98 protein-coding genes, 5 tRNA genes and 4 pseudogenes (2 of these 107 running past the window's edge) are annotated in these 115,343 nt (G+C 70.3%); 48 read left to right on the top strand and 59 right to left on the bottom strand.

All coding sequences use genetic code 11. The features are described 5' to 3' along the window. Positions 1–785 carry the final stretch of an ATP-binding domain-containing protein gene (locus AC1UKG_RS19540; protein WP_026271261.1) on the top strand. It extends 1,480 nt beyond the left edge of the window, so only the last 785 of its 2,265 coding nucleotides appear in the window; the start codon falls outside the window, past its left edge; the stop codon is at positions 783–785. A gap of 78 nt (positions 786–863) precedes the next feature. On the opposite strand, the gene AC1UKG_RS19535 is transcribed toward AC1UKG_RS19540, so the two are convergent. After that, a complete protein-coding gene (locus AC1UKG_RS19535) occupies positions 864–1,271 on the bottom strand; it encodes a hypothetical protein (protein ID WP_018743363.1) in 408 nt (135 codons plus the stop codon). A 273-nt stretch (positions 1,272–1,544) separates the two neighbouring features. Between AC1UKG_RS19535 and AC1UKG_RS19530 the strand changes: the two genes are divergently transcribed. Further along, positions 1,545–1,883 (top strand): hypothetical protein, encoded by a 339-nt coding sequence (locus tag AC1UKG_RS19530; protein ID WP_018733497.1) that lies wholly within the window; start codon positions 1,545–1,547, stop codon positions 1,881–1,883. A gap of 81 nt (positions 1,884–1,964) precedes the next feature. Here the strand turns inward: AC1UKG_RS19530 and AC1UKG_RS19525 are convergent, their stop codons facing one another. From AC1UKG_RS19525 to AC1UKG_RS19515, 3 genes are all read right to left on the bottom strand, one after another. Further along, positions 1,965–2,915: a sporulation protein gene (locus tag AC1UKG_RS19525; RefSeq protein WP_050564245.1), complete on the bottom strand. Its 951-nt coding sequence runs from the start codon at positions 2,913–2,915 to the stop codon at positions 1,965–1,967. A 196-nt stretch (positions 2,916–3,111) separates the two neighbouring features. After that, on the bottom strand, positions 3,112–3,327 hold the full coding sequence (locus tag AC1UKG_RS19520) for a DUF397 domain-containing protein (protein ID WP_018214707.1): 216 nt from the start codon (positions 3,325–3,327) through the stop codon (positions 3,112–3,114). Beyond that, positions 3,324–4,196, bottom strand: a complete 873-nt coding sequence (locus tag AC1UKG_RS19515; protein ID WP_026271259.1) for a Scr1 family TA system antitoxin-like transcriptional regulator — start codon at positions 4,194–4,196, stop codon at positions 3,324–3,326. The genes AC1UKG_RS19520 and AC1UKG_RS19515 overlap by 4 nt, the downstream gene beginning before the upstream one ends. Before the next feature lie 444 nt (positions 4,197–4,640). On the opposite strand from AC1UKG_RS19515, the gene AC1UKG_RS19510 reads away from it, so the two are divergent. After that, positions 4,641–4,892: a DivIVA domain-containing protein gene (locus AC1UKG_RS19510; RefSeq protein WP_018813770.1), complete on the top strand. Its 252-nt coding sequence runs from the start codon at positions 4,641–4,643 to the stop codon at positions 4,890–4,892. Positions 4,893–5,082: 190 nt separating this feature from the next. Further along, positions 5,083–6,735, top strand: coding sequence for a phosphodiester glycosidase family protein (locus AC1UKG_RS19505; protein ID WP_482642976.1), 1,653 nt, complete (start codon positions 5,083–5,085; stop codon positions 6,733–6,735). Positions 6,736–6,846: 111 nt separating this feature from the next. Here the strand turns inward: AC1UKG_RS19505 and AC1UKG_RS19500 are convergent. Continuing rightward, positions 6,847–7,090, bottom strand: a pseudogene (locus AC1UKG_RS19500) (transposase); the annotation flags it as partial. Between the two features lie 153 nt (positions 7,091–7,243). On the opposite strand from AC1UKG_RS19500, the gene AC1UKG_RS19495 reads away from it, so the two are divergent. After that, complete coding sequence (locus tag AC1UKG_RS19495) at positions 7,244–7,498, top strand: hypothetical protein (protein WP_029124296.1); 255 nt, start codon at positions 7,244–7,246, stop codon at positions 7,496–7,498. Here AC1UKG_RS19495 and AC1UKG_RS19490 read toward each other — a convergent pair. From AC1UKG_RS19490 to AC1UKG_RS19475, 4 genes are all read right to left on the bottom strand, one after another. After that, positions 7,458–8,120: a P-loop NTPase family protein gene (locus AC1UKG_RS19490; RefSeq protein ID WP_482642977.1), complete on the bottom strand. Its 663-nt coding sequence runs from the start codon at positions 8,118–8,120 to the stop codon at positions 7,458–7,460. The genes AC1UKG_RS19495 and AC1UKG_RS19490 overlap by 41 nt on opposite strands. 93 nt (positions 8,121–8,213) lie before the next feature. Beyond that, positions 8,214–9,947 (bottom strand): RCC1 domain-containing protein, encoded by a 1,734-nt coding sequence (locus AC1UKG_RS19485; protein WP_482642978.1) that lies wholly within the window; start codon positions 9,945–9,947, stop codon positions 8,214–8,216. Positions 9,948–9,985: 38 nt separating this feature from the next. After that, positions 9,986–11,653: an RCC1 domain-containing protein gene (locus AC1UKG_RS19480; protein WP_482642979.1), complete on the bottom strand. Its 1,668-nt coding sequence runs from the start codon at positions 11,651–11,653 to the stop codon at positions 9,986–9,988. Positions 11,654–11,750: 97 nt separating this feature from the next. After that, entirely contained in the window at positions 11,751–12,878 is a 1,128-nt protein-coding gene (locus AC1UKG_RS19475; protein WP_019871410.1) for a CapA family protein, read from the bottom strand. 211 nt (positions 12,879–13,089) lie between these two features. Between AC1UKG_RS19475 and AC1UKG_RS19470 the strand changes: the two genes are divergently transcribed. The 3 genes from AC1UKG_RS19470 (at position 13,090) to AC1UKG_RS19460 (ending at position 17,266) form a co-directional block, all read left to right on the top strand. Next, the gene (locus tag AC1UKG_RS19470) at positions 13,090–13,914 is read left to right on the top strand and encodes a universal stress protein (RefSeq protein ID WP_482642980.1); all 825 of its coding nucleotides are present in this window, start codon (positions 13,090–13,092) and stop codon (positions 13,912–13,914) included. Between the two features lie 98 nt (positions 13,915–14,012). After that, complete coding sequence (locus AC1UKG_RS19465; RefSeq protein ID WP_482642981.1) at positions 14,013–16,415, top strand: phosphoketolase family protein; 2,403 nt, start codon at positions 14,013–14,015, stop codon at positions 16,413–16,415. Further along, complete coding sequence (locus tag AC1UKG_RS19460; protein ID WP_482643217.1) at positions 16,412–17,266, top strand: universal stress protein; 855 nt, start codon at positions 16,412–16,414, stop codon at positions 17,264–17,266. The genes AC1UKG_RS19465 and AC1UKG_RS19460 overlap by 4 nt, the downstream gene beginning before the upstream one ends. Before the next feature lie 27 nt (positions 17,267–17,293). Here the strand turns inward: AC1UKG_RS19460 and AC1UKG_RS19455 are convergent, their stop codons facing one another. Continuing rightward, positions 17,294–19,186, bottom strand: coding sequence for a heavy metal translocating P-type ATPase (locus AC1UKG_RS19455; protein WP_482642982.1), 1,893 nt, complete (start codon positions 19,184–19,186; stop codon positions 17,294–17,296). A gap of 296 nt (positions 19,187–19,482) precedes the next feature. Here AC1UKG_RS19455 and AC1UKG_RS19450 point away from each other — a divergent pair, with 296 nt between their 5' ends. Next, positions 19,483–20,499, top strand: a complete 1,017-nt coding sequence (locus AC1UKG_RS19450) for an Acg family FMN-binding oxidoreductase (RefSeq protein WP_033663839.1) — start codon at positions 19,483–19,485, stop codon at positions 20,497–20,499. Positions 20,500–20,542: 43 nt separating this feature from the next. Next, positions 20,543–22,264: a GAF domain-containing sensor histidine kinase gene (locus AC1UKG_RS19445; RefSeq protein ID WP_018743348.1), complete on the top strand. Its 1,722-nt coding sequence runs from the start codon at positions 20,543–20,545 to the stop codon at positions 22,262–22,264. Between the two features lie 32 nt (positions 22,265–22,296). On the opposite strand, the gene AC1UKG_RS19440 is transcribed toward AC1UKG_RS19445, so the two are convergent. Then, positions 22,297–22,935, bottom strand: coding sequence for a response regulator (locus AC1UKG_RS19440; RefSeq protein WP_018733529.1), 639 nt, complete (start codon positions 22,933–22,935; stop codon positions 22,297–22,299). 277 nt (positions 22,936–23,212) lie between these two features. On the opposite strand from AC1UKG_RS19440, the gene AC1UKG_RS19435 reads away from it, so the two are divergent. Continuing rightward, positions 23,213–24,187 (top strand): Acg family FMN-binding oxidoreductase, encoded by a 975-nt coding sequence (locus AC1UKG_RS19435; protein ID WP_482642983.1) that lies wholly within the window; start codon positions 23,213–23,215, stop codon positions 24,185–24,187. A 77-nt stretch (positions 24,188–24,264) separates the two neighbouring features. Here the strand turns inward: AC1UKG_RS19435 and AC1UKG_RS19430 are convergent, their stop codons facing one another. From AC1UKG_RS19430 to AC1UKG_RS19395, 8 genes are all read right to left on the bottom strand, one after another. Further along, complete coding sequence (locus AC1UKG_RS19430) at positions 24,265–25,257, bottom strand: NAD-dependent epimerase/dehydratase family protein (RefSeq protein ID WP_482642984.1); 993 nt, start codon at positions 25,255–25,257, stop codon at positions 24,265–24,267. A 134-nt stretch (positions 25,258–25,391) separates the two neighbouring features. Continuing rightward, entirely contained in the window at positions 25,392–27,416 is a 2,025-nt protein-coding gene (locus AC1UKG_RS19425) for a discoidin domain-containing protein (protein WP_482642995.1), read from the bottom strand. Between the two features lie 62 nt (positions 27,417–27,478). Then, positions 27,479–28,120, bottom strand: a complete 642-nt coding sequence (locus tag AC1UKG_RS19420) for a hypothetical protein (RefSeq protein WP_018813761.1) — start codon at positions 28,118–28,120, stop codon at positions 27,479–27,481. 381 nt (positions 28,121–28,501) lie between these two features. Next, positions 28,502–28,573: transfer RNA gene (locus AC1UKG_RS19415), tRNA-Val, on the bottom strand. A gap of 37 nt (positions 28,574–28,610) precedes the next feature. Then, positions 28,611–28,683, bottom strand: a tRNA-Gly gene (locus AC1UKG_RS19410). Positions 28,684–28,995: 312 nt separating this feature from the next. Beyond that, positions 28,996–29,070: transfer RNA gene (locus tag AC1UKG_RS19405), tRNA-Val, on the bottom strand. Positions 29,071–29,082: 12 nt separating this feature from the next. Beyond that, a tRNA-Cys gene (locus AC1UKG_RS19400) sits at positions 29,083–29,153 on the bottom strand. A 34-nt stretch (positions 29,154–29,187) separates the two neighbouring features. Next, positions 29,188–29,260: transfer RNA gene (locus tag AC1UKG_RS19395), tRNA-Gly, on the bottom strand. Positions 29,261–29,532: 272 nt separating this feature from the next. Between AC1UKG_RS19395 and AC1UKG_RS19390 the strand changes: the two genes are divergently transcribed. Then, positions 29,533–30,135 (top strand): TetR/AcrR family transcriptional regulator, encoded by a 603-nt coding sequence (locus tag AC1UKG_RS19390; RefSeq protein WP_018733676.1) that lies wholly within the window; start codon positions 29,533–29,535, stop codon positions 30,133–30,135. A gap of 411 nt (positions 30,136–30,546) precedes the next feature. Here the strand turns inward: AC1UKG_RS19390 and nhaA are convergent, their stop codons facing one another. The 3 genes and pseudogenes from nhaA to AC1UKG_RS19375 all read right to left on the bottom strand — a co-directional run bounded on the left by nhaA (position 30,547) and on the right by AC1UKG_RS19375 (position 34,537). After that, positions 30,547–31,848 carry a Na+/H+ antiporter NhaA gene (gene nhaA, locus AC1UKG_RS19385; protein WP_482642985.1) on the bottom strand — a complete coding sequence of 434 codons (1,302 nt, stop codon included), beginning with the start codon at positions 31,846–31,848 and terminating at the stop codon, positions 30,547–30,549. 310 nt (positions 31,849–32,158) lie between these two features. Then, positions 32,159–33,178, bottom strand: coding sequence for a TerC family protein (locus AC1UKG_RS19380; protein WP_482642986.1), 1,020 nt, complete (start codon positions 33,176–33,178; stop codon positions 32,159–32,161). 239 nt (positions 33,179–33,417) lie between these two features. After that, a pseudogene (locus AC1UKG_RS19375) lies at positions 33,418–34,537 on the bottom strand (IS630 family transposase). Between the two features lie 419 nt (positions 34,538–34,956). Here AC1UKG_RS19375 and AC1UKG_RS19370 point away from each other — a divergent pair. After that, positions 34,957–35,625, top strand: a complete 669-nt coding sequence (locus AC1UKG_RS19370; protein WP_018814800.1) for a 50S ribosomal protein L11 methyltransferase — start codon at positions 34,957–34,959, stop codon at positions 35,623–35,625. Between the two features lies 1 nt (position 35,626). Further along, entirely contained in the window at positions 35,627–36,796 is a 1,170-nt protein-coding gene (locus tag AC1UKG_RS19365) for a cytochrome P450 (protein ID WP_018814801.1), read from the top strand. A gap of 60 nt (positions 36,797–36,856) precedes the next feature. Here the strand turns inward: AC1UKG_RS19365 and bioD are convergent, their stop codons facing one another. Beyond that, positions 36,857–37,597 (bottom strand): dethiobiotin synthase, encoded by a 741-nt coding sequence (gene bioD / locus AC1UKG_RS19360; RefSeq protein ID WP_018733673.1) that lies wholly within the window; start codon positions 37,595–37,597, stop codon positions 36,857–36,859. After that, positions 37,585–38,721: an 8-amino-7-oxononanoate synthase gene (locus tag AC1UKG_RS19355; RefSeq protein WP_018814802.1), complete on the bottom strand. Its 1,137-nt coding sequence runs from the start codon at positions 38,719–38,721 to the stop codon at positions 37,585–37,587. Before AC1UKG_RS19355 ends, bioD begins: the two co-directional genes overlap by 13 nt. A 183-nt stretch (positions 38,722–38,904) precedes the next feature. Between AC1UKG_RS19355 and bioB the strand changes: the two genes are divergently transcribed. From bioB to AC1UKG_RS19335, 4 genes are all read left to right on the top strand, one after another. Beyond that, entirely contained in the window at positions 38,905–39,900 is a 996-nt protein-coding gene (bioB, locus tag AC1UKG_RS19350) for a biotin synthase BioB (RefSeq protein WP_018745501.1), read from the top strand. Positions 39,901–39,911: 11 nt separating this feature from the next. Beyond that, complete coding sequence (gene bsaP / locus AC1UKG_RS19345; protein WP_482642193.1) at positions 39,912–40,163, top strand: biotin synthase auxiliary protein BsaP; 252 nt, start codon at positions 39,912–39,914, stop codon at positions 40,161–40,163. A gap of 235 nt (positions 40,164–40,398) precedes the next feature. Next, positions 40,399–41,970 (top strand): aldehyde dehydrogenase family protein, encoded by a 1,572-nt coding sequence (locus tag AC1UKG_RS19340; RefSeq protein ID WP_018745499.1) that lies wholly within the window; start codon positions 40,399–40,401, stop codon positions 41,968–41,970. A gap of 1,374 nt (positions 41,971–43,344) precedes the next feature. Next, positions 43,345–44,175, top strand: a complete 831-nt coding sequence (locus tag AC1UKG_RS19335) for a hypothetical protein (protein ID WP_482642194.1) — start codon at positions 43,345–43,347, stop codon at positions 44,173–44,175. A gap of 202 nt (positions 44,176–44,377) precedes the next feature. On the opposite strand, the gene AC1UKG_RS19330 is transcribed toward AC1UKG_RS19335, so the two are convergent. Both AC1UKG_RS19330 and AC1UKG_RS19325 read right to left on the bottom strand, forming a co-directional pair. Continuing rightward, positions 44,378–44,647: a hypothetical protein gene (locus AC1UKG_RS19330; protein WP_482642195.1), complete on the bottom strand. Its 270-nt coding sequence runs from the start codon at positions 44,645–44,647 to the stop codon at positions 44,378–44,380. A 207-nt stretch (positions 44,648–44,854) separates the two neighbouring features. Continuing rightward, positions 44,855–45,457 (bottom strand): GNAT family N-acetyltransferase, encoded by a 603-nt coding sequence (locus AC1UKG_RS19325; protein ID WP_018814806.1) that lies wholly within the window; start codon positions 45,455–45,457, stop codon positions 44,855–44,857. Positions 45,458–45,592: 135 nt separating this feature from the next. On the opposite strand from AC1UKG_RS19325, the gene AC1UKG_RS19320 reads away from it, so the two are divergent. Then, positions 45,593–46,663, top strand: coding sequence for a phosphotransferase family protein (locus tag AC1UKG_RS19320; RefSeq protein ID WP_018745494.1), 1,071 nt, complete (start codon positions 45,593–45,595; stop codon positions 46,661–46,663). Further along, positions 46,663–47,874: an acyl-CoA dehydrogenase family protein gene (locus AC1UKG_RS19315; protein ID WP_018745493.1), complete on the top strand. Its 1,212-nt coding sequence runs from the start codon at positions 46,663–46,665 to the stop codon at positions 47,872–47,874. Before AC1UKG_RS19320 ends, AC1UKG_RS19315 begins: the two co-directional genes overlap by 1 nt. 150 nt (positions 47,875–48,024) lie before the next feature. Here AC1UKG_RS19315 and AC1UKG_RS19310 read toward each other — a convergent pair whose 3' ends face one another. The 6 genes from AC1UKG_RS19310 to AC1UKG_RS19285 form a co-directional block, all read right to left on the bottom strand. Further along, on the bottom strand, positions 48,025–49,071 hold the full coding sequence (locus AC1UKG_RS19310; protein WP_018745492.1) for a LacI family DNA-binding transcriptional regulator: 1,047 nt from the start codon (positions 49,069–49,071) through the stop codon (positions 48,025–48,027). Between the two features lie 75 nt (positions 49,072–49,146). After that, on the bottom strand, positions 49,147–50,583 hold the full coding sequence (locus tag AC1UKG_RS19305; protein WP_482642196.1) for a GH1 family beta-glucosidase: 1,437 nt from the start codon (positions 50,581–50,583) through the stop codon (positions 49,147–49,149). Beyond that, positions 50,580–51,422, bottom strand: a complete 843-nt coding sequence (locus AC1UKG_RS19300) for a carbohydrate ABC transporter permease (protein ID WP_482642197.1) — start codon at positions 51,420–51,422, stop codon at positions 50,580–50,582. The genes AC1UKG_RS19305 and AC1UKG_RS19300 overlap by 4 nt, the downstream gene beginning before the upstream one ends. Positions 51,423–51,432: 10 nt before the next feature. Further along, positions 51,433–52,398 carry a carbohydrate ABC transporter permease gene (locus AC1UKG_RS19295; protein WP_026325479.1) on the bottom strand — a complete coding sequence of 322 codons (966 nt, stop codon included), beginning with the start codon at positions 52,396–52,398 and terminating at the stop codon, positions 51,433–51,435. Positions 52,399–52,616: 218 nt separating this feature from the next. After that, entirely contained in the window at positions 52,617–53,903 is a 1,287-nt protein-coding gene (locus AC1UKG_RS19290; RefSeq protein ID WP_482642198.1) for an ABC transporter substrate-binding protein, read from the bottom strand. A 268-nt stretch (positions 53,904–54,171) separates the two neighbouring features. Then, positions 54,172–54,717, bottom strand: coding sequence for a plasmid pRiA4b ORF-3 family protein (locus tag AC1UKG_RS19285; protein WP_018745487.1), 546 nt, complete (start codon positions 54,715–54,717; stop codon positions 54,172–54,174). A 150-nt stretch (positions 54,718–54,867) separates the two neighbouring features. Here AC1UKG_RS19285 and AC1UKG_RS19280 point away from each other — a divergent pair, with 150 nt between their 5' ends. Next, entirely contained in the window at positions 54,868–55,614 is a 747-nt protein-coding gene (locus tag AC1UKG_RS19280; RefSeq protein ID WP_018745486.1) for a pyrimidine reductase family protein, read from the top strand. Between the two features lie 80 nt (positions 55,615–55,694). Here AC1UKG_RS19280 and AC1UKG_RS19275 read toward each other — a convergent pair whose 3' ends face one another. Further along, positions 55,695–57,365, bottom strand: a complete 1,671-nt coding sequence (locus AC1UKG_RS19275) for a hypothetical protein (protein ID WP_482642199.1) — start codon at positions 57,363–57,365, stop codon at positions 55,695–55,697. Positions 57,366–57,638: 273 nt separating this feature from the next. On the opposite strand from AC1UKG_RS19275, the gene AC1UKG_RS19270 reads away from it, so the two are divergent. The 7 genes from AC1UKG_RS19270 to AC1UKG_RS19240 all read left to right on the top strand — a co-directional run bounded on the left by AC1UKG_RS19270 (position 57,639) and on the right by AC1UKG_RS19240 (position 65,889). Next, on the top strand, positions 57,639–59,381 hold the full coding sequence (locus tag AC1UKG_RS19270) for an ATP-binding protein (protein WP_482642200.1): 1,743 nt from the start codon (positions 57,639–57,641) through the stop codon (positions 59,379–59,381). Between the two features lie 12 nt (positions 59,382–59,393). Beyond that, positions 59,394–60,542 carry an exonuclease SbcCD subunit D gene (locus AC1UKG_RS19265; RefSeq protein WP_018814813.1) on the top strand — a complete coding sequence of 383 codons (1,149 nt, stop codon included), beginning with the start codon at positions 59,394–59,396 and terminating at the stop codon, positions 60,540–60,542. Beyond that, positions 60,542–63,016 carry an AAA family ATPase gene (locus AC1UKG_RS19260; RefSeq protein ID WP_482642201.1) on the top strand — a complete coding sequence of 825 codons (2,475 nt, stop codon included), beginning with the start codon at positions 60,542–60,544 and terminating at the stop codon, positions 63,014–63,016. The genes AC1UKG_RS19265 and AC1UKG_RS19260 overlap by 1 nt, the downstream gene beginning before the upstream one ends. A gap of 28 nt (positions 63,017–63,044) precedes the next feature. After that, a complete protein-coding gene (locus AC1UKG_RS19255) occupies positions 63,045–64,031 on the top strand; it encodes a hypothetical protein (protein ID WP_018745481.1) in 987 nt (328 codons plus the stop codon). After that, on the top strand, positions 64,031–64,888 hold the full coding sequence (locus tag AC1UKG_RS19250) for a spermidine synthase (RefSeq protein WP_482642202.1): 858 nt from the start codon (positions 64,031–64,033) through the stop codon (positions 64,886–64,888). The genes AC1UKG_RS19255 and AC1UKG_RS19250 overlap by 1 nt, the downstream gene beginning before the upstream one ends. Positions 64,889–64,958: 70 nt before the next feature. Next, complete coding sequence (locus AC1UKG_RS19245; RefSeq protein WP_018745479.1) at positions 64,959–65,348, top strand: VOC family protein; 390 nt, start codon at positions 64,959–64,961, stop codon at positions 65,346–65,348. A gap of 58 nt (positions 65,349–65,406) precedes the next feature. Continuing rightward, positions 65,407–65,889 carry a YcxB family protein gene (locus tag AC1UKG_RS19240; protein ID WP_482642203.1) on the top strand — a complete coding sequence of 161 codons (483 nt, stop codon included), beginning with the start codon at positions 65,407–65,409 and terminating at the stop codon, positions 65,887–65,889. A gap of 112 nt (positions 65,890–66,001) precedes the next feature. Here AC1UKG_RS19240 and AC1UKG_RS19235 read toward each other — a convergent pair whose 3' ends face one another. From AC1UKG_RS19235 to AC1UKG_RS19220, 4 genes are read right to left on the bottom strand one after another with little or no spacing between them, the layout of a single operon-like run. After that, complete coding sequence (locus AC1UKG_RS19235) at positions 66,002–66,796, bottom strand: hypothetical protein (protein ID WP_475890948.1); 795 nt, start codon at positions 66,794–66,796, stop codon at positions 66,002–66,004. 10 nt (positions 66,797–66,806) lie between these two features. Beyond that, positions 66,807–67,121 carry a type VII secretion target gene (locus AC1UKG_RS19230; protein WP_155244512.1) on the bottom strand — a complete coding sequence of 105 codons (315 nt, stop codon included), beginning with the start codon at positions 67,119–67,121 and terminating at the stop codon, positions 66,807–66,809. Position 67,122: 1 nt separating this feature from the next. Then, a complete protein-coding gene (locus tag AC1UKG_RS19225) occupies positions 67,123–67,857 on the bottom strand; it encodes a hypothetical protein (RefSeq protein ID WP_482642204.1) in 735 nt (244 codons plus the stop codon). A 7-nt stretch (positions 67,858–67,864) separates the two neighbouring features. Further along, positions 67,865–68,290: a hypothetical protein gene (locus tag AC1UKG_RS19220; RefSeq protein ID WP_475890931.1), complete on the bottom strand. Its 426-nt coding sequence runs from the start codon at positions 68,288–68,290 to the stop codon at positions 67,865–67,867. A gap of 176 nt (positions 68,291–68,466) precedes the next feature. On the opposite strand from AC1UKG_RS19220, the gene AC1UKG_RS19215 reads away from it, so the two are divergent. The 5 genes from AC1UKG_RS19215 to AC1UKG_RS19195 all read left to right on the top strand — a co-directional run bounded on the left by AC1UKG_RS19215 (position 68,467) and on the right by AC1UKG_RS19195 (position 73,345). Further along, the gene (locus tag AC1UKG_RS19215) at positions 68,467–69,387 is read left to right on the top strand and encodes a DNA-3-methyladenine glycosylase (protein ID WP_018745474.1); all 921 of its coding nucleotides are present in this window, start codon (positions 68,467–68,469) and stop codon (positions 69,385–69,387) included. 152 nt (positions 69,388–69,539) lie between these two features. Continuing rightward, the gene (locus tag AC1UKG_RS19210) at positions 69,540–70,022 is read left to right on the top strand and encodes a GNAT family N-acetyltransferase (RefSeq protein WP_482642205.1); all 483 of its coding nucleotides are present in this window, start codon (positions 69,540–69,542) and stop codon (positions 70,020–70,022) included. A 112-nt stretch (positions 70,023–70,134) separates the two neighbouring features. Next, complete coding sequence (locus AC1UKG_RS19205) at positions 70,135–71,244, top strand: ATP-dependent DNA ligase (protein ID WP_018745472.1); 1,110 nt, start codon at positions 70,135–70,137, stop codon at positions 71,242–71,244. Positions 71,245–71,274: 30 nt separating this feature from the next. Beyond that, the gene (locus tag AC1UKG_RS19200; RefSeq protein WP_018814821.1) at positions 71,275–72,846 is read left to right on the top strand and encodes an alpha/beta hydrolase; all 1,572 of its coding nucleotides are present in this window, start codon (positions 71,275–71,277) and stop codon (positions 72,844–72,846) included. 46 nt (positions 72,847–72,892) lie between these two features. Next, entirely contained in the window at positions 72,893–73,345 is a 453-nt protein-coding gene (locus AC1UKG_RS19195) for a GNAT family N-acetyltransferase (protein ID WP_475890938.1), read from the top strand. 4 nt (positions 73,346–73,349) lie between these two features. On the opposite strand, the gene ligD is transcribed toward AC1UKG_RS19195, so the two are convergent. Beyond that, positions 73,350–74,375 carry a non-homologous end-joining DNA ligase gene (ligD, locus tag AC1UKG_RS19190; protein ID WP_482642206.1) on the bottom strand — a complete coding sequence of 342 codons (1,026 nt, stop codon included), beginning with the start codon at positions 74,373–74,375 and terminating at the stop codon, positions 73,350–73,352. 47 nt (positions 74,376–74,422) lie between these two features. Between ligD and msrB the strand changes: the two genes are divergently transcribed. The 5 genes from msrB to AC1UKG_RS19165 all read left to right on the top strand — a co-directional run bounded on the left by msrB (position 74,423) and on the right by AC1UKG_RS19165 (position 77,328). Then, entirely contained in the window at positions 74,423–74,833 is a 411-nt protein-coding gene (msrB, locus tag AC1UKG_RS19185) for a peptide-methionine (R)-S-oxide reductase MsrB (protein WP_018745468.1), read from the top strand. A gap of 163 nt (positions 74,834–74,996) precedes the next feature. Continuing rightward, entirely contained in the window at positions 74,997–75,257 is a 261-nt protein-coding gene (locus AC1UKG_RS19180) for a Prokaryotic metallothionein (RefSeq protein WP_482642207.1), read from the top strand. Between the two features lie 140 nt (positions 75,258–75,397). Then, positions 75,398–75,979 carry a redoxin domain-containing protein gene (locus AC1UKG_RS19175; protein WP_018814823.1) on the top strand — a complete coding sequence of 194 codons (582 nt, stop codon included), beginning with the start codon at positions 75,398–75,400 and terminating at the stop codon, positions 75,977–75,979. A 1-nt stretch (position 75,980) separates the two neighbouring features. Beyond that, positions 75,981–76,892 (top strand): cytochrome c biogenesis CcdA family protein, encoded by a 912-nt coding sequence (locus AC1UKG_RS19170; protein WP_018745465.1) that lies wholly within the window; start codon positions 75,981–75,983, stop codon positions 76,890–76,892. After that, positions 76,876–77,328 carry a GNAT family N-acetyltransferase gene (locus AC1UKG_RS19165; protein ID WP_018745464.1) on the top strand — a complete coding sequence of 151 codons (453 nt, stop codon included), beginning with the start codon at positions 76,876–76,878 and terminating at the stop codon, positions 77,326–77,328. Before AC1UKG_RS19170 ends, AC1UKG_RS19165 begins: the two co-directional genes overlap by 17 nt. Before the next feature lie 35 nt (positions 77,329–77,363). On the opposite strand, the gene AC1UKG_RS19160 is transcribed toward AC1UKG_RS19165, so the two are convergent. Next, a complete protein-coding gene (locus tag AC1UKG_RS19160) occupies positions 77,364–78,248 on the bottom strand; it encodes a LysR substrate-binding domain-containing protein (protein WP_018814824.1) in 885 nt (294 codons plus the stop codon). Positions 78,249–78,425: 177 nt separating this feature from the next. Between AC1UKG_RS19160 and AC1UKG_RS19155 the strand changes: the two genes are divergently transcribed. Next, positions 78,426–78,773 carry a nuclear transport factor 2 family protein gene (locus AC1UKG_RS19155; protein ID WP_018745462.1) on the top strand — a complete coding sequence of 116 codons (348 nt, stop codon included), beginning with the start codon at positions 78,426–78,428 and terminating at the stop codon, positions 78,771–78,773. A 112-nt stretch (positions 78,774–78,885) separates the two neighbouring features. Here AC1UKG_RS19155 and hemQ read toward each other — a convergent pair whose 3' ends face one another. From hemQ to hemE, 3 genes are read right to left on the bottom strand one after another with little or no spacing between them, the layout of a single operon-like run. Then, on the bottom strand, positions 78,886–79,587 hold the full coding sequence (gene hemQ / locus AC1UKG_RS19150) for a hydrogen peroxide-dependent heme synthase (RefSeq protein WP_018745461.1): 702 nt from the start codon (positions 79,585–79,587) through the stop codon (positions 78,886–78,888). Beyond that, positions 79,584–80,993 carry a protoporphyrinogen oxidase gene (gene hemG / locus AC1UKG_RS19145; protein WP_018814825.1) on the bottom strand — a complete coding sequence of 470 codons (1,410 nt, stop codon included), beginning with the start codon at positions 80,991–80,993 and terminating at the stop codon, positions 79,584–79,586. Before hemG ends, hemQ begins: the two co-directional genes overlap by 4 nt. A 5-nt stretch (positions 80,994–80,998) precedes the next feature. Then, positions 80,999–82,096, bottom strand: coding sequence for a uroporphyrinogen decarboxylase (hemE, locus tag AC1UKG_RS19140; RefSeq protein ID WP_018745459.1), 1,098 nt, complete (start codon positions 82,094–82,096; stop codon positions 80,999–81,001). A gap of 162 nt (positions 82,097–82,258) precedes the next feature. On the opposite strand from hemE, the gene AC1UKG_RS19135 reads away from it, so the two are divergent. The 5 genes from AC1UKG_RS19135 to AC1UKG_RS19115 all read left to right on the top strand — a co-directional run bounded on the left by AC1UKG_RS19135 (position 82,259) and on the right by AC1UKG_RS19115 (position 89,009). Then, positions 82,259–82,831: a DUF3000 domain-containing protein gene (locus AC1UKG_RS19135; protein WP_018745458.1), complete on the top strand. Its 573-nt coding sequence runs from the start codon at positions 82,259–82,261 to the stop codon at positions 82,829–82,831. Between the two features lie 188 nt (positions 82,832–83,019). Further along, a complete protein-coding gene (locus AC1UKG_RS19130; RefSeq protein WP_482642208.1) occupies positions 83,020–84,375 on the top strand; it encodes an HRDC domain-containing protein in 1,356 nt (451 codons plus the stop codon). 104 nt (positions 84,376–84,479) lie between these two features. Then, positions 84,480–85,676 (top strand): thiolase family protein, encoded by a 1,197-nt coding sequence (locus AC1UKG_RS19125; protein WP_018814827.1) that lies wholly within the window; start codon positions 84,480–84,482, stop codon positions 85,674–85,676. Between the two features lie 55 nt (positions 85,677–85,731). Then, positions 85,732–87,798: a 3-hydroxyacyl-CoA dehydrogenase NAD-binding domain-containing protein gene (locus AC1UKG_RS19120; RefSeq protein WP_482642209.1), complete on the top strand. Its 2,067-nt coding sequence runs from the start codon at positions 85,732–85,734 to the stop codon at positions 87,796–87,798. A 404-nt stretch (positions 87,799–88,202) separates the two neighbouring features. Next, a complete protein-coding gene (locus AC1UKG_RS19115) occupies positions 88,203–89,009 on the top strand; it encodes a hypothetical protein (RefSeq protein WP_475890412.1) in 807 nt (268 codons plus the stop codon). A 92-nt stretch (positions 89,010–89,101) separates the two neighbouring features. Here AC1UKG_RS19115 and AC1UKG_RS19110 read toward each other — a convergent pair whose 3' ends face one another. Both AC1UKG_RS19110 and AC1UKG_RS19105 read right to left on the bottom strand, forming a co-directional pair. Further along, complete coding sequence (locus tag AC1UKG_RS19110) at positions 89,102–90,382, bottom strand: MFS transporter (RefSeq protein WP_018814830.1); 1,281 nt, start codon at positions 90,380–90,382, stop codon at positions 89,102–89,104. Continuing rightward, positions 90,379–91,407, bottom strand: coding sequence for a PLP-dependent cysteine synthase family protein (locus AC1UKG_RS19105; protein ID WP_482642210.1), 1,029 nt, complete (start codon positions 91,405–91,407; stop codon positions 90,379–90,381). The genes AC1UKG_RS19110 and AC1UKG_RS19105 overlap by 4 nt, the downstream gene beginning before the upstream one ends. 658 nt (positions 91,408–92,065) lie before the next feature. Here AC1UKG_RS19105 and AC1UKG_RS19100 point away from each other — a divergent pair. Beyond that, positions 92,066–92,500, top strand: a complete 435-nt coding sequence (locus AC1UKG_RS19100) for a GNAT family N-acetyltransferase (RefSeq protein ID WP_018814831.1) — start codon at positions 92,066–92,068, stop codon at positions 92,498–92,500. Between the two features lie 21 nt (positions 92,501–92,521). On the opposite strand, the pseudogene AC1UKG_RS19095 reads toward AC1UKG_RS19100, so the two are convergent. The 6 genes and pseudogenes from AC1UKG_RS19095 to AC1UKG_RS19070 all read right to left on the bottom strand — a co-directional run. Next, a pseudogene (locus tag AC1UKG_RS19095) lies at positions 92,522–92,773 on the bottom strand (hypothetical protein); the annotation flags it as partial. A 988-nt stretch (positions 92,774–93,761) separates the two neighbouring features. After that, positions 93,762–95,159: an MFS transporter gene (locus AC1UKG_RS19090; protein ID WP_018814833.1), complete on the bottom strand. Its 1,398-nt coding sequence runs from the start codon at positions 95,157–95,159 to the stop codon at positions 93,762–93,764. Between the two features lie 142 nt (positions 95,160–95,301). Further along, positions 95,302–95,670: pseudogene (locus AC1UKG_RS19085) on the bottom strand (acyltransferase family protein); the annotation flags it as partial. After that, positions 95,643–96,350, bottom strand: coding sequence for an alpha/beta hydrolase (locus AC1UKG_RS19080; RefSeq protein ID WP_482642211.1), 708 nt, complete (start codon positions 96,348–96,350; stop codon positions 95,643–95,645). The gene AC1UKG_RS19080 and the pseudogene AC1UKG_RS19085, both read right to left, overlap by 28 nt. A gap of 73 nt (positions 96,351–96,423) precedes the next feature. After that, positions 96,424–97,089 (bottom strand): response regulator transcription factor, encoded by a 666-nt coding sequence (locus AC1UKG_RS19075; RefSeq protein WP_018745447.1) that lies wholly within the window; start codon positions 97,087–97,089, stop codon positions 96,424–96,426. Continuing rightward, the gene (locus tag AC1UKG_RS19070; protein WP_482642212.1) at positions 97,086–98,324 is read right to left on the bottom strand and encodes a sensor histidine kinase; all 1,239 of its coding nucleotides are present in this window, start codon (positions 98,322–98,324) and stop codon (positions 97,086–97,088) included. Before AC1UKG_RS19070 ends, AC1UKG_RS19075 begins: the two co-directional genes overlap by 4 nt. A gap of 182 nt (positions 98,325–98,506) precedes the next feature. Here AC1UKG_RS19070 and AC1UKG_RS19065 point away from each other — a divergent pair, with 182 nt between their 5' ends. Further along, complete coding sequence (locus AC1UKG_RS19065) at positions 98,507–99,823, top strand: UDP-glucose dehydrogenase family protein (protein WP_482642213.1); 1,317 nt, start codon at positions 98,507–98,509, stop codon at positions 99,821–99,823. A gap of 44 nt (positions 99,824–99,867) precedes the next feature. Here AC1UKG_RS19065 and AC1UKG_RS19060 read toward each other — a convergent pair whose 3' ends face one another. The 5 genes from AC1UKG_RS19060 to AC1UKG_RS19040 all read right to left on the bottom strand — a co-directional run bounded on the left by AC1UKG_RS19060 (position 99,868) and on the right by AC1UKG_RS19040 (position 104,476). Next, positions 99,868–100,302, bottom strand: a complete 435-nt coding sequence (locus AC1UKG_RS19060; RefSeq protein WP_018814837.1) for a VOC family protein — start codon at positions 100,300–100,302, stop codon at positions 99,868–99,870. Between the two features lie 245 nt (positions 100,303–100,547). Continuing rightward, positions 100,548–100,922 (bottom strand): VOC family protein, encoded by a 375-nt coding sequence (locus tag AC1UKG_RS19055; protein WP_018737520.1) that lies wholly within the window; start codon positions 100,920–100,922, stop codon positions 100,548–100,550. Between the two features lie 41 nt (positions 100,923–100,963). Further along, positions 100,964–102,397 (bottom strand): rifampin monooxygenase, encoded by a 1,434-nt coding sequence (rox, locus tag AC1UKG_RS19050; RefSeq protein WP_482642214.1) that lies wholly within the window; start codon positions 102,395–102,397, stop codon positions 100,964–100,966. A 244-nt stretch (positions 102,398–102,641) separates the two neighbouring features. After that, positions 102,642–103,811, bottom strand: a complete 1,170-nt coding sequence (locus AC1UKG_RS19045) for a sensor histidine kinase (RefSeq protein ID WP_018745442.1) — start codon at positions 103,809–103,811, stop codon at positions 102,642–102,644. Continuing rightward, the gene (locus tag AC1UKG_RS19040; protein ID WP_018732683.1) at positions 103,808–104,476 is read right to left on the bottom strand and encodes a response regulator transcription factor; all 669 of its coding nucleotides are present in this window, start codon (positions 104,474–104,476) and stop codon (positions 103,808–103,810) included. Before AC1UKG_RS19040 ends, AC1UKG_RS19045 begins: the two co-directional genes overlap by 4 nt. A gap of 209 nt (positions 104,477–104,685) precedes the next feature. Here AC1UKG_RS19040 and AC1UKG_RS19035 point away from each other — a divergent pair, with 209 nt between their 5' ends. After that, positions 104,686–106,551 carry a DUF6311 domain-containing protein gene (locus AC1UKG_RS19035; protein WP_018814839.1) on the top strand — a complete coding sequence of 622 codons (1,866 nt, stop codon included), beginning with the start codon at positions 104,686–104,688 and terminating at the stop codon, positions 106,549–106,551. Between the two features lie 355 nt (positions 106,552–106,906). Here AC1UKG_RS19035 and AC1UKG_RS19030 read toward each other — a convergent pair whose 3' ends face one another. Further along, entirely contained in the window at positions 106,907–108,817 is a 1,911-nt protein-coding gene (locus AC1UKG_RS19030; RefSeq protein WP_018814840.1) for a DUF6311 domain-containing protein, read from the bottom strand. Positions 108,818–108,941: 124 nt separating this feature from the next. Here AC1UKG_RS19030 and AC1UKG_RS19025 point away from each other — a divergent pair, with 124 nt between their 5' ends. Beyond that, the gene (locus AC1UKG_RS19025; protein ID WP_482642215.1) at positions 108,942–110,138 is read left to right on the top strand and encodes a hypothetical protein; all 1,197 of its coding nucleotides are present in this window, start codon (positions 108,942–108,944) and stop codon (positions 110,136–110,138) included. Between the two features lie 81 nt (positions 110,139–110,219). Here the strand turns inward: AC1UKG_RS19025 and dxs are convergent, their stop codons facing one another. From dxs to AC1UKG_RS19010, 3 genes are all read right to left on the bottom strand, one after another. Beyond that, positions 110,220–112,202: a 1-deoxy-D-xylulose-5-phosphate synthase gene (gene dxs / locus AC1UKG_RS19020; protein WP_018745437.1), complete on the bottom strand. Its 1,983-nt coding sequence runs from the start codon at positions 112,200–112,202 to the stop codon at positions 110,220–110,222. A 92-nt stretch (positions 112,203–112,294) separates the two neighbouring features. Further along, a complete protein-coding gene (locus AC1UKG_RS19015; protein WP_482642216.1) occupies positions 112,295–113,548 on the bottom strand; it encodes a class I SAM-dependent RNA methyltransferase in 1,254 nt (417 codons plus the stop codon). Beyond that, on the bottom strand, positions 113,545–115,343 hold the 3' portion of the coding sequence (locus tag AC1UKG_RS19010) for an APC family permease (RefSeq protein WP_482642217.1). 283 nt of this gene lie beyond the right edge of the window; only the last 1,799 of its 2,082 coding nucleotides appear in the window; the start codon falls outside the window, past its right edge; the stop codon is at positions 113,545–113,547. Before AC1UKG_RS19010 ends, AC1UKG_RS19015 begins: the two co-directional genes overlap by 4 nt.

Raw genomic sequence — 115,343 nt, 5'->3', positions numbered from 1 at the left:
CGGACGGGGGTGAGATCCTCGGCGTCACCGACCTGCTCGATGCCGACCGGCTGGTGGAGCGGCAGGAGGAGGGGGACCGGCTGACCACCGCGCAACGGGCCGCCGCCGACCGGAGCTGGGCGTTCGGCCACATCATCGTGGATGAGGCGCAGGAGCTGTCGCCGATGGCGTGGCGGTTACTGATGCGCCGCTGCCCCAGCCGGTCGATGACCATCGTCGGTGATGTGGCGCAAACCGGCGCGTTGGCTGGCACCGCGTCCTGGGCTGACGCCCTCGAACCGTACGTGGCGCAGCGTTGGCGGCTAACGGAGCTGGCGGTCAGCTACCGCACCCCCGCCGAGATCATGGCGGTCGCCGCGGAGGTGCTCGCCCAGATCGACCCGACGCTGCGCCCACCCCGGTCGGTACGGTCCACCGGTGTGCCGCCGACCGATCGGGCGGTGGCGCCGCAGCGGCTGGCGGCGGAGCTGGTGGACGCGGCGACTACCGCGGCGGCGACCCTCACCGACGGCCGGCTCGGGGTGATCGTCCCGGCCGCCCGCATCGCCGACCTGGGCCCCGCCCTGGCGGATGCTGTTCCGGAGGCCACCATCGGTGAACAGACCGACCTGTTGGGCCGTACCGTCCTGCTCACCGTCGCCCAGGCCAAGGGGTTGGAGTTCGACGCGGTCCTGGTGGTCGACCCCGACGGGATAGTCGCGGAGTCGCCTCGCGGTCGCAACGACCTGTATGTGGCGCTGACCCGCGCCACCCAACGGCTGACGATTCTGCGCCCCACCTCCTGACCGCCCCGCGCCCGGCCTGGTCCGGGTACGTCGGCCGACGGCCTGGCCCGAACCGGGCCAGGCCGTCGGGGCGGACTGTCAGTCGTCGGCGAGGTTCGCGACGTGCACGCCGGGACCGGCCGCGTCGCTCGTGGAGCCGGCGGTCGGGGTGCTCAGGCCGCCGGTGGTGGCATCCCCCGTCGTGGTCGGGGCGACCTTGCCCCGGTGGCGTTCCGGTTGCCGGGCCACCCGGCGAACACTGGCCGGGCCGGCGTTCCCGCCCGTCGTCGTGATCGCGCCCTGACCCCGGGTCGGACCACCGTCGCGCAGCACCTGCGGGTCGATCCGGTGGTGCGCCGGGTCGCCCGGGTCCTCGTCCTGGATGACCCGCTGCACGTCGGTCTGCGGCACGGTCACCTCGTCCAGGACTCCCGCGCCGTACCGGTCGCCGGCGATCCGCTCCTCGGCCTGCCGGGCGGCCTCGTTCCGTGTGTCGTCGGTGCGCATGTCGCATCACCTCGCAGACTCGTCGGAAGTCTCGTGGGGTTCCCGCCCCCGGAACGGCCAAACTCTTCGGCCGAGCCGAGGTTGGGGTTACTGGCCCCGGCCGGTCGGGTATCCCCGGGTGTCCCCGCCACGAACCGTGCCGTGGCCGAGACACGGTAGCGGGGCGCGGGATCGCAGGTACTCATCAAATCCGAGGAGGACCAGATGAGCACGCAGGCTGCATCCACCAGGCCGCAGAACCGGCCCTCGGCGGACGCCCAGGACAGGGAGCATATGCGGGAGGTCCAGAGCCGGGACCGCCTGCAGGACGCCCCGACCCGCCCGATGCGGGCGATGGACAACGGGCACCGGGAGCAGATGTCCGCTCCGGACACGGAGACGAAGAACTCGTTCCTGACCACCGAGTTCTGGGTTTACGCCGGCGCGGTCGTCCTTGTGTTGATCTCCGCCTTCTGGCGTGGATCGGGCACCAACGGGTTGAACATCAACGATCCAACCTTGGCGTGGTGGTTCCTCTCCGCCCTGACCGCCGCCTACCTGATCAGTCGGGGGTTGGCGAAGGCCGGCTCGGATCGGCGTCTCACCAATGAGCGGGGCATGGCCCGGCGTTAGCCGGTTATGACGCGAGGGTGCCCACCGGGATCTACGTCCCGGCGGGCACCCTCTCGCCTGGGTGACTGTGCGCGGTCGGAGTTACTCCTCGAAGCCGAAGTCCCCGCCGAAGTCCCCTTCCATCGCGTCCTCGATCATCTCACCGGCGATCATGCCGCCGGCCACGCCGAGCGCGGCACCGGCGATCATGCCGCCCATGCCCATCCCCCGCTGGCCGTGCTGCTGCGGAACGCCGAAGCCCTGCGCCCGCAGGCTGCCGTAACGGGAGGTCGTCTCACGCAGCCACCCGTCCACCACCTGCATCCAGTCCACCCGGTCCGCGTCCTGGTGGGCGACCTGGTAGCGGCCGAAGACGTCCTGCCCGGAGGTGAAGAAGCCACCGCGCTTGTCGCACTCCAGGATCACGTCGACACCGTGCGGGTTGGTGACGAACGTGAGCTCCACCTCGGTGATCGTCTGCGCGTACTGCGGGGAGGCGAAGAACTCGATCTCCTGGTAGAAGGGCAGCGTCTGCTGCACTCCGTAGAGGGAACCGCGCTCCAGGTCGGCGTTCTTGAACCGGAAACCGAGTCGGGTAAACGCCTCCAGGATGCGCTCGTGCACCGGCAGCGGGTGCACGTTGACCTGGTCCAGGTCGCTCTTGTCCACGGCACGGGCGATCGCCAGCTCGGTCCGCAGCCCCATCGTCATGCCGTGCAGGCGCTGGCCGTACACGTCGGTGATCGGGGTCTCCCACGGCACCGGCAGCTGGAACGGGATCGACAACTGCTGCTTGGGAGCCAGTTGCAACGGCCCGGAGACCGGCATCCGCTGGAACTCCATGAGCCCCGCGTACTCGGTGTCGTGGCCCTCGATCTCGACCCGGGTGACCAGGCCGACGACAATCTGCTCGATGGCCGCCGGCGAGTCCCCGCCGATGAGGTTGACCTGGCCGTCGAGGGCCAGGCCGGGCCGGGTGTTGGGGTTCGTGAGGACGGTGTCCACGCTGGGTCCGCCTACGCCTAACGCGCTCAACATTTTCTTGAAGACCATCGGAACTCCCGCTGGGTCTGGTGTCGCACTCTCCTGGAGCCGACGGTGACGGTGTGCACCGTACCGGATGCTGTCGAGAGGCCGTCGCAAGTCTCCCACCAGCGCCGGGTCGGCCGCCACCTCCGCCGGACACTCCCATTGCTGTGGACGCTACCCGGCACCGGCAACCACACCACTGGTCCGGCTCGCCGGCAAGCTAGGCGAAATCGAACTCACCGTCGCGCACGCCGCCGACGAACGCCGCCCACTCCTCGGCGGTATAGATAATCGTGGCCGCCTCGGGGGCCTTGCTGTGCCGCACCGCCACCCGCCCCGACCCGTCCAGCAACGGCCCCGCCTCGACGCAGTTGCCGCCGTGGTCCGGGCTCCTGGTGCTGATGTGCCACGCAACGTCGGGCATGGTGTCGCTCATGACAGCTCCTCCGCAAGTGCAGAAATCAGCCTCGCCGACTCGCGCACGGTGAGTGCGGCCTCCCGGAGGCGATCGTACGCGCGGACATATCGCAGCGCCTTGCCCGACTCCATGAAGAGCCGGCCACCAAGCGTCTCGGCATGCGCGACATCGGTGTAGGGCGGAGGCATCTTGAAGAGCCAGAACGTGCCGTCCAACCCCGCGTGCAGACCAAGGCCTGTGGACAGAACCCGGATCTCGACCGTCGGCTTCCGCAGCGCCTGCACCAGGTGGTCGAGCTGGGCCGCCATGACCTGCCGGCTCATCACCGGACGCCGTAGGGCCGACTCCTCGACGATCACTGCGATTCGCGTGCCGGTGGGCTGTTCCAACAGGCGCTGCCGATCCATCCGGAGCTGAACCCACTTCCGGATCTGCACCTCGCTGGTGGAGCTGGCCTCCGCGTTCCGGATCACCGCCTCGGCGTAGTCCCGGGTTTGCAGAAGGCCGGGTATGAGCAAGGAGGCGTAGGTGCACACCTGCTCCGCTTTCGACTCCAGCCAGGGAAAATCTATGAATGACGTGTCATAGATCGTCTGGTCGAAGTCGTTGTCCCAGCGGTCAACCCTCCAGGCGTCCTGCGCAAGCTGGATGATCCGGGTTCGTTCCCGCTCGTCGTAGACCCCATAGAGATCCAACAGTTCCACGACGAGATCTCGACGGAATGGCCACTCGGCTCGCTCGTACCGTGCCAGCGACGAGAAGTCCCGCTCCAGGAACTTGGCTACGTACTTGAGCGTCAGGCCACGTCGCTCGCGCAGCTCCCGCATCTGTTGGCCGAGCCACTGCGCCCGAAGCGTCCGCACGAAGGCTTCTCTCTTGACGGCCATGCTCACCTCTCCACGCATCCTGCCGAAATGGATCCGTTGGTGTCGTTGCACCAATGCCGAGGCCACTGGAAATGTGGCCTTCGGGTGAGGGTGATCACCGGCCCCCGGGGACGCCCGGTGCAAGCACGGCAACCGCGGCTGTGCCAACAGCCGAGAAGGTGACGAGAGACGGCCTGGCGTGTGGCAGACGCATACCGGCTCTCGTCGGGTCTCAACATGGAGCCGCGATTAGCGCGCATTCCGGCTCCGACCGACTTAACGAATATCTATCACGGAAAGGCGGGTCTCCGCGACCCTGCCTCGCTGCGAACTGACACCATCCACCGGCAGCCCGGTGGCCGTACCGCCAAGGAGGGCTGCGGTCGTCGGGCGGGGCGGCCCGGCGCCGGAAATGTCCCTCCGACCGGGGCCGCCCCTTCCAACACCAACGAAAGGAACCGATCGATGCGGCACGGCACCGTCTACGGCGGCACCGAGCGACTCCGTCCCCGCCTCGTCCGCGAACGGACCTTCGCCACGGTGGGCCTCGGCCGACGTGGCCTGGACCCCCACGAGGTACGACACTTCCTGCACCGGGTCGCACACGAGCTGGCCACGCTGCGACAGGAGGTTGTTCGGCTCCACGACGAGAACACCCGGATCAAACGGGCGCTGCGCGACTGGCAGAGCGCCCAGGCCCGACGACGCACGCCCTGACCGCCCCGTTGACCCCCAACCCACGCTCGACAGACCTTACTCGGTGGGGACACCTGCAAGGTCGTGGTTGAGTTCGACGGAACGATAGCCAGACTGTGAAAGCTGCGTTCCTTGTACCGCTGGTTCCGGCGCTGCACTATCCGCGACCATTTGGCAGTTCGCGCCTCAGGAAGTCTCTGCGTTCGATGGTATGGTTCGCCGTCAGCAGAACACCGCGTCTTCCCTCTGTGAAACTGCTGGCCGCCAGGTCGCTGACGGTATCAACACCAACGGGAGGAACATGATGGATCGGAGCCTGAGGGCGGCGAGGTGGCGGTGCCGGGTCGCCCTCAATGTCAGTATTCTGACTGTCGCCACGCTGGGTATAGTCGTCCCCACTCGAATCGATATGGCGTATGCCGCAGCAGCCGATACCACCTCAACCACCCTTACTTCCGGGCTGACTCTTGAGGAGTTCGACCACATAAACGGCAACAACGAAAGCATTCCCATCCACGTTCTTGACGTGAACCTGAACGAACCCACCTTAGCGCCGAAGTACCTGTCAAGTACCTACGTTACCGAAACCGCCACATTGTCTACAATGGCCGACAACGCCGGAGTGGTTGCCGCGGTTAATGGAGACTTCTTCCAGCTGGGAAGGACCAACGCACCGAACGGCGTTGGGATCGCCGACGGCACCCTCCGGCATGGCCGATCAAAAGCCGCCGGATACAACAATGCTGCTGCCCTTTTCCCGAACGGCGCCGGCAATCGCGCGACCCTTTCGCAGATTTTCATGAACGCGACTATCACACTTCCCGGGGGAGTGACCCTGGCGGGAACCAATCTCAATTCCCCCCTCATCGCGAGCAACGGTATCGGCGTCTACAACGAGCTATGGGGTAGTGCCTCTCGAGTAGATTCGGTTGGCGCTGCCACCTCGGTCCGGGAGGTAGAAATCAGGGGCGGCGCGGTGACGCGAGTGAGCACCACGGCGGGTAGCACGGTGGCTGCCGATTCGACCGTGCTCCTGGGTATTGGCGACGGCGCCGATGATCTAGCGAGTCTGATCGTTGGAGACTCGGTCGGAGTGACTTATCAGCTGCAGGGTGCGGACGGTGCCAGCGTTGCTATCGGTGGCAAACACATCCTGCTGCAGGATGGTGTCGTGACCACGGAGTCCCTGGACCGTCGCCCTAGGACGGCGGTCGGGTTTTCCGCTGACGGCCTCCGGATGTGGATGGTGACGGCCGACCAAGGGGCGAGCAACACCGGGCTGAATCTTGTCGAGATGGGGCAACTACTCAAAGATCTCGGTGCGGATGACGCCCTCAATCTTGATGGCGGCGGCTCGACGGAGATGGTTGCCCGGATTCCTGGTGCTCAATCAGCCTCCGTGCTGAACGCTCCGTCGGACGGCACGGAGCGCCCCATCCCCAACGCGATCGGCTTTACGAGGTCCTGTTTGACCAATATCTATTCGCAAGCCAACCACAGGTACACCACGACGAATCTCAGTGTGCCGGACGCTCCGCTACAGTCCCGTGCAGCCAGTATCGGTTCGTGGGAGAAGTTCGAACTCGTGGAATTGGGCTCCGGCCTGTGGGCCATCCGATCGCTAGTCAATGGCAGATATGTGACTGCAAATCTCAGTGTGCCGGATGCCCCACTACAGGCCCGCGCCACCAGAATTGGCTCGTGGGAGAAGTTCACGCTTCAGAATGAGGAGGGCTACGTCGCAATCAAGGCTGTGGCTAACGGTGGATACGTAACTGCAAATCTCAGTTTGCCGGACGCTCCGCTACAGGCCCGTGCGGCCAGTATCAGGTCCTGGGAGAAGTTTGATATCAGTTTGTGTTGACTTCTTGTTGGCTACCACGGATCCGTTGCCCGGCAGCTGCGTGTGGACTCCGCAGGGCCGTTGCGTTCTCGCTCGACAGGTGGATGGGCCGTGAATGATCACTCTTCGAGGTTAAGCGGAGCTGAGGTGTCCGCGGTGGCGTCGGATGGTGGCGGTGCGGGTGCATAGTCGCGGGCCTTCGGGGCTTCGGAAGCCGTAGGCGTCGCGGGCGACGTTTTATGACCCGGATGGTTCCTTCGGAGCTGGCGTTGGTGATGCCGGTGGTGCGGAACGCGTGGATCTGTGGCCACCAGGTCTCGATCGTGGTGGCGAGCCGGTGCAGCTCGGGCAGGTCAGTTGCGGCGCAGCGGGCGTAGGAGCCGGTGGACCTGTGCCATCCGAACCAGACACTTCGGTGATCACCGAGAACCTTCGTCCCTGACCAAGATCGTGGGACTGATTGGCCATACCGCTGTTGCCTTGCGCCGTTTTCACCGACATTCTCGACTTCTACGAGAGAGGCGACGGCATGGCGTTCAAGCTGGTCCTGGGTCTAGGGTTGATCATTGTTGGGGCGGTGCTCAGACTGTTTTTCCCGAACACCACGTTGTTGTGGTTCCAAGGTGGACCGCTCGGGCTGGTGCTCATCCTGGTGGGTGTGATCGACGTGTTCCAAGCTCTCCGCCCTCGCCGCAGGTCGAAGCCCAAGGGGATTCTTGGTGAGCTCGCCGACGACCTGGGCATCAGCTCCCGGGGGCGTCGGCGCGAGGACCGACCGCACTGACGGGTCCAGCCTCAGCGCTGGAAGAGAGCACCGCCGGTGCGGCATCCGATGGTGCCGCGAACGGCAGGACCCGGGACGTCCACCGGCGCACCTGTCGACGGCCGCGCAACCGCACCACCATGACCGCCGCGCCACGCTGCTGGAGCAGCCGGGTTACGCGCTCACCCGGGCCTTTCTGCGTTCGCCACGCCCATCGGATCACGTGATCGGGGTCGGTCAGGACGGTCCGCAGCGGCGGCTCGACGTTGCCGTTCCACAGCACCTCACGCCGCCAACTGCGGGCCACGGTGCGGGCGATCACCTGCCGCATCACCAGCTGCCGGGGATGGTCCAGCCACACCACCAGATCGGCCTTGCCGCAGAGTTTGTCGCCGAGCTTGGCGGTGTACTGCCACTCGGTCACCCAGCGCGGCCCAGCGGCAAATCGACTCACCTCGGCGACGAAGCTCGGGCGCGGCACCCAGTGCTCACCGTGGTGCAATGCGTCGAGCTCCACCCGAGGGAGCTGCCATGCCTCGGCGAGCGACGTCGCCAGGCTCGTCTTGCCCGCCCCAGAGGTTCCCGCGACCAGGACCCGGCTCGGCCGCCAAAGTAGCGGATCACGCCAGCTCAGTAACGGCATGGCGGCATCCTACGGGGCCCGGCCAGGCCGCCCTCCGCCGTTGTCGGGCCGGGGCCGGACTCCGCCCGGCCCCAGCGGGTCACGTCCGCCGGCTCACGGACGCTGCTGGGGTGGCCGACGTCGGTGGGTGAGGTGGATGAGGGTGACTCCGGTGAGGATGAGCAGGGCGGCGGCACCCACGGCGCTAGACCCGTTGGGGCCGGTGATCGGCAGGTCCGGGTCGGTGGGGGGATCGGGCTCGGTGGGGGTGTCCGGGTCGGTGGGGGTGTCGATGGTGATGGTGGTGGCCTCGGACCGGCTGTTGGGGCAGGTGTTGGTGCTGGTGTAGTGGGCGGTGAGGGTGTGGGTGCCGGGTGGGAACCCGGTGGTGTGGGTGGCGGTGTTGGTGCCGCCCAGCGGCACGGTGGCGAGGTCGATGGTGTTGCTGCGGAAGGTGACGCTACCGGTGGGGGTGTCGGTGGTGCAGGTGACGGTGGCGGTGAGGGTGACGTCTTGGTCGGCCGTCGGGTTCCGGGGCGAGACTCGCAGGGCTGTGGTGGACGCTGGTCGCGGTGCGGCCAAGGCCAGGCTGTGGCCGCTGCCGGCGGTGATGGCGGTGATCGTGGCTGCCGTGGGCAGGCTGGCCGCGACGGGCGTCCGGCGAACGCTGGTGGTCCCGTCACCCAACTGGCCGACGATGTTGCTGCCCCAGGCGAGCACGGTATTGACAGAGGTGATCGCCAGGCCGAAGAGATCACCGGCGGCGACCGCGGTGATCGTGACGCCGGGGGGCAGGCTCACCGAGCCGGGCGTGTTCCGGTCCCTGGCGGTCCCATCACCCAACTGACCCCAGTTGTTGCTGCCCCAGGAGAGAACAGTGCCGACCGAGGTCAACGCCAGACTGTGGGTGAGGCCGCCGGCGACGGCGGTGACCGTGGTGCCCGGGGGCAGGCGGACGTGAACGGAAGCGTCGCGGTTGATATTGCTCCCGTCGCCCAACTGGCCAACGAAATTGTTGCCCCAGGCACGGGCGTTGCCCGCCGAGGTCACCGCCAGACTGTGCGAGCCACCACCGGCGATGGCGGTAACAATCGTGCCCACCGGCAACCCCACCACCACCGGCGTACTGCGGTTCGTCGTGCTCCCATCACCCAACTGACCGGAGGAATTGTCGCCCCAGGCGAAGACGGTGCCGGCCGAGGTCAACGCCAGACTGTGCATGCCACCGGCGGCGACCGCGGTGATCACCGTGCCGGGCGGGAAGCTCACCGCCACCGGCGTACTGCGGTTCGTCCTGGTCCCGTCACCCAACTGACCGGTCGAATTGTCACCCCAAGCGAAGACGGTGCCGGCCGAGGTCAACGCCAGACTGTGGGTGAAGCCGGCGGCGACGGCGGTGACCGTGGTGCCCGGCGGCAGGGAAACGTCAACGGGAGTGCGGCGGTTGATGGTGCTCCCGTCACCCAACTGACCAACGCGGTTTCTGCCCCACGCGAGAACGGTGCCGGCCGACGTCAACGCCAGACTGTGCCCATCACCGGCGGCGACCGCGGCCAGCTCAACGCCGGTTGGCAGGCCCACGGGGATGGGTGTGGTGCGGTAGTTGTTGGTGGTCCCGTCGCCCAACTGGCCGTAGTAGTTGTCGCCCCAGGCGAGGACGGCATCCGACGCGACAGTGGTCGGTGATGGCGTGTGCTGCGCTACCGACGTGTGCTGCGCGATCGCGGACGACACGCCGCCCACCTGGACGGCCGTCACCGCCACTGCGAGGCAGAACCACCCGGCGATCACCCGCGCCGCCCGGCGCGCTCCGACACCACGGCCCGGCCGCTGACCGACTCCCCGCATCGTCAATACCCTCCTGCAGCGGCCACGGCACCGACTCGTCACCGCAGGTGACGCGAGGCCGGTTGACGTCGGCCGGTGAGGCGAATCAGGGCAGCACCGGCCAGGATGAACAGGGCGGCGGTGCCGACGGTGGTGGGTAGGTTCGGGCCGGTGATCGGCAGACCAGAATCGTCAGGTAGTGGGGCGACGGTGACGCTGACGGGCGCGGATCGGCTGTCCGGACAGGTGTTGGAGCTGACATATACGGCGGTGAGGCTGTGTGCGCCCGACGCCAGCGTCGTGGTGTGGCTGGCGGTGGCCGCGGAGGTCAGGGACGTAGTGGCCAGCATGGTGGTGTTGTCGCGGAACGTGACCGTTCCGGTGGGCGTGTCGCCGGTGCAGGTGACCGTCGCGGTGAGCGTGACGTCCTGACCCGCCTCCGGACTCGACGGCGTGACCCGCAACATGACGCGGGACGTCGACGGCGCGACCAAGGCAACGCTGTGAACGGCGCCGGCGGCGACAGTGGTGACAGTGGCGCCGGCGGGCAGGCTGACGGGCACCGGTGTGGCGCGGTCGGTACTGGTCCCGTCGCCTAATTGACCAAAGGAATTGTCGCCCCAGGCAATTGTGGCGCCGCCGGAGGTAACCGCCAGACCGTGGGCGTCGCCTCCGGCGAGGGCGGTAGCCGTGGTACCCCCAGGCAAACTGACAGCCACCGGCGTACTGCGATTGGTCGTCGTCCCATCCCCCAATTGACCCGACGAATTGCTACCCCAGGCAAGGACATCACCCGCGGACGTCAACGCCAGGCTGAAGGCGATACCAGCGGCGACCGCCGTAGCCGTGGTACCGACAGCCACCGGCGTACTGCGATTGGAGGTCGTCCCATCCCCCAATTGACCCGACGAATTGCTACCCCAGGCAAGGACATCACCCGCGGACGTCAACGCCAGACTGTGGGCGTCGCCTCCGGCGACCGTGGTCACCGTGACACCCGAAGGCAGGCTGACATTCACCGGCGTACGGCTGGGAGTGGTGGTCCCGTCGCCCAACTGACCGACGGCGTTGGCACCCCAGGCGAGAACGGTGCCCGCGGACGTAACCGCCAAGCTGTGGGTGGCCCCTGCGGCGACTGCGGTAGCCGTGACACCCGTCGGCAGACTGACGACCACCGGCGTAGGGCTGTCGATGGTGGTCCCATCACCCAACTGACCGATTGTGTTGTCGCCCCAGGCGAGGATAGTGCCCGCGGACGTCAACGCCAGACTGAAGGCAGCACCAGCGGCGACCGCGGTCACCGTGACACCCGAAGGCAAACTGACCGCCACCGGCGTACTGCGATTGGTCGTCGTCCCATCACCCAACTGGCCCGACGAATTGCCGCCCCAGGCAAGGACAGTGCCAGCAGAGGTCACCGCCAGGTTGTGGGCGGCACCAGCGGCGACCGCGGTCACCGTGACACCCGCCGGCAAACTGACCGCCACCGGCATGCTGCTGTCAGCAGTAGTCCCATCACCCAACTGACCGGAATCGTTGTCACCCCAGGAAAGGGCGGTGTCCGCCGCGGCAGCCGACGGGGACGGCCTGCTCTGTGCGGCCGCGGGCGACACGCCAACCGCCTGGGTGACCGTCACGGCCACCGCGAGGGCGAGGCACACCCCGGCGGCCATTCTTGCCCAGTCCGCCTGGGCAGCACGGCCTGCCCGCCGACGAAATCCTCGCACCGCTCAACACCTCCGAGCGCACAAAATCCGCAAATAGGACGAAAGCTATGTTTACCGCCCTACTGCTGGAATGGCGAGGAGAAACGCCCTCGAAGGCTCAGACGCGTACCAGGATCCGGTCGTCAACCACGTCGAAGGCGGTGTCGATCCCCGCCTCGGCCGTAATCTCCGTCAGATAGTCGCAGACCGTGCGCCCCTCCGGCGTGTCCGCCCGGTACGGCACCGGCTCGTGCTCCTCGTTGATGAACACGGGTACGAGGCTGACCCGGTCGATTCGACCCCCGGTGATATGCAGCCGGACGATCATCGAGTTCCGGCCCTCCTCCCGCAGATCCCGGCCGGCGGCGAGTTCGTGGTGGATCCGGTCCGCCTTCTCTAACCACTCCTTGCTGAACGACCGCCACCAACGCTCGTTGATCTCAAAGGCGAAGTTGCCCAGGCTGTAGAAGATGACCTTGCCTCGGTAGACCTCGACCGGCTTCAGCATGTGCGGATGGTGCCCGATCACGGCGTCGGCGCCGGCGTCGATCGCCGCGTGAGCCACCGTCGGCTGGTATTCCGCGAGCCGTGAGCGCTGGAAGTGCAGGCCCCAGTGGAGTGACACGACCAGCACCTCCACCTGGTCACGCAGCTTTTCGATGTCCGCGACGAACGCCGCCAGGTCGGATTCGTCCGGCTGGGTCTTGATCAAGGGTGGGCCGCCGGGCTGGTCATACTCGAACGGTTCGTAGTGGGTCATCGCCCGCATCGGCGACACGCCGTGCTTGTCCGGCCCGGCGTAGTAGCCCTCCGGAGCGACCGAACAGTAGGCCAGGAACCCGACCCGCGTACCGTCGCGTTCGATGATCCCGGGCCGGCGCGCCTCGTCGATATTCGCCCCCGCACCCACCACGGTAACGCCGTTGCGGCGACACCGCTCGATGCAGTCGAGCAGCGCGTCAGCTCCCCAGTCGCCGGTGTGGTTGCTCGCCATCGAGATCACGTTGTAGCCCGCGTGCGGTATCGCTGCGAGGTTCTCCACGTCGTGCGGGACGCCGCCGCGTGGGCCGGACGAACCCAGCGACCCCTGGTCGGAGTAGGCGGTCTCCAGTTGGCCGAAGGTGATATCGGCCTCGACCAGATGGTCTCGCACGTGACGGAACATGTCGTGCGGACGGTCCCGGAGAATGAGCAGGTCACCGGTGGCGGCGACGACAATCTCCGGAATCTCCTGGTTCGTGCCCACGAATGGACGCTAACACTGTCGGTAACCGTCCGGCCGCTCGATCGCGGTGTCTGGGCGGCGGGGAGCCCCAGCCGGCCTCCGGTTCCACCGCCCCACCCCGGTGCCGGCAATCCCGGCCACGCGCGCTGCACCGATCCCACCCCGGCGCCGCGCTGCCCGGACTAGCCTCGGGACGGAGGCCGGGGGCGACTCCCGCGGAGGTGATGCCGACATGGCCGCAGCCAACGACGCGCCGGTGCTCGTCGGGGTCGGCTCGGAACGGGACCTGCCGCTGGTCGAGCTCGCCGCGCGGGAAGCGGCCGCGTTCGCGCATCCCCTACAGCTGATCCACACCTTCGACTGGGGGGCAGCCTTCGCGGCGGAGTCGGTCGTCGGCACGCACGACGAGGCCGCGGAACTCCTCGATCGTGCCGTCAAGGTCGCCCGGACGGTCGAGGAGACGCTGCCGGTAGGTCACGAGATCGCCGAGGGCTCCCGGGTGCAGCCGCTGATCCGCAGGTCAGAGACGGCCTTCCTGGTCGCCGTTGGCGACAGCGGCATGAGTACCCGACAGCTCGGCTGTTCCCTCCCCGCCGACACGCCGGCGGTGCAGCTCGTCACCCAGGCCGGCTGCCCGGTGCTGGTGACCCGCCGCGAACCGCCGACAAAGGGGCCGGTGCTGGTCGGAGTGGACGGCTCGGTCAGCTCCCGGCAGGCTCTGAAGTGGGCGTTCGACTGCGCTGCCCGGCGGGCCGGCCGCCTGGTCGCCGTCCGGGTGGTGGAGCGCGGCCACGACGACGCACCGGCGATCCTCGCCGACGCGGTGGCCGAGGTCGGCGGCCCAGAACCGGGCGTGCCGGTGGAATGCCACACCGTCCGGGGCGCTCCGGGCGATGTCCTGGTCGAGCAGTCCCGGTCCGCCCAGCTGGTGGTGATAGCGGCCCGCGGCCAACAGCCCGGCCGAGGAATGATCGGCTCGGCCTGTCAGGCCATGCTCTACCACTCGCCCACGCCCACGGTGGTGGTGCGAGGACTCGCCCCGGCAGACAGTCCGTGAGGCCCGGGACCAACGCCTCTTAACCCGGCGGTAGCCGTCGGCGAGGCTAAGCACAACGCCCCGGATGCGCCACACCCGACCGAGAGGCTCAGGTAACCATGAACATCGCAACCGCCCAGCACAGCCCACTGACCGAAGACGAACTGCGTCGACTGGACGCGTACTGGCGGGCGGCGAACTACCTCACGGTCGGGCAGATCTACCTCCGGAGCAACCCGCTGCTGCGTGAGCCGCTCACCGTGGAACACATCAAGCCACGGCTCCTCGGGCACTGGGGCACCAGCCCCGGCCTGAACCTGCTCTACGCGCACCTCAACCGGGTCATCGTCGCCCGTGACCTGAACGCCATCTACATCACCGGTCCCGGCCACGGCGGTCCCGCGCTCGTGGCGAACACCTGGCTGGAGGGCACCTGGAGCGAGCTCTACCACGGCACCTGCCAGGACGAGGCCGGTATGGCCCAGCTCTTCTGCCAGTTCTCCTTCCCCGGCGGCATTCCCAGCCACGTCGCCGCGGAGGTGCCGGGATCGATTCACGAGGGGGGTGAGCTCGGGTACGCGCTCAGCCACGCCTACGGTGCCGCGTTCGACAATCCGGACCTGCTGGTCGCGTGCGTGATCGGCGACGGTGAGGCGGAGACCGGGCCGTTGGCCGGTAGCTGGCTGTCGAACGTGTTCCTGAACCCGGCCCGCGACGGCGCGGTGCTGCCCATCCTGCACCTCAACGGCTACAAGATCGCCAACCCGACGGTGTTGGACCGGCTCCCCGAGTCCGACCTGCTGGATCTGATGCGCGGGTACGGTCACGAGCCGTACCTGGTGGCCGGGGACGATCCGGCCACGGTGCACCAGGCGCTCGCCGCGACCATGGATCGGGCGCTGGACGAGATCGCCGCCATCCAACGACAAGCCCGCTCCGGTGGCCGGGTCGAGCGCCCGCGCTGGCCGATGATCGTGCTCCGTACACCGAAGGGCTGGACCGGCCCGCGCGAGGTCGACGACAACCGGGTGGAGGGCACCCACCGCGCCCACCAGGTTCCGCTGCCGCAGGTGCGCCAGAACCCGCAGCACCTGGCCGAGTTGGAGCGTTGGCTGCGCAGCTACCGCCCGGAGGAGCTCTTCGACGCGACCGGGGCGCCGGTGGCCGAGCTGTTGGCGCTGCCGCCGAAGGGCGACCGCCGGATGAGCGCCAACCCGGTCGCCAACGGCGGGCAGGTGCTGCGTGATCTGGTCCTGCCCGACTTCCGCGACTACGCGGTCGACGTGCCACGCCCCGGTACGGCGGTCACCAGCGCCACCGGCACCCTCGGCAGCTGGATCCGCGATGTCATCTCCGCGAACCCGGAGACGTTCCGGCTCTTCGGCCCGGACGAGGTGGCCTCCAACCGGCTCGGCGCCGCCTTCGAGGTCACCGACCGGGCCTGGGTGGCGGCCACCGTACCCGGGGATGAGCACCTCGCCCCCGACGGTCGGGTCATGGAGGTGCTCTCCGAGCACCTCTGCCAGGGCTGGCTGGAGGGGTACCTGCTGACCGGCCGGCACGGCCTCTTCACCAGCTACGAGGCGTTCATCCACATCGTTGACTCGATGGTCAATCAGCACGCCAAGTGGCTGAAGGTGACCCGGGGCATCCCCTGGCGGCAGCCGGTGGCCTCGCTGAACTACCTGCTCTCCAGCCACGTCTGGCGGCAGGACCACAACGGCTTCTCGCACCAGGATCCGGGCTTCATCGACCACGTCGTGAACAAGAAGGCCGAGGTGGTCCGGGTCTACCTGCCACCGGACGGGAACACCCTGCTCTCCACGATGAGCCACTGCCTACGCAGCCGGCACTACATCAACGTGGTCGTCGCGGGGAAGCAACCCACACCGAGCTGGCTGTCGATGGAGGAGGCGGTCCTGCACTGCCGGCGCGGGATCGGCATCTGGGACTGGGCCAGCAACGACGTTGGTACGGAGCCGGACGTGGTGCTCGCCTGCGCCGGGGACGTCCCGACGCTGGAAACCCTCGCGGCGGTCGACCTGTTACACCAGCACCTGCCCGAGCTGAAGGTCCGGGTGGTCAACGTGGTGGACCTGATGCGGCTGCAACCGTCGAGCGAGCACCCGCACGGGCTGCCGGACTCGGAGTTCGACACCATCTTCACCACCGACAAGCCGATCATCTTCGCGTACCACGGCTACCCGTGGCTCATCCACCGCCTGACCTACCGGCGGACCAACCACTCCAACCTGCACGTTCGCGGCTACAAGGAGGAGGGCACCACCACCACTCCGTTCGACATGGTGATGCTCAACGACCTGGACCGGTTCCACCTGGTCATCGACGTGATCGACCGGGTACCCGGGCTCGGCGCGCGGGCGGCGCACCTGCGACAGGAGATGGTGGACGCCCGCCAGTCGTGCCGGGACTACACCCGCAAGCACGGCGCCGACGACCCGCGGGTGGCGCAGTGGCGGTGGGTCCGCGAGACGAACGCCGGCCTGGGCGAGTATCAGTGAACGGAGCCGAGATCCTGGTCGGCTACGACGGCTCGCCGGACGCGGCCCGGGCCCAGGAGTGGGCCCGGGCCGAGGCCGCCCGGAGCGGGCGGTCGGTGCACCTCGCGTACGTCTTCGAGTGGCTCACCATGGCCGGGTGGACCGGCCCTGGTGGGGGGCCCAGCATCTGGCCCGACGACACCGCGCGGCGGCAGGCGGAGAAGCTGGTCCGGCAGGCCGCGGCGGATGCGACCCGCCCGGAGCTGACCGTCACCGGTGAGCTGTACGAGGGGCCGCCCGCGCTGGTGCTCCAGGAGCTCTCGGCGCGGGCCGGCCTGCTGGTAGTCGGTTCGCGCGGGCTCGGCGGCTTCGCCGGCCTGCTGGTCGGCTCGACGGCGGGATCGGTGGCCGCGCACGCCCACTGCCCGGTGGTGGTGGTCCGCGGGGATGCCGACCGCCGGGGGCAGACCGGGCACGTCGTGGCCGGGGTGGACGGCTCGGAGCCGTCGCTGCTCGCCCTGGGCTTCGCCGTCGAGCAGGCCGCCGCCCGGAAGGTAACGCTGCACGTGCTGCGCGCATGGCGTCCGTCGCCAGGTCCGCGTCCGCCGTCCGCCCCGGATGCCCAGACGGTCCGCGCCGAGTTGGAGGAGGCACTGGCCCGGTGGCGGCGAGCGTTCCCGGATCTGCAGATCACGGTGGAGGTGGCCAAGGGCAATCCGACCGAGCTGCTCGTGACGGCCAGCCGCAACGCCCAGCTGGTCGTGGTCGGCAGCCGAGGCCGCGGTGGTCTGGCCGGGATGCTGCTCGGCTCGGTGAGCCAACAACTGCTGCACCACGCGCACTCCCCGGTCGCCGTGGTCCGCGAACGCTGAGACTGGTCACCGTCACGCTGAGGCTGGTCACCGCCGGCGGAGGCTGGTCAGGGTGCCCGGGCCGAGCAGGGCGCGCAACGCGTTGAGGATCACCAGCACGTCGATGCCCTCCTGAAGGAAGGCGCCGGCCACCGGCGGCAGCCGTCCGAGGGCGGCGACGAACATGGCCAGCACGGCGAGCCCCATGCCCACCGTGGCGCTCTGCACGGCGATGCGGCGCGCGTAGCGGGCGATCTCCACGGCGTCGGCCAGGCGCTCCAGCCGGTCAACGGTGAGCACCGCGTCGGCGACATCCGCCGACGCGGTGGCCCCGGTGGCGCCCATCGCCACGCCGACATCCGCGGTGGCCAGGGCGGGGGCGTCGTTCACCCCGTCCCCCACCATCACCGTGACCGCCTGGTCCACCTCGGCACGGACCCGGTCCGCCTTCTCGGCCGGTGTGCAGCGGGCGAGGACGTCATCCACCCCGACCTCTCGGGCCACCCGGCTGGCGATGGCCGGCCGGTCACCGGTGACCATGACGATCCGGCGTAGCCCCGCCGCCCGCAGCCGGCCGACGGTACGCGACGCATCGGACCGGACCGGGTCCGCCAGCAGGATCACGCCGAGCGGCCCCTGCGCCCCGCCGACCCACACCAGCGAGTGCCCGGCCTCCTCGGCGCGCTCCCGGGCCGAGGCCGCCCACTGTGGCGGTGTGCTGTCGAGCTGCCCCACCCATAGGTCACGGCCCTCCACCCGCCCGCGTACGCCCCGGCCTGGGTCCTCGGTGACCCCCTCCGGCTCGGCGAGGCCGAGCTCTCGCTCCCGCGCCCCCTCCACCAGGGCGGTGGCCAGCACATGTGGGGAGAGCTGCTCCACGGAGGCGGCGAGGCGCAGCACCTCGTCGGCCGTCGTCCCCGGCGCCGGGACCGCCTCGGCCACCTGGGGCCGGCCGGCGGTCAGGGTTCCGGTCTTGTCCACCAGCAGGGTGCGGGCCCGGCCGAGCAGTTCGAGGGAGCCGCCGTCGCGGACCAGGACCCCCCGCCGGGCGGTACGGGACAGGCCGGAGACGATGGCGATCGGGGTGGCCAGCAGCAGTGGGCAGGGCGTGGCCACCACCAGGACCGCCACCGCCCGGACCAGGTCGCCGGAGACCAGCCAGCCCAGCCCGGCGAGCAGCAGGGTGAACGGAACGAAGGCGACGGCGTACCGGTCGGCCAGCCGGACCGTCGGCGCCTTCTGCGCGGTGGCCTCCCGGGCCAGCCGCACGATCCCGGCGTACGTGCTGGAGGCCGCGTCCGCGGTCGCCCGCAGCCCGAAGGCGGCACCGGCGTTCACCACGCCGCTGCCCACCCGGTTCCCTGAGGCACGTTGGACCAGCCGCGACTCTCCCGTCACCACCGACTCGTCGAGCGTGGCCGCCGCCGCGAGCTGCCCGTCCACCGGCACCACGTCGCCAGGGCCGACCAGCAGTTCGTCACCGGCGACAACCTGGTCGGCCGGGACCACCTCGATCGTCCCGTCCGGGGCGCGTCGGCGCGCGGTACGCGGCGCGTGCGCGAGCAGCGCGCGGAGGTCACGGGTCGCCCGGCCCTGGGCGTACGCCTCCAGCGTCCGGCCGGTGGCCACCATCACCGCGATCACCGCCCCGGCCAGGTACTCCGCCACGACGAGCGCGCCCGCCAGCGCGAGGACGGCGATGATGTCAACGCCGTACCGCCGGTGCCAGAGCTCGCGCAGCATCGACCCCGCGGCCGGCACCAGCGTGGCCACCGTGGCGGCGGCCCAGAGCAGTTCAGCGAGGCCGGGCCGGCCGGCGAGCCGCGCCGCCACGCCAGCGAGCACCAGCACGGTCAGCCCGACCAGCGGCGCCCAGAGCAGCCGGCCGCCCGGCCCGGACCGCGCCGGTTGCTCGGGCACACACTCCGGCTCCGCCGCCATCCCCGAAATCGTCCCAGTGGGTCGGCCGGGTGGGCGGTGCATCACCGAACCCACACCGGGTCAAATTCGATCCAGCGGGTCACCGCGGTGGGCACTCGTCACCGACCCACACCGGGTCAAGTGCCGTTCCGGCGGGCCACCGAGGTGCCCAGTGCATCACCCGGGTCGAATGGTCCGGCGGCGACGGGACCTGCGCCCCGTGTGCTCGGCGGGCGAATGTCGCAGGATGGATCGGCAACGGCACCCGGGTGCGCTCCGGGTGCGGCACGATGTGTTTCGAGGGAAGGGTCGAGAGCATGAGCCAGACGGACCACGCGCTGACCACCGCGCTCGCGCAGGCCGCCGCGACCGCCGGTCGCGCCCCCTCGGTGCACAACACCCAACCGTGGCGGTGGCGGGTCCGGCCCGACGCGCTGGAGCTGCGGGTGGTCCGCGACCGGCAGCTCACCGCCACCGACCCGGAGGGGCGGCTGCTCGTCCTAAGCTGCGGTGCGGCGCTGCACCACGCCCGGGTCGCGCTGGCCGCCGAGGGGTGGCGGGCGGTGGTGGAGCGGATCCCCGACCCGGATGCGGTGGAGCGGACCCCCGACCCGGCTGATCCGGACCTGCTGGCCCGGCTCACCGGCCTGACCCGGGTGGGGACGGACCCCGAGGCGATGCACCTGGTGCAGTGCATGCGCATCCGGCACACCGACCGCCGACCGGTCGGTGACGAACCGATCACCGACTCGGCCCTCACCGAGATCACTGAGGCGGCCACCGCCGAAGGGGTCCGGCTGGAGCAACTCGACCGGGACCAGGTGTTGCAGCTGGCGACCGCCGCGTCTCAGGCCGACACCGTGGAGTCGGAGGACCCCCGGCTGCGCGCGGAGCTGGCCTACTGGACCAGCCGGGCCGACAACGTCGGTCTGCCGCCGGCGGTGTTGCCGGAGTCACCTCCACAGACCACCGTGCCCGGCCGGGACTTCGGCCGGGCCGGCACGCTGCCGGTGGGGCCCGGTCATGACCAGGAAGCCGCGTACGCGCTGCTCTACGGCGACGAGGACGAGCCCAGCACCTGGTTGCGGGCCGGTGAGGCACTGTCGGCGGGTTGGCTCACGGCGACCCGGCTGGGCGTCTCGGTGGTGCCGCTGAGCGGAGTGATCGAGGTGCCGGGCACCCGCGCGGAGCTGCGCGGGGTGCTGGCCGGTATGGGACATCCGTATCTCGTGCTGCGCCTGGGCCGCGCGGATCCGACGCAGGCCGGGCCGCCGCACACGCCGCGGCTCGCGGTGGAGCAGGTGGTGGACACCTCAGCGGTCGACGGAACCTGACGGGCGTGTCACGTCCCTGATCGGCGGCGTTAGCATCAGCCGGGTGACGCCCAGTCCCGAACACGAACCGCACGCCACCCCTTCGCTTGGGCTGACCCCGTTGTCCCGGGTCCACCTGGACGAGCTGCTGCAGGAGATGCTGGAGCGGGTCAGCCAGGTGGTCACCAGCCGGGAACGGCTACGGGCCCTACTCGACGCGGTGGTCGGCATCAGCACCGACCTCGACCTGCGTAGCACGCTGCAACGCATCGTCGAGGCGGCCTGCGAGCTGGCCGGAGCCCGCTACGGCGCACTCGGCGTCCTCGGCCGGGACCGGGCGTTGCACGACTTCGTCATCCACGGGATCGATGACGAGCAGCGCGCCAAGATCGGTGAGCTGCCACACGGTCGGGGCGTCCTCGGCCTGTTGATCGACGATCCGCGCCCGGTGCGGATGCCCGACATCACCCAGCACCCCGCCTCCTACGGTTTCCCGCCGCACCACCCACCGATGCGCAGCTTCCTCGGGGTCCCGGTGCGGATCCGGGACCAGGTCTTCGGCAACCTCTACCTGGCCGAGAAGCGGGAGGCGGCCGAGTTCACCGAGGACGACGAGGAGATCGTGGTGGCGCTGGCCGCCGCGGCTGGGGTGGCGATCGAGAACGCCCGCCTCTACGAGCTGGCGCACCGGCGGGAGCGGTGGCTGGCCGCCGCCGCCGAGATCACCACGCTACTGCTCGGCGAGGTCCGCCGTAACGACGCGTTGTCGCTGGTGGCGCGGCGTGCCCGGGAGGTCGCCGAGGCGGAGCTGGCGCTGGTGCTGCTCTACGACCCCGGCGCCGACACCTTCACCGTGGACGTGGTTGACGGTGCGGGGGAGCAGGCCGCTGCCCTGGTCGGCACCGTCCTACCCGCCGCCGACACCAGTTTCGGTGCCGCCGTCATCCATGGCCGGCACGACCGGGTGGCGGACCTCGCCCACGCCGCGCCCTGGCCGGCGCTGTTGGACACCGGGCCGGCGGTGCTCTCCCCACTGGCGACCGCGGACACCCTGCACGGCGTGCTGGTGGTGGCGTACAGCGCTGATCACGATGAGACGAGCGAGGACGACCTGGCGCTGCTCGGCAGCTTCGCCGCGCAGGCCGCGCTGGCCATGGAGCGGGCCCGGGGCCAGGAGGAGCGGGAACTGCTGGTGGTCCTGGAGGACCGCGAGCGGATCGCCCGGGACCTGCACGACGTGGTGATTCAGCGGTTGTTCGCCACCGGCCTGCAGTTGCAGAGCGCGGTGCCGATGAGCACCCGCCCCGAGCTCGCCAACCGGATCAACGCGGCGGTGGACGACCTGGACGCCACGATCAAGGACATCCGTCGCACCATCTTCGAGCTGCGCACACCGATGACCGCGCAGCTGCGCTCGGAGATCCGCGAGGCGGTCGAGGACGCTGCCGAATCGCTGGGTTTCCGACCCGCGTTGGAGCTGGCCGGCCCGATCGACAGCGCCGTCTCGGACGCGCTGCGTCCCGATCTCACGGCCGTGCTGCGGGAGGCGCTGTCGAACGCGGTACGCCATGCCCGGGCCCAGCGCGTCGCGGTCACCGTCCGGGTGGCGGCCGGTCAGGTTTCGGTGACCGTCACCGACGACGGGCTCGGCTGCGATCCGGCCGCCGCCCGGGGCGGGCTGGTCAACCTGCGCGAACGTGCCGAGCGCCACGGCGGGGTCTTTGAGGTGCGGCCGGAGCACCCGCACGGCACCCGGCTGCACTGGTCCGTGCCGCTGGACAGCTGAGCCGCCAGCGGCACCGGATCAACCCCGCCGAGTCAGTTGGTCTTGCCCAGCAGACGGGTGGCGAGTACGGCTGCCTGCGTCCGCCGCTCCAGGCCGAGCTTCGCCAGCATGCTGGAGACGTAGTTCTTCACGGTCTTCTCGGCGAGGAACATCTTGCCGGCGATCTCGCGGTTGGTGAGCCCCTCGGCCACGTACTCCAGGATCCGCCGTTCCTGCTCGGTCAGGGACTTCAGCTCCCGGGGCTGCTCGACGCCGCTGCGGATCCGCTCCAGCACCCGGGTGGTGATCGCGGGGTCGAGCAGCGACTGCCCGGCGGCCACCCGCCGGACCGCGTCCACCAGATCGGTCCCGCGGATCTGCTTGAGCACGTAGCCGGCCGCACCGGCCATGATCGCCGCGAAGAGCGCCTCGTCGTCCTCGTACGAGGTGAGAATCAAGCCCTTGATCGACGAGTCCAGGGCCCGGATGTCCCGACACACGTCGATGCCGTTGCCGTCGGGCAGCCGCGCGTCAAGGATCGCCACGTCGGGCCGGAGCGCGGGGATGCGACGGGCCGCCTCCTGCGCCAGGCCGGACTCGCCGACGACCTCGATGTCGCCGCTGGCCGTGAGGAGGTCGGCGAGGCCACGGCGGACGACTTCATGGTCATCGAGTAGGTACACGCGGATCATCCCTTGTTTCTACCCTGCCGGCGGCTCTTCTGCAGGGGTCGAAGGTCCCGACCCACCCCGGCCGGGACACCTGCCCGGTGTTTCCCACTCAGTAGGAACCAGCAAGCGCGACAATGCGGACAGCGGGGCCGGAAACGCGAGCACCGGAAACCCCCGAGCCGGGGCAGGACGGTCGGTCCCGCAGAGAAGGGACATCCGGCCCTGGGCTCCCGGGCCTCGCCTGGGAGACGGTGGACGAAGCAGCAGACGTGGCGCGCCAACGGAGGGGAGCGACACCATGGACACTCACTACACCGTAGCGCAGCTACGTGCCGCCGCGGCCGACGCCATCCGTGCCCCATCCCTGCACAACACGCAGCCGTGGCGGTTCCGCCTGCGCGACGGCGGAATCGAGGTGCTGGCCGACCCGTCCCGACGGCTGCCCGCCACCGACCCGAACGGCTGGGGGATCCGCATCGCCGCCGGGGCGGCGCTGTTCAACCTCCGGCTCGCCCTGGCCGTCGCGGAGACACCGGCGGCCGTACGGCTGCGTCCGTACCCGGCCGAGCCCGACGTGGTGGCCCGGCTGGTCCCGGACGTGCCGCGCCGCTGCACCCCGATCGAGCAGGCCCTCCACGCGGCGATCCCCCGCCGGTTCAGCAACCGCGCCCCCTTCCAGCCCGACCCGGTGCCCACCGATGCCCGGTGGCGGCTCACCGAGGCGGCCCGGGCCGAGGAGTGCTGGCTGGAGCTTCTGGTCGGTACGAGCGCGGTGAACGCGTTCGCTGAGATCGCCCGGGGCGCCCACCGGGTGCTGGAGCGCAACCCGGCATACCGCGCCGAGCAGGAGAAGTGGGTCCACCACGACGAGGCCCCCGACGGGGTGCCCGCGACCGCCAGCGGCCCGCCGTTCGAGCCGCAGGACCTGCTGCCGGCGCGCGCCTTCGGCGGCCGGGAACGCGCCCCCGGCCGTGACTTCGAGCCGGAACCCCTCGTCGCGGTGCTCGGCGGCCCCGGCAACACCGCCGTCGACCAGGTCATCGCCGGCCAGGCCCTACAACGCACGCTGCTCACCGCCACGGACGCCGGGCTCTCCGTGTCGATGCTGTCCCAACCCATCGAGGTACCAACCGCCCGGGAGCAGCTTCGGCTATCGCTGGGCCGCTTTGGCACCCCACAGATGGTGATGCGGATCGGGTACGGCCAGCCCGGCTGGCCCACCCCCCGCCGTCAGGTCGACGAGGTGCTCGACCTGACCGTCCCCCAGCTCTGACCGTCCAGCCGCTCTGACCGGCTGGCCGCTCTGACCGGCTGGCCGCCCGAGCCCGCCGGCCGACCCGCGGTGCGCGGTCAGCGTCCGGCCGACAGCAGCGCCGCCTCCCGGGCCGGGTCCAGGCCCACCGGGGCGCGTTGTGGACGGCCCGCGCGAGGCGGCACCACGCCAACCGCCCGCAGCCAGGACCAGGTGTCGGCCACGGTGTCGGTCACCGGGCGGCACACCAGCCCGGCGGCGTACGCGGCCCGCACGTCGCGCTCCTGCATCCAGCGGTAGGGATGACCGGCCGGAATCCAGATCGGCAAATCGTTCCAGGGCACCACGCCCGCTGCCAGAATCCGCTCCGGTTCGATCCAGCGCAGCCGGGCATCAGCCTCCGTCACCGCCACACAGGCGGCGAGCAACTCCCCCATCGTCGCGTGCCCGGTACGGCTGACCACGTTGAACGTCCCGCCGGGCACCTTCGGGTCGAGCAGGAACGCCGCCAGGTCGCGGACGTCAACGTACTGCAGGGCGAGGTCGGCCGGGCCGGGCGCCAGCACGGCACCGCCGCGGGCGGTCCGCCGCAGCCACCACGGCAACCGACCGATGTCCTCACCCGGCCCGAGGATCAGGCCGGCCCGGGCGATCAGCGCCCGCTCGCCGTAGACCTCCCGGACGGCCCGCTCGGCGCCGGCCTTGTTGGGCGCGTAGTCGCCCTCGACAGCGTCGGGCGCGGCGTCGACGACCGGAGCGTCCTCCGCCGACCCCAACGCCACCGGCTCGGCGTAGACCGACCCACTGGAGACGTAGCCGTAGCGTCCGACCTGCCCGGCCAGCGCCAGTGCCGAATCCCTGGCGGCCCGCGGTGCCCCATCCCAGGTGTCGACGACCAGATCCCACTCCTGGCCGGCGAGCGCGGCCAGCCCGCCCGGTGCGGTCCGGTCACCCCGGAGCCGCCGCACGCCGGCCGGCGTCGTCCCGTGGCGGCCCCGGTTGAACACCGTCACCTCCCACCCCCGGCGCAGCCCCGCACCGACCACCGCCCCGCCGACAAATCCCGTACCACCCAACACCAGCAATCTCATGCCTCCACCGTGCTGGCCCGCGCAGGCTGCGCCTACCGAGTTCTGCCGTCAGCAGTTCTGCTGACGGCAGAAGCGGTCCCGGGCACGGACCGCGCGTCCGGCGCGGCCCGTGCCCGGCGCGGCGGACCGCGAGCTCAGCTGGCGTGGACGCCAACCTCCTTCAGCGAATAGCCCCAGTCGGTTCCGCGCTCCTGACCCTGGACGCGGACGTAGCGAACCGACGTCGGGTCGAAGAACGCCGTATCCAGACCACCATCGCCATCCGATATGGAGGCCACGGTCTGCCAGGAGTTGCCGTCGGCGCTCACCTCGATCCGGTACGCCTTGGCGTACTCGCCGGCCCACTCCAGGGTGACCCGTCGGACCTGCTGCGCCGAGCCGAGATCCAGCCGCAGCCACTGGTCGTCACTCCACCAGCTCGCCCAGCGGGTCGTCGGGTCGCCGTCCACGGCGCGACGGGGGGCGAAGGTGGTGAACGGATACCACGCGGTCGAGCTGGCCGAGGCGGACGACCCGGCGGCGAGGTTGACACCGGGCGCGTGGCCCTCCGTGGCGCCCCACGTGCCGAGGTACGACTCGGCGCCGCGCAGCAGGTCGTCCACCACCTCCTGACCGCCCAGGACCCGAATCTCCTCCACCCAGTCCGGCACCAGTCCGTAGTGGGCGGCACCGTCAGCATTGATGTCCCAGGTCCGGTCACCGGTGGTCTGCCGGTCCATGACGGCACCGCCGTGCGCGGACTGGTACGGGTACTGGACCGGGTTCGAGGTGTCCACACCCCGGGGGCCGGGCCAGCTGCCGAAGCCGTTCATGTCGGTACCGAAGCCGTACCCGACGTCGTAGCTGTCGCGCAGCTCCTTCGTCCGGTCTGCGTCCCTGATGAACCGCTCGGCACCGTGCATGTACTGCGTGATGAACCCACCGAGTCGGTAGACCCGCTCGCTCCAGAGCAGGTCCATCCAGCTGTGCGACGAGACCACACCGGGGTACGACACGGACTCGAAGATGTCCAGGGCCCGGCCGGTGGCCTTGACGCTCATGTGGTCGATCTCCACCATCATGTTGCGGTCCATCAGGCCCCGCAGCGCGTACTCGCCGAGGTTGGTCAGCCCGCGGACGTTGCACCGCGCGTCGGACGAGTACGACGGCATCTCGACGTCGGACGGGAGCAGATCCCCCAGCCCGGGCAGGTCCACGGAGGCGATGGGGTTGTCCTGCTGCGGCCCCCGGCACTCCTCCGTCATCCAGAAGGTCCCGGTCGACAGGAACTGCCCGGCGTTGACCGCGATCCCGGTGGTCCCGGTGTCGAATCGGACGCCGCAGAGCGCGTTGTCGAACTTGTGGCACAGGAACACACTGCGTACGCCGAGGTCGTGCAGCTCGTCGAGCCCGCGATCGATGTCCTCCTCGTCGCACTGGGCGATGTCCAGGATCTGTTTACACCCGAACGGCTCGGATGTCTCGACCCCCAGGACGACGGCGAGCTTGCCCTGCGCGATGACCTCACGGGCCTGGTCGCTGTCGGTGACGACGCGGAACCATCCCTGCCCCGCACCGCCGTACATCTGGTCGATGTAGTCCTGCATCTCGTAGGTCTTGGCGGCCTGGAGCCGAATCGAGGTCATCTCGTCGCAGCTTCGGTCCTTGAAGAAGTAGACCGAGCAGATGACCCCGTTGGTGACCAGGTGGTTGACCATGACCCGCTGGCCACCACGCCAGGCCCGCTCGATCCAGGCGTAGTAGTTCTGCTGGTGGGTCTGCGAGTCGTGGGCCGGCCAGTCCGCGAACGTCGGCCAGCCGTCGGGGTCGTGCTGGCCGTCACCACCGTTGGTGAGGAAGTCGAACAGGGCCAGGGAGCCGTCGGGGTAGTGCTCCGGGCAGTCCTTGAGCGCGTCGGCAATGCCCCCGTCGGAGAAGGGCTTGCCGCAGAGGAGCCGCCCACCGAAGGCCTCGTTGGACATGACGTGGTTGTGCGCGTCCACGAAACCGCGCACCTGACCCTCGGCGTCGGTGCCGGTGAACGGCGCTCCGGTGACCCCGATCGCGGAGTCGGGCGCCGGCCGGTCGGTCGGCGTCCACCAGTCGGACTCCTCCGCCGCACTGGGCGCCGCCGTGCTGAGCAGCAGCGCGGTCACGGCGAGCAGGACGGTCGCCACCACCGATCGCCGACGGACCGCCCGGCTCCCCACCGCAGATCGCCGACGGGTCGCTCGGCTCACCATCAGAGTATCGCCGTGGAGCTGAGCACCGGACTGGGCGAGGGATAGCACGACGTTGGGACGTCGATGACGAGCAAGAAGACCGGCACTCGCGCGGTGAAGGTGAGGCCAGGATCATCGTAGCTACTGCCCGCGATCATCGTCTCGACGGTCGTGCCGGCGGCACCGGCGGTCATGGTCAGCGTCAGCATGGGTGGGGTGAAGGTGTTCCCGCCGTCGATCGGTCCGGGGATCGTCACGACGACCCTGCCGTTGGCGACGTGCACGGTGGGCGGTGCGCTTCCCAACCCGGAACCGCCGGAGATCTGCTGTCCGGTCAGGGTCGCGTTCGCCGGAACAGGCACCGACAGTTGGAGGTCCTTGATCTGCTGCACCGTGAACCCGCCTACGGAGCTGGGGACGGTGATCGGGGTGGGGGCGAGTTCGACGGTGAAGGAGGCACCGGCGGCGACCGAGGCAGGGGCGACCGCGTCGATGCCGGCGGCCAGGTCGAAGGTCTGTGGCGAGCCGACGGGCGGCCGAGCCTCACAGGCGAAGTTGACGTCGGTGTCGGCAGCCGCCACGGGTGACACGTGGAGCACGGCGAGGGTCAGGCCAACGCCGACCGCTACCAGTGGCCGCAGCCGTCGGGACAGGACAGGCATCGTTCCTCCAAAGCAGATGTCGGATCGGTGTGGGCAACACCGGCCAGCCGATGGCTTTCCCGAAGGGTGGTTGTCGAGGTGGGGCGGAGCTGTCGATGGCGGTGGGCCGTAGCAGGCAGGCCTCCCGGAGCTGCCCAGCCGGGTGTCCGCGAGATTACGGATATCCGCCGGGCGAGTCGGCGCCGAACGACGGACTGTTTCGACCTTGATAAGCATCGATTAAAGACCGAGGCGGCCCGACGTGGCGATCAGCACGACAGAAAGGCCGAACGACCGCCGCATCCAGGTAGATCGCCGGGATAAGCCCGATACGTCCCTTGAAGCAGGTCAGGAATAATAAACAGCCATCTATGGATGGACAACCTGTTCCAGTGTCACGAGTGGGCGATACTGGGTTTGAACCAGTGACCTCTTCCGTGTCAAGGAAGCGCGCTCCCACTGCGCCAATCGCCCTTGCCACCACAACCCAGGACCAGGTGGGCAGCACGCGAGCGGACGACGGGATTCGAACCCGCGACCCTCACCTTGGCAAGGTGATGCGCTACCAGCTGCGCTACGTCCGCGTGCCGTCGAAACCACGCCGACGACGAGCTCACTCTACCCGAGGGCAAGATCGCTGGAGCCGGGCACCCCGGCCAGCCTTCCGGCCGCACGCGCCACTCAGAAGTCGAACCACACGACGCGCGCACATAACTGGTCGACCCCAGCACGGGCCAACGCCACCACAAGTCGATCGAGACCACGGCCACCTCGGCCGAGGCCCGCGTCGCCGGCCGACCTCGCCGCCGCCGGTGGCATCTGATCACCTCAGGGTTGAGAGAACCACTGGCAAAAGACTCCGGGCCCGACACCAACGGTGTCGGGCCCGACTCAACTGGTGGGCGATACTGGGTTTGAACCAGTGACCTCTTCCGTGTCAAGGAAGCGCGCTCCCACTGCGCCAATCGCCCTCGATGATGCTGAGGTGGGGACGGGATTTGAACCCGCGTACACGGCTTTGCAGGCCGTTGCCTCGCCTCTCGGCCACCCCACCGGGTTGCCCCCGGTCAAACGTGGCGGCATCTCCGAGCGGACGACGGGATTCGAACCCGCGACCCTCACCTTGGCAAGGTGATGCGCTACCAGCTGCGCTACGTCCGCACGTCCCGGCTTCCCGGTGACGGATGAGAACTTTAGCCGAGTCGGTGAACACTTGCCAACTCGACCCCCTCGGCGCGCCCCCGCCGCACCTCGGCCAGGGCCAGAACCCACCCTGGACCGATCGAGCCACATCACCGAAGTGCCCCGTGATGCGACACCGAAGGGCCCCGTGGTGCACCACGGGGTAACTGTCCTACTTCCGACTACGGTAGGACAGATTCACCCTGAGTGGTACCAACTCGTACCCGTTCGGGTGCACTACCGTAGCGGTCGTGACGAGACGTGCGGCCGAGATCCGCCTGGATGCCCTGCTGCGCACCGCCTGTGACGTGATCGTGGAACGCGGGTTGGCGAACACCCGCACCGCGGACGTGGCCCAGGCGGCCGGGGTGAGTCAGGCACTGGTCTTCTACCATTTCGCCACCAAGGACCGGCTACTCGCCGAGGCGTTCGCGTACGCCGTCGAGCAGGATCTGGCCCGGCTGGACGCGGTGCTGCGCTCCAGCGCCCCACCGCTGGCCAAGCTCCGCCGACTGGTGCGGCTCTACACCCCCGCCGGCCGCCCCACGTCGTGGGCAATGTGGATCGACGGCTGGGCCGAATCGCTGCGTACCCCGGAGTTGGAGAAGACCTCCCGCCGGCTGGACCTGCGCTGGCGGCAGGACCTGGCGACGGTGATCGCGGACGGGGTAGCCGACCACACCTTCGAGTGCGCCGACCCGCCTGGCGCCGCGTGGCGGATCAGTGCCGTGATGGACGGTCTCGCCGTCCAGCTCGCGGTGCACGACCGGGTGATCTCCCGACGCCAGTTCACCGAGTGGGTACGCCTGGTGACCGCCCGGGAGCTGGGACTCGACCCGGCGCAGCTGGACTGAGCGCGGCCCGCAGCGGGCCGCCACTCCGGCGGGCCGGACGAGGCCGTAACCCCGGCGGGCCGGAGGTACCGCCAGGGGAACCACCTCGCCACGATCACCGGTGATCCGCTCCCGCTACGCCCGCGCCGCTGCTGAGTCTGACCGCCGGCCTTGTCGAGGTGAGCATCCAGCTCCACACCGAGCGCTGATTCGAGGACGGTCCGGGTGATCCCCGCGAGGAGCCCACCCGGGCCGACCAACGAGACTCCATCGGCCTTGGCCCGCTCGACCAACTGCTGCGCGAACTCCGCCTCCGCCGACGTCGGTTCAGGAAGCTGAGCAGCGTTGTTCTTGGTCTGCCATGACGTGGTCCTTCCTGGACAGGATCGACGTCCTGTCCAGGAAGGACCACACCCAGGTCAGCACGGAAATCTACGCGGTCCCTGCCGTCTCCCCGGCTCGGGTCTGCTCGGGGTCGCGGGTTATCGCGTCGTTGCTGTGTCGGTGGACACGGTGGGACCGACGCAGGATGACGGCGGCGAGGACGGCGGCGAGCAGAGAGCCGGTGAGAATGGCGATCTTCACATGGTCATGGCGTCCGGTGCCATCGGCGAAGGAGAGCTCACCGATGAGCAGGGAGACGGTGAAGCCGATTCCGGCGAGCATGGACAGACCGGTGATGTGGGTCCAGGTCAGATCGGTGCCGAGACCTGTTCGGGTGAGGCGGGTGACGAGCCAGGTGACCGCGACGACGCCGAGGGGCTTGCCGATGACGAGCCCGGCGATGACGCCGATGGCGACCGGATCGGTGAGGGCGGACACCAGTCCGCCCAGGCCGCCTATGGCAACTCCGGCGGACATCAACGCGAAGACAGGTACGGCCAGGCCAGCGGAGACCGGTTTGACGGTGTGCTCGAAGCGTTCGATCAGGCTGGTGGGCACGGCGGTGTGCTCGTGCTGGGCCTGCGGGCGGGCGGGCACGGTGAGGGCGAGCAAAACTCCGGCGACGGTGGCGTGGACCCCGGAGGCATGCACGAGTGCCCAGGCGGTGAGAGCCAGCGGCAGAAGCAGCCAGGCGGAGGTCACCCGGCGTCGTAACAAGATCGCGAAGGCAACCAGCGGTAGGGCGCTGGCCAACAGCGGCGTGACCGACAGGGTGGCGGTATAGAAAACGGCGATGATCATGATGGCGATCAGGTCGTCCACCACGGCCAGGGTGAGCAGGAAGACCCGGACGGCGGGTGGCAGGTGCCGGCCAATGACGGCGAGTACCGCCAAGGCGAAGGCGATGTCGGTGGCGGCGGGGATGGCCCAGCCGCGTAGGGCGTCGGCTCCGGCGGCGGCGGTGATCAGCACGTACACGGCTGCGGGTGCCAGGACACCGCCGACGGCGGCGGCGATGGGCACCGCGGCGCGGCGCGGCTGCCGGAGTTCACCAGTCACGAACTCGCGTTTGAGTTCCAGCCCGGCAACGAAGAAAAAGATGGCCAGCAGGCCGTCCTTGGCCCATGCCGCCAGCGACAGATCCAGGTGCAGCCAGGTCGGACCGACAGTGAACGAGCGCATGGCGTCGTAGCCTGGGGATCCGGGCGAGTTCGCCCAGATGAGCGCGATGACGGCTCCGGCGAGCAGGAGCGCCCCGCCGGTCGTCTCCGCGCGCAGGACATCGGCGATGCGGCCGGCCTGGCGTCGTACGACGGATCCGGGCGGGAGATCTCGTCGGGTGGCGTCCATCGGTCCTCCTGTCTGGTAGGTACGGGGCAGCGCCTCACGAGGGACGTGTCACGGCGAGGCTGAGCAGCTCTGTACGGCTCGGCCTCGCCGCCGGGTCGCTGCCCACCTCGCTCGCGAGGGCCGGGCGTGGCGGTTGCTTGTCCATTTCCGGACGGCGAGGTCGACACCGACGACGGTGGCGTGCCGGACCGGAAGGCCGTCGGCCGGGCAGGCAGCCCACGGCCCGCTGCGCGGCGGCATGCGTCGAATAGTTCCCGACATCGGTGGTCGCGGTGGTGGGCAGCTCGACGGACAAACAGCGGGGTCGTCGTCATCGCCGTGCCCCTCGTCGCGGTGTCGGCAACCGTTCGAGGTGATCAGTGCGCGAATCCGGGGCGGAGTCAGTCGGCTCGCCGGCATCGATGGCGTCCGTGGTGGTGCCGCGGGTGCTGTGCAGGCTCCATACGATCGACACCGTGAGCGTGGCGACGATGACGCCGAGAGTGACCGGAATCGGGAGTTTGCCGACCGGGGTCTCCGACAGGATCAGCTTGACGCCGGCGAAGGTGAGCAGGAATGCAAGTCCGTAGTGCAGGTGCACGAAGCGGCGCAGCAGCCCGGCGAGACAGAAGTAGAGGCTGCGCAGCCCGAGGATCGCGAACGCGTTGGCGGTCCAGACGATGAAGGTGCTGGTGGTGATGGCCAAGATCGTCGCCACAGAGTCCATGGCGAAGATCAGGTCGGTGGCCTCGACCGCGATGAGCACCACGAACAACAGGGTGGCCACCCGTTTGCCGTTGATTCGGGTGAAGAACTTGTCGCCGTGATATGCCGGGTCGGTCGGGATCACCTTGCGCACCAGACGTACGACCGGGTTGCGGTCCGGCGGGGTCTGCCCGCCGTGGCGGTATGCCATCTGGTAGCCGGTGTAGATGAGGAACACACCGAACACGTAGGCGGTCCAGAAGAACGATTCCAGCAGTTCCGCGCCGACGATGATGAACACCAGCCGAAACACCAGGGCGCCGATGACTCCCCAGAACAGCACCTTGTGTTGGAAGGCGGCGGGGACGGCGAAGTAGGTGAAGATCAGCGCGAAGATGAACACGTTGTCGATCGACAGCGCCTTCTCGATCAGGTATCCGGCGTAGTAGGTGCCGGCTACCTCGCCACCCTGCCACAGCCACAGGATCACGCCGAACAGCAGACCGGCGACGATCCAGATACCAGACCAGATCGCGGCCTCGCGGAACCCGATGACGTGGTTGTCGCGATGCAGGAACAGGTCGACTGCCAGCATCGCGGCAACCGCGAACATGAGTACGGCCCAGACCCACCAGGACACGGACATGCCAGGGGAGACCTTTCGTCCTGGCCGGACCCACACAAGGGCCGGCCGGTGCTGGACGAAGGTCTCCCCAAGCCACTGCACCAGTGGCTGCACCACCGGAACCCGGGTAGGCCGGACTCGTACTGACGGCGGTGCGCGGAACGTCGGGTACTCCCCTTCGAACTACGACGAATTATTCACGAAGCATGCTTCGCCTGTCAAGGCTAGTGCCGTGACTACGAACGTTCGCGGTGTTGGGGTCAGGCTGCTCGGGTAGCTGGTTGGCCCCAGCGTCGTTGGCGTTCGCTGCGGATGCGGGCGGGTTCTCGGCGTTGGGCGGCCAGGACGTCGGCGTGGCGGGCGTTGGCGTTGCGCCAGCGCAGGTAGGCCTGCAGTCGCCGGGTAAAGGCGGGGTGGTTGGGGTGATTCGAGCCGGCGATGACGAAGGTGCGTAGCGGTCCGAACTGAGCCTCGATGGGGTTGGCCCAGGAGGCGTAGGTCGTGGTGAAGCAGAGCTCAACTTTGTTCCGTGCCGCCCACGTGCGGATCTTGCGGCCCTTGTGCGCGGACAGGTTGTCCAGGATGACGTAGATCGGTGCCCCATCCGGTCGGGCGGCGCGGATCGATGTGAGCGCGGCGAGGGTGTTCGCGGCGCTCTTGCGCCGGCGCACGACGCCCCAGAGTTGGTCATCACCGAGGCTGTAGCAGCCGTGGAACTGCCGGACCCCGTGCAGCTTGTGGTAGTTCGCGGGCAACCGGTGCGGACGGCCCGCGGGCGCCCACCCAGTGCCCGCCTGCGGGCGGATCACCAGAGGCCCGCCCTCGTCGAAGGCGAACACCCGCTGCGGGAAGCTGCTGCTCACATGCTCGATCCGGGCGAGCTTGGCATCGCGGTGTGGATCGGTGGACTCCTTCCACGTCTTGGTCCGCTGGAAGGTGATCCAATGCCGCTGCAGGATCTGCCGTAGCCGCTCCCGCCCTATCCGCACACGGCGGGTCGCGTGCAGGCACAGGTGGTCGGCAAATTTGCGGATGCTCCACCGGGTGAACAGCCCGCCCCAGCTTCTCGGAGCGGGTGCTGGCCGTCTCGACGATCTGCTGCTCTTCGTCGCTACTGATCTGGCGGGTACGGCCACCCGCCCACCGAGGGTCCAGGCTGGCCATCCCCATCTCGTTGAACCGGTGGATGACCTGCCGGATCGTGTCCTCATCGGCGTGGACGAGACGAGCGATCGCCGGCACCGTGTTCCCACCAGCCGAAGCGAGCACGACCATCGACCGCCGCAAACGGATCGGCGAGCCGCTACCCCGGCAAGTGATCCTCAGCAGCTGCTCACCCTCCTGGTCACTGAGCCGCCGAACGCGAACAAGTTCTGCCACCGCCACAGCCTGACCGCCACGACACCGCCCGGCCGGCAGGCCAGACGGCGTGTCAACCAACACCGTGAACGTTCGTGGTCACGGCACTAGGGAGAAGATTTGCGATGCTGGTTTCGTGTCTCGAACTACGTAAATCGGAGTAGAGGACCGCGGGGTGGACATTCCTCACCAACCACGCGCACGTGCTACTGGCCATCGTCCTACGTGCACTGGCTGCCGAAGAAGGACCGGCCGCGTGGTCTGGTCGGTGACCTCCTGCGGAAACTCAGGCGGTGTCGGGCAGCGTAGCTACCGAGCCCAAGATCGGAGCTAGGCTGTACCCGATGATCTTTAGCTGGCGTTTTCGCAGCTCAGGATTAGCTTGGAGTGGGCCGGACGGGGCCGTAACCCGGACGGTCCGGCTGCGGGAGAATCACTCGGTGTCCGAACTCGCCAGCGCCTTCGTCCGACTGCACGCCCGTCTCGCGCCGGTCCCCTTCGTTCCCGAGGTGCGACTCCACCAGGCCGACGACGCGGTCGGGCTCTGGGAACTGACCGAGGGTGAGTTCCGCAGCGACCAACCACCGCCCTTCTGGGCCTTTCCCTGGGCCGGCGGGCAGGCCCTCGCCCGATACGTCATCGATCATCCGGACCTGGTCGCCGGGCGGCGGGTGCTCGACCTCGCCGCCGGCTCGGGGCTGGTGGCCATCGCCGCGGCCCGGGCCGGCGCCACCGCCGTCCGCGCGGTCGAGGTCGACCCGCTGGCCGTCGCCGCCGTCGCCGTCAATGCCGAGGCCAACGGGGTACGCCTCGACGCCGAGCTGGCCGACATCCTCGACCGCGACGCGGGCGATGCCGAGGTCGTACTCGCCGGAGACGTGTTCTACAGCGCGGCGATGGCGAGGCGGATGCTCCGCTTCCTGCTCACCGCCGCCCGCGCGGGGGCCACGGTGCTGGTCGGTGACCCGGAGCGCGCGTTCCTACCCCGGGACCGCTTCGACCCGCTGGCCAGCTACGAGGTGCCGGTGCCGGAGACGCTGGAGAGCGTACGCGTGAAGCGTGCCACGGTGTGGCGGCTGCGGGCCGGCCTGCCCGGAACGGCCCGCTAGCGTGTCCGCCGTGCTGTTCCGGAGCTGGACGAAGACCGCCGGCACCCACTGGCCGCCCGTCACCCGGGTCGCTGACCAGCAGGGCACCGAACACCTGGTGGTGACCGAACACGAGCTGGTCCGGCAGGTACTCACGGACCAGGTGACCTACCGTCCGGACAATGCCCTGGACGCTGTCACCCCGATCCCGGTACCTGCCCTGCGGGTGCTCGCCGGACATCGCTTCCGCCTCCCCCCGACCCTGGCCAACAACGGTGGTGTGAGCCACCCGGCGATCCGCGCCCTCGTCGCCGACGCGCTCCACCCGGCGAAGGTCGCCGCCCAACGACCCTGGCTGACCAAGCTGGTGGCCGAGCGGGTAGCCGCGATCGGCGCCACTCTCGACTCTGGTGGCTCCGCCGACCTGCACGCCGAGCTCAGTGCCGACCTGCCGCTGCTGGTCCTGGCCCGCCTGGTCGAACTCCCGGACGCCCCGGTCTCCGCGGTGAAGCAGTTCGCCCGTGCGGCGCTGGAGCTGTTCTGGGCCCCGCTGGACGCTGACCGCCAGCTGGCCCTGGCCGACGAGGTCGGCCGGTTCCACCAGGTGCTGCGGGAGTTCGCGGACACCGGCGGTGGGCTGGCCGCTGCCCTGCGGGCCACCGGACACCCGCCGGACGTGCTCGTCGGGGCGCTGTTCTTCCTGCTGGTAGCCGGTCAGGAGACCACGTCGCAGTTCCTCACCCTGCTCCTGCACCGGCTGGCCGGTGAGCCGACCGTTCGCGCCGCGCTGCGGGACGGCAGCGTCTCGGTGGCGAACGTGGTCGAGGAGGGGCTACGGCTGGAACCACCGATCGTCACCTGGCGTCGGGTCGCCGCCGTGGACAGCACGCTGGGCGGGACCGCCGTGCCGGCGGGCACCAGCATGCTGTTGTGGCTGGCCCGGGCCGGCCGTGACCCGGCCATCGTGCCGGCGCCCGAGGAGTTCCGGCCCGGCCAACGGGGGTCACGCCGGCATCTGGCCTTCGGGGCGGGCGCCCACCGTTGCCTCGGCGACCAGTTGGCCCGGATGGAGGCGGCGGTGGTGGTGGAGCAGGCGACCCCGCTACTTGACGGGACGTCCGTGGTGCGTGCTCCGTGGTATCCGGACAACCTCACCTTCCGGATGCCCGACGCCTTCGTGATCCGCCGCTGACCACCCGGCAGAGCGGATCACCGGCCAGCCGGCTCAGCGGCCCTCCTCGGCCCGCCCGCCTCAGCGAACCTCCTCGGCCCAGGCTCGCCAGTCGTCGAGCACCCCGTACAACGCCGGGGTGAGCCATCCCGGCGCGGACCGCCGGAACACGCCCGGATCGATCGCCCCGGCACCAGCCGGCAACGCGCCGACCAGGTACGGCACCAGGTCGGTCAGGTTCGCCCAGTGGACCAGCTCCGGCTCGACCGGCCAGGCACCGAGCAACACCCCCGCCGGCACCGCCCGGCGTTCCAACGCCTCCAGGGTGAGCGCGGTGTGGTTGAGGGTGCCCAGACCGGCCCGCGCCACCACCACAGCCGGGCAGCCGAGGGAGACCGCGAGATCGGCCATCGTCCACGGCTCACCCGACGGGCGCAGCCCCATCGGCACGAGCAGCCCGCCGGCCCCTTCGACCAAGACCAGGTCGTGCTTGTCGGCCTCCTCGCGGACGGCGTCGACCGCCGTGTACAGCTCCAGCGGCGGCAACTCGGCGACCCGGGCCGCGGCCAGCGGGGCCAGCGGATCGGGAAAGTTCGCCAGCGTCCGCCCGGTGAGCGGTGCGGCGAGTCGGGTGACTTCGTCGATGTCGACCGGGTCACCCGTGGCCGTACCGGTCTGGCCGGGCTTGACCACCGCGACCCGCAGCCCGGCGGCCTGCGCCGCCGCGGTGACCGCCGCGGTCGCCACGGTCTTGCCGACCCCCGTGTCGGTGCCGGTGACCAGTACCGGCCCCCGCCACGGCGTCGCACTCACGGCGCGCACTCCACGATGACCTCCAGGGCCCGCTCGAAGTCCGCCCGGGGGACCCCGACGTTGATGGTCAGCCGGAGCCGGGAACGGCTGTCCGGGGTGGAGGGGGGACGGAAGCAGCCGACCGCGACGCCCCGGTCTCGGCAGTCGGCGGCCCAGGCGGTGGCCGCCTCCGGACCAGGTGCGGTCACCGACACGACCGCGCCCTTCGGTGCCGACCCGGTCAGCCCGGCGGCGCGCAACCGCCGGACCGCGTACGCGGCCCGGTCGCCGAGCTCCACCCGCAGCTGATCGCCCTTCCAGGCGAGCTCCATGGCGGCCCGCACCCCGGCCGCCACTGCCGGCGGCGGGGCGGTGTCGAAGATGAACGTCCGCCCGGTCTCGACCAGGTGCCGGACGAACTCCGCCGGAGCGGCGACCACACCGCCGGCTCCGCCCAACGCTTTGGAGAGAGTCGCGGTGACGATCACGTCGGGCTCCCCGGCCAGACCGGCCGCGGTCACTCCCCCGGCACCGCCGGGCCCGACCACGCCGAGCCCGTGGGCCTCGTCCACCAGCAGCAACGCGTTGTGCTCCCGGGCGACCGCGTGCAGCTCGGCGAGGGGAGCGAGGTCCCCGTCAACCGAGAACACCGACTCGGTCACCACCACCGCCGGGCGACCCGGCGCGGCGGCGAGCGCGGCCCGGACCGCGTCCACGTCCGCGTGCGGGGTCACCATCGTCTCCGCACCGGAAATCCGGCACCCGTCGATCAGCGACGCGTGGTTGTGCGCATCGGATACCAGGAGCGTCCGCGGCCGCACCAGGCCCCGGACCGCGCCGACGTTGGCCAGGTAGCCGGAGGAGAAGAGCAGGGCGCGTTCGGCCCCGAGCCAACCGGCGAGATCTTCTTCGAGGGCGTGGTGCGGTGCGGTGGAGCCCCGCACCAGCCGGGACCCGGTGGCGCCCAGCCCGTACTCGTTCAGCGCCGCGGTAGCCGCCGCGGTCACCGCAGGGTGCCTCGACAGGCCGAGGTAGTCGTTGCCGGCCAGGTCAACGAGGTCGTCGGCGGCGGCGCGGGGGCGGAGGGTGCGGGTCAGCCCCGCCTTGGCGCGCAGTTCGGCTCGGCGGTCCAGGGCTGCAAGCCAGTCCGACACCGCCGCTCCTTCCCCGGCTCCCGCTCGCCGGGCGCCTCCGCCGGGGCGAACGTACCACCTGGCCGGACACCGCTCCGGCGTGCCGCGCGCCGCTCCGGCGCGCCGCGCTCCGGTCCCGCTGGTGGTTGGCCCGCGCCGCCCCGGGCACCCCTTCCCGCGGCGGCGGCCTTGTAGGGTACGGCCATGCCAGAGATCCTCGACCAGGCCCGCACCCAGGTACTGGAGAACGGCGTCGGCCTCGACGAGGCCGGCGTCCTCGCCGTGCTGAACCTCCCCGACGAGCACCTACCCGCCGCTCTCCAGCTCGCGCACGAGGTACGCATGCGCTGGTGCGGTCCGGAGGTCGAGGTCGAGGGAATCGTCTCGCTCAAGACCGGCGGCTGCCCGGAAGACTGCCACTTCTGCTCGCAGTCCGGCCTGTTCACCTCGCCGGTCCGCGCGGTGTGGCTGGACATCCCGTCGCTTGTGGAGGCCGCGAAGCAGACCGCGAAGACCGGCGCGACCGAGTTCTGCATCGTGGCGGCCGTGCGCGGCCCGGACGACCGGCTGATGCGGCAGCTGCGGGAGGGCGTCGCCGCGATCCGGGCGGAGGTCGATATCCAGGTGGCGGCCTCGGTCGGCATGCTCACCCAGGAGCAGGTCGACGAGCTGGTCGAGATGGGCGTACACCGCTACAACCACAACCTGGAGACCTGCCGCTCGTACTTCCCGAACGTGGTCACCACCCACTCCTGGGAGGAGCGCTGGGAGACGCTGCGGATGGTCCGCGAGTCCGGCATGGAGGTGTGCTGCGGTGGCATCCTCGGCCTCGGGGAGAGCGTTGAGCAGCGCGCCGAGTTCGCCGCCCAACTCGCCGAGCTGGACCCGCACGAGGTTCCGCTGAACTTCCTCAACCCCCGGCCCGGCACCCCGCTCGGGGACCGCTCGGTGGTCGAGGGGAAGGACGCGCTGCGTGCCATCGCCGCGTTCCGGCTCGCCCTGCCCCGCACGATCCTCCGGTACGCCGGTGGCCGCGAGCTCACGCTCGGCGATCTGGGTACCCGCAGCGGCCTGCTCGGCGGCATCAACGCGGTGATCGTCGGGAACTACCTGACCACGCTGGGTCGCCCGGCCACGACGGACCTGGAGCTGCTCCAGGACCTGAAGATGCCGGTCAAGGCGCTCTCCGAGACGCTGTGAGCCTGGCCGGGATGAGCGGCGACACGACGGGTCCGGCCCCGCTTGGCACGTCGACACGGCTCGGCGGCCCGGCGGGGGCCGGCGCCTCCTGGTGCGACCGGTGCGGTACGCCCGTCGGCGAGGGGGACCACACCGCCTGCCGGGCCGCCCGGCAGCTGGAGCCACCCCGCTACTGCGGGCACTGCCGGCGACGGATGAAGGTGCAGGTGCTGCCGGTCGGTTGGGCGGCGGGCTGCGTCGAGCACGGTGAGACACGGGCCTGACCGGCGCCCGGAGATTCCTCACAGTATCGAAAATCTTAAATATAATTCTGGTGTTGGGCCAGTTCAGGACGGTGAGGGGCCACTCCACAACCGCTCAATAAGCGAGCCGGCGGCAGCCCCGCCGTCCTGACATACGAACGTACTGTTGCCGCCCCCGCTCCCGGCGGGCGACAGTACGCCACACCAGCGGTGCCATCGACGCCGCCGCTCCCCGGACAACCCTGAGGAGAACGCGATGGCTCTACGACTCGCCGACGGGACCGCCTGGTCCGAGGTCCTCGACCGCGCGGTAGCCGCCGCCCCCGAAGCCTTTTCCGCCTCGACCGACGGCATCCGAACGCTGCACAACCTGATCGAGGGCGACTGGCGGGCGGTCGGCACCCCGGCCACCGTACGCACGCCCGTCGACAACACGACCCTGGTCCGCCTCCCCCGGCTGGACGCGACGGCCGCGCGCGCCGCGGTCGCCCACGCCGCCGCCGCGCACCGGGACTGGGCCGACACTCCCCTCGCCGAACGGAAGGCGCGGGTCGTCGAGGCCCTGGACGCCCTGACCGCCCACCGCGACCTCCTCGCCCTCCTGCTCGTCTGGGAGATCGGCAAGCCGTGGCGGCTCGCCGCCGCCGACGTCGACCGGGCCCTGGACGGGGTCCGGTGGTACGTCGACGAGATCGACCGGATGCTCGCCGACGGCCGGGAACCACTTCCCGGTCCGGTGAGCAACATCGCCTCGTGGAACTACCCGATGAGCGTCCTGGTCCACGCCGAGCTGGTGCAGCTCCTCGCCGGGAACGCCGTGATCGCCAAGACGCCGTCGCAGGGGGGCGCGGTCTGCCTCACCGTCGCGCACGCGTTGCTGCGCCGCGCCGGCCTGCCCGCCACGCTGATCTCCGGCAGCGGGGAGGAACTCTCCGAGGTGCTGGTCCGCGCCCCGGAGGTCGGCGCGGTGGCGTTCGTCGGCGGGCGCTCCAACGGCGGAAAGGTCGCGGCGGCGCTGCTGGACAGCGACAAGCGGCACTTCATCGAGCAGGAAGGGCTGAACGCCTGGGGGATCTGGGACTTCTCCCGCTGGGATCAGCTCGCCGCGCACCTGAAGAAGGGCTTCGAGTACGGCAAGCAGCGCTGCACCGCCTACCCCCGCTTCGTCGTCCAACGGAACCTGGTTGACCAGTTCCTCGACATGTACCTGCCGGTGGTGCGGTCCGTACGATTCGGACATCCGCTGGCGGTCGGCGACGGATGGTCCGCCGGCGACCCCCTCCCCGAGCTGGACTTCGGGCCCCTGATCAGCGCAGCCAAGGCCGACGAGCTGCGCCGTAAGGTCGACGAGGCGGTCCGGGGCGGGGCGGTCCCGCTGCACCGGGGCCGGCTCGACGGGGCGCCGTTCCTCGACGGGCAGGACACCTCCGCCTACGTGGCGCCGTCGGTGCTGCTCGCCCCGCCCGGTCGATCTCGGCTGATGCACGCCGAGCCGTTCGGGCCGGTCGACACGATCGTGGTGGTGGACACCACCGACGAGCTCCTCGCCGCGATGAACGCCTCCAACGGCGCACTGGTCGCCTCGCTCGCCTGCGACGACGAGGACGAGGCGGCGAAGCTCGCCATGGACGTGCAGGCGTTCAAGGTCGGCATCAACAAACCCCGCTCCCGGGGCGACCGCCAGGAGCCGTTCGGTGGGCGGGGTGCCTCCTGGAAGGGCGCCTTCGTCGGCGGCGACCTGCTGGTCCAGGCGGTCACCGTCGGCGGTGACGACGATCGGCTGTACGGCAACTTCCCGGACCGGACGGCGCTACCACCGAACGTCTGACGCGTCGCCCGGCGTGTCGCCTTGGACCGCGTCGCCTCGCGTCGGACCGCTGCTGTCGCGCCGGGAAAGCGCTGTCGCGTTGACGAAGCCGCGCCGCGCTGGGGGCGGTGGATGGACCAACAGGGCCCCATCCACCGCCCCCAGCGGCATCGGTTGGTGCCCAACCCCACCCACCAGGCGACATGATCCGTGCACTCCATCGGGAGGGCTTGACTGCCTTCGAAAATCAGGTCGTTCGAGAATATGACGTGCTGCACATGGCCCTCTCCCCTTACGGGTGTGGCCGCTGGGGACACATTTCTGCACATCACTTCCGATACCCTCGTACCTCCTGTTGAGGTCACCGGCAGATGGGCGAGGTGGGTGACGCAGGCGACTCACGCCGGTGTCTCTATTCCGAGACGGCTTGAAACTGTAGCAGATCCAGTCACCAATATCGGCCGTTTCGACTTTCCGTCCTCGTGACAACTGGCGGTTCCGCCGTTACAGAGGTTCATTTTGCGGCACCTCGAGACTTCCGACGGCAAGCGACTGCGACTCCACAGCGTCTGCCGATGCACTCCTGCGGAGGGATGACCCCGTGGGTCGTGCCATCCGCCAAGGTGGTAACCGATGGGGCCGGAACTGGCTTGCCCTCCGCCACTGCCGGGCTGATGGAGGAGAGGCTCACCGTAGCAAGGCCGACCGCCATAAAGGCAAAAGTTGCACGGCGCACGAAATACGGAAAAGACCTTCTCAACGAAGCTCCTTTCAAGCTAGCACGACTCCCCCCAAGCCCCCGGGGAGCACCGAACCAATCCATCACAGGATTGCGATCAAGGGCTACACAGTGTCACGGTGTGGGCTGCCATTTATCCGGATGCCGGTTCAGCCCGACATACAGGCCGGAAACAACCGTCCAGGGCAATTTTGTTCAAGCCAAACCATTGTCTTCTTTTACCGTTGTTCACCAAATCCCGCCAAGAGGGCGCTCGGTGCTGGCGCCCGAGCGGCCCCAGTGGAGACCCCCGGATGATCGGGATATCGCACTGTCGCCGGAGGCTCGGGCGAACGAGCCGGTAACCCCGCTTCCCTGCGACGCCTCCCCCGGACGCTTCGTCCGGTGCCCGGCCCGGGCTCTGCCCTGGCGCACCGGACGGGTGATCTTGCCGGCAAGACCCGGACTCACTCCTGGCGTGGGGAACAGCCCGCTTCGACCGAGCTGGCTGGCTGGCTGGCTGACAACTGTGGACGGACCTCCGCAAGGGCAACCAAGCCGTACCCCAAACAGGGACAAATTGGATAAAGTTTCGTAAAACACTTAAGTGGTCGCAGAGTAGCAGATATCAAGGAGAAGAAGCTATTTCGGAAGCGCTCCGACATCTGAGGAGGATCATGAAACGCCATCGCTACCAGGGGTTGAAGGCAGGCCCGCTGGCGGGTCGCAGACGGTGGGTGGCCATCGGCGTGATGGCACCGCTCACCTTCACGTTCGTCGGCCTGACTGCCCCAGCGTTCGGCCACACCTGGGGTAACACTACGAACACGAGCATGACCGCCTCCCCAGATGAGGAGTGGGGCTGGGAGCAGGAGCACTGGAACCAGGGACATTGGGATCAGGGGCACTGGGACCAGGGTTACTGGGACGACAAGTGTGGACACAAATGCCCTTCGGGACCACCGGGACCACCCGGACCCACAGGACCACCCGGACCCACAGGACCACCCGGACCCACAGGACCACCCGGACCCACAGGACCACCCGGACCCACAGGACCACCCGGACCCACAGGACCACCCGGACCCACAGGACCACCCGGACCCACAGGACCACCCGGACCCACAGGACCACCCGGACCCACAGGACCACCCGGACCCACAGGACCACCCGGACCCACAGGACCACCCGGACCCTGTGCTGACATCGACAGCCTCGCCCCCTCGGCCTCCGAAGAATTCAGCGCCGTGGTCTCGGACGGCGTCACCTACGCCGGTCGCAGAAGTCTCACGCCAGCACCGCCGGGGCCCTACACCTGGACCGACCTCAGCGGTAACGCCAACTACCCAGGAGAGTCCGTCTGCGGGGTCGCCATCTCCGCCGCCGGGAATGACGCCTGGGTGAAGGTACTTACCACCGACGGTGAGGTGTGGGAAACCGAATGCGCCACGCAGGGGCAGAACTTCACCTGTAACAACCCCTGGATACAGCTGACGACGCCGTCCTGAACGGAACGAATCCAGGGACAGGAAAGCAGTTGATATTCCCGGGGTGAGGATCCGGCCCCGTACTCCCGGACGGTGTTCCACACTCCCGGCAATTGGTTCCGCTTACTCAGTGGAAGTCAGGGGCCCTTCGGTGGTGGCGGGTGGCTCCCCGGCCACCCGCCACCCCGCTCGGCTACTGCGAACGACGGGAGGGACGAGCGCCTCAGCTCTCGCTCCTGCTGGTCCGCGGCACCTCATAGACCGGCTTCGCCCGCCGCCCCAACAGCACGCCGAGCCAGGGCCACCGGGTCTCCAGCGCACGGGCGAGAGCATAGTAGACAGCCACGGCCACGGCGACCACTCCGGCGGTCAGCGAAGCGGACGAGTCAGCATCGAGGATGATTCCCGTTTTTGAGGCGAGCCAGGCCAGCACCGCACCGACCGCGACCGGAACGGCGGTGCGGATGAACGAGATCAGAAAGTCGTTGACCATTGGAGTGCCTCCTCGGGGGGTGAGGTGGTGCTCCTTCAACAGTACGAGGAAATGCGTTCCGGTGCGCTACTCGCATTCATCACCATTTGCGCGCGGCAGCAGTCAGAGAACCGGGGTAGGTGGCCACTGCCACCGAAATGTCCTACGCCGACAGCAGTCCGCTATCCGCACCGGCCGAAACTGACGATCGCGGCATCGCGGCGCGGTCTACGGCTGACCCGCCCCGACCGGGGAGACCGTCGCGATCAACGGCACCGTCAGTGTCAGCAGCGAGCCGTCCCGGTCCACCGCAGACAGCGGGCCCAACCGGCGGACGGTCCGCAGCATCGGAGTGTTCTCCGCCTGAATGTGCAGCGCCAAGGCGGCGTATCCGCCCTGCTCCGCCTGCCACACGAGCCGATGCAGCAGCGCCGATCCGAGCCCGCGACGCTGCCAGTCGTCGCGCACCAGCAACGCCACCTCTGCCAGGTCTCCCTCACCGAGCAGATTGGCCATTGCCACCACCGGCGCGGCGGACAGGCCGGCGGCGGTCGCAGTGGCCAACAGGGTGACTCCCCGGGCCGGCTCCAACAGTCGGCGCAACCGTGCCGGGGCGGGCCGGGCGGACCCACCGTGGTAGCGACGGTTGCGGCTACGCGCCGAACACCGCTCGTGCAGGTCTGCCACGCCGGTCAGGTCATCGCTGGCCGCGGAGCGTACGCCCACCTCAGCGCCGTCCGGCAGGCGCAGGGTGACCAGGTCGCCCAGTCCTTGCACCGCCGGACCGGTCAGCCGGTCCGCCACCAGGGTCTGTTGTCCCCACCGCGTCATGTTCTACCCCTTTCCGCGCTACGACCCTCCCCCAGCGCCATTGCAGAACCCGCAACCCAGGGTGACGGGTCGGTTTCGGCGCCGAGAATTGGCACCGGCCTTGACATCAGAGGTGAGCTGCCATCAACTGTTCGGATGACCGAGCCGGCCATCGACGATTCCCCACCGACCGGCTCCCCGCCGGGTCTGGACCTGGGCCGGCTCGCCGGCTACCTCGCCGAGCATCGGCCGGACCTGGCCGACGGGCCACCGACCGCCCAGCTGATCGCCGGCGGCCGGTCCAACCTGACGTACCTGCTCGGCGCGGGCGGGCGGGATTTCGTGCTGCGCCGGCCACCGCTGGGCCACGTGCTGGCTACCGCACACGACATGGCGCGGGAGTTCCGGGTCATCTCGGCGCTCGCCCCGACCGAGGTGCCGGTGCCGAAGGCGCTGCTGCTCTGCACCGACCCGGAGGTGATCGGGGCGCCGTTCTATCTGATGGACCGCGTTCCCGGCACAGTGTTCCGCTCCCGGGGCCAGACGGACCCACTCCCCCGCGGGCAGCGGTGGGAGCTGGCGATGGCGATGATGGACACCCTCGCCGCGCTGCACACGGTGGACCCGGCGGACGTCGGTCTGGCCGACTTCGGCCGCCCGCGGGGTTTTCTCGCCCGCCAGGTCCGCCGCTGGTCCGGGCAGCTCGACAGCTCGCGGAGCCGGCCACTGCCCGGCATTGACGAGCTACGCGACCGACTGGCCAGCACCGCTCCGGAGAGTTCCGGCCCGGGGCGGATCGTGCACGGCGACTACCGGCTGGACAATCTCCTCGCCACCGTCAACCCGGTCGCCGTCCAGGCGGTGCTCGACTGGGAGATGGCCACCCTCGGCGACCCGCTCGCCGACCTGGGCCTCCTGCTGACCTACTGGGATGCGATGGGCGGGGATGCGGTCCCGAGTAATCCCGTCGCCGACGGGCTGGGGCCCCGGGCCGGCTTCCCCGCCGGCGCCGAGCTGATCGAGCGGTACGCCAGCCGCAGCGGGATCGATGTCGGCCCGCTGGACTGGCATGTGGCCCTGGGGTGCTTCAAACTCGCGGTGATCTGCGAGGGCATCCACTACCGGCACCGCCAGGGGCAGACCCTCGGGGCGGGCTTCGACCAGATCGGCGAGATGGTCGCTCCGCTGGTCGCGTACGGACTGACCGCTGTCTCGAGGAGGAGCTGATGGACTTCACCCACGACGCCCACACCGAGCGGCTGCGGTCCGAGCTGACCGACTTTCTGGAGCAGCAGGTCTACCCGGCCGAGGCCGTCTACGCCGAGCAGGTCGCGGGCGCCGCGGACCAGTGGGCTCGGCCGCCGGTGCTGGCCGAGTTGCGGGCGGCGGCCCGCCGGCGGGGCCTGTGGAACCTCTTCCTCCCCGACCCCCACCACGGCGCCGGGCTGACCAACCTGCAGTACGCTCCGCTCGCCGAGCTGACCGGCCGGAGCCCACACCTCGCGCCGGAGGCACTGAACTGTGCGGCGCCGGACACCGGCAACATGGAGCTGCTCGCCGAGTTCGGCACCGAGACGCAGCGCCAGCGGTGGCTGCGCCCGCTGCTGGCGGCGGAGATCCGCTCGGCGTTCTGCATGACCGAGCCGGAGGTCGCCTCCTCCGACGCCACCAACATCGCCACTCAGATCACCCGCGACGGCGACCACTACGTGATCAACGGCCGCAAGTGGTGGTCGTCCGGCGCGATGGATCCGGCCTGTCAGATCTTCGTGGTGATGGGTCGGACCGACCCGTCGGCCGACCGGCACCGGCAGCAGAGCATGATCCTGGTACCGCGGGACACACCTGGGGTCACCGTCCGGCGCGGGCTCCATGTCTTCGGCTACCACGACGGCCCACACGGTGGCCATGCCGAGATCGACTTCGACGATGTCCGGGTGCCGGTGGAGAACCTGATCGGTGCGGAGGGGGGTGGCTTCGCGATCGCCCAGGCCCGGCTCGGTCCCGGCCGGATCCACCACTGCATGCGGTTGATCGGCATGGCGGAGCGAGCGCTGGAGCTGCTCTGCCGTCGTGCCCTCGATCGGGTGGCGTTCGGCCGGCCGATCGCCGAACAGGGGGTGGTGCGAGAGTGGATCGCCGAGGCACGGGTCCGCATCGAGCAGTCCCGACTCCTGGTGCTGAAGACGGCCTGGCTGATGGACACGGTCGGGAACAGGGGCGCGCACACCGAGATCCAGGCCATCAAAATCGATACGCCGTCGATGGCGGAGTGGGTGATCGACAAGGCCATCCAGGCGCACGGGGGTGCCGGCGTCAGCCAGGACACCCCGCTGGCGGCGCTCTGGGCCCAGGCCCGCACCCTGCGCCTCGCCGACGGGCCGGACGAGGTCCACAAGGCCGCTCTCGCCCGCCGCGAACTCCGCCGCTACGCCTGAATCGCCACACCTCGATCGCTGCGCCGGACACCGGCCGCCGCGCACCAGCTACCGGGCACGAGGCACCGGGCACCGGGCACCGGGCACCGGGCACCGGGCCAGGGCCGCCACGCGCAGCGACGGCTCCGGTGCGGAGGCCAGCGGCGGCGGTCAGGTGCTGGCGCGCTCGATCAACTCGGTGTCCAGGAGGATGGTCGTGGTGGCCCGTTGCTCACCACGGATCCGGGACACCAGCAACTGGGCCATCTGCCGTCCCATCTCCTCGATCGGCTGGAAGACCGTGGTCAGCGGCGGGTCTGACTGGCGGGCGATCGGCGCGTCGTCGAAGCCCACCACGGCCACGTCCTCGGGCACCCGCCGACCGGCCTCCCGCAACGTCCGGAGCGCACCGAACGCCATCAGGTCCGAGGCGGCGAAGACCGCGTCCAGGTCCGGGCACGCGGCCAGCAGCTGGCGCATCGCGGCCTCCCCACTGTCCTCGCTGAAGTCCCCGTACGCGATCAGGTCTGGGTTGCCTCCGCTCGGCGTCTTCGCGACCGCCTCCTGGTAGCCGGTCAGCCGCCCCAGACCGGCGGCCATGTCCTGGGGGCCGGTGATGGTCGCGATCTGCCGCCGTCCCCGCCCGACGAGGTACTCCACCGCGCGCCGGGCTCCGCCGACGTTGTCCGCGTCCACGAGCCAGGCCGGCTCCGCGTCGGCGTGCAGCATCTGGGCTGGCCGGCCCCCGAGCACGGTGGGCAGGCCCCGTTCTGCCAGCAGCGTGGGCAGCGGGTCGGCATCGTGCAGCGACAACAGGAGGACGCCGTCAACGTGCTGGTTGGTCAGGTGGTGCTCGACCCGCTCCCGCTCGCTCGGGGACTGGACCATGACGAGCCAGAGCTGGAACGGGGTCCCCAGCAGGCCGGAGCTCACGCCCCGCACGATGCCGGCGAAGAACGGCTCGGCGAACACCCGGTCCCCGGATTCTGACACCACCAGGGCGATCGAGTCGGTCCGCTGGGTGACCAGGGCGCGAGCGGCCCGGTTCGGCACGTACCCCAGTTCTGCGATCGCCCGCTGCACCGCGGCGCGGGCCTCGGGGCTGACCTGGGGTGAACCGTTGACGACGCGGGAGACCGTGCCCCGGCCAACGCCGGCACGTGCGGCGACCGCATCGAGAGTCGGGCGCCCGAGCGAGCGGGTGCGCTGCGTTGTCATCGTCTGCTCCTCCGACGGCGGAAGGCCCCGGTGCCCACCGGTGACACCGGGACCACCCGGATAGCTGGTCCGAGCCTATTCTGCAGCCAGACCGTTACGTCGGATCGTCTCGGCGTACCAGCGACCGCTGGACTTCAGGGTGCGGGCCTGACTGCGGTAGTCGACGTGAATCATGCCGAAGCGCTTCGTGTAGCCCCAGGCCCACTCGAAGTTGTCCAGCAACGACCAGGCGAAATAGCCCCGCAGCGGGACACCCGCGGCGATCGCCTGGTGTGCGGCGCGCAGGTGCGCATCGAGGTAGGCGGTGCGGTCCGGGTCGTCCACCTGACCGTCCACGACCGCGTCCACGAAGGCCGCACCGTTCTCGGTGATATAGAGCGGCAGGTCGGTGTACTCCTCGTGTACCCGCCGCAACGTCTCGACCAGCCCGGGAGGATCGATCTCCCAGTCCATGTCGGTGACCGGTATGCCCCGGGTAACGAAACGAACGTCTGCGCTGCCAGGCCAGCACGACGGTTTACGCCAGTACGGCTCCGGCGGGGACGCGGCCGTCGGCGCGGCGACCACGTGCCGGCTGTAGTAGTTGATTCCGAACAGATCCAGCGGGGCGGCGATGGTGGTCAGGTCCTCCGCACGCACGTGCCCGAAGTCGGTGATCTGGCTGAGGTCGGACCTCAGATCCGCCGGGTACGAGCCGCGCAGCAGCGGGTCGAGGAAGAACCGGTTCGCCAGCCCGTCGATCCGGCGTGCCGCGTCGGCGTCGCCGGGCGAGTCGGTGGCCGGGGTGACCGGGTACAGGTTGAGGGTCACCCCGACCTCGACGTCGGACTGGGCCGCTGCCCGTACGGCCGGCACGGCCAGCCCGTGGCCGAGCAGCAGGTGGTGACCGGCCCGCACCGCGTCGGCGGGGTCGGACCGACCCGGGGCGTGCACCCCGGAGCCGTACCCGAGGAAGGCCGAGCACCACGGCTCGTTGAGCGTCGTCCAGTACCGCACCCGGTCGCCGAGCGCGCCGGCGACCAGAGCGGCGTAGTCGGCGAACCGGGCGGCGGTGTCCCGCGCCGGCCAGCCGCCCGCGTCCTCCAGTGGCTGCGGCAGGTCCCAGTGGTAGAGCGTCAGCCACGGTTCGACGCCGTTGGCCAGCAGTTGGTCCACCAGCCGCTGGTAGAAGTCGAATCCCTCCTGGTTGATCGGGCCGGTGCCGCCGGGCTGCACCCGAGGCCAGGACACGGAGAACCGGTACGACTTCAGCCCCAGCTCGGCCATGAGGGCGACATCCCAGTCGAGCCGGTGGTAGTGGTCGCACGCCACGTCACCGGTGTGCCCGGCCACCACCCGCCCGGGGGTGTGGCTGAAGGTGTCCCAGATCGACGGCGTCCGGCCGCCGAGGGCCGCCGCACCCTCGATCTGGTAGGCCGCGGTGGCGGCGCCCCAGCGGAAACCCGGCGGGAAGGTCAGCGGCGGGCGTTCGGCGAGAACGCCGGCGGCGGGTGGGCGCGCAGGATTACTCACGACTTGACGGCACCTTCCATGATCCCGCCGATGATCTGGCGGCCGAACAGGAGGAAGACGATGACCAACGGCAGGGTGCCGACGGCGGTGGCGGCGAAGACCTGTGAGTAGTCGGTGTAGTACGCGTACGACAGGAAGGAAAGGGAGACCTGCAACGTCGGGTTCTCCGGGGTGAGCACCGCGTACGGCCAGAGGAAGGAGTTCCAGGTTTCCATGAAGGTCAGCAGTCCCAGGACCCCGGCCGCCGGGCGCAGCGCGGGCAGCACGATGTTCCAGTAGATCCGCAGGGTGCTGGCACCGTCGACCCGACCGGCCTCGATCAGCTCGTCGGAGACCGCCTGGCTGGCGTACTGCCGCATCATGAAGACACCGAAGGCGGTGACCAGGAACGGCACGGTGACCGCGTAGAGCGTGTCGTACCACCCCAGCGTCTGCATCATGCCCCAGAGCGGGATGATGCCCAGCTGGGTGGGGATCATCATCGTCACGATGATGGAGAGCAGCAGGACGTTGCGGCCCCGGAAGCGCAGCTTCGCGAAGGCGAAGCCGGCCAGCGAGCCGGTGAGGACCACCGACACGGTGACCACCGAGGAAACGATGATCGAATTCATCATGCCGGTGAGGAAGTTGGCCGCGTCGTTGTCGAGGACCCGGCCGAAGTTGTCGCTGAAGGCACCACCGGGGATGACCGGCGGCGGCACGTCGTTGATCGAGTCCAGGGTGCGGGTGCCGATCACCACCAGGTAGTAGAAGGGGTAGATCGACAGTAGGGTCGCCAGGAGGAGAGCGAGGTAGGTCAACGGGCTGGTGCGCCAGAGACGCGTGGATGCGGAGATCATCGAGGGCTCCTCACTTGGCCGCGCGGCGGACGAGGACGAAGTTGAGCAGCGACATCAGGCCGATGATCATGAAGAGGGCCCAGGCGACAGCCGCCCCGTAACCGGCGCTGTTCAAATTCGTGATACCCATCTCGTACATGTACATGGCCAGGGTCTGGAAGTCGCGCTGGGTGCCGCCGATGATGTTGCCGTTGGCGAAGAGGAGCGGCTCGGTGAAGAGCTGCATGCCGCCGATCGTGGAGAGGATGACCACGAAGATAAACGTCGGCCGGAGCAGCGGCAGGGTGATTCGCCAGAACTGCCGCCACTGGCCGGCGCCGTCGATCTCCGCCGCCTCGTAGAGGTCCCGGGGGATCGCCTGCATACCGGCGAGCAGGATCAGGGTGTTGTATCCCGTCCACCGCCAGTTGACCATGGATGCGATCGCCGTCCAGGAGCTCCAGGTCTGCCCGTCCCAGTCGATCTGGTCGATCCCGACGAATCCGAGCAGCCAGTTGACCAGCCCGTACTCCCGTTGGTACAGCATGCCGAAGACGATCGCGACCGCGGCGACCGAGACCACGTTCGGAACGAAGATAGCCATCCGGAAGAAGGTCTTGGCCCGCAGCAGGGTGCGGTTGAGCAGGTTCGCCAGAAAGAGCGCCAGCAACAGCTGCGGGACGGTCGACAGCGCGAAGATGCCGAACGTGTTGATCAGCGCGTTCCAGAAGTATTCGTCGGTGAGTAGCCGGGTGTAGTTGTCCAGCCCGATGAAGGTGCGATCGCCGATCATGTCCCAGTCGTGCAGCGACATCCAGGCGGTACGCAGCATCGGGTAGAGCCCGAAGACGCCAAAGATCAGAAAGAACGGCGCGATGTAGAGGTACGGCGAGTACCTGATGTCCAGGCGGGCCAGGGAGAGCCGCCAGCGCTTGGGGGTACCGCCGGGTGGTGGTGCGGTGGGTGTCGGCGGGGCGGCGGTGGTCGAGTGACTCATGTCGGCGCTCCGCCGCATTCCGGGTCGCCCTGCGGTGCTGGCAGGCCAGGTCGACCGGCGGCTCGCTCAGGGTGGCTCATGGGGATTCCTTTCCTGGCAGGGTTGGTGCCCTCGCGCAGGGCGCGACGCACCACGCACCAGCAGGTGGCCGCACCCCGGCTCCGGGACCGACCGGTGGCGCCCGGAACGGTTTCCGAACGCCACCAGGTCGGATTCACTCAGAAGGCGCCCTGAATCTGGGCGTCCTTGGTGAACTGCTGCCAGGCCTCGTCCTCACTGGCCTGTCCGTTCTCGAACGCCCGCAGCGCCAGCCCGAAGGCGTTTTCCTTCACCGCCTGGTGCTTCGGCCCCAGGTGGATCGGCTCGATCTTGCTGACGCTCTCGCCGAAGATCTTGCCGGTCGGGGCGCCGCTGAAGTACTCGTTGGTGTAGCTGAGGAAGGCCTCGTCCTGCAGTGCCTCCAGGTGGGTGGGGAGCGGACCCTTGGCCTTGAAGGCCTCCACCTGGCTGGTGGCGTTGGTCAGGAACTCGGCGAGCTTCGCCGCCTCCTCGTGGTAGGAGCTCTGCTCCGGCACGGCCAGCCAGGAGCCGCCCCAGTTGCCGCCGCCACCGGGCACCGCCGCCACGTCCCACTTGCCCTTGTTCGCCTCACCGGAGTTCTTCGCGACGACGCCGAGCATCCAGGACGGGCAGAAGGTGGCCGCGAAGCTGCCCTGCTTGAAGCCGGCGGACCACTCCGGTGACCAGGTGGCGGCCTTGGCGGAGATGTCAACCATCGAGATCGCGGTGTCCCAGGCCGCCTTCACCGCGGGGCTGGTGTCCGCGATGATGTTGTTCTCCTTGTCGTAGAAGAGGTCGTCGCCCTGCTGGAAGAGTGACGCGTCGGAGACGGCGGTGATCGAGTCGATGAGGGCCTTGCCGCCACTGCCCTCCTTGTACGCGCGGCCGGTCTCCAGGAAGCTGTCCCAGTCCGGCCAGAGCGCCGACACCTCATCCCGCTCGGTGGGCAGGCCAGCCGCCTCAAGGAGGTCCTTGCGGTAGCAGACGGCGAGGCTGCCGACGTCGGTCGGAAGACCCATCAGCCGGCCGTCCGGCGCCTTGCCCAGCTCCCACTTCCAGGGCAGGTAGTCCTCGGAGAGGTCGTCAACCAGCGGGGCGAGATCCACCCAGTTTCGCGGGTTGGACTTGAACTCGTTGAGGATGCCCTCCTCCAGCGCGACCACATCACCCGCACCCTTGCCGGTGGCCAGGTAGCGCACCAGCTTGGGCCGGTACTCGCCCAGCTGCGCCGTCTTGCGCAGCTCGATCTTGATGCCGGTGTCCTTCTCGTACTGTTTGACGAGTTCCTCGTAGCCGAACTCGCCGAACGTCTCGACGATCAGCTTGCTGGGCTTCTCGCCCGCGGCCGGCTCGTCGTCGTTGCCGCAGGCCGCGAGGCCGCCGAGGGCGGTGATCGCGGCAAGGGCGCTGGCCGCCAGGCGGGAACGCCGCGTGGTGAGGCTCATCCTGACCCCTCTTTTCGATGTGAGGCTGCGTCTGTCGTGATGGGGGAGGCGGTACGGGGCGTCGACCGACGATGATGGATTCGACGACGGTCCGGTGTGGACGAGTGAGCCGCACCACACCACTGGGAACGCTCCCATGAGATTGCCGGGAGGTGTCAGACGTGTCAATAGGCCGATGGGAGTGAATCCCGGATCGTTACCGCGCGCCCGCGATCCCTACCGCGAAATGGCGCTTTCCCGGGTCAGCGCCCTGATGCAGCGAAATTGGTCAGCAGAATCGACGGAGCAGCGTGCCCGCCCGACCGGCGTCGAAGGCTGCCGGATCAAAGCGGTCCCCTGCCCAGTCCCGCAACGTGTGATGCTCGGGATGACCCGAATCAGCGAGCGCGGCCAGCAGCACCAGATAGCCGGCCGGACCGCCGATGTCCTCCGGCGGGCACGCCCGTTCCCCATCCGCGCAGTCGGGATAGCGCCCCTCCGGATCGGCCAGAAGGACGTCCTCCACCACCAGGTCGTGCTCCCACCAATTGCCGAAGTCGTAGGTGTAGTGGAAGCGGCTGCCCTTACCGACCACCGCGTCCAACCGCACGTCCAGCTCGTCGCGGAGCGACAGCTCGCCGTCCGGGTCGGGCTCCCCGTACTGCTCGCCGTCGACCTCGAAGGAGTGCAGGTGGCAGTCCCGCCAACCCATCGCGTGCTGCACCACCCGGTGCACCCGGTCAAGGGTGAAGCCGCCCGGGACCAGCGCCCGGCGCCAGACCAGCGGCCGGACCCCGGCCAGGGAAATCCTCAGCTGGAAGATCTGACGCGGCATGCTATCCCGTCCTCCCGCAGAATAAGCTGCGACCATGATCTGCCGAGCGTGCCGGGCGAGGCGGCACGACGACTGTCGCGGCCAAAACTGGTGTGACTGCCAGCACCGTACCCCTCCGCCACCCCCTCCGGTCACGGGTCCGGCCAGCGAATGACCGTCGAAACGCCGATTACCGCCCTCTGGCCAGCGCCGTCCCGTGCGAGCCTCGACGACGCCGCGCTCACCGACTGCTACGGCCGGGCCGATCGACCACACCTACGAGTAAACTTCGTGACCAGCGTGGACGGCGCGGTCACCGTCGACGGCTATTCGGCCGGGCTCTCCGGCGAGCCGGACAAGCGCGTCTTCCGGCTGCTGCGGATGCTCTGCGACGGCCTCGTGGTCGGCGGCGGCACGATGCGCCACGAGCGCTACCGGCCACTGCGGCTGGACGAGCGACGCCGCGCCTGGCGCCAGGAACATGGCCTACCGGAGTGCCCGACCCTCGTCGTGGTCTCCGGCTCGGCCACCCTCGACCCGACCCATCCCGCCCTCGCCGACGCACCGGTACGCCCGATCGTGCTCACGCACGCCGCCGCCACCCCCCCGACCGGCCTGACCGACGTCGCCGACCTCGTCGAATGCGGCGACGACCGGGTGGACCTCGACGCCGGCCTGACCGAGCTGCGACGCCGCGGGCTCGGCCAGCTGCTCTGCGAGGGGGGCCCGCACCTCTTCGGCGCGCTCACCGCCGCCGACCTGGTGGACGAGGTCTGCCTGACCGTCGCCCCGCTACTGGCCGGCGCCGGTCCGGGCCGGATCACCGCCGGAGAGCCCAGCCCGGTGCGGCACCTACCGCTGCGGCACGTGCTCGCCGCCGCCGACGGCGGGCTGCTGCTCCGCTACGCCCGTGATTAACCCCCGCCCGCCCGCGACCGCTATGGGACCTGTCTCGGCGCGGCGTCGCGCACCCGACCTGTCTGGCCCCGGCGTCGCGCCTATCTCGGCCCGGCGTCGCGGGCCTCGCAGATCCGGCCGGTGAAGGCGGGGTCCGCCTCCCGCCCCGCCGACCACACCGGGTTGATCCTCAGAGCCAACGGCGGCGGCTGCCAGGCCGAGCCGATGCGCTGGAGCACCTCGTACTGCCACTCGGACCGCTGCACCGAGTCGCCGGAGAGGAAATCGAGCACCAGGTCCGCGACGTCGGCGCGGCCGACCAGCTCACCGTGGAACGCGGGCAGCTCGTACACCGGGATCCGGTGGTACTGGCCGGGCGGTGCCTCGATCGCGGTGACCGTCGGCAGGAAGGCCACCATCCGCACCCCCGCCACCGGGCAGAGCGTACGGTTTCGGTAGAACGGGGCGTCGGCCAGCAACGAGCGGATGAAATCCTGGTCCGGCACCTCCTCCGAGGTGTCGGTGAGGTTCCAGAGCGACTGCAGCGCACGCAGTTCCCAACCGGCCACCACGCCCCACCCCCGCCTGATCTCCGCCGGCGGGTAGTACACCCGGCCCGGCATCACCAGCGGGCTGAACAGCAGCACCGCCTCCACCTCCGTCATCGGCCACCGCTCCAGGTAGGTCCGGGCCACCATGGCCCCCTCACTGTGCCCGAGCAGGGCGATCGGCCGGTTGGTCCGCTCGTGCAGGATCTCGACCTGCTCCGCCAACAGGGCCGCGCTGTCGCCCAACGACCGGTGGGTGGCCACCGCCGTGTACGGCAACGGCCGGTTCTGTTCATCCAGTCCGAGGTAGGAGAACCGCTCCACCCGCGGATCCACCGCCGGTTCACCGTCGTACGCGGAGTCGTGCCCGCCGAGGGCGATCACCGCGTACGGGACCGAGTCCGGCAACGGCTCCGTCATGATCGGCGGTCGCCACCCGCCGCGCCCGCCCTGGACCCGCTCGGCCGCCAGCGGCATCGCCGGGAAGCTGAGCAGGATGAGCGCCACCAACAGCGGCACCACCGGCACGATCCGGAAGCGGACCCGGCCGGGGGCCAGGACGGCAGCGACGCTCTTGCGCCAGAGCAACGCGTTGAGCGCGCCGCCGACGGCGGCCAACGGGATGCCCCACCAGATGGGCACCGCCGACAGCACCGCACCGACGATGGTGAGCACGGCGAAGTTCAGCCACGCCCAGCCGACCACCTTGAGCCGCGGCAGACCCCGCCACCGGTCCGCGGCCAGCCCGGCCCGCAGCAGGAACGGGGCGAACAGCAGCAACGGCAGCAGCGAGGCGATCAGATACCAGGAGAGCCCGGTCGTGGCGAAGGCCATCGCCAGTGCCACCCAGGGTGAGAGGAGCACCGCGGTCAGGAGGGTGACCCAGATGTTGCGTCGCAGCAGCCAGCGCCACGACGGATGGGGGGTTCCCTCCGGCCAGGCCAGGTTCGCCATGACGGTGGTGAGGAGTCCCCGCAGCACCGATATCCCCACCAAGGTGAGGAAGAACCCGGGGATGGTCCGGTGGTAGACGAACAGCCACCGCAGCTCATGGAAGGTGCCGTACGGCCAGATGGCGCTCACCTGCGGCGACAGCCCGCGAACAGCCTGGAATCCGAGCACCGCGATGATCGTCGCCTCCACCGCCGGTAGCACCGCCGCCAGTGCGACCAGCGCCTTGAACCGACCGCGGGGCGTCCGCAGCCACTCCTCCCGCAGCTTCATCCGTTACAGCATCGCCCAGCTCGCGCCCGACTCGTGGGGAATTCGCCGATAGCACCCAGCCGCGGCACCCGAGGCGCCCCGCCCAGCGTCCGTCGCGCACCGCCAGCACGCCCAGACGCGCACCGCCCAGGGCCCGTCGCGCACCGGCCCTGGGCGGGTCGGGGGCGGGCGCGGCGTGGTCTCCGCCGCGTCACGTGGCGGCTGGTCGTAGGTCTCGGGCAGGATGCAGGACGTGTCTGCCGACCTCGCCCCCCAGCCCCACGGAGTGACCCGATGACCAACGACGCCGCGGACAGCCCGGGCGAGCTGGTCGGCCGGGTGCTCGGCACCGCCGACGCCACCCCGCTGCAGTTCTGGACGGCGGTCTCCCCCACCAGCTACCTGCAGCTCGACGACGTCGTGGCCACCCGCCGCGAGCTGCCGGACCGGGAGCCGGTGACGATCGCCGGGGTGGTCACCCAGGTGCGCGCCCGACACGAGGGCGCCCAGTTCGACTCCGACGTCTTCGCGATCGCCGACGGCATGCTCCCCGCCCAGGTGCAAGAGGCCGCCGAGATCACCACCACCCGGGTCGACCCGGAGCTCTACGTTCCGCCGTCGCCGGGCGCCGTCGTGCACCGGGCCGAGGGGGACGCCCGGGCCCGGGCGCTGCACTTCGACCGGATGGAGCGGCGGATCCCGATGGGCACCGGCCGCGACGGGGTGCCGGTCTACCTCAACGCCGACTTCCTCGACGGCACCCGGGGTGCGCACGTCTCCATCTCTGGCATCTCCGGCGTCGCCACCAAGACGAGCTTCGCCACCTTCCTGCTCTACTCGGTCTTCCGCTCCGGCGTCCTGGGCGGGGACGCGGTCAACGCCAAGGCGCTGATCTTCAACGTCAAGGGCGAGGACCTGCTCTTCCTCGACCACCCCAACACCCGGCTGGACGAGTCCACCCGCACGGCGTACGCCCGGCTCGGTCTGGACGCCGCGGCCTTCCCCGACGTACGCGTCTACGCTCCGCCCCGGGCCGGCGACGCCACCGGCACGCCGGATGTGAGCAGTCGGCTCAGCGGGGTGGACAGCTTCTACTGGACGCTCGACGAGTTCTGCGCCGACCGGCTCCTGCCGTACGTCTTCGCCGACGCCGACGACGAGCGCCAGCAGTACACGATGGTGGTGCACTCGGTCACCGCCCACCTGGCCCGGTACGCGCAGCCCGCCGACGGCGGGGTGAGCATCGACGGGGTCCGCCTCGGCAGCTACGCCGACCTGGTCGATCACATCGTCGAGCAGCTCAACGACGACGAGACCCGGGGCGACTGGGCCGGCAGCGCGGTCGGCCTCGGCACCGTCAACGCCTTCGCCCGCCGGTTGATCGGCAGTAAGAAGGACCTGTCCCGGCTGATCCGCGGCGATCTGGCCACCCGACGCCCGCACCGGATCAACACCGCGGAGTCGGCGCAGGTCACCGTGGTCGACCTGCACAACCTGCCGGACCGGGCGCAGCGGTTCGTGGTCGGCGTGACGCTCAAGAGCGAGTTCGAGCGCAAGGAGAAGAGCGGCACGGCCAAGCCGCTGCTCTTCGTCGTCCTCGACGAGCTCAACAAGTACGCCCCCCGCGAGGGCTCCTCCCCGATCAAGGAGGTGTTGCTGGACATCGCCGAGCGGGGCCGCTCCCTCGGGGTGATCCTGGTCGGCGCGCAGCAGACCGCCAGCGAGGTGGAGCGGCGCATCGTCACGAACTCGGCGGTCCGGGTGGTGGGTCGGCTCGACCCGGCGGAGGCCTCCCGCCCCGAGTACGGTTTCCTCCCGCCGGCGCAGCGGCAGCGGGCGCTGCTGGCGAAGCCGGGCACGATGTTCGTCAACCAGCCCGACATCCCGGTGCCGCTCTGCCTGGAGTTTCCGTTCCCCGCCTGGGCGACGCGGGTCGCGGAGGCGGGCGCGGTGCCCTCCCAGACACTCCGGTCGATCACCCAGTCGGCCGACCCGTTCGCCGTGGTGGGCTCCGGTGACGACGACATCCCGTTCTGAGGTGATTGAGCCGTGAAGATCCTGCACACCTCCGACTGGCACGTCGGCAAGGTCCTCAAGGGGCAGTCCCGGGCCGAGGAGCAGAAGGCCGTCCTCGCTGGAGTGATCGAGGTGGCCCGGCGGGAAGCGCCGGACCTGATCATCATCGCCGGTGACCTCTACGACACCGCCGCCCCCACCCCCGAGGCGACCCGGTTGGTCACCCGGGCGCTGACCGCGCTGCGCCGCACCGGCGCCGATGTCGTCGCGATCGGCGGCAACCACGACAACGGCGCGGCGCTGGACGCGCTGCGGCCGTGGGCCGACGCCGCCGGGATCACCCTGCGGGGCAACGTCCGCGAAGACCCCGACGAGCACATCATCGACGGTACGACCGGCGGCGGTGAACGCTGGCAGCTCGCCGCGCTGCCGTTCCTGTCCCAGCGGTACGCGGTCCGGGCCGTGGAGATGTATGAGCTGACCGCCGCCGAGGCGAACCAGACGTACGCCGACCACCTGGGGCGGATCGTCACCCGGTTGACCGAGGGCTTCACCGAGCCGAACCGGGTGCACCTGGTCACCGCCCACCTGACCGTGGTCGGGGCGGCGACCGGCGGCGGCGAGCGGGACGCGCACACCGTCCTCGGCTACGCGGTGCCGGCGGCGGTCTTCCCCGGCACCGCGCACTACGTCGCCCTCGGTCACCTGCACCGCGCCCAGCGGGTCGACGGCGGGTGCCCGATCCGCTACAGCGGCAGCCCGCTGGCGGTCGACTTCGGCGAGCAGGAGAACGTCCCGTCGGTGACCGTGGTCGAGGTGACCGCCACCACGGCCGCCCAGGTGCGCGAGGTGCCCATCCCCGCCGCCGCCACCCTGCGGACCGTCCGGGGCACGCTCGCGCAGCTCGCCGAGGTCGAGGTGCCCGACGCCTGGCTGCGGGTCTTCGTCCGGGAGCAGCCCCGGGCCGGCCTCCGCGAGGAGGTGCAGGAGCTCCTCCCCCGCGCCCTGGAGATCAGAATCGATCCGGAGCTGGTGTCCGCGCCCGGCGGCGGTGCCCGCGTCGCCCAGCGCGCCGGCCGGTCGCCGCGGGAGCTCTTCGGCGACTACCTGGACGACCGGGGGCACGCCGACGACGACGTCCGGGGGCTCTTCGACGAGCTCTTCGAGGAGGTCGAGCACTGATGCGGCCGATGCGACTGGACCTCGATGGCTTCACCGTCTTCCGGGCGGCGACAACGGTCGACTTCACCGACGCCGACTTCTTCGCTCTGGTCGGGCCGACCGGCTCCGGCAAGTCCACCGTGTTGGACGCCATCTGCTTCGCGCTCTACGGCACCGTACCCCGCTGGGGCGGCACCCGCGGGTTGGCGAACGCCCTCGCCCCGTCGGCGGCCGAGGCGCGGGTCCGGCTGGTCTTCGAGTCGGCCGGCGACCGCTACGTGGCCACCCGGGTGGTCCGGCGGGACAGCCGGGGCAACGTCAAGACCTCCGGCGCCGGCCTCCAGCTCATGCCGCCCGGCTTCGACCCGGCCAAGCTCGACACCGGGCTGAGCCCGGAGGACCTGGGCGAGGTGCTCGCCGGCACGGTCGCCGAGATGGAAGACGCGGTGCTGACGGCGGTCGGGCTGCCGTATGAGCAGTTCACCAGCTGTGTGCTGCTGCCGCAGGGGCAGTTCGCCGACTTCCTGCACGCCCGACCGGCGAAACGGCAGGAGATCCTGGTCAACCTGCTCGGCCTCGGCGTCTACGAGCAGGTGCGGGAGAAGGCGGGGACCCGGGCCAGCCAGGCCGAGGCGAAGTTCGAGGTCGTCAACCAGACCCTCACCGGCCTCACCGACATCGACGACGCCACCCTCGACGAGGTGTCGGCCCGCGTCGAGCAGATGCGGGAGCTGGCCACCGCCGTCACCGCCGCCGTTCCCGAACAGGCGGCGGCGCACACCGCGGCGCGGGAGGCGAGCGGGGCGCTGACCACCCTCGACACCGACCTGGCCGTGCTCGACGCCGTACGCGCCCCGGCCGGGGTGACCGAGGTCGCCCGGGCGGTGGCGACCGCACAGACCGACGCGGATCGGGCCACGACCGTGGTGGCGCTCGCCGAGGAGCGGGAGGAGAAGCTTCGCGGCGAGCTGACCGCGGCCGGCGACGAGAGCGCGCTACGCCTGCTGCTGCGGGCGTACGACGACCGGGCGGGGTTGGCCGGCGAGGCCGAGACGGTCCGGGCGGCGGTGGCGGCGGCTCAGGCCGGGCATGCGGCGGCGGCGGCGGAGCTGACCGCGGCACAGGCGGCGGCCGAGCAGGCCGAGGCCGGCCTGACCGCGGCCTTCCAGGCACATGAGCAGGCCCAGGCGACCGACCTGGCGATGGCGGTGCGGGAGCCGCTGCACGACGGGGCCACCTGCCCGGTCTGCGAGCAGACCGTCGCCCAGGTCCCGGCGATCCCGGCCACATCGGCGGTGCCGGCGGCGATCGCGGCCGGTAAGGCGGCGCGGGCGGCCAGCGAGGCGGCCAAGGCCACCGTGGCGCAGCGGGACAGCGCCGTCCGCGAGCGGGAACGGGAGCTGGTGGCGGCGCGGGTCCGGCAGGAGCAGCTCGACGCGCGGCTGGCCGCCCTGCACACCCAGCTGGCCGACGCCCCGGAGCCGGCGGCGCTGCACCAGGCCTTGGCCGAGCACGGGCGGCTACGGCGGGAGCTGGAGGAGTCGGCGGCGGCGGTCCGCGCCGGCCGGGACGAGGCCCGCCGGGCCCGGGCCGCGGTGGACACCGCGCAGGAGCGGCTCCGCACGACCTGGCGGGCCTTCGACGCGACCCGGGACGGGCTGGCCCGCTTCGGCCCACCGGCCACCGACCGGGAGGACGTGGCGGCGGCGTGGACGACGCTGACCGACTGGGCCACCGCCGAGGTGGCCCGACGGCGCTCCGAGCGCGCCGACCGGGTGGCGGCGGTGAGCACGGCCGAGGCGCAGGTGGCCGCGGTGGAAGCGCGGATCGGCGGGCTCCTCGAGGCGGGCGGGGTGCCGGCCACCGACGACCCGGGCCGCGACACGGCGGTCGCCCTCGAACGGGCCGAGGCGCAGCTGCGGGAAGTGACCCGCCGCCGGGAGCAGGCCGGTGACCTGCGCGAGCAGCGCGCCACCTACGAACGCGAGGCGCAGATGGCCCGCGCGCTCGCCGGCCATCTGCGGGCGAACAACTTCGAACGGTGGCTGCTCGCCGAGGCGCTGGACCTGCTGGTGGACGGGGCGTCGACAATCCTGCGCGAACTCTCCGGCGACCAGTACGACCTGGTCCACGACAAGGGAGAGTTCTTCGTCGTGGACCACCACGACGCCGGCCTGCGCCGGGGTGTGCGCACCCTCTCCGGCGGGGAGACCTTCCAGGCGTCGCTGGCGCTCGCACTGGCCCTGGCCGAACAGCTCGCCGGGATGTCGACCACCGCGGCGAGCCTGGAGTCCATCGTGCTGGACGAGGGGTTCGGCACGCTCGACACCGCCACCCTCGACACGGTGGCCGCCACGTTGGAGAACCTGGCCGCGCGGGGCGACCGGATGGTGGGCGTGGTCACCCACGTACCGGCGTTGGCCGAGCGCATTCCGGTCCGCTTCGAGGTCCGCAAGGACGCCCGGTCGGCCCGGATCGAACGGACCGGCCGGTGAGCGCCGACGGTGGGCGGGGGCGACCCGGGTGACCCGCTTCTTCGTCGACGCGTGGGACCCGGCGTACGGGGCCTCGTTCGAGGCCGCCGCCGGCGGCCCGGCCGCGCCCAGCAGCGCCCGGGTCGAGGCCGACCACGAGCTGCCCGCGGTCGACTGGCGGGCGGTCGGGCCCCGGTCCGGCGTGCACGCCCCGGCCGTGGTGCTCCTCGTTGACGGGGTACGCCGAAACGACGCCAGCCTGTGGTTGACCGAGCCCGACGGGGTCTCGTACCCGGGGCTGGCCGCCTCGTACGCGGCCGGGGTGGTCCGCTGCGACCTGGAGCGCGGCGCGGCCCAGCTGGCCGGTGCCCGGGTGGAGCGGGGGCTCTTCACCGCCAGCCCGTCCGCGGTGGACGTGCACGCCGGCAACGTCCACTACCCGGTGCACCAGGTTGGCGGCAGCGGCGAGCTGGCCAAGCTGCCGGCGGCGGTGCAGGGCCCGCTGACCGCGCTGGAGGTGGCGGTCTCCAGCGCCGCCCGCAGCGACGATGATCTGCTGGTGGTGGACGGGCCGCTGCGCAACCGGCGGCTCCTGCCCCGCACCCTCGGCTACGTGAAGACCCAACACAGCCAATACCTCGACGCGCGGCTCACCGCGGTGGTCACCGGGCTCACCGCCGGGCAACGCTCCCCGGTGTTCCGGTTGGGCACCGCGTGGGGCGGCTGGTCGTGGTACCTGCGGCTACCGGTCGCCGGCGGCGCCCCGTGGGCGGGCATCGTGCGGGTGGAGTGCTCCACCGAGCTGGACATCGCGGCGGCGGTCGCGTTGGCGGACCTGTCCGTGGTGACCCTGCCCCGCTTCGCCTCCACCCCGTACAAGGACCCCCGGGCGCCGCAGAACCTGATCCCCATCGCCGGTCTGGAACGCCGCCTGCGACGGATGATCGGCGACTCCCGGCTGCTGCACCGCGCCCTGGTCGCCGCCGCGCGCAGCGCCACGCCCGCCGCCGCACAGCCACCCGGCGGTGCGCTCTGATGGGGCGCCGCCGCTCCACCGACCGGGCCGCCGTCGAGGTCGACACGGGGATGGCCGAGCTGGTCCCCGACCCAGACCGGATGGGCTCCTGGACGCTGCTGCTCGACGGCGCCCCGCAGTCACATGTGGATCTCACCGACCCCACCCACCTGGAGTTCGAGTACGTGCGCCGGCTCGGCGCCGCGATCGACCTGCTCGCCCCGGCCGGCGCCCCGCTGCGCCTGCTGCACCTCGGTGGCGGCGCGCTGACCCTGCCCCGGTATGTCGCCGCCACCCGTCCCGGCTCGACCCAACGGGTCTGTGAGGTGGACGGCGCGCTGGTCGAGCTGGTCCGCCGGGAGCTGCCCTGGCCGCCCAACCCACGGCTACGGGTACGCGTCGCCGACGCCCGGGAAGCCCTCACCGGCCTCCGGGACGCCAGCATCGACATCGTGGTCGCCGACGTCTTCGCCGGCGCCCGCACCCCCGCCCACCTGACCTCGGTGGAGTTCGCCGCCGAGGTGGCCCGCGTCCTCCGACCCACCGGCTGGTACCTGGCGAACATCGCCGACGGCCCGCCGCTGCGGCACGCCCGCCGACAGGTCGCCACCGTCCGATCAGTGCTACCCGAGGCGACGCTGGTCGGCGACGCCGCGGTGCTGCGGGGCCGCCGCTTCGGCAACCTGGTGCTGCTCGCCGGCCGCACCACCCCGCCGGTGCCCGAGCTGACCCGGCGGGTCTCCGGTGACTGGTTCCCGGGCCGGCTGCTCGCCGGCGGGGAGTTGGTCCGGTTCAGCGGCGGCGCCCCGGTCGTCCACGACACCGACGCCACCGACTCCGCACCGCCCCCGCCGGGGATCTTCTCGGTCGGCGGTTGATCCGGCGCACCCCCGATGCCGAGCAGCCGGCCACTGTCGACTGATCCGCAGCGTCTATACGATGACGAGAATGCCGACGAAACAGCTGAAGGTTGGCCTGCGGGTACGCGATCTGGACCGGTCGTTCGATCTCTACCGACGGCTCGGTTTCCGGCACCTTCCACAGCCGGAGCAGACGCAGCTGCGCTACCTGACCTACGGTCACACCTGGCTCATCCTGTCGGACCTGCACCAGCACGGCTATCACCACGCCGAGCGCGGGCAGCAGACCAGGCAGGGCCCGGTCGGGCTCGGCTTCGTCCTCGTCGTACCGACCACGGACCTCGACGCGACGTGGCGGCTCTGGCGGGAGGAGGGCCTGACCGTGACCCTCGATCCGGAAGACGTCGGATGGGCGCGCATCTTCTACGGCCTGGACCCGGACGGCTACGAGCTCATGTTCGAACAGTTCCCCGGCTAGAACCGCCACGGACAAGGCACGTCCTCGGACGCACCGACTGTCGTATTAGGATGCGGCGATGCACATCTCCGTGTGGGTCCCCTACGACGAGCAACAGATGCGCCGCTTCTATCGACACATTGTCCGTAGGCAGTCTAGGACCTTCCGCATCCTCGGCGGAGTGCTGATCGCCCTCGGCGTCGCACTGATAGCAATAAACCTGCCAACTCACCTCGGTTCAATCCCCCTGGGAGTTGGACTGCTGATCACTTTCGGGTCAGGACCCATCACCGTGGCAAATTTGATGCGTATGACACCCAGCGCACTCAAGACCGGGTATCAGTTGACGCTTGACGACGAATGGACAACCTTGACTGCTCCGTGCATCGAGTCACGGTTTCGATGGTCCTGCCTGGAACCAGCAATCGAGACCCCCGAGATCTGGTACTTCATGTTGGGCAAGTCGCAAACGGCAGTCATAGTGCCGAAGAACGCGATGACCCAGGAGCAAGAGGCCGAGTTCGCCGCGTTCGTCAACAGATTGCAACCTGTGCGGAACTAACGGCGCCCGGGCGTCGTCACGTCATCCACCACCGTCGCGACCAGAGGCCGTCGCATACCGGCGGCCTCGCGCAAAGATGGATTTCCCACAAAAGCTACGTGCCGCCAACGGGCTAGTGGGGAGCGAGCGACCAGTCAGCGTCTCCGTCTTTGACCGTTGCGTCGCTGAAGGTAGAGGTGTTGGTAGAGGGCCAGTTCCCGTCGGGAAAGGCGGTCTTGTTCTGTGCCTCGCCGTGCAGGTTCACCATGGCCTCAGCCTGGAAGCCGAGGAAGGTCGCCAGGCCGGTGAGGCCCAGCGTGACACTGGCGGTAGTGAAACCGGCCTGCTCGATAACAAGTGCGGCTCCCGCCCAGGAGAAGACTGCGCTGGCAAATGCCAGAAAAGCAGCCTTAGCGGCAAGAACAAGACTTACGAGCGTAGCCGCCAGCTGGACGTAGAATACCGCACCCGCCGACGCGCAGAAGCCCAGACGGAGGGTCACCGCCCACGCGATTCTATCGACCTGACCCGCCGCCTGCGAATGGGCAGCTGCGCTCTCCACGTAGGCATCTCGCGCTTTGCCGGACCAGTCCGAATTATCAACTAGCAGTTGATGCGACGCCAGATGAGCGGACACGTTGGACACGACCCCGCGCACCTCCCCCCACATCATGGCGTCGTTGTACATGCAGATCGGCGCGAAGATCCCCAAGCATAAGTCCCCGAGGAACTCCAGGACCTCCTTGCCGATCCGGACCGTCTCTTGGCCCAGCCAACGGATCGAATCGGCCACCCCATCCGGGAGGAACCAGCGGTCAGCGGCATCGGCAGCGGCTGGCCCGATCTGTTCGAGCCGCCCAGAAAGATCATCCAGTCCGGTGCTGATGTCTGCCATCAGCCCTTCAAACTGCGCCTTGCTGAATTCCACGACGCCCCCGTCAGTAGAGGTTCCGTATCCGGTGTTCGGCGTTACGGTCTTCTTCTTCATACGTGTCGGCGACCTGCCGCAGCGTTGTGGCGACTTCGGCCATTGCCGCCTGACCCTGACGACACCGGTCCGTCACGTGCTGGATGATCTCGTTGTAGGGACCGACGATGAGCTGGAACAGCCCCGCCTCCACCCTGCCTAGTTCCATGCCCGCAACCAGTGGTGCGACCGTTGCTATCGCCGCGCTCTGCCGGTCCCACTCCCCTGCCTCTGAGCGAAGAATGTCAGTAGCGACGGCTACCTGGTCGTTGGTGGAGGATGTCATATCAGCATCTCTCCGACAGGTCGGTCAGATCCTTGAACCCGACGAGCGTGGCCAGCGCGTCACGCTCGAGGTCGTTAAGCCGCTGAGTCTCAGCCCGCCGTTGCGTGACCTGATCCTCGCGCACCGCACGGGCCTCACGCAGCGCCTCCGTCAGAGCTGAGTTCACGACAGCCACGCCCTGCCGCCGCACCCATTGCGGGTCAATGCTGCACGCCTGAAACCCGCCGACGCCAAAGGTGACCGATACGGCGCCAGCACCACCCGAGCCGGAGCACTGATCCGGCGGCGCCGCACCCGCAGACCGCGCCGCCTTCAGAAGATCCAGGGCTTCCTCGGCCAACGCCACCGGCTCGCGGGGGCTCCCGAGGGGCAGGGGTTGCGGCACCGGGCTCTGCGGCTTCTCCTCCCCCTGGCCCGCGCCTTCACCCTGAACGCGCTGCCCCCGCGCGTCCGGGACGTCCGACCACGCCCGCATCGAGTCAACAACCGCCTGCTCGAAGGCGAGCATCACCGCGCTACTCATCGCCTCGGCCGCGAGCTGACGCTGCCAACCCGTCCGAATCTCGATGCGGGAAGGCAGACCGTCCGGGTCGACGACGACGGCGACGCAGCCACTCGGGTCAGTGCCGTGCCCGGGAGCGGGTCGATACTGTGCCCGCATCGCGCTAACCACGGCCTCAAGCTCCAGGACGCGACCCTGGATTTCGGCCAACCGCGCGAGCATCTTCTCGATCATCTGACGATCACCCTTCGACCTGGGTTTTCTGATCCGGCTTTGACCGAGTCACAAGAAGCCGCCCGATCACGACCATTGCCACGATCGAGTGCGCGAGGGGGGTGAACATGACGTTCTCGACCTCGTAGTGAATGAATGCGTATATCAGGCCGGCGACCGCCGCTGCTGCGATCCAGAGCAGTACCGCGAGTAAACGATGGTGACCCGCTGCGGAAGGCCCGTCCCAGGCGAGAAAGGCGCCCGCGACCACGAGCCCAAACGCAAAGATCAGCACGAGCTGTGCGCCGAATCGACCGAAGATCGCGTCGGTCGTCATGTCTCGCTCGGGGCCGATAACAATCGCTACGCCAGGCAACAAGGCCACCGGGGTCGCCAACACCACCAGCCAGCCCCGCTGCGGGCCCCGCTGCGAGGCCAGCAGCCGCTTTCCCACCACTACCCCCGGTTACTTCCTGCGGAAGAAGTCACGTGGCGAAACCACACGGTCGCCGCCAGTGGCATGCAGCCTGCCGCACCCACTGCGCTCCCGCAACCCCGCGGAGAGCCGGCCAGGCCACATTCCCCATGCCGCCGGCGACAGTCAGCCGGGCCTGGTGACAGCATGTCGGGGTGTCCGGGACCGAACCCACCGCCCGCCGGCTGCTGCACCCGCCGGCCGGGTACCGGCTGGCCGCGTCGGTGCGGCCCCTCACCTTCAGCCCGTACGACCCCTGCGCGCGGGTCGCCGCCGGGACGCTCTGGTGGGCCACCCGGACCCCGGACGGACCCGCCACCCTCGCCCTGCGTCCCGACGCCGGCCGCCTGGTCGCCGAGGGGTACGGCCCCGGCGCCGACTGGGTGGTGCACCAGGCCGACGCCCTCGCCGGCCTCCGGGACGACGTGACCGGCTTCGCCGAGCTCGCCGCCGCGCACCCGGTGGTGGCCGACCTGGCCGCCCGGCACCGGGGGCTGCGGTTACCGACCAGCGGCCAGGTCTTCCCCCGGGTGTTCCGGGCCATCCTCGAACAGCGGGTGACCGGCAAGGAGGCGTACCGGGCGTACGCCGCCACGGTCCGCCACTTCCGGGCGGTGGCCCCGGGGCCGATGCAGCCGCTGCTGTTGCCGCCGGAGCCGGCGGCGGTGGCGGCCACCCCGTACTGGGCCTTCCACCCCCTCGGGATCGAACAGCGCCGCGCCGACACGCTGCGTCGGGCCGCCGCGGTGGCCGACCAACTGGAGCGGTGCGCCGACTCGGCCGAGGCCACCCGCCGGCTCACCGCCGTCCCGGGGATCGGCCCGTGGACCGCGGCGGAGGTGGTCCGCGTCGCCTACGGCGATCCGGACGCGGTGTGCGTCGGTGACTACCACGTGCCGAACACGGTGGCCTGGGCCCTTGCCGGTGAGGCGCGCGGCGACGACGCCCGGATGCTGGCCCTGCTCGAACCGTTCCGGGGCCACCGGGGCCGGGTCTGCGTCCTGCTGGCGGCGGCCGGCATCACCGCTCCGAAGTTCGGCCCGCGGGCACCGCTGCGCTCGTTCGCGCGCTTCTAGCCGTCTCGCCGAGGTGCAGCGGCAGGCCCGAGCCGGCACGACACCCACCATTCACGGCATCCATAAGTAACGATATTTACCAGCTCCGGTAGCGGACTGTCGTCAAGGGACTCGGACACCACGGGGTCGCGACGCTGTGGTTGGCTGGGCCGGTGACCGCTCGCCCGCTGATCGCTCCCGCGACCCCGGCCGACGCCGGGGAGATCCTCACCGTCCAACTCGCCGCGTACCTGGCCGAGGCGCAGCGCTACGCGGACCCGTTCCTACCACCGCTCACCGAGACCCTGGACGAGATTCGGACCGTGCTCGCCGGCCCGCAGATGGTGCTCACCGCCCGGCTGGGCCATCGACTCGTCGGCTCGGTCCGGGTGCGCGTCGATGGCGTCATCGCCTCCATCGGCCGGCTGGCGGTCGCCCCCGACCAGCAGGGTCGGGGCATCGGCGGCCGCCTGTTACGCGCGGTCGAGACGGTGGCGGGCGCGCGGGTGAATCGGTTCACCCTGTTCACCGGGGCGGAGAGCGTGCGCAGTCGGCGGCTCTACCAGCGCTCCGGCTACCGGTTGGTGGGCCACGACAAGGACCCGAACGGCGTGCCGCTGGCGTTGCTCGAGAAGACGGTGCCGTCCCGCTGCTGATTCCGGGGCCCGCACCCACCCGGGCCCAACGGCTGCGCGGCGCCCGGCAAGGGGGCAGCCTGGCTGGTGTTCCTCCCCACGGCTGTCGGCGCCGTCTGGTTGACTGGTCGCCGTGAAGCTGCCGATCAGCCCGCCGGTCGAACCGATGCTCGCCAAGAGCGTCCCCCGGATCCCGACCGCGTCCGGGATGACCTACGAGCCGAAGTGGGACGGCTTCCGGTGCATCGTGTTCCGCGACGGCGCGGAGGTCGAGCTGACCAGCCGGGGCGGCAAGCTGATGACCCGCTACTTCCCCGAGGTGATCGAGCAGGCCCGCCGGCAGCTGCCCGAGCGCTGCGTGGTGGACGGCGAGTTGATCGTGATCCAGCGCGACCGCCCGGGCGGGCAGCCCCGGCTCAACTTCGAGCTGCTGGCCCAGCGCATCCACCCGGCCGCCTCCCGGGTGAACCTGCTCGCCGAGACCACCCCCGCAGATTTCGTGGCGTTCGACCTGCTCGCTCTCGCCGACGAGTCGCTCCTGGACCAGCCGTACCCACAGCGGCGGTCCCGGCTGGAGGCGGCGTTGGGCGGCGTCGCGCCGCCGATGCACGTCACCCAGATCACCACCGACCCGGCCACCGCGCGCCGCTGGTTCGACCGGTTCGAGGGGGCGGGGCTGGACGGCCTGATCGCCAAACCCGCCGACCTGCCGTACGAGCCGGGCAAACGGCTGATGTTCAAGGTCAAACACAAACGCACGGTCGATGTTGTGGTGGCGGGTTTCCGCTGGCACAAGTCCGGCCCGGTGGTCGGCTCACTTCTGCTCGGGCTCTACGACGACGCCGGCGTCCTGCATCATGTGGGGGTGAGCGCGTCGTTTCCGATGGCCCGCCGGAAGGAGCTGGTGGACGAGTTGGAGCCGTACCGGGGAGCCGGCGACGACCATCCCTGGGTGCACGGCGACCACCAGCGCGGTCAGCGCATCCCGGGCGGGGTCAGCCGGTGGACCGGCACGAAGAACCTGGAGTGGGAGCCACTGCGACCGGAGCTGGTGGTCGAGGTGAGCTACGACGCGATGGAGGGCGACCGGTTCCGGCACACCGCCCAGTTCGTCCGGTGGCGCCCGGACCGCAAGCCCCGTTCCTGCCGTTACGACCAGCTCGACCGTCCGGTCCGGTTCGACGTGGATCAGGTGCTCCGGGGCGACCCGGAGCACGGCGGCCCCACGTCCGGGCCGGGCTAGCCGGCTACCCCGACCCGAAAGGTCCACCCCGTGGTTCGCAGCCCCGCCCGCCGGTTCGCCCCGGCCGCACTCCTCCTGGCCAGCACGTTTCTCGCCGCCGGCTGCACCCTGCCGGCGCTCGCGCCGCGCACCGAGGCGCAGCCCTCGGAGCCGTCCGGCGCCGGGCCGACCTGGCAGGCCTGTCCGGAGGTGGCCGAGGAGTTGGTGGGGCGTACCGCACCCGGCATGCGCTATGAGTGCACCCGGATCAAGGTTCCCCGGAACTGGGCCGACGGCGCCGCCGCCACCGCCGGCCCGGGCGCCGGGGAGACCTTCGAGATCGCGCTGCTGCGGGCGCGTTCCACGAACCAGCGGGACCGGATCGGCTCGCTGCTGATCAACCCGGGCGGGCCGGGGGGCTCCGGCGTGGACACCGCCGTCTACCTCTCCTTCCCGGCCGCGCTCGGCGGCCTGCCCACCGCGGTCACCGACCGCTTCGACATCATCGGCTTCGACCCGCGGGGGGTCGCCCGTTCCAGTCCGGTGAAGTGCATCTCGGACGCCAACCTCGACGCCAGTTTCGGCTACGACCCGGATCCGGAGAGCGAACAGTCCTTCGACGGTCTCGTCGAGTTGCACCAACAGATCGGGCGTGAGTGCGGCGACCGCTACGGCGACCAGCTCGAGCTGTACGGCACGGAGCAGGCGGCCCACGACCTCGACGCGATCCGGGCTGCCGTCGGCGACGAGAAGTTGACCTATCTCGGCTACTCGTACGGCACCCTGCTCGGCGCCGTCTACGCCCAGCTCCACCCGGAGCGGGTGCGGGCGCTGGTGCTGGACGGGGCCGTTGACCCTCGACTGGACCAGGTGGCCAGCTCGGAGAGCCAGGCCAAGGGCTTCGAGCGGGCCTTCGACAACTTCTCCCTGTGGTGCTCCACCAACCCCGACCGCTGCCCGATCGCTCCCGGTGCGCGGGAGGCGGTCACCTCGGCCATCGACAAGGCCCGGGTCTCCCCGGTCCGGGGCGGCGATGGGCGGGAGGCGACTCCGGGGTGGATCTTCTACGCGGTGGTCTCCTCGCTCTACACCGAGGCCGGCTGGGAGCAGCTGGCCCAGGCGATCGACGAGTTGGCGGGCGGGGACGCGACCGGGGTGTTCCACCTCGCTGATGGGTACGCGGGTCGGGAACCCGACGGCACCTACTCGAACCTGTTCGACGCGAACCTCGCGGTGAACTGCGCCGACGAGGCGGAGAAGCTGAGCCGGGAGCAGATCCGGGAGCTCCAGTCGCAGTGGCGTGAGCAGTACCCACTGTTCGGCCCGGCGCTCGCGGTCGGCCTACTCACCTGCACCGAGTGGCCCGGCGGCCGGGACCCGTATCCGACCGGAGCCGCGGACGGGGCACCGCCGATCCTGGTGGTGGGCACCACGGGGGATCCGGCGACCCCCTACGAGCAGACCCCGGCGCTGGCCGAGATGCTGGGCGTGGGTCGGGTGCTCACCTGGGAGGGCGAGGGGCACACCGCCTATCCGCAGACGGACTGCATCAGCGCGGCGGTTGACGCGTACCTGGTTGACCTGACCGTGCCGACTGAGGGGAAGAGCTGCCCGCCCCAGTGACCCCGGCCGCCGGGTGCGGTTCCCACCGCTGTGGCATGCTCCCCGGATGAGCGATGTGATCTTCCGGGAGGCGACCCGGGCCGATCTGCCCACCGTGCTCGACCTGCTCGCCGATGACCGGCTGGGGCGCACCCGGGAGGTGGGCCAGGTTGACGCCCGCTACGAGCAGGCATTCGCGGAGATCACGGCCGACCCGCGCAACCAGTTCGTCGTCGCCGAGGCCGACGGCGAGGTGCTGGGCTGCATGCAGCTCACCTACATTCCTGGGCTCAGCCGGCACGGCGCCGAACGACAGGTGATCGAGTCGGTCCGGGTCCGCTCCGACCAGCGCGGACGAGGGCTGGGCCGGCAGCTGATGGCCTGGGCGGTCGACCAGGCGCGGGCGCGTGGGTGTGCGCTGGTCCAGCTGACGACCGACAAGTCCCGGCACGAGGCGCACCGCTTCTATCTGGGTCTCGGTTTCGTCGCCAGCCACGAGGGCATGAAGCTGCCGCTGTGACGGCTCAGCGGGGGCGGTCGCGGTCCTTGGACGGCTGCACCCGCTTCGGCTCGCCGGGCATCTTGGGGTGTTCCGGTGGGTAGGGCAGGTCGCCCTGACCGTTGGCGGCGTCCCGCTCGACCCACTCCAGCAGGGGTGTGAGGTCCCAGGCGGCATCGTCGATGCCGGCGTGCGGGTCGCCGCGCTCGGCCAGCCGGGCCGGCACGCTGCGCAGGTCGAAATCGTCCGGTTCGGCGTCGGCCAACTCGTCCCAGGCCAGCGGAGCGGAGGCGGTGGCGCGGGCGTTGGCGCGCAGCGAGTAGGCGCACGCGATCGTCCGGTCCCGGGCCATCTGGTTGTAGTCGACGAAGACCCGGGTGCCGCGCTCTTCCTTCCACCACGCGGTGGTGACCAGGTCGGGGCGGCGCCGCTCCAACTCCCGGGCCAGGGCGATGGTCGCCCGACGGACCTCGACGAAGGTCCAGCGCGGCTGGATCCGCAGATAGACGTGCACCCCCCGACCGCCGGAGGTCTTCGGCCAACCCGGGACACCCAACTCGGCCAGGATCTCGCGGAGCTCGGCCGCCGCTTCCGCCGCGTCGGCGAAGTCGGTGCCGGGCTGCGGGTCGAGGTCGATCCGCAGCTCGTCGGGGTGGTCCGGGTTGCGGGCACGCACCGGCCACGGGTGAAAGACCACGGTGCCCATCTGGGCTGCCCACGCCACGTGAGCCAGATCAGTCGGGCAGAGCTCGGCCGCTTTCCGGCCGCTGGGAAAGCTGATCTGCGCGGTGCGAAGCCAGGGGGGCACGCCGCGGGCCGGCACCCGCTTCTGGAAGAAGGCCTCCCCCTCGATCCCCTCGGGGAAGCGTTGCAGGGTGGTCGGCCGCTCGCCGAGCGCCCGCATGATGCCCGGGCCGACGGCGAGGTAGTAGTGGAAGACGTCGGCCTTGGTGAAGCCCCGTTGCGGAAAGACCACCCGCTCGGGGCTGCTCAACCGGACGTGATGCCCGGCGACCTCGATCTCTTCGGCCGCGGCCCTCGTGCCACCCATTGCGCGACCATATGCGATGGCTACGACCTTCGACGTACCGTTGGCGGGTGAGTCTTGACGACAGTGAACTGCCCCGCACCGAGGACGAGTGGCGGGTCCGGCTGAGCCCCGAGGAGTTCCGGGTGCTGCGGGAGCACGGCACCGAGGCCCCCGGGATCGGCGAGTACGTGAACACCAAGACCCCCGGGGTCTACCACTGCCGCGCCTGCGGCCTGGACCTGTTCCCCAGCGATGCGAAGTTCGACTCGCACTGCGGCTGGCCGAGCTTCGACGACGCCCTTCCCGGACGGGTTCGGGAGGTCGAGGACCGGAGTATGGGCATGGTCCGGACGGAGATCCGCTGCGCCCGCTGTGACAGTCACCTGGGGCACGTCTTCACCGGTGAGGGCTTCACCCCGAAGGACACCCGGCACTGTGTGAACTCGGTGTCCCTCCGGCTGAAGCCGCACGACTCCTGACGGCGCCGGCCAGCCGGAGCAGTTTCACGCCGCGGCGTGAAGCCGCCCGGCTGGCCGCCCACCCCCGACGTCGATCGACCCACACCGGTTTACCGATTCTGGTTGCCGACCCGGAGTGGATGTTTAACGCTTACCTCAGGAATCCATATCTGGGGGAATCAGCATGGCGACCTGTGAGGTCTGCGAGAACGATTACTGGTTGACGTTTGAGGTGCGTACGATCAGCGGCGACGTGCACATCTTCGACAGCTTCGAGTGCGCCGCGCACAAGCTGGCGCCGATCTGCGAACAATGCCAGGTCAAGATCGTAGGTCACGGCGTCGAGGTCTCCGGCCGCTTTTTCTGCTGCGCGAACTGTGCCCGGCGCAAGGAGGGGTCCGAGGGGGCCCGGGTCCGCGACTCGGTCGGAGCCCGACCGTCCTGAACGGCAGAGACAGCAGGGCGCAAGTGGCCGATCACCCCTGGTAATGGCTTCGGGGCGAAAGCCAGGCGTAGTGGAGTTCGAGCCGCCGACGTTAGCGAGCGGTAAGAAGACTCGGTGCCGCAGCGGGCTAACATCCGGACATGCGCACCATGACCCGGTCAATCCCGATCGCACTGACCCTCGTTCTGGCGCTCTCCGCCTGCGGGAGCTCCGAGGACACCGCCGCGGGTGACGAGCCCACCTCCGCCCCGACGACCGCCGCCACCAGCGCGCCCGCCACCACCGCGGCGAGCCCGACCGGTGAGCCGGCACCCGAGGTGCCGCAGACCCTCGACTTCACCGCCCGCACCATCGACGGTGACGCCTTCACCGGGGCCAGCCTCGCCGGCAAGCCCACCGTCTTCTGGTTCTGGGCCGCCTGGTGCCCCACGTGCCGGGGTGAGGCCGACTCGGTGGCGGCCGTGCAGCAGGAGAACGCCGACCGGGTGAACGTGGTCGGGGTGGCCGGGCTCGGCAGCGGTGACGACGCGATGCGCCGATTCGCTCAGGACACCGGCATCGAGGGCTTCCCGCAGCTGGCCGACGACGCGGGCGAGGTGTGGCAGCGGTTCGAGGTGGTCTCCCAGCAGTACTACGTGCTGCTGGACTCCACCGGCAAGATCGTCCACAAGGGTTCGCTCTCCGAGACCGACCTCCGCGAGCGGGTCGCGGAGCTGACCTGACATGGTTGACGCCCCCTACGGTCTCGCGCTCGGCGCCGGGCTGCTCGCCGCCGTCAACCCGTGCGGCTTCGCGTTACTGCCGGCGTACCTGTCGATGCTGGTGCTGGGGGACGGCCCGGCGGACGGCCGCGGGCCACTCGCGCCGGTGGGTCGGGCGTTGGCCCTGACCGCCGCCATGACCCTCGGCTTCGTCGCCGTCTTCGGTGGATTCGGGCTCCTCGCCGGCCCCGCCGCCGACGCCCTGGCCAGCCGCCTGCCCTGGGTGTCGGTCGCGATCGGGCTCGCCCTGGTCGCCACCGGCGGCTGGCTCGTCGCCGGCCGGGCGCTACCGACCTTCGCTCCCCGGATCGCCAACGGCCCCGAGGTCCGGCGCAGCTTCGGATCGATGGTCCTCTTCGGTGCGGCCTACGCGATCGCCTCCCTCGGCTGCACCATCGGACCGTTCCTGGCCGTGGTGGTCGCCGGGTTCCGGGCGGGCAGCCCGCTCGCCGGGGTCGGGCTCTTCGTCGCGTACGCGGTCGGGATGGGGTTGATGGTCGGCGCCGCCGCGCTCGCGGTCGCGCTGGCCCGGGAGTCTCTGGTCCGGCGCACCCGACGGGCCGGGCCGCTGCTCGGACGCATCGCCGGCCTGCTCCTGGTGCTGACCGGTGGCTACGTCGCCTGGTACGGCTGGTACGAGATCCGGCTCTTCGGCGGCGGTGACGTCAACGACCCGGTGATCGACGCGGCCGGTCGGGTACAGACCACGATCAGCGGGTGGGTGGACGGACTGGGCCCGTGGACGATCGGGGCCGTGGTCGCCGCGCTGCTCGCGGCAACGGTCGCCGGCACGCTGCTCCGCCGGCGGCGCTCCGCCGCCCGGCAGCCGGCACCGGGCAGCGACCTACCATCACAGGATGCCGCCCATCGCTGAGCTCCGGACCGCCTCCTTCGCCGACCTGTCCGCCCGCGCCTTCCACGACCTGCTCCGGCTGCGCGTGGACGTGTTCGTGGTGGAGCAGGAGTGCCCGTACCCGGAGCTGGACGGCCGGGACGTGGAGCCGGGCACCCGCCATCTCTGGCTGGAGCAGGCCGGGACGCCGGTGGCGTACCTGCGGATCCTGGCCGCTCCGGACGGCCGGCGACAGATCGGCCGGGTGGTGGTGGCAAAGGAGGCGCGCGGCGCGGGGTACGCGGGCCGGCTGGTGACCGCTGCCCTCGTGGAGGTCGGCGAACGCCCGTGCACCCTGGAAGCCCAGTCACAGCTGGTCGACTTCTACACCCGACACGGGTTCACGGCCACCGGGCCGGAGTACCTCGAGGACGGCATTCTGCACACGCCGATGCGCCGGGACACCCCGGCGACGTAGCCACACCGCGGATCGCTACCGGGCCGGGCCCGAGTTCACGGCCCGGTAGCGAAGGTGTCGCGGCAGTGCCGGACGAGTCGATCGAGGGCTGGACTCCGCGTAGCGCTCCAGACCAGGGACAGCAGGGCCGGCTCGTCGATGTCGACGACCGGCAGCGCGATCAGGCGACCCTGGTAGTGCCGCGACATGGACTCGGTGAGGATGGCCACGCCCAGCCCGCGGGTGGCGAGGTCGGCGATGGCGTCCGCGGCGCTGGCCTGGACGCTGATGGTCGGCCGGACTCGGTGACGGGTGCAGGCCCGGTCCAGGACAGTACGGATGCCGGTGCCCTCGGGCATACACACCAGCGGGTGGTCGGCGAGGTCGGCCACGGTCACGGCCGCTTTTCCGGCGAGAAGATGCCCGGGTGGGACGAGGGCGACGAGTGGTTCGCTGATGATCGTGAGGGTGTTCGACCCGGCCGGCGTGGGATCAGCGGTGCCGATGAGAGCGAGGTCGACAGCACCGGCCTGGACGTCCCGCAGGAGCCGGGCCGAGTGGTGCTCGAGCACAGTGATCTCCACGCCGGGGTGCGCGTGGTGAAACGCCGCCAGGGCGTCGAAGAACGGGGTGATCGTGCATCCGATGACCATCCCGACAGTGAGGCGACCGCGGATGAGTCCGACCACGTCGCCGACCGCCTGTTTCATCGCGTCAGAACAGGCGAGGGCGGCCCGGGCGTGTTGGAGTGCGGCCCGGCCGGCATCGGTGAGGCGCGCCGTTCGGGTGGAGCGGTCGATGAGGGTGGTGCCGAGTTCGCGTTCGAGCTCGCGAATCTGGGCGCTCACTCCGGGCTGGCTGATCCGTACCCGCTCGGCGGCACGAGTGAAGCTGGCTTCCTCGGCGACTGCGACGAAGTATTCCAGCTGCCTCAATTCCATAACGAGAGATTCTAGCTCTCATAAAAATCATCTGTTGGACTTCTGATGCCGCCGAAGGCACGCTTGGTTCGCGGGCAAGCGCCGAACGAGACGCCTCGCTCCGCAGAAACATCGAATGGAACGCTTGGTTCCGCAGGAAACATCGAGAGGAACACCGTGTCGGACCGCACGAAAGCCATGCAACCCGAGGACCTCACCCGGCTGTTCGTCGAACGCTCCAACGCCGGCGACGCCGCGGGCGTCGCCGCGCTCTACGAACCGGACGCGGTCATGGCCTACCCGCCCGGCGACCAGACTGTCGGGCGCGCGGCGATCCAGGCCCTGTGGGAGAAGGTGCTCGCCAACCGGCCACACTTCACCCCGGAAGCGCCGCTGCCCACGCTGGTCTGCGGCGATCTCGCCCTCACCTCGACGCCGCCGAGCGACGGCGCGGGTGCACGGGCGCAGGTCGTTCGCCGCCAACCCGACGGGTCCTGGCTGCGCGTGCTCGACCAGCCGGAGTTCACCACGCCCACCTCGGGTTGACGCCCCCGGACGTCCCACCCCACCGGCGGGCGGTCAGCCGAGGCCGCTCGGCTGCAGCACAGCTGATCCGGCCGGGCCGCTGCCGTACCGCCGGGTGGGGAAGGCACCGCGATCAGGGCAGGCTGGCGATGATGTCGGCGATCGCGCGGCGACGGCCGGTGTAGAACGGGATCTCCTCCCGGACGTGCCGGCGGGCGCGGGAGGCCCGCAGGTCCCGCATCAGGTCAACGATGCGGTGCAGCTCGTCGGCTTCGAAGGCGAGCAACCACTCGTAGTCTCCGAGGGCGAACGAGGAGACCGTGTTGGCCCGCACGTCGGGGTAGCCGCGGGCCATCCCGCCGTGCTCGGCCAGCAGCTCCCGCCGCTCCGCGTCCGGCAACAGATACCACTCGTACGAGCGGACGAAGGGATACACGCAGAGATAGTCCCGGGCCTGCTCACCAGCGAGGAACGCCGGGACGTGGCTCTTGTTGAACTCCGCCGGCCGGTGCAGCCCGAGCTGGGACCAGACCGGGGTCAGCGAACGCCCCAGCGTGGTACGCCGGAACCGCAGGTACGCGTCCTGGAGCGCGTCACTCGACGAGGAGTGCCACCAGATCATCAGGTCGGCGTCGGCGCGCAGCCCCGCCACGTCGTACGTGCCCCGAATGGTCACGTCCTCGCCGGCCAGTTCGTCGAAGAAGGCGGTCACCTCGGCGGTGACGTTCTCGCGTAGTGACGGCAGGGCGTGGTTCGCCCGATACACCGACCACATCGTGTACCGGATCGTCGCGTTCAGCTCGTTCAGCCGGGCCGCATTGGTCTGCTCGGTCATATCCCGGAACCCTTCAGTGCAGTGATGATCTCGTCGGCCGCCGCCGCGCCGGAACGGATACAGACCGGAATCCCGACGCCGTCGTAGCCGGCCCCCGCCAGCGCGAGGGTTGGCCGCTGCGCCCGCAGCGTCGCCCGTGCCGACGCCACCCGGTCCAGGTGGCCCGGCGCGTACTGCGGCAGTGACCCACCCCAGCGCTGCACGTGTGTGGCGACCGGCGCGGGAAGCTCGGCGCCGAGTACCGCCGACAGTTCCCGGTGCACGGTCTCGACGAGTTCCCCGTCGGGGCGCTGCAGCTGCGCCTCGTCCCCGTACCGGCCGATCGAGGCGCGGATCAGGGTCAACCCGTCGGGCCGACGCAGGTGCCCCCACTTGGTGGTGAAGAAAGTGGACGCCTTCATCAGCAGCCCCTCGCCGGTCGGAACCAGGAGGCCGGAGAGCTCGGGTAGTTCCGTCGCCGGCACCGCGAGGGTGACCAGGGCGACGCTGGCGTAGGCCAGGTCGCCGACGTTCTCGGCCGCGGCCGGGGCGGCCTCGGCGAGCAGTCGCCCCGCCGGCCGGGCCGGCACCGCCAGCACCACGGCGTCGACGTGGACCTGCTCCGCGTCGCCGTTCGGGCCGACGGTCAGCTGCCAGCCGGCGCCGGCCGGGGTCAGCGCCCGGACCGTCGCGTTCCGCCGGATCGTGGCGCCGCTGGTCGACGCGGCAGCCTCAACCAGGGTGCTGAGGCCACCGGCCAGGGTGCCGAAGAACGGGCTCCCGGGTGCCCGCGGCGCCGCCGCCTGCGCCGCGCGGACCGCGCCGACCAGGGTGTGTTCGACTCGGGCGGCCCGGGTCAGCGCGGGCATGGTGGCGGCCAGGGAGAGGTCGTCGGCGCGGCCGGCGTAGACGCCGCCGAGCATCGGCTCGACCAACCGGTCAACGACCTCATCGCCAAGTCGGGCCCGAACCAGCTCGCCGACCGTGACGTCCGCACCGGGGGGAAGCAACGGCCGCCCAGTGTCCACGTCGGCCTCCCCCGTCGGGCGGGCGACCGCCGCCACCGCCGCCAGGTCCCCGGGGACGCCGATCAGCGTGCCTCGGGGCAACGGCTGCAGCTCACCGCCGACCAGGAGCGCCGCCTGCCCGACGGTGGGGTGGACGATGTCGTCGGCCAGCCCCACCCGACGAATCAGGGTTACCGCGGCCGACTCCCCACCGCCGGGGTCGCGCATCAGGAACGCTTCCGCGCCGAACTCCACCGAGGCGCCGGCCAGTTCGCCGGTGCGCAGCTTGCCACCGAGGGAGTCGCCGCGCTCGTAGACCGTCACCTCGGTGTCAGCGGGAGTGTGATCCCTCAACTGGACGGCGGCGGCGAGGCCGGCGATGCCACCGCCGATGACCGCGATCCGCCACGGCGTCGCCATGCCCCTCAGCTCCTTCCGGCTACGTGCGTGGTCAACTCATGGACCAGGGCCACCAACCGGGTCAAGACGTCCGGATCGGTCTCCGGCAGCACGCCGTGACCAAGATTGAAGATGTGCCCGGGCGCGGCACGCCCCTGCGCCAGTACCCGCCGGACCTCGGCCTCGAGCACCGGCCACGGGCCGAACAGCAGGCACGGATCCAGGTTGCCCTGCACCGCCCGCTGCGGGCCGACCCGGCGGCTGGCGACATCCAACGGCGTACGCCAGTCAACGCCGATCACGTCGGCGCCGGCCTCGCCCATCGCGGTGAGTAGCTCGCCGGTGCCCACCCCGAAGTGGATCCGGGGAACGCCGGCGTCGGCGAGGCCGGCGAGGACCGCCTGCGAGTGCGGCAGCACGTACCGGCGGTAGTCGGCCTCGGAGAGGGCACCGGCCCAGGAGTCGAAGAGCTGCACGGCGGAGACGCCGGCGTCGATCTGCACCTTCAGGAACGCCAGCGTCACCTCGGCGAGCCGGCTGGCCAGGGCGTGCCACAGGTCCGGATCGCCATACATCAGGGCCTTGGTCTTCGTGTGGTTGCGCGACGGGCCCCCCTCGACGAGGTAGCTGGCGAGGGTGAATGGGGCGCCGGCGAAGCCGATCAGCGGGGTCGCGCCCAGCTCCCCGACGAGCATCCGGACCGCCTCGTCCACGTAGTGGACATCGTCGCGGTTGATCAGCCGGATCCGCTCCACGTCCGCCGCGGTGGTGACGGGATCGGTTACCACCGGTCCGGTGCCCGGGACGATGTCGAGCGCCACCCCGGCGGCGGCGACCGGCACCACAATGTCACTGAAGAGGATCGCCGCGTCGACCCCGTGCCGGCGCACCGGCTGGAGGGTGATCTCGGTGATCAGTTCCGGCCGGCGACAGGACTCCAGCATCGCCACGTTCGCTCGGATCTTCCGGTACTCCGGGAGTGAGCGGCCCGCCTGCCGCATGAACCAGACCGGAGTGTGCGGGCCGGGCTTACGCCGGCACGCCCGAACGAAGGGGGAGTCGGCCGGATCGCCGGGGCGAGGCCCCTCGTCTCGGGCGGCTGCGCCCGTGGTGTCGGTGCTCATCGCCGCCCATCGTGCCACGCCGCCCGCCCCACCCCGCCGTCGCCGTCACTTCGTGTGATCCGCGCCCAGGAAGCGACATTCTGGGCCGGACGTGGTCGCCGCCGCTCCGGTTCCCCGGCGTGCCGCCGAATCGACCGAGGCAGCGGCGCTTACGCTTCAGTGATGACCCCTCCGACCGCGCTCCCGGAGCCGTTCGCCCGCGCGGTTGACGGGCTACGATCGGCCACCACCCGGGCGGAGATCCGGCTGGAGGAGGTTGGCGCCCCCCAACGGCTGGCCCCCTTCGCCTTCGCGCTCGCCGCGACCGTCCTCCGGGACGACGACGAGGTGGCGAACGGACGCCTGATCCTCCTCCATGACCCCGCCGGGCACGAGGCGTGGCAGGGCACGCTACGACTGGTCACGTACGTCACCGCCGAGCTCGAAGTGGACCTGGCCGCCGATCCGCTGCTACCGGAGGTCGGCTGGACCTGGCTGACCGACGCCCTCCAGGTGCGGCAGGCCCGACACCGGGCGATCGGGGGGACGGTCACGCAGACCATGTCGACCCGATTCGGTGACCTGGCCGGGCCGCCCGCCGCCGGCGATGTCGAGATCCGGGCCTCCTGGACGCCGGTGGACGACCAACTCGTGCCACATCTGCACGCCTGGTGCACCCTGCTCGCCTCGACCGCCGGCCTCCCGCCGCCCGGGGTGACGGCACTCCCCGAGCGCCGCCCCGCCGGCACGCCCTGAACGCCGCCGCCCCGCCGGCACGGCCTCCCCGCCTCCCCGTTCGACTGCTACGAAATGCCGTGGCATACGGACCGTATCCATGGCAGCACGCTTCGCCTGTACGGTGTGCTCAACCGAACCCGGCCGACTCCCGACACGCACTGGACCGGCTGTACCCGCCCGATCGGGTAGCGCAATAGGGTTGTCGGGTGACCGACGAACCACCCCTACCCCGTCGGGCCGCCGCAAACCGTACGGGAGACACACCGCACCCGCCGTTAATCCGGTCTGGGGGCACGGACGTTGACCCGACCGCTGGTGGCCCAGCTACCACCCGGCGCGACGCCGAGGACGGCCCCACGCCGCTGACCGCGCCCGGCGAGGGCACCCCCCAGCCGGTGACCACCCCGGCGGAGTTGGCCGAGGTCGTGGCCCGCTTCGCCCAGGGCACCGGCCCGGTGGCGTTGGACGCCGAACGCGCCTCTGGCTACCGGTACAGCCAGCGGGCGTACCTGGTGCAGCTGCGCCGCGCCGGCGCCGGCACCGCCCTGATCGACCCGCTGCCACTGCCGGAGCTGACCAGTCTGGACGAGGCCATCGGCGAGGCCGAGTGGGTGCTCCACGCGGCCAGTCAGGATCTGCCCTGCCTGGCCGAGTTGGGTCTGCGGCCACGGCGGCTCTTCGACACCGAACTGGCCGCCCGACTCGCCGGCTTCGAACGGGTCGGGCTCGCCGCGCTGACCGAGAACCTGCTCGGCTTCAGCCTGGAGAAGCACCACTCGGCGGCGGACTGGTCGAGCCGGCCGCTACCGGAGTCCTGGCTGACCTACGCCGCCCTGGACGTGGAGCTGCTGGTCGAGCTCCGGGACGCGCTCGACGCCGAGTTGACCCGGCAGGGCAAGGCCGAGTGGGCGGCCGAGGAATTCGCCGCGCTGGTCCGCAATGGCGCGCGCCCGCCCCGGGTCCGCGCCGACCCCTGGCGCCGCACCTCGGGCATCCATCGGGTCCGCGGGGCGCGGGCGCAGGCCCGGGTGCGGTCCCTGTGGTACGCCCGGGACCAGATCGCGGCGCGCCGCGATCTGGCGCCGGGACGGGTGTTGCCGGACTCGGCGATCGTCGCCGCCGCCGAGCTGGATCCGCGGGACGAGAAGACGCTACTGACCCTGCCGGGCTTCGGCGGTCGCTCGGTACGCCGACTGGCCCGTACCTGGTTGGCGGCGTTGGACGATGCCCGGGAGTTGCCAGCGGAGGCGCTGCCGGTCGCGCCGACGGTCGAGGGTCCGCCGCCGCCGCACCGGTGGGCCGAGCGGGACCCGATCGCGGCGGCCCGGCTGACCCGGTGCCGGGAGGTGGTCGTCGGGACCGCCGGCGCGCACACCCTGCCACCGGAGAACCTGATCGCCCCGGACTCGATTCGCCGCCTTGCCTGGGTCCCGCCCGAGGAGATCACCGAGGCCACCGTGGCGGAGACCCTGCGGGGCCTGGGTGCGCGCGAGTGGCAGATCACGCTGCTGCGGTCAGACCTGACCCGGGCCCTGGTCGGCCCACCGTCGGCCGGAACCTGAGCCACGGATGTGGGCTGGGCCACACAGGGGGTGGTACTCCAGTTGGTTACTGGCAAGTAGCATCCGAGAAAACGCCAGTCCGGCTAACCGGCTAGGAGGCTCAAGTGCCCCGTGAAGTTCGGGATGTCGTCTTCGTTGACGGCGTCCGCACCCCGTTCGGCAAAGCGGGGGGCATGTACGCCAACACCCGCGCCGACGACCTGGTGATCCGCTGCATCCGCGAGCTGCTGCGCCGCAACCCGCAGCTGCCACCGGAGCGGGTCGAGGAGGTCGCCGTCGCCGCCACCACCCAGATCGGCGACCAGGGCCTGACCATCGGCCGGACCGCCGCGCTCCTGGCCGGCCTCCCCAAGACCGTGCCCGGCTTCGCCATCGACCGGATGTGCGCGGGCGCGATGACCGCGGTGACCACGGTCGCCGGCGGCATCGCCATGGGCGCGTACGACGTCGCCATCGCCGGTGGCGTCGAGCACATGGGCCGCCACCCGATGGGCGAGGGAGTCGACCCCAACCCGCGGATCGTCGCGGAGCGACTGGTTGACCAGTCCGCCCTGGTCATGGGAGCCACCGCGGAGAACCTGCACGACCGGGTACCACACATCACCAAGGAGCGCACCGACGCGTTCGCGCTCGCCTCCCAGCAGAAGACCGCCAAGGCGTACGCCAACGGCAAGCTCCAGGACGACCTGGTGCCGGTGGCGGTCCGGGACCCGGAGACCGGCTGGGGTCTGGCCACCGTGGACGAGGCGCCGCGCGACACCTCGATGGAGAAGCTCGCCACCCTCAAGACGCCGTTCCGCCCACACGGCAAGGTCACCGCCGGTAACGCGGCCGGGCTGAACGACGGCGCCACGGCGAGCCTGCTCGTCGCCGAGGAGACCGCACGGGAGCTGGGTCTGCCGGTCGCGATGCGGCTGGTCTCCTACGGCTTCGTCGGCGTCGAGCCCGAGGTGATGGGGATCGGCCCGATCCCGTCGACCGAGAAGGCGCTGCGCATCGCCGGCCTGAGCATCGACGACATCGGTCTGTTCGAGCTGAACGAGGCCTTCGCGGTCCAGGTGCTCGCCTTCCTCGACCACTTCGGCATCGCCGACGACGACCCGCGGGTCAACCCGTGGGGCGGCGCGATCGCCATCGGCCACCCGCTCGCCTCCTCCGGCGTCCGGCTGATGACCCAGCTCGCCCGGCACTTCGCCGAGCACCCGGAGGTCCGCTACGGCCTCACCGCCATGTGCATCGGCATCGGCATGGGCGGCACCGTGATCTGGGAGAACCCGCACTGGGAGGGTGGAGCCAAGTGAGCGCGAGCAACGGGTCGAGCCAGTGCGTCCCGCAGTCCCGAACGGAGGAGGCACAGTGAGCATCGCGGCACCGAACGAGGTCGTCACCAAGGCCTTGCTGCGCCTGGTGGACGTACCGGGCCTGGACCGCCCCGCCGCCCTGATCACGCTGGACAACGGCTTCGACCACAAGAAGCCGAACACCCTCGGGCCCGGTGGTCTGACCAGCCTGGACGAGGCAATCACGGCAGCCCAGGCGGCGAAGCCGGCGTTCGTCGCGGTGACCGGTAAGCCCTACATCTTCTGCGTCGGAGCGGACCTCACCGGTCTGCCGCTGCTCACCGACCGCGCGCAGGCGCTGGAGATCGGGCAGCTCGGCCACCGGGTCTTCGCCCGGCTCAAAGACAGCGACGTGCCGACCTTCGCCTTCGTCAACGGCGCGGCCATGGGCGGCGGCCTGGAGCTGGCCCTGCACTGTCACTACCGGACGCTGTCGGCCGGCGCGGCGGCCCTCGCCCTACCCGAGGTCTCGCTCGGTATCGTCCCGGGCTGGGGCGGCACCCAGCTGCTGCCGAACCTGGTCGGCATCCCGGCGGCAACCCAGGTGATCATCCAGAACCCGCTGATGCAGAACAAGATGCTCAAGCCGAAGCAGGCGGCGGAGATGGGCCTCGCGGATGTCCTGCTGGAGCCGGCGGACTTCCTCGAACGGTCCCTGGAGTGGGCCGCCGGTGTGATCCGCGGCGAGCACACCGTGACCCGGCCCGAGGTCGACCGGGAGATGTGGGACGGCGTCCTCTTCTTCGCCAAGCAGACCCTGGATGCCCGCCTGCACGGCGCCGTCCCCTCCGCCAACCGGGCCCTCGAACTACTTGGCCTGGCCAAGGAGGCGGACTTCGCCACCGGCACCGCCGCCGAGGACGAGGCCCTGGCCGACCTGGTCTTCTCGCCGGAGCTGCGCAGCGGCCTCTACGCGTTCGACCTGGTGCAGCGGCGGGCCAAGCGTCCGGCCGGGGCGCCCGACCGGGACCTGGCCCGGCCGGTGACCAAGGTCGGCATCGTCGGCGCCGGTCTGATGGCCAGCCAGCTCGCGCTCCTGTTCGCCCGCCGTCTCCAGGTGCCGGTCGTCCTGACCGACCTGGACCAGGCCCGGGTCGACAAGGGCGTGGCCTACGTGCACGAACAGATCGAGAAGTCGGTCAGCAAGGGCCGGATGGACAAGGGCACCGCCGCCAAGCTGTACGGCCTGGTGAGCGGGTCGGTCGACAAGTCCGTCTTCGCCGACGCGGACTTCGTCATCGAGGCCGTCTTCGAGGACCTCAACGTCAAGAAGCAGGTCTGGGCCGAGCTGGAGAAGATCGTCAAGCCCGAGGCGGTGCTGGCCACCAACACGTCGTCGCTGTCGGTGACGGCGATGGCCGCGGACCTCGAGCACCCGGAGCGGGTGGTCGGCTTCCACTTCTTCAACCCGGTCGCCGTGCTCCCGCTGCTGGAGATCGTCCGCGGCGAACGGACCGACGACGCCACCCTGGCCACCGTCTTCGCGGTCGGCAGGCAGCTGAAGAAGTCGAGCGTGCTGGTGAAGGACGCTCCCGCGTTCGTGGTCAACCGGCTGTTGACCCGCTTCCTGGGCACGGTGTTCGCCGCGGTGGACGCCGGCACCCCGCTGGAGGTGGCGAACAACGCGCTCGATCCGCTGGGCCTACCGATGCGTCCACTGGCGCTGCTCCAGCTGGTCGGGCCGGCGGTGGCGCACCACGTCGGTGGCATCCTGCACGCGGCCTTCCCGGACCGCTTCGGGGTCAGCGAGAACCTCAAGCGGATCGCCGAGGCCGGCAAGCCGATCGTCGTGGACGACGAGATCAACGCCGAGGTGGCGAACCTGCTGGTGGTCGGCGACCAGCCGCTCACCGCCGAGCAGGTCCGGCAGAACGCACTCGACGCGCTGGCGCAGGAGATCCAGCTGATGCTCGACGAGGGCGTGGTCGCCGAGGCGCAGGACATCGACCTGTGCCTGATCCTGGGCGCCGGCTGGCCGTTCCACCTCGGCGGCGTCACGCCGTACCTGGACCGCTCCGGCACCACCGAACGGGTCACCGGCAAGCGGTTCCTGCCGGCCGGTGTCGCCAGCCTCCCGGCCTGACCTGCCTCTTCCCCATGATCGCGGTGGCCGCCCTCGGGTGGCCACCGCGATTCGTCTCTGGCCGGCGGGGGTCGGTCCCGTGGACCGGGTCCCCGACCGGCTAGCATCAGCCGCCAGCACCCTCGCCTGGAGGCGTTGTCATGTCCTCACCGGTCGATCCCTGGTCCGGCCCGCCGGAGCACGGTGCCCAGCCCAGCTATCCGCCGCCGACCTCGCGGCCGCGGGCAGCCCGGCACGCCCGTCCGGAGCCCCCCGAACCGCGACCGGACGGCTGGCGGCCCCCGCCCCCACTCGACCCCACCCCAGCCCCGCTCGACCCCACCCCAGCCCCGCTCTCCTGGTCGGCCCCGGTCTCCACACCGACCCCTCCCGCCACACCCGTCCCTCCCCACTGGTCGGCCACGATGGATGAACCGACCCAGGTGCACAGCGCTATCCCGCCGACCCCTCCGGCCGAACCCGATCTGGCTGACCACGACCGGCAGCCAACGGAGACCGGTGGCCCCACCGCCCCGTCCGACTCCGCGGCCCCGGCGTCCCACCGGCCGGCACGGTCCACCCTGCTGCTCTCGCTCGGCCTGGGCGGCCTGCTCGTGCTCGCACTGGGTGGCCTCGCCTACCTCACCCGTTCCGGCGGAGGCAGCCCGGCGCCGCCCCCGGCCGCCGCCCCGCCCTCGACCGGTACGCCGCAAGCCGCCGACAGTGCTGAACCGACCCCCTCAGCCGAGCCCAGCCCCGAACCCAGCCCCGAGCCACAGATCCGCCTCGTCGCACCAAAGTCACTCGACGGCCGGTCCAGGAGCACCGACTCGGAGCTGAAGGCGCTCGCCGACGAGCTGGTGCAGGAGCTGGAAGCCAAGGTCAGCAGCGGGAACAGCACGGTCGGGGCCTTCTACGGCAGCTTCGAGGATGAGGACATCATCATGGTCGCTGCCGCCTCGGGCTTCGTCCTCAACCCGACCCAGGAGTTGGACGCCACCGTTGAGGAGCTCGCGTCGGACCTGAACGTTCGCAAGATGTCCACGGTCTCCACCGACCCGCTCGGCGGCGTCGCGAAATGTGGTGACGGGAGCGCCTCGGACATCCCGCTCGGAGTCTGTGCCTGGGCGGACAAGAGCAGCGTCGGCATGATCGTGATGTTCTCCGAGTCAGCGAGCACGGCCCGTTCCACCTTCGCCGAGATCCGAGCGGAGATCGAAAAACGCTCCTGAGGCCGGTCCCCGCCCTCCGGGACGGCGGGGCGGGGCCGCCTCGGCGGTGACGAATGCCACCAACCTCGGCGGCCCCAACGAGCACCCGGGACTCAGGCGGTGACAGTGGTCGCTTGTTTCGTGGGAATCGCAGGCCCGAGCAAGCCGCGCCTGCCCAACAACAGAATTGCCGTGCCACAGGCCGCGCCGAGTGCCGCGAGCGCTAGCCAGAGCACGATGGGCATCTGTGTGGATCGCGCCCAGTCGACTGCGCCGCCAGCGAGTATGTTTCCGATGGCGACAGCGACACCGGAGACGGTGCTGTAGACCCCGTAGTGTGTGGCGATCCGGCCCGCACCGGCCAACGTGACCACCATGTCCATTTCGAACGGGTAAGCCACCATCGTCGCCACAGCGATGATCGCTCCGGCGAGAACGGCCGATGCGACGACGAGCATGGGTGGCCCGGTACCTGCCGCGGCTACAGGTAGGAACGCCGTACCCAGCAGCGCGACTCCCCAGGTGAGTGAGCGGTGCGGTGACCAGCGTCGTCTGCACCAGGCGGTGACGCGGATCTGCGCGAGGACGGCAAGCAGACCTGAGGCCGCGAACATGGCCGCGACGGCGAGCTTCTCCACTGCCGGGCTGGGAGCGTGTGCTTCGATGGTGAGGGGCAGCGTGAGATAGACCTGAAACGACAGCACGTAGGAACCGGCCATCGCCACGGTGAACAGCATGAACGGTCGGTTGTGCAGCACCTGCCGCCAGGAAGACACCATCTCGCTGAGCAACCCAACCCCGCCTGGCTCGCCCCTTCGCCCACCGCGCGTCGGTAGTGCGCGAGCCTGTGCGACGGTCAGGATGGCGAACACGGTGGCCGCGACGAGACATGTCAGGCGGAAATCAGCCGCTGTCAGCACGAGCCCGACCAACGGGCCGACCAGGATGCCGGCCTGGTAGAAGACGTTGAACATGGCGAACGCCTCCACCCGCCGTTCGCCGGCGTCCTCAGCCAGGTAGGCGCGTACCGCTGGGTTGAACAGCGCCCCGGCCAGACCAGTGGCTGCCGCTGCGACGACGAGGACAGCCACGGAATCAACCAGCCCGAGAAGGGCAAAGCCGACAGTACGCAGCGTGCAGCCTGCGACGATCAACGGCTTGTACCCGAACCGGTCGGCGAGGCTCCCGCCGACGGCGAACATGCCCTGCTGGCTGAAGTTGCGTACGCCCAGGACGAGCCCCACGATCCAGCCGGCGAGCAGTAGCTGCGCCGACAGGTAGTTCGCGAGGTACGGCATCAGCATGTAGAAGCCGAGATTGATGCCGAACTGATTGATCAGGAGCAGGCGTACCGGTCGGCCGAAGGAGCCGAATTGCCCGAGAACACCCCTCATTGCCGATCACCCTGCCCGAGGTCAACGATCTGGGTGCAGCGGGTCCACCGGTGGACCTCGTGGCTGGTCGGGGCACAGATGCTGTCGGGTTCAGCGGCCGGCTCGATGCCAAGCAGGTCGTGCCGTTGGCAGTAGTCGTCATTGAAAACGGTGTCCCAGTAGCGTTGTGGTCCGTCTGGGAAGACGGCCACGACACGGGCGTCACCCGGCAACGTCCGCGCCAGCCAGGCGGCGACGAGGGCGACGGCGCCAACGCTCCACCCGCCGCTGACATAGCCGTGCGCGGCGAGCTGCCGGCACGCCCACACGGCTTCGGCAGGCGCCACCCAGTGGACCTCACTGAACCAGCCGTACTGGACGTTGCGGGGATAGATGCTGCTACCCAGCCCCCTCATCAGCCGGTGACGTGCTGGCTGACCGAAGATCGTTGAACCGATGGTGTCAACCCCGACAAGCCGTGCGTGTGGAAAGTACCGGCGTATAGGCGCGAACGTGCCGGCGGAGTGGCCACCCGTACCGACGCTGCACACCAGGACATCGATGCGTCCCAGCTGTGCGATGAGCTCCAGACCAAGACCCTCGTAGGCGGGCAACGTGTCCGGGTTGTTGTACTGGTCCGGACACCAAGAACCAGGGGTAGCGGCCAGAAGCTCGCCCACGCGCTCCCGCCGGGCCTGCTGCCACCCGCCCTGTAGATGTGGGCGGTCGACGACGCTGATCGCAGCTCCCGAGGCGGTCAGTAGCCGCTGCATAATCGGCTCAAGGCCGGGATCGGTCACCAGCGTGAGTGAATGCTGGTACGCGTTGGCTGCCAGCGCAAGCCCCAACCCGAAGGTTCCACTGGTCGATTCGACAATCATGGCTCCCGGGCTGAGATCACCTCGCTTGCGCGCCTGCGCCACAAGGTGTAGTGCGCTGCGGTCCTTGATACCTCCGGGACTGAACGCCTCAAGCTTCGCCCAGAAACCGTGGGCAGCAGAGGTGAGTGGTCGGCCGACCCACACGATCGGCGTGTTCCCGATCAAATCTGTCGGTGTGTGATGGACACCGGTCGGGTGCCCCAGGATCTGCGCCGGACCGGGAAGCGGGCGTGCAGGGATAGCGGCTTGCATGGTGTGTGTGACCTTTCGCGTGAATGACTGGTCAATGACATGGAGATGCCCTCGACCGTCAGTTCCGCGCTACGCACTTCAGCAAGAGACACTGCCGACCCGCCTCAGCCCGCTGAGGTGCACGGTATTCCGGCACGCGCGTGGCTACTACCTGATCGCTTGGCAATGGGACGGCTCGCGTGGCCGCGAGCTTGAGATGCGAACCCGACGTATTCCAGCGCTTCGTGGGCGCGACAGGTCGGCATTGGGTCGAGAGGTGATGATGCTGCTTCGAATGCTGGTGCACGGCGGCCTGAGCAGCAAGATGCGCTTGGCTCGCACTACTTCGAGGATGCCCGGTATAGCCATGGGCAAGACAGAGCAATATGCACAGTGATGCGAGAAAGGCAGCGAATGGTAATGAAAAGGAGGGAAGCCGGGTCAACCGTCCGCTTCGCACCTGTCGGAGGATAGTAGACCTACCGACCCAGAACAAGACGCTAGGTAGTGAAATGCCTGCAGTGAGTAAGATTCGTGGCGGTGGGTGGTGGTCCGCGTGAAGCGGTAGAAAGCGGCGACTAGCATCGGGCCGATGATCACCCTGACCCGAGACGATGGCTACCTGCTCAGCACCGCGCCCGAGCGGCTCGACCTTGACCTCGTCTACCACTGGCTCTCCACCGATGCGTACTGGGCCCAAGGGCGGGACCGGGCGACCGTGGAGCGCGCCTTCGCGGGCTCGATCGGCTTCGGCGTCTACCGGCCGGAGGACGGGCGCCAGGTAGCGGTGGCCCGGGCGGTGACCGACCGGGCCACCTTCGCCTGGCTCTGCGATGTCTACATCGATCCGGCCGCGCGCGGACGGGGGCTGGGCACCTGGCTCACCGGCGCGGTCCGCGACCATGTCGCGGAGTTCGGCGTACACCGCATCCTGCTGGCCACCAGGGACGCCCACGGCGTGTACGCCAAGCTCGGCTTCGATCCGCTCGCACAGCCGGACCGGTGGATGCAGCTCGACAACCGGTGAACTCCTCGTCGGCTCATTGCACTACTCCCGACCGGTGAGCCACAGGGCGGATACCGCATCGTCGAGGGTGGCGGCTCGAGCGACCGGACGTGCTCTCCCACGGCCAGCCAGAGCCGGCAGCCCGCCCGGTCGAACGACACCAGCACCGACTGCCCGGCGTAGTGCCGACCGATCGGTCAGCGGCGGTGCGTCGGGCGCGGCGGCCAGCACGAACAGTCGGGCTCCAGGCAGCCCGGCGCCGACCCGCTCGACATGCTGGCGGGCCGGCGCGACCACGCCACCCGCCCGTCCAGCCGGCCCGCCCGCCCCGTCGGTGGACTACGGGCGCAACGTCTTGGGGACGACGCACCAAGCATCGTTGCGGGCCCGGGTCGTGGTAATCACGGTCGTGTTCGATCGAGTCAATCAGACGTAGCTCGACCGCAGCGACGTTCGGGCCCACCGCTAGTCCTCATCACCACCCGCCGAAAGCCCAGCATGCATAATGATGAGTCCAGTCACCAGTGCAAGAATTGCCAGGACTATGGATGCTTCTTTCAATCCTTCACTCAGACCGAATCCCAGTAGCGCAATCCCGCCAATGATGGCCAGGAATGCCCCCAGTCGCGTCGCATTTTGCACCCTAATCCTTCTTTCTGAATTCAGACATAAAATCGCTTCCACACTTACCAGCATTCCCCGGATAACGTGAAAGCCTGGGCTAGAGAATGCGTAGGGGAATGCCGCCCCCAATCTTTCACCCAGCGCGGACTGACGACCGTGTCTTCATTATTTGCGAGTATACAGATAATCCTCCACCCTTGGGGCCTTCCACCACTTCGCGCCTACTACCACATTTTCATTACATTGATCTGAAAGTGCATAGAAAAATGAACCCACAACGGCGTGGCCAAAACTTCGCTTGTCGCTCCATCCCGTGCAACAATAGTTGGCCATCCAGGCGGCCAATCGTGTTCCAATCATGCTCGGGGATATCGGGGAATCTTCCCAGAACAGGCCATAGCCAGCGCCCATTGGCCTCCAGATCATACGCTGCCGCGACCACCGCGAGCCCGAATTCTCCCCTCTGCACTCGCGATGCCCTGCCCTCTACTGGCCGAGAAATCGCCTTAGCGATCGCAGATTGAACAATGTCCGAACCCTGCTTAGAGCAGTCTAAAGGACGTCTCGTAACTCGGTGAAAGCGCTGTCTGGCAACGGTGCTGGTGTCACCCGGCGAGGATGATGTTGTGGAGGTGGGCGATGCCGGATGCGGTGCCGGTCATGGTCGGCGGCGAGCTACCAGGAGGAGAAGCCCGGAGGCCACGATGCTTCCTGCCGCAGTCCACCGCATGATGTCTTCGATGGCCCCCGTGAGCCCCACACTTCTCGACTGGATGTCGATCAGTGTCGCCGCGGCCGCTACCGCGAGGCCGGAGACCCCGATAACGATCGCGAGGGTGACACCGGACGCTTCGCCCACCAGTTCCCGGGCGACAACCGACTGCGTGCCGATGTTGGACATCGCGTACCCCACGCCGTAGCTGAATCCGAACAACGCGAGGCCGGGCAGGTAGGTTTCGAAACCACCCCCGAGGGAGACCACGAACAGGCCAATCCCACCGGTCACCGCAGTGACACCCATCACTACCGGAATGTTCAGGTGTTCGCCGAGGTGCCCTGAGATCGGACCGGCGATTCCGGTGGCCACCGAGGCGGCGAGAAGAATCAGACCCGCGGCGAGAGGCGAGCGGCCCTCCGCTTGTTGGAGATAGACCGTGCTACCGAACACTCCGATGACGAGAGCGAGGTTGGCGACCGTCCCCATCAGGGTCACCATGACGTAGGGACGGTTGCGAAACAGTTCAAGTTTGACCAAGGGATACTTCGCCAACCGCTCGCGCTGCACGAACGCCGCCAGAACCAGCAGCCCGACCACGGCGATCCCGGCCGTGGCGAGGGGCTGCCAGGTGCTCGCCAGGTCCACCGCGAGCGTGACCAGGGCGATCCCAGCCGCCACCAGGGCCAGGCCGGGCAGGTCGATCGACCGCGGCACCGTAGGGTCGCGCGATTCACGCACGCCAGCGGCGACGATCGCGATGGCGATAATGCTCAACGGTACGTTCACGAGCAGCACGACCCGCCAGACGACCAGCTCTGTTATCCCACCGCCGAAGGGAGGGCCGAGCGCCATCGACACGGCGCCGATGCCGTAGGCGTAGCCGATCGCCCGTTTCACCCGCTCCGCGGGAAAAGCATTCGTGACGATGGCGATGGCGAGCGGGAAGATGATGGCGGAGCCGACTCCCTGGACGGTCCGGAAGGCGATGACAGTCCCCGCGTTGGGGGCCAGGGCGGCACCCAGGGAACTCAGGCCGAAAATCACGAGTCCGACCACGAGAATGCGTCGGCGGCCAAGGATGTCGCCGAGCCGTCCGCCAGGAATCAGGAACGCCGCCAGGGAGAGCATGTAGGCGCTGATCACCCACTGCAGGTTGGTGGGAGACGTGCGCAGCTCCGACGCCATCTTCGGTAGCGCGAGGTTGAGCGCGAAGAAGTCGAGCTGCACCAGGAAGATGCAGAAGGACGCCGCTACCAACGTCAGCTTGGCCTGCGCTGCGGCTCCGTGAGGTGAGGCACTCCCGGCCAGGTGACGAAAGTGGTGCAGGCGAAGTAGCACGGGTTTTCCTCACGTTGCGAAGTGGTCCGATGCCCGAGGTGCACCGTAGGCACGTCTCGCACTGTCACACACCAGCCCCGGCTGGTCCGGGTGATTCCCGGTAATCGCCGAGCGTCCACGCTCGGCGCCAGCGGCCACGTCCTCACGGTCGCCGTCCAGAGCAGTGCGGTAATGGACTAGACCGCCGCGCCGAAGCCTGAGGTGGGACCGGGCGGCCCTTTGGGGGACGCCGCCCCGCGCCGATCCGGGCGCCCAGCCACAGCCCGCCCAGCAGGACAACCGCGAAGACGGGCAGCCAGCGGAGGCGGGCGAGGACCCACCACCACGTGTCGGGCGCGGTGTGCAGTCCGGGCAGTGGGGCGGAGCCCAAGGCGAAGAGGGTCACCGCCACCAACGCGGTCTGGTGCCACAAGAAGATCCGCATGGCCGACAGGTTCGTCGCGCCCACGACAGCCCAGACCAGCGGGCGGCGGGCGAGCCGGGTCAGCGGGCCACGTAGCAGCAGGGCGAGTACCCGTCGTGGCCTTCGGCGCCCGTGACGTCCAGGGTCCGCGCGCCGAACGAGGGCCGGCTCGGATCCACCCCGTGACCGAGGCCAAGGACCCGCACCTCGGGGATACGCCGGGTCCAGTCATCGTCGGCGCTGCCCACCCAGAGCCGCGCCTCGGTATCCAGCTGTTCGGCCGCACCGACATCGAGCCCGGGGCTTCCCAGCGCCACGAGGTCGGTGACCTGAACGGGCAGCCGGGCCGCGGCGTAGGCGAGGACCAGGGAGCCGTAGCTGTGCCCGATCACCGTTATCGCCGCGTCCGGCCGGGCCGTGGCGAGCTGCCCGACGTACTCGGTCAGGGCGGTCGCTCCAGCCATCGCGCGCTCCGACCGGATCGCGGCGAGGTCGAGGCCGCCGGGCGGCACGTAGCCGAGCCAGGCCACCACCGCGACCCGCCCGCCACACACGGCATGCAGCTGCCGGGCCTGCCAGTGCGGCGAGCGCCGCAGCACGCCCCCGTGCCCCCGGTCAAAATTCTCCGGTGTGGTGGCCGCACCGGGCACCAGCACGACAATCTGATCGGCCCCATCCAGATCACCCACGGTCCGCACCACTGGCGCGCCGATCGCCGCCGGGCTCGGGGCCGGGCAGGCGGCGGCCAGCAGCACCGCGACGAGCAGCCGCAACAACCATCGCCTCATGGCAGCGACGCTAGGTAGGGGCGGCGCTCGGCAGCGTCACCCGCGAGCGCCAACCCGGACCGGCACCCCGGTACTACTCCCCCGGGTTGATCATGCCGCTCTCGTAGGCGTAGACCACCGCCTGCGCCCGGTCTCGTAGGTTCAGCTTCATCAGCACGCGGCTGACGTGAGTCTTCACGGTCTGCTGGGCGAGCACCAAATCCGCCGCGATCTCCTGGTTTGACAGTCCGCGCGCGATCAGCCGCAGCACCTCTGCCTCGCGCCGGGTGAGGGTGTTGATCGAATCCGGTTCGGCTCGGCGCGGCCGCGCGCGGCTCGCGTAGTCCGCGATGAGCCGCCGGGTCACCGAGGGAGCGAGTAGCGCCTCACCCGCGGCCACCACCCGCACCGCATGCATGAGGTCGGCGGCCGGCGCGTCCTTCAGCAGGAACCCGCTCGCTCCGGCCCGCAGCGCCTCGAACACGTAGTCGTCCAGGTCGAAGGTGGTCAGGATGAGCACCCGCGGCCGACGCCCACCAGGGGGCACCTCCAGGATCTGACGCGTTGCGGTCAACCCATCCATTGTCGGCATCCGGATGTCCATCAGGATGACGTCGGGGTCGTGCCGGCGCGCTGCGGCGACCGCCTGCTCACCGTCGGCGGCGTCCGCCACCACCACCATGTCCTCCTGGGCGGTGAGCAACGCCCCGAACCCCTCCCGGACCATCGCCTGGTCGTCAACGAGCAACACCTTGATCATGACTGACTCTCCAGGGGCAACGTCGCCCGCACCTCGAATCCACCGTCGTCGGTCTGGTCGGCGCGCAGGCTGCCGTGCAGCATGGCCACCCGCTCGCGCATCCCGAGCAGGCCGTGGCTGCCGCTCGCGCCGGTCACGGCGGCGACCGGCGGGGGCACCGGGTGGCCGCGGGGGTCCACCGTGACCGCGTTGCGGACCCGGATGATCAACTCATGCCGATTCCGGTGCAGGGTGAGGTCAGTGGCCGCACCCGGAGCATGGCGCGCCACATTGGAGAGCGCCTCCTGCACGATCCGGTAGGCGGAGAGCCCCACCGAGTCCGGCACACCGGTGAGCACACCCTGCACCGACACCGTGACCGGGGTTCCGGCTGCCCGCGCGCCCGCCACGAGGGCATCCAGCTCCGCGAGGCTGGGCTGAGGCGTTTTCAACGGCTGCTCCGGTGGGGCACGCAGTACGCCCAGCAGCCGCCGCATCTCGGTGAGCGCCTCCCGGGATGACTCCGCGATCTCGGTGAACTCCGCGCGCGCCGCCGGCGACAGCTCGTTCAGGCGGTAGGCAGCGGTCTCCGACCGCACCGCGATGAGGGACATGTGGTGCGCGACGACATCATGCAGCTCCCGTGCGATGCGCGTCCGCTCGGTCAGCATCGCACCCCGTTCCTGCTCGACGACCAGGCCGGCGCGCGCCTGCGCCCACCGGCCCAGCAGGTGGCCCACCCCCAGGACGCCGCTGACCAGCAACATGCTGCCGTAGCCGACGCCCGGGTCGAGAAACGCCAGCGACATCGCGATGCTGAACACCCAGACCCAGAACAGCACCCCCAGCGGATGGCGGTAGCCGACCACGACGAGCACACCGAGGTAGACCAGGATCAGCACCGGATTGCCGGGCCAGGGGGCAGCGGCTTCGTGCAGTCCGTTGACGCCACTGACCAGGGTGGCTACCGCTGCCACCCGCCACGCCAGCAGCGCCCGGCGGGGCAGCAGGGCCACCGGCGCCGCGGTCAGGGCGGCGAGGAGGATCGTGTCGAGTCTGCCGACCTGGTACGGCGCGAGGGCCGCCATCGCGAGGAGCCACAGGAGGAACGCGACCACCGGCGCCAACACCCGCAGCTGCGGGCGCAGCCGCGCCAACCGACGAGCCCGGCCCGACGCGGCAGCGTCCCCCGGCTTCGGGTCGTGGCCGGTGGCGACTGCCCGCACCAAGTCACGCAGCGCTGCGGTTACCGGCATCCGGTCAGGGTACTGTCACGCTCCGGCCGGGTGGGGACAAGACAGTCTGGATCCAGGGCGCAGCCCCACGGCCCCCGAAGAAACACCCGCAGCAGGCACCCCTTCCAGCACGAAACTCTCCGTTCCGCGGGTTACAGTCCGCTGTCGTCAACGACGACTCGCACCGGGAAGGAGGGCGGCTGTTGAAGGTCACCGTCATCGGGTCGGGGCACCTGGGCGCAACCCACGCCGCCGGGATGGCCGACATCGGGCATGAGGTCATCGGGGTCGACATCGACCCGGAGAAGGTCGAGACGTTGAACGCCGGGCGGGGCTGGTTTCACGAACCGGAACTCGATGTGCTGCTGGCCCGCAATCTCGACACCGGAAGACTTCGCTTCACCACCGACTTCGCGGCGGCGGCCGCCTTCGGCGATGTGCACTTCCTCGCGGTCGGCACCCCCTCCGGCCTGGACGGCACCTACGACCTGACCCAGATCAGCGCGGCGATCGAGCGACTGGCCCCGCACCTCCAGCGCCCCTGCCTGATCGTCGGCAAGTCCACCGTCTCGCCCGGCACCGCCGAGGTGGTCGAGGCCCAGGCCCGGAAGCTCTCCCCCGCCGGTGACGACGTTCAGGTGGCGTGGAACCCCGAGTTCCTCCGCGAAGGCACCGCGGTGGCCGACACCCTGACCCCGGACCGGATCGTCCTCGGCGTCGCCTCGACCGAGGCCGAGGAGACCCTACGACTGCTGTACGCGCCGATCACCAGCGGCCACGGCTGCCCGCTCGTGGTCACTGACCGGATAACCGCCGAGATGGTCAAGGCCACCGCCAACGCCTACCTGGCCACCCGAATCTCGTTCGTCAACGCCGTCGCCGAGATGTGCGCGGTGGTAGGGGCGAACGTCGCCGAGTTGGCCGACGCCATCGGCCACGACGCGCGCATCGGGCACCAGTACCTGCAGCCCGGCCTCGGCTTCGGCGGCGGTTGCCTCCCCAAGGATCTGCACGCCTTCACCGCCCAGGCCGAGCGGGGCGGCGTGACGGCCGCCGCCGAGTTTCTGCGCGGCGTGGACGGGATGAATCTGCACATGCGTACCCGCGCCGTCGCGCTGGCCACCGCCGCGCTCAACGGCGAGGTGCGGGGACGGCGGATCGCGCTGTGGGGTGCGGCCTTCAAACCCGGCATCGACGACGTGCGTGACTCCCCCGCGCTCGACGTCGCCGTCCGGCTCCACGCCGCCGGGGCGCAGGTCACCGCGTACGACCCACAGGGGCTGGCGATGGCCCGGCAGTCCGCGCCGCAGCTGAGCTACGCCGCGACGGCGGCCGAGGCGGCCATCGACGCCGAGCTGATCGTGGTCGGCACCGGCTGGCCCGAATTCGGCGCCCTCGACCCCCACCTGGTCGCCGACGGTGTGGCGCGACGAGTGTTGCTGGACACTCGTGGCGTGATCTCCGGTCCCCGCTGGCGAGCCGCGGGATGGACGGTGCATGGGCTCGGCTACCAGTCCTGACCCGTGCGACCCCACCGGGTCCCGGACGCTGATCGGGCGGGGCCTCAGTCGAGACAGAACTCGTTGCCCTCGACGTCCTGCATCACCAGGCACGACTCGTTGTAGCCGTCGGCGGGCAGGAGTTGCACCCGCACCGCGCCGAGCGCGACCAGCCGGGCGCACTCGGCCTCGAGGGCGGCCACCCGCTCGGCACCGACGAGCCCGGTTCCGACCCGCACGTCGAGGTGCAGCCGATTCTTCACCGTCTTCCCCTCCGGAACGCGCTGAAAGAACAGCCGCGGCCCCACACCAGCGGGATCGGCGCAGGCGAACGCCGAACCCTGCCGTTCCGGTGGGAATGTACGTTCGAAGTCGTCCCAGGTGGCGAAGCCCGTGGGAGGCGGCGGCACGACGTATCCCAGCGCCTCGCACCAGAACCGTGCCACCCGCTCCGGCTGCGCGCAGTCGAAGGTGATTTGGACCTGCTTGACCGATGGCATCAGCCCACCGTAGGCGTCGGGTGGCGATGCCGCGACCCCATTTCCGCGGCGGCGCTACCGTGGCAGAAGAGCAAGAAAGACCCCTGCCGCCCCGCCCGGCGTGCCGCCATCCCGGTGGGTCTGGCGCTCACCCCGGAGACCGGGTGAGCAGCACAACCTCGTGCCCCTGGGCGGGTCACCGTCCGATCCAGGACGGTGCCGACCTGAGCAGTCCCACCGGGAGTGACGACCTGCACACCTCCTCCTCAGCCGGCCCGCTCGGCGTTGCTGCGTAACACACAGAACTCGTTGCCCTCCGGGTCGGCCAACACCACCCATCCGGTGCCGTCAGGGTTTCGGTGGTCGCTGACGAGCGTCGCGCCCAACGCCATGACCCGCTCGGTCTCCTCGTCCCGCTTGAGCTCGGGGGTGAGGCAGACATGGACCCGGTTCTTTCCGGCCTTACTCTCCGGCACCCGCTGGAAGTACAGGCTCGACCCCCCGACCGCATCGAGGTACGCCTCTTCCAGGCCCGGCGCACACTCGGCGGCGATCGGCTGATCCAGCACCTGGCTCCAGAAGGTGGCGAGCTGGTACGGGTCAACGGCGTCGAAACAGACGTTACGCACAGATGTCGGCATAGGAGGTTGCTACCCCGTTCCCGGTCCGTCGATCAACCGTATTACGCCGACGGGGTGCCGAACCATCGCCGCAGCTGGGTGCGCAGCTCCTCCTGATCGTCGCCAACCCACGCCACGTGGCCGTCCGGCCGCAGCAGCAGCGCGGGCACGTCCACTTCGGTACTGACGTCCACCACGTGGTCGACCCGGTCGGCCCAGCCGGCCACCGAAAGCCGACCGGTCTGGTCGAGCACCATTCCCCGACCACGGTGCATCAGGCCGTAGAGACGCCCCTGCTTCAGCTCCACATCGCGCAACCGCCGGCCGAGCAGGTGGTGCCCCTCGCCGAAGTCGTACCGGACCGAGATCGCGGTGACCTTCTCGATCAGGTAGCGGTTCACCTCCTCGAAGTCCATCAGCTCCGCCACCACCGCGCGCACGGCCTGGGGGCCCGGTTCGAGGGTGATCAGCTCCGTCTGCGCGCGGGTGTTCTCCAGTACGGCGGCGGCCACCGGGTGCCGCTCCGCCTGGTAACTGTCCAGCAGCCCGCTCGGCGCCCAGCCACCGATCTCCGCGGCGAGCTTCCAGCCGAGGTTGAAGGCATCCTGGATGCCGAGGTTGAGACCCTGTCCACCCAGCGGCGGGTGGATGTGCGCGGCGTCGCCGGCCAGGAGCACCCGGCCGACCCGGTAACGCTCGGCGAGCCGGGTGGCGTCACCGAACCGGGACAGCCAGCGCGGTGAGTGCACACCGAAGTCGGTGCCGGCGGTCACCCGCAGCTGCTGCTGGAATTCCTCGAAGGTCGGCGGGGTCGTTCGGTCCTCGGCCACCCCGGCGGCGGGCACGACGACGCGGTACAGCCCGTCCCCGTCGCCAACCGGGCCGGCCCCGAACCGGAGCTGTGTCTTGCGGACCTCGGTCATCACCGCGGTGACCTCCTCCGGTGCCGCGGTCAGCTCCATGACGCCCAGCAACGTCTCGAACCGGGTGGGCTCGCCGGGGAAGTCCACGCCGAGCAGCTTGCGAACGGTGCTGCGGCCGCCGTCGCAGCCGACGAGGTAGCGGGAACGGAGCTTGGTGCCGTCGGCGAGTTCCGCGGTCACCGCTTCCCCGTCCTGGCTCAGGCCGACGAGTTCGGTGCCGCGGAGGATGTCCGCGCCGGCCTCGGCGGCGTGCTCGGCGAGGAGTCGTTCGGTGCTGGTCTGCGGGATACCGAGGATGTATCCGTGCGCGGTGTCCATGTTGTCCGGCCACGGCTTGGTGATGCCGGCGAAGTAGCCACCGATTCGGTACTGCTGGCCGTTCGCGAGAAAGCGCTCCAGCAGGCCGCGCTGGTCCATCACCTCGATACTGCGCACGTGCAGCCCGAGCGAGCGGACAATCACCGGCGGTTCGGTGTCGCGCTCCAGCACCACCACGTGCACTCCGTGCAGCCGCAGCTCACCGGCCAACATCATGCCGGTCGGCCCGCCCCCAACAATGATCACGTCAAACATGAAAACTGCCCCCATTCGTCGACACTTGTTTCGACCCAGCCCTCCACCGAATTGATGGCGCGAACCCGCGCACACGCGTGTGTCGCGAATCCCTGATTCCACAGGTACTGGCTTCGGGCGACGATTCTGCGGCAATAAGGGGGTCTTGCCGCAAGACCCCCTATGTGCTATATGTTAAGAGTGGCAGGGAGATGTGCACTGCCAAGTTTCACAGCGCACCCCCACATCGAAGTGCGCTGCCACCTCAGCGAGTAACGCCGGGACCCGGCCCATCTGCTGCCGGCAGCCGCACCGTCACCTCCAAGCCACCGCCCGGCTGCGCGATCGCCTGCACCACGCCACCATGCGCGTCGCAGACGGCCCGGACGATGGAGAGCCCCAGACCGGAGCCGCGGGCACCGGTCCGTTCCCGGCCGCCCCGCCGGAACGGCTCGAACAGCCCCGGCACATCGGCCTGGTCCACCTCGAAGCCGGTGTTGCCCACCACCAGCCAGGACCGCCGGCCATCCGACCCGGTCCGCACCCAGAGCCGGCCGTGCAGATGGTTGTAGCGCACCGCGTTCTCGACCAGGTTCCCGGCGAGCCGGTCAAGCAGCCCGGGGTCGCCGACCACCGGCGCTGGCTCGAGCGAGGTCTCCACCTGCAGACCGATCCGCCCCACCTCCCGGCGTACCGCCGTCAACGCGTTGGCGGTGCCGGCAGCCAGGTCGCACTCCGTCCGCCGGGCGAGGCGATGGCCGGCCTGCGCCTCGCTGCGGGCCAACACCAACAGCGCGTCCACCAGGCCGTTGGCCCGCTCCGAGGCGTCCCGCACAACAGTGGACATCCGGCGGTACTCGGCGGTGTCCGCCTCGTCGTCGCTGAGCGTCACGTCGATCTCGGTGCGCATCACGGCGAGCGGAGTGCGCAGCTCGTGCGAGGCGTTGGCGACGAAGCGCTTCTGCGCGTCGAAGGCGACCGCGATCCGGTCCAGCATCGCGTCAAAGGTCTGCGCCAGCTCGGCCACCTCGTCGTCCGCACCCGAGTAGCAGATGCGCTGATCCAGGGTGGTCTCGCCGAGCCGTCGAGCGGTGGCGGTGACCTGGTAGAGCGGGCGCAGCGCCCGGCCCGCGACCAGGTAGCCACCGACCACCCCGACCACGCTGATCGCCAGCAGCGCCGCCAACCCCTTGGCCAGCAGTTCCCGGCTCGCCGTGTCGCCCACCTGCCGTTGCCACTCGGCGGCGTCCAGGGAACGACCGTCGGCCAGCACCACCGTCGTCCCGGGAAGCAGCTCGTCGGTGGGGCGCAGCGCGTCGCGTACCAACAGCCAGGCCAGCAACACCATGATCACCCCGGCACCCACCAGCAGTAGCCCGTTGAGCAGGGTCAACCGCAGGCGCAGGGTGGGCCGCATGCCACGGCCGGCGGTCACGCCGCCGCCTCGGCCACGCGGTAGCCAGCGCCGACCACGGTCTCGATCAGCGGTGGGTCGCCGAGCTTACGGCGCAGCGTACGCACCGTCACCCGGACGATGGTCGTGAACGGGTCGGTGTTCGCGTCCCAGACCCGTTCCAGCAGCTCCTCGCTGGAGACCACCGCGCCACCGGCCTTGACCAGTTCATGCAGCACACCGAACTCCTTGTTGGTCAGGTCCAACGGCACGTCGGCCCGGGTGGCCGTCCGCCGAGCCGGGTCGAGTACCAGGTCGGCCACCGCCAGCACCGGCGGAGCCGCCGGGGTGGCACGGCGACCCAACGCCTGCACCCGGGCGACCAACTCGTCAAAGGCGAACGGCTTGGGCAGGTAGTCGTCCGCGCCCAACTGCAACCCCTCGACCCGGTCGGCGACCGTCCCGCTGGCCGTCAGCATCAGCACCCGGGTCAGGGTGCCGGAGGCGGCCAGCTCGGCACAGATCTGATCACCAGGCACGCCGGGAAGGTCCCGGTCGAGCACCACCACGTCATACCGGGTGACAAAGGCCATCTCGTGCCCGCTGTCACCGTCGTACGCGACATCCACCGCCATGCCGCGCTTGCGTAACCCCCGCGTGATCGCGTCGGCGAGGTTGCGTTCGTCCTCGACAACCAGTACCCGCATCCCAGCCTCCTCGCGCCTGAAACTCCCCGACAACCTAGTGCTTCACCGCCAGCGACGAGTCGGTGCGCGACCGGGGGGGGGTGGGACACCGCACGACCGGGACCGAACCACGCACGACCAGGGACGGGACAGCCCCGCGACCGAGAGTGACCGGGGCCGGCAGGTCCACCCCCGGGCCGCCTGTACGATGGCGCGTCGTGCCCGCGCCGATGGTTGACTCCGTGCCAGAGACCAGCGCCGCCACGTCCACTGTGGCAAAAACGCCGACCCGGCGTTCCCGCTGGCGTCCCGCCCGCGCCGACGTCCTGGCCATCGGCGTTTATTTGGCCCTCGGCGTCCTGGTCTGCCTCAACCACTGGGGAGACATCCCCAACCGGGTCTCCGCCCACCTGCCGACCGACCACAGCTGGTTCGAGTGGCTCTTCGCGCACGGGGCGTACTCGGTGTGGCACCTGGAGAACCCGCTCTTCAGCACCCGGCAGAACGCGCCGGTCGGGGTGAACATGATGGCGAACACCTCACTACTCGGGGTGACCCTGCCGCTGGCACCGCTGACCATGCTGGTCGGCCCCCAGGTGACGTACGTGCTGTACCTCGGCGCCGCGCTGGCCGCCACCGCCGGCACCTCCTACTGGGTCCTCTCCCGGCACCTGGTGCGCTCCCGGGCCGCCGCGTTCGTCGGCGGCGCGTTCCTGGGCTTCGCACCCGGCGTCGTGCACCACGCCAACGGCCAACCCAACTTCGCCTCCAACTTCCTGCTCCCGCTGATCGTGCTTCGCGTGCTGCGGCTCGGTGAGCCCGGCCGCTGGCGGCGCAACGGCATCCTGCTCGGCCTGCTGGTGGCGTACCAGATCTTCATCAACGAGGAGATGCTGCTGCTCACCGCGCTGGCCTGCCTCGTCGTCGTCGCCACGTACGCGGTGCTGCGGCCGGGGGCCGCCCGACGGCAGGTCGGCACCTTCGCCGCCGCCCTCGGCACCGGTGGCGGCCTGGCGCTGCTGCTCACCGCGTACCCGATCTGGTTCCAGTTCAACGGTCCGCAGTCCTACCGCGGCCTCCAGGGCGGCGTCTTCCACAGCTGGGGCGAGGACCTGAAGGCCTTCGTCACCTTCCCCCGGGACACCCTCGCCGGAGACCCGGCGGTGGAGCAGACGATCGGCGTGACCGAGCAGAACAGCTGGTTCGGCTGGCCGCTGGTGATCCTGGCCGTGGTGGCCCTTCTGCTGCTGGTCCGCCGCAGCCTGGTGGCGCGCATCCTGGCGGTGCTGACGGTGGTGTTCACGGTGGCCTCCCTCGGCCCGGCGATCCGCTTCGACGGCGTCGAGACCGACATCAACGGCCCGTGGGCGTACGTGTCGGAGGACCTGCCGCTGGTCGAGATGATGATGCCGACCCGGCTGAGCCTGATCGTGGCCGCCGCGATCGGGATCCTGCTCGCCGTCGCGTGGGACGCCGTCCCCGGGACCGGCCGGCCGCCGGTGCCCGCGCCACGCTCCGGCCGCTCCCCGGCGCCCACGCGGCGCTCCGGCCAGCCGCTGCGAATCCCGCTGCGGTGGCGACGCCCGGTCGGCTACGCGGCCATCACGCTGGCCCTGCTGCCGCTGATCCCCCGGCCGCTGCCGGTGGAGGCGGTGGCGGCCCCACCGCACTTCATCACCGCCGGCGGCTGGCGGCCGTACGTGCCCGAGGGGCGCACCCTGGTCCCGGTACCGATTCCGAGCAACGTGCACGGCCTGTCCACACTGCGCTGGAGTGCGCTTACCCAGCACGCGTTCCCCGTTCCCGGCGGGTACTTCATCGGCCCCAACGCGCAGGGGGACGGGATCTTCGGGGCGGACAGCCGGCCCACGACCCGACTCATCTACTCCACGATGGGCAAGAACGCCACGCCACACATCACCGACGTCGAGCGGCGGCAGGCGATCGAGGACCTGCGGTACTGGCGGGCCTCGGTGGTGGTGCTCGGCGCCCAGCCCCGGGAGGCGGTGCTGCGCGACCTGATGACCTCGCTGCTCGGCACACCGCAGCGGGTGGACGACGTCTGGCTCTGGGACGTCCGTCCCCTGGTCGACTAAGGCGTGCTTCACAAGTCCGGTCCGAGCCCACCCACAGGCGATGGTGATGGTCAGGGCGTCACTGCCCGCCCGCCGGGCACCTCGCTTGGCCCAGGCCATCTCGTCCGCAGTCATGAGATAGATGTCGAGGTTGGCGAGGAAGCCGGCGCACACGTTCCGTTGATCCTCTCGTTGCGCTGCTGCTCGCTCCGCTCGGGCAAGCTCCCGTTATATCGAAGCATAGAAGTCTTTGTCCCAGCAGTCCCGGCGAATGGCGGCGCCTCCGAAGCAGCACCGGCCGACTCCTTCGACCGAGAGCCCAGGGCCGGGTCGGAGCAGGGTGAACCTGGGGTCCCGGCGGCGGTGAGGTCTGGCCTCAGGCGGCCGGGTCCGGATCCGTCAACGCGCGGACGTCCCACATCCACACGTCCAGTTCACGCGTGCCCGGGCCGACCAGTTGCTCGACGGTCAGCCGCAGCGGCTCCGCGTGGTGCTGGTCCACCGGTAGGACCAGGATCGCGGCCCGCCAGTGCCGCAGGTCGTCCAGGGCCCGCCGGCGCTGCCGGTCGTCGAGTTGCCGCGTACGTCCGGTGCTGGCGACTTCGCTGAGCAGTTCTCCGAGCCCGCTGGGGCGGCCACCGAACCGCCCCGGGTCGCCGGTGTTGGCGTTGCGCGGCGCCAGGAAGTAGCCACCGGGAATCTTGAAGTCGAGGTTGACGGCGGCGGCCCAACGCATGCCGTGGGTGTTACCCATGCTCGGCACCGGAATGGGCACCAGCGTCTGGTCCTGCGCCACGTAGCCGCGCCACCGGTCGGCGGTGATGAATTCCGGCACCGCTGGTCGGGAGGTCACCGCCAGCGGCATGGGCGCGATCGGCAACAACGCCAGCGCCAGCCCGGCAGCGGTGCGCAGCCGCAGGGTGCGCCGGGGCAGCGGCAGCCTTCGGGACCGGTCAACCGCGAGCGTCAGCAGCAGCCCGACGGTGACGGTGGTGATGAGCCCGAACCGGGTCGGCACCACCGCGTCCAGCAGCGGCAGCCGAACCAGCCACTCCCACGGTCCCACCCCGATCTCCTGGTCCCACCACGAGATCCGCTCGCCGAGGGAGAGCACCGCGAAGAAGATCCCGGTCGCCGCGAGGGCCCGCACGACCACATCGTGGCGCAGCCACAGGACGATACCGACGGCGATCAGGGACAGGCTCCAGCCAAAGAAGGCGTTCTCCTCCGAGTAGTTCGGGGCGAGGCCGGTGTTGGCCGCGTCGTCCCCGCCCAGGGTGGGCGAGCCCGGGGCGACGAACGCGGCGATGTCGTTGCCGTAGTCCCGGACCGCGTCGCTCAGCCCGTGGTATGCCATCGGGCCGGCGAACTGCACGTAGAGCGGGTACGCCAGTAGCGCGCCCGCCACCACCGTGCAGGTGGCGAGCGACTTCGCCAACGGCCGCCACGCCGCCCGCCACAGTGGGGGCCGTTGCGCCAGCACAGCGGCGAGGAAGACTCCGCACGCCATCGCGGTGAAGAGCAGAATCTCCTCGTTGATGAACGCCTGCACGACAACCAGCAGGGCGAGCAGCAGGCCGTCCCGGTACGGACGCGGGGACCGGGTGATGACGAGCACCCGCCACACGATGAACGGCAGCAGGAACTGACTGATGATATTGGGATGCCAGTTGGCGTGCGACAGCATCGCCGGGGAGAACCCGCAGAACCATCCGCCGACCGCCGCCGCCAGTCGACTGCGCACGAGGTGCCGGCTGAGCACCACGTACCAGGCGGTCGCGGTGCCGGCGAGTCCGAGGGTGACCAGCAGCACGAAGGTCACCGCCGGGCCGAAGAGGAGCGTCACCGGCACCATCGGGATGCCCAGCGCGAGGATGGCCGTGTTGGCCATCAGATTGACCCCGTCCGGGTAGTTGAACTGCTCGGTGAAGAACGGGAACTCCCCGTGGAGCACCACCCGCACCGAGTGCGCCAGGAAGAACTGCACCTGCGCCGGGTCACTGCTGTAGAGCGCGGCCACCCGGCCGCTCGGGTCGACCCAGATCTGACTGGTCACCCAGAGCGCGGCGAGCAGGAACCCGCCAACCACCACCGAGTGCTGCCGTCGGGGCGTCCACGACGGCAGCCGGAGCCGACGGCGACCGGGGGCCGTCACCGGAGGGCTGGGCCTTGGCTTCCGGTCCCCCGCAGCGACACCGTTCAGCGGGAAGGCACCCGCGCTGTGGAGATCGACCGGCTCGGACGTGGCCACGGTGGCGCGGTCGGCGCGGGTGTCAGCAGGCGTCACAATCGGCGGAGTCTACCTGAGCGGAAATCACACGAAAGCCAGCACACAATCCCTTGTGGGTGGTGCTGGACGGCACCATGCCGTCTCGTACCATTGCGGTTCGCAGGAGACAGAGGAGCTAACGGTGCTTGCAGCCCGCCGGACCGGCAGGACGACCGCCGCTGCGCTGGCCCTGGTGGCGACCCTGGCCGGCTGCGGAGCGGTCGCCGACCGGGCACCGGGTGACCTGTCGATGGGGCATGAGAGCCGGGACGGTTCGCTCACCGTCTGGCCGGCCCGCGGCTCCCTCGCCGACGAGGCCACGACAACCACGGCGGTGACCGAGGCGGTCCGCGGCTGGCGGTCACCACTCGGCGACCGAGCCTACCTGCCCACCTCCGGCATCCTCTGGGTCGGCGAGGTCGACGGCGCGCCGCTCGCCCTGGTCGCCGCGGAGGTTCCCGGTACGGGCGCCTCCTGGCTGCTCCAGGTCGCCGGGGAGGACGGGCGCCACACCGTCACCCACGCCGTCGAGCACACCGATCCCGGCTACCTGGTCTACTCCGATGTGCTCCCGGTCCACACCGAAACGGGTCGCCGCTACCTGGTCTCAGCCCGGGTCACCGACCTGACCGGTCCGGATGGCCAGGCGGTGACCATCGAGGGGGGTCTGAGCACACCGGTGGCGGTGCCGGCCTGCTCCGCGGTCCCGGTCACCGCCGCACTACGCGCCACCGAGTCGCTGCCGCAGGGGCGCGCGGCCGAGCGCTTCCTCGACCTCGGTACCGGCCTGGACGCGCCGCGCGACCCGCTGGTGCGGGACGAGTCCGGCTCCGGGCAGCAGGCCCTGGCCGGGTTGGACACCTGCGCGCTCGCCGGCGACGAGGGGCCGTTCGGCAGCATCCAACGCCAGTTCGGGAGCCGGAAGTCGGCGGCCTCGGTGCCGGCCTCCTGGCCGATGGCGGGGCTGACCCTCCGGACGGTTGACGAGGGCGCGCTCGGTGCCGGCCCGCCGGGTGCGGTGCAGCAGCTCACCTGGGACACGGCCGACGACGAGATGACGGCGATGCTGTACCGGCCGGGCACCGGCGGCGCAGCGATGATGTCAGCCGCCGATCGGGCCGCACCACTTCAGGCGTACGTCCTGCCGGTGGCGGGGCAGCGGCTGGGCGTGTTGAGCTGGCAGCCGACTCCGGAGGACTCGCTGTCGGTCCCGGCCGGCACGTCCCACCTCGTTAACCGCCCGGGTCTGGCGATCCTGCCCCTGGCCGACGAAACGGTCACGGTGAGCCTGGCGACCAGCGCGAAGACCCACTACCGTTCCCTGCCCGCTCCGCAGTAGCGCCTGGTGCGACAGCGCCCGTGGCGATGCCGCGGTGCGGGTGGGCGACGGCGAGCGGTCCGCCGTCGCCCACCCGCGCCCTCACTTCGCCGCGGGGGTCCCCCGCGGTGTGACGATTGGCTCCACCTGGTCGGAGACGAGCTCCTTCTCGTTGCCGGTGGCGTCAACGTCGAGCCGGGAGATCCAGCCGGTAACGTCGCGCGCCACGTCCTGGGCGGTCAGGCCGAGGTCGGTGAGAATCTGGGCCCGGGTGCCGTACGGGTGCCAGTCGACCGGTACGCCCAGGTCCTTCACCGGCACCTCGACGTCGGCGTCCCGCATCGCCTGGGCGATGGCGTCGCCGACGCCGCCGGCCCGAACCCCGTCCTCCACGACGACCACGAGCCGATGCCCGGCGGCCAGCTCCACCAGCTCGGCCGGGACCGGCCGGACCCAGCGCGGGTCAACCACGGTCACGCCGTAGCCCTGCTCGCCGACCCGGGCGGCGACCTCCATGCCGAGGCCGGCGAAGGAGCCGACCGCGACCAGCAGCACGTCGGCGCGGGCCGACTCGGCGAGCACGTCCACCGGACCGACCCGGCGCAGCGCCGGCAGGTCGGCGGCGACGGATCCGGTCGGGAAGCGGACGATGGTGGGACCGTCGTCCACGGCGACCGCCTCGCGCAGCTCCTCGCGGAGGGTGGCGGCATCCCGGGGGGCGGCGAGCCGCAGGCCCGGCACCACCCCGAAGATGGACATGTCCCACATGCCGTAGTGGCTGGGCCCGTCCGGGCCGGTGATCCCGGCCCGGTCCAGCACGAAGGTCACCGGCAGCTTGTGCATCGCCACGTCCAGCAGGACCTGGTCGAATGCCCGGTTGAGGAAGGTCGCGTAGACCGCGACCACCGGGTGCAGACCACCCAGCGCCAACCCGGCCGCCGAGGTGGCGGCGTGCTGCTCGGCGATGCCCACGTCGTAGGTACGCTCCGGGTACTTCCGGGCCAGCTTGACGATGCCGGTCGGCTCGGCCATCGCGGCGGTGATCCCCACCACGTCCGGTCGCTCGTCGGCGATCGCGACCAGCTCCTCGGCGAAGACGTGGGTCCACTTCACCGACGGCGCGGCGGTGGCCTTACCGGTCGCGGTGTCGAAGGCACCGGGACTGTGGAAACAGTCCGCCTCGTCGTCCTCGGCCGGGCGGTAGCCGTAGCCCTTGCGGGTGACCGCGTGCACGATCACCGGGCCGCCGAAGGACTTCGCCGCGCGCAGCGCCCCCTCGACCGCCGCGATGTCGTGCCCGTCAACCGGGCCGACGTACTTGATGCCGAGGTCCTCGAACATCGCCTGCGGCGCGACCGCGTCCTTGATGCCCCGCTTGACCGCGTGCAGCACCTCGTACATCGGTCGGCCGACCAGCGGGGTCGAGCCGAGCGCCTCCCGGACCGTGTCCAGCACCCGCTCGTAGCCGGGGTTCAGGCGCAGCGTCGAGAGGTGGTCGGCGAGCCCGCCGATCGTCGGCGAGTAGGAGCGACCGTTGTCGTTGACCACGATCACCAGCGGGTTGCCGGCGGTCGCGATGTTGTTCAGCGCCTCCCAGCACATCCCGCCGGTCAGCGCGCCGTCGCCGACCACGGCCGCCACGGCCCGGGACTCGCCCCGCAGCGCGTACGCCTTGGCCAGCCCGTCGGCGTAGGAGAGGACGGTGGAGGCGTGCGAGTTCTCGATCAGGTCGTGCTCACTCTCGGCCTGACTCGGGTAGCCGGCGAGCCCGCCGCGCTGGCGCAGCTTGTCGAAGCCACCCTGCCGGCCGGTGAGAATCTTGTGTACGTACGCCTGGTGGCCGGTGTCGAACAGGATCCGGTCCCGGGGGGAGTCGAAGACCCGGTGCAGCCCGAGGGTCAGCTCCACCACCCCCAGGTTGGGGCCGATGTGCCCGCCGGTGCGGGAGACCTTGGCCACCAGAAAGTCACGGATCTCGGCGGCGAGGATATCCAGCTGCTCGGTGGACATCCGCTTGATGTCCTGCGGACCGCTGACGGCGGCCAGCAGCCCCGGATGGTTTGCCGGGTCCCGTTCAACACTCATGACCGGAGAGTCTATCGGCCGAGCGACACCTCGCAGTCCGGTCGGGAGCACCCCGAGCGGTCCGCCGGACGCCGGCAACGCTGACCCGGTGGTCAGGCTTCGCTCCGCTGCTGGTGCGGCGAGGCGGGCGGCAGCAACAACCCCACCAGCTCCACGTGCTGGGTCATGGGAAAGAGGTCGAAGCCGCGCAGCGCGGCCAGCCGCCAGCCCAGCTCGGTGAAGCCGCGGACATCCCGGGCGAAGGCGGCCGGGTCGCAGGCCACGTACGCCACCGCGCGCGCTCCGGCGGCGGCCACCGCCCGCACCACCCGGGCCCCGGCCCCGGAGCGGGGCGGATCGAGCACCACCAGGTCCACCGGCGTGATGCGGCGCCCCCGGTCCAGCACTGCGGCGACCCGGCCCGGGACGATGCCGACCTGTGGCAGGTCCCGCAGGTTCTGCCGGGCGGCGGCGATGCCGGCCCCGGCGGCCTCGACGAGGGTGACCCGACCGGAGGCACCGACCCGCTCCGCCAACGCGGCGGCGAAGAGACCCGCCCCGCCGTACAGGTCCCAGGCGGTCTCCCCGGGCTGCGGGTCGAGCTGCGCCAGCACCGCGTTGACCAGGGTGTCCGCCGCCGCCGGGTGGACCTGCCAAAATGCCGACGGCGGCAGCGTCCACCGGCGGCCGACGGCCTCCTCGTGGACCCGTTCCGGCCCACTCACCGGCCGCGCCGTCCCGCCGGCGACGGCGGTCACGGTCACGTCCCCACCGGTCGAGGCGACCGACTCGACGGCGTCGGCGTCCGGCCACCGTACGGGGCCGAGCACCGGCAGTTGTTGAATCGCCGGGTGGGCGATCCGGCACCGGTCGATCGGCACCACCTCGTAGGAGCGGTGCTTGAGCAGGCCGGCCCGGCCGGCGCCGTCGACGGTGTAGCGCACCCGGGAGCGCCAGCCCAGCGACCCGCCGGGCAGCGCCTCGACCTGGATGCCCAGCGCGTCCAACTCCCCCTCGGTCAGCCCGCCCAGTCGGGTGAGTTGCTCGCGGATCACCCCCGCCTTCCAGGTCAGCTGCGCCTCGGGGGACACATGCTGCAGGTCACAGCCGCCGCAGCGGCCGGGCTTCGCGTACGGGCAGGGGGGCTCCACCCGCTCCGGTGCGGCCTGCAGCACCGTCACCGCGTCGGCCCGGACGAACCCACGGTGCACCTCGGTGACCTCGACCACCACCCGCTCGCCGGGCAGCGCGTGCCGGACGAAGACCACCTGGCCGGCGACCCGGGCAACGCAGTGCCCGCCCGGGGCCGCCGCCCCGACGGTCAACTCGACCCGCTCGGCCTCCGCCAGCCCCTCGTCGCCGGTCACCGGCCACCTCCATCGGACGGGTCCGGACCGCTCCGGGGCGGCGGAGCGGGGACCGTTGGCGGGCCGTCTGCCGGCTCCGGGCCGCCTGGCGTCGCCCGGGGACCGCGGGCCGGCCCGCGACTGAGCGTCTCGTCCAGCCGATCCAGATCCTTGCCCTCGGTCGAGGCGAGCTGCCACGGCACGCTGGTGACCATCACTCCCGGTTCGAAGAGCAGCCGACCCTTGAGCCGCAGTGCGCTCTGGTTGTGCAAGAGGTTCTCCCACCAGTGGCCGACCACGTATTCGGGGATGAAGACGGTGACCACATCGCGGGGCGAGGACCGACGGACACCGGCCACGTAGTCGAGGATCGGCCGGGTGATCTCCCGGTACGGCGAGTCAATCACCGTCAGTGCGACCGGCACGTCCCGCCGTTCCCACTCGGCCTGCAGTCGGCGGGTGTCCTGGTCGTCAACGTTCACCGTTACCGCGGTCAGGCTGTCCGGCCGGGTGACCTGCGCGTAGGCGATCGCCCGCAGGGTCGGCTGGTGCACCTTGCTGACCAGCACGACCGCGTGGTTACGGGCCGGTTTCACCGGCCGCCCCTCGTCGGGGATGAGCTCGACGGCGACCCGGTCGTAGTGCCTCCGGATCCCCAGCATCACCAGGTAACTCATGACCATCGCGGCGATGGCGATCCACGCGCCGAGCAGGAACTTCGTGACGACCACGATCACCAGTACGGTGGCGGTCATCGCCATGCCGAAGCTGTTGATCGCCCGGGAGCGGATCATCTGCCGGCGGACCTGCTGGTCGCGTTCCACCCGGAGGTACCGGTTCCAGTGCCGGATCATGCCGGCCTGGGACAGGGTGAACGAGACGAAGACGCCGACGATGTAGAGCTGGATCAGCTTGGTCACCTCGGCCTGGAAACCGATGATCAGCACGATCGCGAAGCCGGCCAGGAAGAGGATGCCGTTGGAGAACGCGAGCCGGTCCCCCCGGGTGTGTAGCTGCCGGGGCAGGTAGCGGTCCTGGGCGAGGATCGACCCGAGCACCGGGAAGCCGGTGAACGCGGTGTTCGCGGCCAGGAAGAGGATCAGGGCGGTGACGCCGACGACCACAAACAGCAGCAGCGAGCCGGAGCCGAAGATGGTCTCGCCGAGCTGCGCGGTGACGGTCTTCTGCACATACCCGTCGGGGCCGCCGACGATCTGCCGGGCCGGGTCCTCCACGAACTGCAGGCCGGTCAGCCGGGCCAGCCAGACGATGCCGACCAGCATGGTCACCGCCACCGCGCCGAGCATGAGCAGGGTGGTCGCCGCGTTGCGGCTCTTCGGCGTCCGGAAGGCGGGCACCCCGTTGGAGATCGTCTCGACGCCGGTGAGCGCGGCGCAGCCGGAGGAGAAGCTCCGCAGCAGCAGGAACGCCATCGCCCACCCGGTCGTGTCGCTCCACTCGGTGGCGATGACCAGGTCCGCGCTGGGAGCACGCAGGTCGTGGCCGAGCAGCACCACCCGGACCAGCCCGGTGAGGATCATGCCGACGATAACGATCATGAACCCGTAGGTGGGGATGGCGAAGGTGGTGCCGGACTCCTTGATCCCGCGCAGGTTGACGGCGGCGAGCAGCACCACCGCGGCGACGGCCACCGCCACCTTGTGGGTGGCCACGAAGGGAATCACCGCGCCCAGGTTCGCCACCCCGGACGCGACCGACACGGCGACGGTCAACACGTAGTCGACCAGGAGGGCACTGGCCACGCCGACACCGGCGCGGCGCCCCAGGTTGACCGTGGCCACCTCGTAGTCGCCAC

It is taken from the genome of Salinispora sp. CH2A1_6 (assembly GCF_056820975.1).
The sequence above is the reverse complement of the archived record's forward strand: the minus strand, read 5'-3'. Positions and strand labels throughout refer to the sequence as shown.

Bases quoted from the DNA above. Each gene is read 5' to 3' on its own strand.
- dxs (WP_018745437.1), bottom strand. From the start codon at position 112,202: ATGAGTGTTGAACGGGACCCGGCAAACCATCCGGGGCTGCTGGCCGCC.
- AC1UKG_RS19420 (WP_018813761.1), bottom strand. From the start codon at position 28,120: ATGCCTGTCCTGTCCCGACGGCTGCGGCCACTGGTAGCGGTCGGCGTT.
- AC1UKG_RS19505 (WP_482642976.1), top strand. From the start codon at position 5,083: ATGGTTCGCCGTCAGCAGAACACCGCGTCTTCCCTCTGTGAAACTGCT.
- AC1UKG_RS19535 (WP_018743363.1), bottom strand. From the start codon at position 1,271: ATGCGCACCGACGACACACGGAACGAGGCCGCCCGGCAGGCCGAGGAG.
- AC1UKG_RS19290 (WP_482642198.1), bottom strand. From the start codon at position 53,903: ATGAGCCTCACCACGCGGCGTTCCCGCCTGGCGGCCAGCGCCCTTGCC.
- AC1UKG_RS19470 (WP_482642980.1), top strand. From the start codon at position 13,090: ATGGCCGCAGCCAACGACGCGCCGGTGCTCGTCGGGGTCGGCTCGGAA.
- AC1UKG_RS19075 (WP_018745447.1), bottom strand. From the start codon at position 97,089: ATGATCAAGGTGTTGCTCGTTGACGACCAGGCGATGGTCCGGGAGGGG.
- AC1UKG_RS19180 (WP_482642207.1), top strand. From the start codon at position 74,997: ATGGCGACCTGTGAGGTCTGCGAGAACGATTACTGGTTGACGTTTGAG.
- AC1UKG_RS19330 (WP_482642195.1), bottom strand. From the start codon at position 44,647: ATGGTCAACGACTTTCTGATCTCGTTCATCCGCACCGCCGTTCCGGTC.
- AC1UKG_RS19300 (WP_482642197.1), bottom strand. From the start codon at position 51,422: ATGATCTCCGCATCCACGCGTCTCTGGCGCACCAGCCCGTTGACCTAC.
- AC1UKG_RS19295 (WP_026325479.1), bottom strand. From the start codon at position 52,398: ATGAGTCACTCGACCACCGCCGCCCCGCCGACACCCACCGCACCACCA.
- AC1UKG_RS19250 (WP_482642202.1), top strand. From the start codon at position 64,031: ATGGGGCGCCGCCGCTCCACCGACCGGGCCGCCGTCGAGGTCGACACG.
- AC1UKG_RS19455 (WP_482642982.1), bottom strand. From the start codon at position 19,186: ATGGCGGCGGAGCCGGAGTGTGTGCCCGAGCAACCGGCGCGGTCCGGG.
- AC1UKG_RS19040 (WP_018732683.1), bottom strand. From the start codon at position 104,476: ATGCGGGTACTGGTTGTCGAGGACGAACGCAACCTCGCCGACGCGATC.
- AC1UKG_RS19465 (WP_482642981.1), top strand. From the start codon at position 14,013: ATGAACATCGCAACCGCCCAGCACAGCCCACTGACCGAAGACGAACTG.
- AC1UKG_RS19055 (WP_018737520.1), bottom strand. From the start codon at position 100,922: ATGCCGACATCTGTGCGTAACGTCTGTTTCGACGCCGTTGACCCGTAC.
- AC1UKG_RS19225 (WP_482642204.1), bottom strand. From the start codon at position 67,857: ATGATCGAGAAGATGCTCGCGCGGTTGGCCGAAATCCAGGGTCGCGTC.
- AC1UKG_RS19195 (WP_475890938.1), top strand. From the start codon at position 72,893: ATGAGCGATGTGATCTTCCGGGAGGCGACCCGGGCCGATCTGCCCACC.
- bioB (WP_018745501.1), top strand. From the start codon at position 38,905: ATGCCAGAGATCCTCGACCAGGCCCGCACCCAGGTACTGGAGAACGGC.
- rox (WP_482642214.1), bottom strand. From the start codon at position 102,397: ATGTTTGACGTGATCATTGTTGGGGGCGGGCCGACCGGCATGATGTTG.
- ligD (WP_482642206.1), bottom strand. From the start codon at position 74,375: ATGGGTGGCACGAGGGCCGCGGCCGAAGAGATCGAGGTCGCCGGGCAT.
- hemQ (WP_018745461.1), bottom strand. From the start codon at position 79,587: ATGACCGAGCAGACCAATGCGGCCCGGCTGAACGAGCTGAACGCGACG.
- AC1UKG_RS19530 (WP_018733497.1), top strand. From the start codon at position 1,545: ATGCGGGAGGTCCAGAGCCGGGACCGCCTGCAGGACGCCCCGACCCGC.
- AC1UKG_RS19070 (WP_482642212.1), bottom strand. From the start codon at position 98,324: ATGCCGGTAACCGCAGCGCTGCGTGACTTGGTGCGGGCAGTCGCCACC.
- AC1UKG_RS19240 (WP_482642203.1), top strand. From the start codon at position 65,407: ATGCACATCTCCGTGTGGGTCCCCTACGACGAGCAACAGATGCGCCGC.
- AC1UKG_RS19515 (WP_026271259.1), bottom strand. From the start codon at position 4,196: ATGGCCGTCAAGAGAGAAGCCTTCGTGCGGACGCTTCGGGCGCAGTGG.
- AC1UKG_RS19165 (WP_018745464.1), top strand. From the start codon at position 76,876: ATGCCGCCCATCGCTGAGCTCCGGACCGCCTCCTTCGCCGACCTGTCC.
- AC1UKG_RS19080 (WP_482642211.1), bottom strand. From the start codon at position 96,350: ATGAGGCGATGGTTGTTGCGGCTGCTCGTCGCGGTGCTGCTGGCCGCC.
- AC1UKG_RS19320 (WP_018745494.1), top strand. From the start codon at position 45,593: ATGACCGAGCCGGCCATCGACGATTCCCCACCGACCGGCTCCCCGCCG.
- AC1UKG_RS19160 (WP_018814824.1), bottom strand. From the start codon at position 78,248: ATGGAATTGAGGCAGCTGGAATACTTCGTCGCAGTCGCCGAGGAAGCC.
- AC1UKG_RS19175 (WP_018814823.1), top strand. From the start codon at position 75,398: ATGCGCACCATGACCCGGTCAATCCCGATCGCACTGACCCTCGTTCTG.
- AC1UKG_RS19115 (WP_475890412.1), top strand. From the start codon at position 88,203: ATGGATGAACCGACCCAGGTGCACAGCGCTATCCCGCCGACCCCTCCG.
- AC1UKG_RS19100 (WP_018814831.1), top strand. From the start codon at position 92,066: ATGATCACCCTGACCCGAGACGATGGCTACCTGCTCAGCACCGCGCCC.
- AC1UKG_RS19340 (WP_018745499.1), top strand. From the start codon at position 40,399: ATGGCTCTACGACTCGCCGACGGGACCGCCTGGTCCGAGGTCCTCGAC.
- AC1UKG_RS19285 (WP_018745487.1), bottom strand. From the start codon at position 54,717: ATGCCGCGTCAGATCTTCCAGCTGAGGATTTCCCTGGCCGGGGTCCGG.
- hemE (WP_018745459.1), bottom strand. From the start codon at position 82,096: ATGAGCACCGACACCACGGGCGCAGCCGCCCGAGACGAGGGGCCTCGC.
- AC1UKG_RS19230 (WP_155244512.1), bottom strand. From the start codon at position 67,121: ATGACATCCTCCACCAACGACCAGGTAGCCGTCGCTACTGACATTCTT.
- AC1UKG_RS19135 (WP_018745458.1), top strand. From the start codon at position 82,259: ATGACCCCTCCGACCGCGCTCCCGGAGCCGTTCGCCCGCGCGGTTGAC.
- bsaP (WP_482642193.1), top strand. From the start codon at position 39,912: ATGAGCGGCGACACGACGGGTCCGGCCCCGCTTGGCACGTCGACACGG.
- AC1UKG_RS19035 (WP_018814839.1), top strand. From the start codon at position 104,686: ATGGTTGACTCCGTGCCAGAGACCAGCGCCGCCACGTCCACTGTGGCA.
- AC1UKG_RS19260 (WP_482642201.1), top strand. From the start codon at position 60,542: ATGCGGCCGATGCGACTGGACCTCGATGGCTTCACCGTCTTCCGGGCG.
- AC1UKG_RS19380 (WP_482642986.1), bottom strand. From the start codon at position 33,178: ATGTCCGTGTCCTGGTGGGTCTGGGCCGTACTCATGTTCGCGGTTGCC.
- AC1UKG_RS19490 (WP_482642977.1), bottom strand. From the start codon at position 8,120: ATGCCGTTACTGAGCTGGCGTGATCCGCTACTTTGGCGGCCGAGCCGG.
- AC1UKG_RS19525 (WP_050564245.1), bottom strand. From the start codon at position 2,915: ATGGTCTTCAAGAAAATGTTGAGCGCGTTAGGCGTAGGCGGACCCAGC.
- AC1UKG_RS19245 (WP_018745479.1), top strand. From the start codon at position 64,959: ATGCCGACGAAACAGCTGAAGGTTGGCCTGCGGGTACGCGATCTGGAC.
- AC1UKG_RS19270 (WP_482642200.1), top strand. From the start codon at position 57,639: ATGACCAACGACGCCGCGGACAGCCCGGGCGAGCTGGTCGGCCGGGTG.
- nhaA (WP_482642985.1), bottom strand. From the start codon at position 31,848: ATGGACGCCACCCGACGAGATCTCCCGCCCGGATCCGTCGTACGACGC.
- AC1UKG_RS19280 (WP_018745486.1), top strand. From the start codon at position 54,868: ATGACCGTCGAAACGCCGATTACCGCCCTCTGGCCAGCGCCGTCCCGT.
- AC1UKG_RS19440 (WP_018733529.1), bottom strand. From the start codon at position 22,935: ATGATCCGCGTGTACCTACTCGATGACCATGAAGTCGTCCGCCGTGGC.
- AC1UKG_RS19510 (WP_018813770.1), top strand. From the start codon at position 4,641: ATGCGGCACGGCACCGTCTACGGCGGCACCGAGCGACTCCGTCCCCGC.
- AC1UKG_RS19435 (WP_482642983.1), top strand. From the start codon at position 23,213: ATGGACACTCACTACACCGTAGCGCAGCTACGTGCCGCCGCGGCCGAC.
- AC1UKG_RS19110 (WP_018814830.1), bottom strand. From the start codon at position 90,382: ATGAGGGGTGTTCTCGGGCAATTCGGCTCCTTCGGCCGACCGGTACGC.
- AC1UKG_RS19520 (WP_018214707.1), bottom strand. From the start codon at position 3,327: ATGAGCGACACCATGCCCGACGTTGCGTGGCACATCAGCACCAGGAGC.
- AC1UKG_RS19170 (WP_018745465.1), top strand. From the start codon at position 75,981: ATGGTTGACGCCCCCTACGGTCTCGCGCTCGGCGCCGGGCTGCTCGCC.
- AC1UKG_RS19495 (WP_029124296.1), top strand. From the start codon at position 7,244: ATGGCGTTCAAGCTGGTCCTGGGTCTAGGGTTGATCATTGTTGGGGCG.
- AC1UKG_RS19430 (WP_482642984.1), bottom strand. From the start codon at position 25,257: ATGAGATTGCTGGTGTTGGGTGGTACGGGATTTGTCGGCGGGGCGGTG.
- AC1UKG_RS19060 (WP_018814837.1), bottom strand. From the start codon at position 100,302: ATGCCATCGGTCAAGCAGGTCCAAATCACCTTCGACTGCGCGCAGCCG.
- AC1UKG_RS19325 (WP_018814806.1), bottom strand. From the start codon at position 45,457: ATGACGCGGTGGGGACAACAGACCCTGGTGGCGGACCGGCTGACCGGT.
- hemG (WP_018814825.1), bottom strand. From the start codon at position 80,993: ATGGCGACGCCGTGGCGGATCGCGGTCATCGGCGGTGGCATCGCCGGC.
- AC1UKG_RS19155 (WP_018745462.1), top strand. From the start codon at position 78,426: ATGCAACCCGAGGACCTCACCCGGCTGTTCGTCGAACGCTCCAACGCC.
- AC1UKG_RS19275 (WP_482642199.1), bottom strand. From the start codon at position 57,365: ATGAAGCTGCGGGAGGAGTGGCTGCGGACGCCCCGCGGTCGGTTCAAG.
- AC1UKG_RS19315 (WP_018745493.1), top strand. From the start codon at position 46,663: ATGGACTTCACCCACGACGCCCACACCGAGCGGCTGCGGTCCGAGCTG.
- AC1UKG_RS19335 (WP_482642194.1), top strand. From the start codon at position 43,345: ATGAAACGCCATCGCTACCAGGGGTTGAAGGCAGGCCCGCTGGCGGGT.
- AC1UKG_RS19310 (WP_018745492.1), bottom strand. From the start codon at position 49,071: ATGACAACGCAGCGCACCCGCTCGCTCGGGCGCCCGACTCTCGATGCG.
- AC1UKG_RS19450 (WP_033663839.1), top strand. From the start codon at position 19,483: ATGAGCCAGACGGACCACGCGCTGACCACCGCGCTCGCGCAGGCCGCC.
- AC1UKG_RS19485 (WP_482642978.1), bottom strand. From the start codon at position 9,947: ATGCGGGGAGTCGGTCAGCGGCCGGGCCGTGGTGTCGGAGCGCGCCGG.